Consider the following 113,699-nt stretch of genomic DNA (forward strand, 5'->3'; position numbering starts at 1 on the left):
ATCACGAAACGAGCCTGCGCTTCGCGCTCGGCAAACCAGTCGCTGCCGCGTCCGGCGCCGTGTTCGGCGTCGATCACCACGCAGCTGCCCCAGCGTTCCAGTTCCATCGCCAGCTGCATGGCCAGCGAGCGGGCAGGGACCTCGGCACTCGCCGGCAACAAGGCAAAGGTGCGTGCATTGCCGGGGCTTTCGTCGCCACGCATCCGTTCCTGCAGTCGGCCGATGGCCACCCGCGCCACACCCAGCATGGCCTGCGGATGGCGTTGGATCAGCGCCTCGTAGGCGGCAAGGTCCAGGCGCAGCAGCTCGCTGTCGCGCAGCGCCCTCGCCGTATGGTGCCGCCCCTCGCCGGTGATCAGCGCGATCTCTCCAATGCTGTCGCCCGCTGCCACCAGGCGTACCCGTTCGGTGGGCCCGTCAAACACGCCCAGGCTGCCACGCACGACGAAATAGAGCGCGTCGGCCGGATCGCCCTGTTTGAACAAGGTGCGACCGCCCGGCAGGGAAAACCATTGGAGTTCAGGGAGCAGCGCAGCCAGCGCCTCCTCCCCCAGGTGCCCGAACACATCGCTTCGACGCAGGAGGGCGGAAAAATCGGGCTTGGACATGGCGCGGCATGGTACGGGCCCGGATGTGACAAATCGTGACGATGGGGAACGGCGGCGGCTTGATTTCGCCCACCCGGGTCGCCACGCTGACGGCAGTCCGCAGACCCGCCATCGGCAGGCCGGGCGTTCAGGAGACACCATGGAAAACACCAATCCGCTGCTGGCCGACGACGCACTGCCGGCGTTTTCGCAGATCCGCCCCGAGCATGTCACGCCTGCCATCGATACCTTGCTGGCCGAATACCGCGCCGGCATCGAAGCGCTGACCGGCGCCAACGCGCCGCACGATTTCGACAGCGTCATGCTCACCCAGGAGCGACTGGAGCAGCGCCTGGCGCGCGCCTGGGCGCCGGTGGGCCACCTGCATTCCGTGGCGGACAGCGAAGCATTGCGCGAAGTGTATGGACCGGCAGAGGAAAGGCTCACCGACCACGCCATCGAAGTGGGCCAGAACCGTGAGCTCTACCAGGCGGTGCAGGCACTGGCCGATGCGCCGGACTTCCCCCGCCTGTCGCGCCCGCAACGCGCGCTGGTGGAACATGCGCTGCGCGATTTCCGTCTGTCCGGCGTGGCGCTGGAAGAACCCGCACGCTCCCGCTATCGCGAGATCGGCGTCGAGCTGAGTCGCCTCTCCACTGAATTCTCCAACGCCGTGCTCGACGCCACCGATGCCTGGCACGAACACATCACCGACGAACGCGACTTGGCCGGCATCCCCGACTCCGGCCGCGCCGTGCTGCGCCAGTACGCCAAGGAGCAGAACCTCGACGGCTATCTGGTCACGCTCAAGCAGCCCAGTGTCCAGGCCGTGCTCACCTACGCGGACAACCGCGGCCTGCGCGAACGCGTGTACTGGGCCTACCAGACGCGTGCGTCCGACCAGGGCCCGCAGGCCGGCAAGTTCGACAACAGCGGCCGCATCGATCGCATCATGGCGCTGCGCTATGAAGCGGCGCAGCTGCTCGGCTTCGCCAATGCCGCCGAGGAATCACTCGCCACCAAGATGGCCGCTTCGCCCACCGAGGTGATGGAGTTCCTGCGTGACCTCGCCAACCGCGCCAAGCCGGTCGCGCGCAACGAACTCAACGGCCTGCGCGAGTTCGCCACCAACGAACTGAAGCTCGACAACCTCGAATCCTGGGACGTCGGCTACGCCTCGGAGAAACTGCGCCAGCAGCAGTACGACCTCGACGAAGAGCAGCTCAAGCCCTACTTCCCGCTGCCTTCCGTGATCGAAGGCCTGTTCGGCCTCACCCAGCGTTTGTATGGGATCACGCTGAGCGTTCGCGAAGATGTCGATGTGTGGCATCCGGACGTGCGCTACTACGACGTGCGCGATGCCGATGGCCGGGTGTTTGCCGGTGCCTACGTCGATCTCTACGCTCGCACCGGCAAACGCGGCGGCGCGTGGATGGACGTCTGCCGCGCGCGCTTCCGCGACGGTGACAATGAGCAGCTGCCGGTGGCCTTCCTCACCTGCAATTTCGCGCCCCCCACCGAAGGCCGCCCTGCGCTGCTCACGCATGACGATGTGCTCACCCTGTTCCACGAATTCGGCCACGGCCTGCATCACCTGCTGACCGAAATCGCGCTGCCGTCCATCGGCGGCATCGACGGCGTCGAATGGGATGCGGTGGAACTGCCCAGCCAGTTCATGGAGAACTTCGGCTGGAACCGCGAAGCGCTCGATCTGTTCGCGCGCCACTACGAAACCGGCGAACGCCTGCCGGACGAATTGTTCCAGCGCATGCTGGCGGCTCGCCACTTCCACGCCGGCCTGTTCCTGGTGCGCCAGCTCGAGTTCGCCATGTTCGATTTCCGCCTGCACCTGGAATACAACCCGAACCAGGGCGCACGCACGCTGGAAGTGCTGGAAGAGGTGCGTCACGACGTGGCCGTACTGCATCCGCCGGCCTGGCAGCGTTTCCCGCATGCCTTCTCGCACATCTTTGCGGGCGGCTACGCCGCCGGTTACTACAGTTACCTGTGGGCCGAGCTGCTCAGCGCCGATGCCTTCGGTGAGTTCGAGGAACACGGCGTCATCGACCGCGCCACCGGCGACCGCTTCCGCCAGGAGATACTCGCGGTGGGCGCCAGCCGCCCGGCGATCGAGAGTTTCATCGCATTTCGCGGCCGTGCACCCGAGCCCGAGGCGTTGTTGAAGAGTCACGGTCTGGCTTGATGCATGCCGCCGCCCGCGAGGGCGGCGGCGTCTCTCCAGTCATCGCTTACAATGCCCCCATGAAAATCGCCTCATGGAACGTGAACTCGCTGAAGGTGCGCATTCCGCACCTCACGCAGTGGCTGGCCGATGCGCAACCGGATGTGGTCGCGCTGCAGGAAACCAAACTGGAGGACCACAAGTTCCCGGTGGATGAATTGGCCGCGGCCGGTTACCGCGCGGTGTTTTCCGGCCAGAAGACTTACAACGGCGTGGCCTTGTTGGCGAAGGCCGACCTCAAGGGCGACTTTGAGGACGTGGTCACCGATATCCCGAACCTCGACGACCCGCAGCGGCGCATTCTTGCGGCCACCATCGGCGGCGTGCGCGTGGTGGATCTGTACGTGGTCAACGGCAAGGCCGTGGGCGATGAAAAATACGCCTACAAGCTCGACTGGCTGGCCAAGATGCGCGAGTTCCTGGCGCGGGAAATCGAACGTCACCCGAACCTGGTGGTGCTGGGCGATTTCAATATCGCGCCGGACGATCGCGACGTGTACGACCCGGTCGCCTGGGGCGAAGACATCCTGTGTTCGCCGCCCGAGCGCGAGGCGCTCAAGCGCATCACCGAACTGGGCCTGCACGACAGCTTCCGCTTGTTCGAGCCGGCCGGTGAACACTTCAGTTGGTGGGACTACCGTCAGGCAGCCTTCCGGCGCAACATGGGCCTGCGCATCGACCTGATCCTGATCGGCGACGCCCTCAAATCCGCGGCAAAAACGGCCACCATCGACCGCACGCCGCGAACCTGGGAACGCCCCTCCGATCACACGCCGGTAACGGTTGAGCTGGATATCTGAAGTAACACAGCATCACAAACAGGCAACGGATGAATACACCCAAGACCGAGTGGCCCAGTTCGCTAGGCGACGACGAACTCGACGAGCTGGACCAATACCTGCGCGGCCATGTCGGCGAGGACGACCTGCTGCTCGATGGCGTGCATGGCCTGCTCTCCGCGCTGGCGGTGGGCCCGACGCTGGTATTGCCCGAAGAGTGGCTGCCCGAAGTACTGCACGAACCCTTCACCGACGAAAACGAAGGCAATCGCGTGCTGGCGCTGCTGGCCAAGCTCAACGATTCGATCACCGCCGAACTCGAGGTCGAAGCCTATGAGCCCATCCTCGGTGAAGTGGATACCGAAACCGGCCCGGTGCTTTCCGCTGCCGGCTGGTGCGAGGGTTTCAGCCGCGGCATCGACCTGCGCGCGGGGCTATGGGAAAAGCGCCTGGCGGACGATCCGCAGCTGATGGAAATGCTCGGTCCGGTGATGGCGCTGGCGGTGGACGAGGGCATCCTCAACGCCGACGCGGAATTCGAAAAGCTCAGCGACGATGAATACGACGAGTGCCTGTCGCAGGTGCCCGCCGTGCTCGGTGCGGTGAATCATTACTGGAACGAGCATCCGGTGAGCGAGGCGGAAGTCGAAGCCGCCGTGCGCCCGGTCGAGGAAAAGGAACCGTCGTCGGTGCCGCCGCGTCAGCGCAGCGGGCATTGGGTGCATTGAGCGAGGGGCTGGCCCCTCGCCGCTCTCGAAGGAAACAATCCGTTCCACCCACGCGTCTTGGGCTTGAGCCGCCGCAGCGCCATCATGTTGGCAGTCCACTTTCTGGAGACAGCCATGACTGAGCGCAGCATTGTTCGCCGCATCCGCGGCATCGACACCTCCGACGGCGCGGGTGTGAAGCTCAAGCGCGTCATCGGCCAGCCCGGCCTGGACATGCTCGACCCGTTCCTGTTGCTGGACGAGTTTCGTTCCGACCAGGCGGGCGATTACATCGCCGGTTTTCCCGAGCATCCGCATCGCGGCTTTGAAACCGTGACCTATATGCTCGCCGGGCACATGAAGCACCACGACAACCACGGCAACAGCGGCGATCTGGTGCCGGGCAGCGTGCAGTGGATGACCGCCGGCCGCGGCATCCTGCATTCGGAAATGCCCGAGCAGGAAGATGGCCTGATGTGGGGTTTCCAGCTGTGGGTGAACCTGCCCGCGAAGGACAAGCTGATCGCGCCGCGCTACCAGGACATCGGACCGGAGCGCATCCCGGTCGCGCGCCCGGCGGAAGGCGTCGAAGTGAAAGTGATCGCCGGTGAGTTTGGCGGCGTGACCGGCCCGGTGGCGGAAATCGTTACGCAGCCGATCTATCTGGATATCGCCGTGCAGCCCGGTGCGTCGGTGACCATACCGCTGCCCGAAGGCCACGCCGGCTTTGCCTATGTGTTCGATGGCAAGGACGCCGACGTTGCCGGCCAGCCACTCGCCCGCAGCGAATTGGCAGTGTTGTCGCGCGATGGCGAACTGCGCATCGCCGGTCGCGATACGGCGGCACGCGTCCTGCTGGTGGCGGGCCATCCGCTCAATGAAGCGGTGACCCGCTACGGGCCGTTCGTGATGAATACGCCCGAGGAAATCCATCAGGCCATCGCCGACTTTCGCGCCGGGAAGTTCTGACGAGCTGGCGTTTCCCAAAGACCTCGCCCAACAGCCACCCCGGTACGCCGGGGTGGCTTTTTTTCTGGGCGCAAGCGGCGAGCGAGCCGGCGTCCCATAGCCGACCCTAAAGCCCGCGTGTCGGCCGCCGTTAACGATTTGTAAGGGAAATCCTGACCTCGCTCAGCCGGTTGGCAAGATCAATGCATGTCCACGGTGCCTGCCAGCAAGTTCTCAAAATCAGCAACTTAGCTCGAAAGTTGGGTTGTAAGCGGGCGCAGGAATGTCGTTAAATAAGGATTAATCTAAACGGGTGCAAGTAGCTGTACTATCAACTTACAGTTCTTGCGAAGAAAACACACATAACTCGCTGTATTTTATTATGAATGCCCTGATTACACTCGTTGTCCTGGCCTTGATCGCGACTTTCGTCGCCGCGATCAAGCGCGTGCCGGCCGACCAGGTGCATAGCCTCTACCGACGAGGCAAGCCGTACCGCCTGCTGCAGCCAGGTACCCATATGTCACTCCCGCTGATCGACCGCGTGGAGCACCGCATCGACCTCAGCGGCCAGGTGCTGCGTTTCGAAGAGCTGCTGGCCGACGCCCACGACGTGCGTGGCACGGTGTACTGGCAGGTGCTGGAGCCGGAACGGGCCGACGCAGTGATCGATCATGCCGACCAGCTGATCCGTGGCGGCGCCCTGGCGGCGCTGCGCGACGAGCCGGAGGCGTTCAGCGCCGATCGCCGCGACCTGGGCTCGCGCCTCAAGCAGAGCATGAACGGCGCCCTGCGCGAGCGCGGCATGATGGTCACGCGGGTGGAGCTGGAATTCGCCTGATCCGGTGTGCTGCCGGACAGGCCTGGCGAAGGTGGCCTCAGAGCACCCGCCACAGGGGAGACCCTTGAAGCCCGCTACGGCGGGCTTTTCTTTGTCCTTCGTTTCCCCTCCTGTGGGAGCGCACCCTGTGCGCGACAAGCCACGCTTGGGTGTACCGCTCCGTGGGTTTGTCGCGCACAGGGTGCGCTCCCACAACTGGCGTCCCGTCGTACACACCCGGATACTTGCGTGCCCCGTTCCTGCAAGGCCCTTCCATGACCTCTCGCCAAGTCCTGCAAACCCGGCTGGAAAGCGGCATCGCCGCGCTTGGCGTGAGCTTGCCGGCGGGCGCCGTGGAGCGTCTGCTCGATTACCAGGCCCTGCTGGCGCGCTGGAATGCCACCTACAACCTCACCGCCATCCGCGATCCGCTGGAGATGGTCAGTCGCCATCTGGTCGATTCGCTGGCGATCCTGCCCTATGTGCAGGGCCAGACGCTGGCCGATCTGGGCACCGGCCCCGGCCTGCCCGGCATTCCGCTGGCGATCGCGCGCCCGGAGCTGCAGGTGCTGCTGGTGGATTCCAACGGCAAGAAGGTCCGCTTCCTGCGCGAGGCCATTCGCTCACTGAAGCTTGAGAACGTGCGTGCGGTGCAATCGCGCGTGGAAGAAGTGGAAGGCCAGTTCGATTGCATCACCGCCCGCGCCTTCGCCAGCCTGGAGGACATGCTGGCCTGGGGTGGTCACCTTTTGACCAAGGACGGCATCTGGCTTGCCATGAAGGGCAGGCATCCGGATGAGGAACTGCCTGGCGTACCCGCTGGTTTCGAGGTTCGCGCCATCCATACGCTCGCCGTGCCTGATGTGGGTGGCGAGCGGCACCTTGTGGTACTAGGCCGCACCGCTGGCTGAGCAGGCTGCTAATCTAGCCCCCTTTTCACTCGTTCACGGTATCGACGACACCATGGCCCGCATCATCGCTGTCGCCAACCAGAAAGGTGGTGTCGGCAAGACCACCACCGCCGTCAATCTCGCCGCCGCGCTGGCTGCCGCCAAGCGCAAGGTGCTCTTGGTCGATCTCGATCCGCAGGGCAACGCGACCATGGCGTCGGGCGTGGACAAGCGCGTGGCCAAGCCCAACGGCTGCGAGGTGCTGCTGGACGAGGCGCCGATCGAGCAGGCCATCGTCAAGACCGAAGCGCATTACGACCTGCTGCCCGGCAACGGCGACCTCACCGCCGCCGAGCTGAAGCTGATGGACGCGATTGCGCGCGAAAGCCGCCTCAAGGACGCGCTGTCGAAGATCGCCGATCGCTACGACATCGTGCTGATCGACTGCCCGCCCTCGCTGCACCTGCTGACGCTCAATGCGCTGACGGCAGCGACGGGTCTGTTGATTCCAGTGCAGTGCGAATACTTCGCGCTGGAAGGTCTATCCAGCCTGCTCGATACGGTGAAGGCCGTGCGCCAACGCCTCAATCCCGCGCTGGAAATCGAAGGCCTGCTGCGCACCATGTACGACGTGCGCAACAACCTCGGCAACGAAGTGTCAGCGCAGCTGACCACGCATTTCGGCGACAAGGTGCTGCGCTCGATCATTCCGCGCAACGTGCGCCTGGCCGAGGCGCCCAGCCATGGCCAGCCGATCCATCTGTATGACCGCAGCTCGCGCGGCGCCATTGCCTATATCGGCCTGGCCGGCGAGATGATCCGCCGCGATCGCAACCAGCAGGCGGCAGCGCTCGATCACGCCAACGACGTGGTCACGCCGACGCTGCACGAGAGTGACGAGACGCTCGACGACATCGTCGACATCCATCAGGAGTAAGCATGTCCGCTGCGAAAAAACGAGGCCTGGGACGCGGGCTCGATGTGCTGCTCGGCGGCAATGACGAACCCGGCAAGCCCTCGGTGCTTGAGCAGGAAGGCGAATTGCGCCACCTGCCGATCCAGCAGATCCAGCCCGGCAAGTACCAGCCGCGTCGCCATTGGAACGACGAGGCGCTGGACGAACTGGCGGCCTCGATTCGCGCGCAGGGACTGATCCAGCCGGTGGTGGTTCGCGCCATCGGCAAGAACCAGTACGAGCTGATCGCCGGCGAACGCCGCTGGCGTGCCGCGCAGCGCGCGCAGCTGTCGGAACTGCCGGCGCTGGTGAAGGACGTGCCGGAAGTGGCCGTGCCGGCCATGGCTCTGATCGAAAACATCCAGCGCCAGGACCTCACGCCGCTCGAAGAAGCCGACGCGCTCAAGCGCCTGATCGACGACTTCGCGCTCACCCACCAGCAAGCTGCCGATGCCGTCGGTCGCTCGCGTGCATCCGTTTCCAACTTGCTGCGCATGACTGAGCTGCCAGCCTCCATCAAGCGCCTGCTCGATGAAGGCAAGCTGGAAATGGGCCACGCCCGCTGCCTGATCACCCTGCCCGAAAGCATGGCCGAAGGTCTCGCCCTGGAAGCCTCCCGCCACGGCTGGAGCGTGCGCGAGCTGGAAGAAGCCGCGCGTCGCGCGCAGACGGCGCCCAAGGGCAAGGCCAAGCACACGCCGTCGCGCGATCCGAATGTCGACGCGCTGGAACGCGAACTGGGCGAGCGCTTTGCCACTCGCGTGGAGTTGGCGCAGGGGCGCGGAGGCAAGGGCAAGTTGGTGATCCACTATCACAGCAACGATGAGCTGGATGGGATTCTGGGGAAGATTCGCTGAGGCGAATGGCTTCGTCTTTCTGCTCGTCATCGAGCCCGTCGCGTCATGCGAGGACCCGGGCGCCAAGAGCCACAAAACGCCCGGCCTAGCCGGGCGTCCTTTTTTGTAGGAGCGCACTTGTGCGCGACCAGCCGACGGAGCGTTAGCGCTGCGGTCTCGCACAAGTGCGCTCCTACAAGGGGATGCACGCCGGTGGGGGCGGTCAGAGTTGCCGGCCCGCTCTTTGTGGGAGCGCACCCTGTGCGCGACAAGCCGACGGAGCGGTACACCCAAGCGCGGCAGTCGCGCACAGGGTGCGCTCCCACAGACAAGCCGGCACGGCGGCGGAGGCTCCGCCTTAAGTGCGGCGATCAGCATTCATCCGAGGCTCGGTCGAGTGCCGGAAGGCCCCCGAGCCGCCCCGCCGCCTGACGCCAGCCCCTCCACCCACTAGAATAGCCCCCTGGCGCCCCTGCGCCCCCTGTTAAAGACCAAGGCCCTCCCCATGCCACAGCTGTCCGTCGTCGTGCCGGTGTTCAACGAGCGCGACAATATTCCGCCGCTGCTCGCCGAAATCGCCGCTGCCCTGCGCGGCAAGGTGGACTTCGAGGTCGTCTATGTGGACGACGATTCCAGCGACGACAGCGTGGCCGTGCTGGCGGCGGAGAAGGCGAAGTATCCGGAGTTGCGCATCGTGCGCCACCTCACCCGCAGCGGTCAGAGCACGGCGGTGTGGAATGGCGTGCGCGCGGCGCGTTCGCCGTGGATCGCCACCCTGGACGGTGATGGCCAGAACGATCCGGCCGATATTCCCAAGCTGCTCGCCCAGCGCGAACAGAGTGGCCCGGACGTGCGCCTGTTTGCTGGTTGGCGCACCACGCGCCGGGACAGCTTCAACAAGCGCATCTCGTCCAAGATCGCCAACGCGGTGCGTTCGCGCATGCTGCGCGATTCGACGCCCGACACCGGTTGCGGCCTGAAGCTGTTCGACCGCGACGTGTTCATGCGCCTGCCCTACTTCGACCACATGCACCGCTATCTGCCGGCGCTGGTGAAGCGTGCGGGCTTCCAGAGCACCAGCGTGCCGGTGGGTCATCGCCCGCGCACGGCGGGTACCTCCAAGTACGGCATGCTCGATCGCCTGTGGGTAGGCATCGCCGACCTGCGTGGCGTGGCCTGGCTGATGCGCCGTGGCAAGGTCACCCAGGTCGAAGAGATCTGAGTTAGCGACTGACTTACCTGTGTGTGGGAGCGCACCCTGTGCGCGACAGGCCCACATGTTGGACTGCGCTGCCGATGATCGCGGTGCCATCCGGCACCGCGTTCGCGCACAGGGTGCGCTCCCACAACGCGTTCTTCATCGGCGTATGCTGATGATTCGTGCTTCGGGAGGCCGCCCGTCCATGAGTATCACCGTCAAGCGCATCTATGAGGCGCCCGCCAAGAGCGATGGCTATCGCGTGCTGGTGGACCGCGTATGGCCGCGTGGCATGAAGAAGGAAGACGCCGCGCTCGATGCCTGGAGCAAGGAGCTGGCGCCATCCACCGCCCTGCGCAAATGGTTTGGCCACGATCCCGCGCGCTGGGAAGGTTTCCGCCACCGCTACGCTACCGAACTCGATGCCGCGGCCGAGCATTGGCGCCCTCTGCTGACCCAGGCATCGCGTCACCGCATCACGCTCTTGTTCGGTGCGCGCGACGAGGAGCACAACAACGCGGTGGCGCTGAAGTGCTATCTCGATGCGCTGTTAAAGGCCAACGGCCAGCATTGAACGCTCAGGAGCGGCCGGTAAACACGCCGGTGCGTGTCGGCTGCCAGTTCGCCAATGCCAGACGGGCCTGTTTGCGGCCCATCTCGATCAATTCGCCGGCGCGGTAGAACTCGTACACCGTGGCCACATTGCGCGGCATGCGGATCAACAGATCAGGCTCGTACGCCGCCAGGCGCAGGCGCGACAGATTGGCCTGCATCAGGTCCATCGATTGCATGAGCAGTTCCAGCATGCCCGGTTCGCGCGCCTTCTCGGCGCCATGCGGCATGAGCTTGCCGATGAACTCGCCGATGCGCGACCGATAGCCGTCGTTGCTCGCCGTGGGTGTCGCGCGCACCTCGTCCGGGGTGCCGGCATCGGGCGGGCCGTCCATGCTCACGGCGAACAGATAGTCCGCCGGATCGCGGATCAGCGGCGTCACCGGTACGGGATTGAGCAGACCGCCGTCGATCAGGCGCCGCTCGGACAAGGTATGCGGACGAAAAATGGTCGGAATGGCGATGGACGCACGGATCGCATCAAACAGCGGGCCGCGGGTGAGCCAGACTTCGCGTTCGCGGTCCAGGTCGGTGGCGACGGCGGTGAAGGCGATCGGCAGATCTTCAATGGCGACGTCGCCGATCAGCCCACGCATGGTCTCGATGATGCGCTCGCCCTTGATCAGGCCACCGCCCGACAGCGTCCAGTCGACCAGCTTGAGCACATCCATCTTGGCCAGCGAACAGACCCAGTCGCGGTAGACGCCCAGTTTGCCGGTGGCGTAGATGCCGCCGATCAGCGCGCCCATCGAGGTGCCGGCAATCGCGACGATTTGATAGCCCTGCGCTTCGATCTCCTCGATGGCGCCGATATGCGCCAGACCTTTCGCGCCTCCGGAACCAAGTGCGAGCGCGACGGTCGGTTTTCTGGTGACGTTGGCTTCGGCAGGAAGCGTCGAGGGATCGGCGATATCAGTGGCGCTCATGGCTCAGACGACAAAAAGTGAGTGGAGAGGAGTGCGTGGCGAGAGGCTGCGTCCACGCGCGTGCTCGCATCACCCTCGTCTTGGCCCACTTATCTCACTGATAGCCGCCCAGTGCCAGCTGCAGCTGGATCTTCATTTCCTCGCGCAGCGACAAGGGCGCCACCACTTCCGCATCCGGACCGTACTTGAGTACGTCCATCAGCAATTCCTTGGAATTGGAATACGGCACCTGCAGCTCATAGCGGCCGTCGGACAGCCACTCGCCCTTCTGCTGCGAATGCCAGTGTTCGTCGGCCACCCAGCGTGCGGCGTGCTGCGAGAAACGCAGCGTGGCCCAGGCCTTGGGCTTGCCGGCAAAGATGCCGTAGCTGGAGGCCAGCGCGTCGTTGAGTTCCTGCTCGACCACGTCGCGCGCGGGATCTTCGAGCGATTGCGGCTCGGCAATGCGATCCACGGCGAAACTGCGCAGCGCTTCGCGGTCGTGATCCCATACATCGAGATACCAGTTGTCGCGATAGTGCGTCAGGCGTTGCGGCGACACGCGGCGATGACTGTCCGCATTGGTCGTGCGCGCGCGATAGCGGAAACGCAGCTGCTTGCGTTCGAGCACGGCGCCGGCGACCACGCGGAACACCTGCTGGTCGAGCTTGCGTTCGCCCCAGGCGATGACGCGGATGCGTTCGATCGGCAGCGTCTTGCCGGTGCCCTGGTCGGACAGCAGGTGTTCGATGCGCGCCTTGAACGGCGCGAGTGCGCCGGCAAGCACGCCCGGTCCGCTGCGACCAATCAGTTCGTTGAGCGCAAGCAAGGCGGCGAGTTCATCCGAGGTCAGCCACAGCCCCGGCAACTCGAATCGTTCGCCTTCGCCCACCGCATAGCGAAACGCGGCGTGCTCGCCGCCTGCGCTTTCGATGGGCGCACCCAACGCGTCGCGCAGAAACGCCACGTCGCGATACAGCGTGGCACGCGAGCACTCCAGCTCGTCCATCAGACGAGGAAGAGGCACGGGATAGTGCGCCGACTTCAGCAATCGGTGCAGGGTGAGAATGCGCTCGTAACGATCCATGAAATGATTTTCGACGGCTGCCTCCGCGTAGCATGCGCACCGTTGGCGGAACCCGCAAGTCCACCAGATGGTGGGATTCAGCAAGACCACGCCACGGTCACGCGCACGTGATCCCCCCTTCACGTACAAAAGACACCACGCTCATGAAGCCGCGCCACCAAGCTCAGCCATACGCTGTCGTCAGCAGCCGCACCGTCCCCGCACGGGCGCGACCACGCCCCTTGGCCGCCACCTTGTTGCACGTCAGCGGCTATGACGGCTTTGGGCTTTGGATGGTGCTTGGACTCGCGCTGGCGGTGGGTGTGTATCCCGATGGTCGTGGCGACGTGCTGGTGCCGGTGGCGCTGGGTGCATCGCTGGTAGCCATGGGTTTGCTCGCGGCCTGCCTGCATTCGCGCTGGATGACGCACTGGCATGGATGGGTCATCGTCAGGGGCTCACGGCCCACGCGCGACGCCCTGGTGGCACTCGCCTGCGGCTTGCCGGTGCTGGCGGTGGCAGGGCTGGCGCGTGGTGACAACGCGTTCTGGGCAACGCGTTTGTCGGGCGCGGCGATGGCGTTGTGCTGCTTCGCCAGCATCATCGTGGCGGCGTATGCGGATGCCCAGCGGCAGGCGCCCGGCATGGATCCGCAACTGGCCACGCAGTTGCCGCTCAGTCGGGTGGTGTCGGCCACTTATGGCGGGGGGCTGTGGCTGTGGCTTTGCACGGCTGGCCAAAACACCGATGAGACCATTTTGCACCCGCTGTCGTGGATCATCGGCTTGCTGGCGCTCGCGCTGCTGCGCGGCCTGGTGGAGAGCCTGCGCTGGCAGGCGACGCTGCGGCGGGTGGCGGCGCCGCGCGGTCGGCTGGAATTGCAGCCCAAGCGTTATCTGGCGGCGCTGCTGGTGTATGCGGTGCCGTGCGTGGCCTTGTTGCTGATGAGCTTCGAAGACGGCTGGCTCGCCCTGGCCGCCGTGGCGGCCGTGAGTTGCACGGTAGGCATGGCGACCGAGCTAAGTTTGTATGATGAAGCCCTGGCAGCCTTGCCAGACGGCCCCTGAGGGGCTCGTCGCGCGTCAGCGCTGAACAAAACCTCCCCCGGTTCACAGGCAGTTCAATCCGCCCCGTTAAGGTGGCGGCCTGCCAATTTTTAACGAAAAAGGAACAATCTCAGATGAAAAGCACCCTGATGGCGGGCGCCCTGCTCGCAGCGCTGGCCAGTTTTGGCGCTCAAGCCGACGACGCGTCATCCAATCCGGCCAACAACGGCGGGTGGACGGGTTCGGGCGAATTCGGTTTCGCGTCCTCCTATGGCAACTCCCGCTCGGAAAACATCAACGCCAAGCTCGGCGTGAGCCAGGAAAACGACATGTGGAAGAACAACTTCTTCCTCAATGGGCTGCGTTCCAAGGGCGAGGTCGAGGTGCAGGACCAGCAAGGCAACACCGTCGACCGCCTCACCACCACGGCCAATCGCTACGACAGCGGCGCCTCGGTGGGCTACAAGCTCGATCCGCGCAGCTACATCGTGACGGCCGCGCGTTATGAGCACGACGATTTCGGCGCCAACCTGTGGCAGGGCATCGTCTCGGTCGGCTACGGCTATATCGCGCTGAAGACGGAGCGCACCGAGCTGTCGTTCGAAGCCGGCCCCGGTTACAAGCGCTATCGCCCTGCCGACGTCGACCAGGCGGTGACCCAGCCCGATGGCACCACCGAAACGGTACGCGTGCGCCAGAACACCGTGAGCGAAGCGGTCGGCCGCGGTCTGGTCAACTACAAGTACCGCCTCACCGACAACACCGCATTCGAAGACACCCTGCTGATCGAAGCGGGCTCGGACAACAAGTACTACCAGAACGATATCGGCCTGTCGGTCAGCATGACCAAGAAGGTGGCGCTCAAGCTCGGCTATCAGCTGCGCTACAACAGCGATGTGCAGCCCGGCACGCAGAGCACCGATTCGCTGGTGACGACCAATCTGCTCTACAACTTCTAAGCGCTCGCGCTTTGCCCAAGCCGCCCTGGCTGGCCGTCGACGACGGGTCCGCGGGGCGGCTTTTTCTTTGGACTCAGTGGCCGAGCAAGGAGGCCGCGCCTTGCGCGAACAGCGCTTCAGCGACCTGCTTGCCCAGCGCCTCGGCCTGATCGCCTTCCGCTTCGGCTTGGGCCTGCAGCAGGCGACCGCTGCTCACGTCGCCCACCATGCCGCGCAGATGCAGGCCGCGCTCGGTCACCGTGCACCACGCACCCACCGGCACCGTGCAGCTGCCGCCCAGGGCCTGGTTCATGGCCCGCTCGGCGGTGACGGCCAGGCGGGTCTGGGCATCGTCCAATGCCGCCAGCAAGGCAAGCACCTCGGGCTGATCGGAGCGTGCCTCGATCGCGATGGCGGCTTGTCCCGGCGCAGGCAGCCAGTCAGGAGCGGCGAGACGCCCGCGGATGCGCGAGGCCAGGCCCAGGCGCTCCAGCCCGGCGCAGGCCAGCAGGATCGCCTCGTAGTGGCCTGCGTCGAGCTTGGACAGGCGCGTGCCTACGTTGCCGCGCAGGTCGAGCAGGGTCAGGTCCGGGCGCACGGCGCGCAGCTGCGCCTGGCGGCGTAGCGAGGAAGTACCCACGCGGGCGCCCAGCGGCAGCGCGGCCAGATTGGCGTAGTCATTGCTCACGAAGGCATCGGCGGCGTCGGCGCGCGGCAGGATGGCCGGCAGCGTAAAGCCTGCTTCCAGCTCGGAGGGCACGTCCTTCAACGAGTGCACTGCCAGGTCGGCGCGGCCTTCCAGCATGGCCACTTCCAGTTCCTTGAGGAACAGTCCCTTGCCGCCGATCGTGGCCAGGGGCTGATCGAGGATCTCGTCACCTCGCGTCGACAACGGCACCAGGTCGACGAACAGCCCCGGATGGATCAGACGCAGCTCCGCCGCGACGTGTTCAGCCTGCCAGAGGGCGAGTGCGCTCTTGCGGGTGGCGATGCGCAGCGTGGTTGGCGTCATGGTGATCTCGGTGGGGGCGTCGCACGAGGCGTCGTCGGGGGCCCCATTGTCGCGTAATTATTGCCGCGGCTGCATTAGGTAGCCGGTCGCACTAGCAGCTATCCTGCGCCCGGGATGGGACAGCAAGGAGTGTTGTCATGAAGATCCGCAGGGTGGTTTGCAGCGTCCTTTTCATCATCGTCGGCCACGCCGCGTTCGCGGCGAATGTTCCACCGGTCACCAGCAGCGCTGCGACGGCGTTACCCGTGCTGTTGCCGGATGGACGGCCATACACTGATCCTGATCTATCCGCACGTGGGTTGCCTGAGGCGTCCGCGTTCAACCAAGGTGGCTATCCCGGCAGCGCGCTGCAGCTTTCGCCCGTGCGCAAACTGACCGACGAAGGCTGGCTGGCGGCGAGCGCGCATCGCGCGAGCGCGGCGCAGATCAACTTCCATCGCGCGCTGCGCATCAAGCCGAACGATCGTCGCCTGCTTTGGGCGGTGGGCTGGAGCATGATCAATCTCAACGACCCGGCGTGTGCGCTCGAAGCGTTCCAGCGCAATCTCTCGCTGCGTCCGCAGCAACGTCCGCAGTGGGTGCCGATGGCGATGGCGCTGACGTATACGGCGTCGGGCCAGCGTGACGTGGCCGTGGCCTGGTATCGCGCCGCGGCGCTCAGCGATCCGGTGCGCTTTGGCACTGACAACGCCACCCGCCGCAGCACGCTGCACTGGACCGCCAGCGAGCGCGCGCTGATCAGGCAATTGATCGGCTATGCATCGCAGGGCGATGGCCCCGAGAACAGCGAGCTGGCGTCGCGTTGACCGACCGGCGAAGCGGCGAGGTGTTGAGCTCGCCGCTTCAACCCATGCGCAGCAGCTTGCGCAAGGTCGGCAAGTTGCGTCGGCTCACTTCCGGCATCAGCTCGGTGCCGCCCAGTCGCGCCAGCACGCGGCCATCGGCGAGTGTTTTGAGGCCGAGCAGACGTTGCGCCGGCACCAGGCAATTGCGATGCAGGCGTATCAGGGTGTCCGGATAGGCCTCTTCCAGCTGGCGCAGCGACTCTTCCAGCAGCAGCTGGCCACCGCGGTGTTGCACCACCACGTACTTCTCTTCCGCCAGCAGGCAGACCACGTCGTCGAGCGCGACGCGCACCTGCTCGCCGCGCAAGCGCCCGTGCAGATAACCGCCGGTATCGCGCGGCGCCTGCTGCAGGCGCTGGCGTGCGCGCTGCAAGGCCTCGTTGAGCCGCTCGAGTCGGACCGGCTTCAGCAGATAGTCCACGGCGCCCAGGTCGAACGCGTGTAAGGCATGGCTTTCGTAGGCGGTGCAGAACACCACCAGCGGACGCTTGCTGCTTGCCAGTCGCTGCGCCAGTGCCGTGCCGCTCATGCCGGGCATGTTGATGTCCAGCAGCAGTACGTCCGGTTGCAGCTCGCCGAGCGCTTCGAGCGCGGCCTCGCCATCGGCCACGCTGCCGGCCACTTCGACGTCGTGGCATTCGCCCAGCAGCGCCGCGAGGCGGGCGCGTGCCAGGGGTTCGTCGTCAACGATAAGTACGCGCATGGGTTCGGTTCTATGCTTCCGGCAGCTGCAGGCGCACGATGAAACGCCCGCCTTCGGGGCCGGCGATGACGCGCGCGCGTGGACCATAACGATAGGCCACGCGGCGACGTACGTTGTCCAGGCCGTGGCCATGACCGCCGGGCGCCGGTTCGCTGGCCAGCGGGTTGTCGATTTCGATCAGGATGTCGCCGCGCTCGCGGCGGCCGCGCAGGATCACCTCGCCGCCTTCGCGCAAGGGCTGGATGCCATGACGCACGGCGTTCTCCACCAGCGGCTGCAGCAGCAGGCGCGGCAGTGGAAACGCATCGGGCAGATCGTCCAGCTCACGCCGTACGCGCAAGCGTTCGCCCAGGCGAAGCTGCTCGATGTCGAGGTAGCGATCGACCAGGCCCAGTTCCTCGCCCAGCGTGCCATCGCGCGTGCTGTGTTCGCCCAGGGCGGCGCGGAACAATTCGGAGAGATCCTCGACCGTGCGCTCGGCCGCGGCGGGATCCACTCGCACCAGCGCCGCCACGGTATTCATGCTGTTGAACAGGAAGTGCGGACGGATGCGCGCCTGCAACGCCGCCACCTGGGCCTGCGAGACCGCCTCGAGGCGGGTCTGCCACTGCGCGAGCAAGTAGAAATAGCGCAGCATCGCGGCGCCGAGCAGGGCGGCAATCACCGTGTTGTTGAGCACGAAGTCGCCGGTGCTGTCGCGCAGCAGGCTCATCTGCAGCAGGCCGTCCATCCAGTGCACCAGCGCGCTGCCGGCCATCACGATCACCACCATGGCCATCCATACGGCGGCATACGACGCATGACCCGGCAGGCGCAGAAACAGCGGACGCAGCTTGCACAAGGCGACGCCGATCACTACGGCCAGCCAGTCGGCAAACAACATGCCCACGCTGAAACCGCGCCAGCCGTGGCTGTTGTTGGGCGCCAGCCACATCACCGTGACCGTGACCGAGGCCATGATCAGCAGCGCGAAGATCACCGGGCCGCTGCAGAAATCAGGCAGCGGGCGATGTTCCGCGCGACTAGGTGCCGGTGGCGTGGTGGTGGACTCCCTCATGTGAAGGAGTATGCCGCATGCGTGGTCAGGCTACTTTGAGCGTCATCCCAGCCCACGCCGACAGCCGGCGGCCATCAGACGCCCAGGCGCACCGTCATCCACTGGCGCAGGTCGGCCACTTCCTCGCCGCACACGGAGTGCGGCATCGGATAGGTGTGCCAGCTGACCGAATAGCCCAGCGACTGCAGCAGATCGCGCGAGCTGACGCCGCGGGTCAGCGGCACGATCGGGTCGGCGGTGCCGTGGCCCCAGAACACCGAGGCGTGGCCGTTGGCGGGGCTGCGTTCGCTGGCAAAGGAGTCCTGCAACGGCAGGTAGGTGGACAGGGCGATGATGCCTGCCAGCGGCTGCGCGTGGCGCAGGCCGCCCGCCAGTGCGATGGCGCCGCCCTGCGAAAAGCCGGCCAGCAGGATGCGCGAGCTGGGCACGCCGCGCTCGTTCTCGCGGGCGATCAGCGCTTCGACGCTGGCGATGGAGGCCCGCATCCCGGTTTCGTCCTGGCGGGAAATCAGGTCGACCCCCACGATGTCGTACCAGGCGCGCATCGGCATGCCGCCATTGACCGTCACCGGTCGCACCGGCGCATGCGGAAAGACGAAGCGCAACGCCGGCCACTCCGGCGAGACCAGCTCCGGCACGATCGGGGCGAAGTCGTTGCCGTCGGCCCCCAGTCCGTGCAGCCAGATCACGCTATGGCCGGGGTTGGGAGCGGTTTCGATCTCGACAGTAGGGAGGGGCATGTTGTTCGCCGTGCTGGGTCTTTCAGGGGGATAGCATGCCTTGAAGACACGCAGGAGAACCTCACGGAACGCATGGCCCGCGGGGTTGGCCGACAAGGCGCCGACCAGAAGCCCGACATGGGCTTGGGGATAACCGGTAAGACTACCTGCCTAGGCGATCAGTTTGTACGGGACCATCGGCGCTTGTGCAGTCCGAAGGCTTGGCTATGCTCCGACGTTTTGACTGTGGAGCCATCCATGCGCCGAACGCTGTTCGCCGGCCTTGCCGCCCTTGCCACGCTGCCCGCGGCGGCCTTGTCGCCCCCGTCCTCCGGTGCGCAGCTGGATCTGGAAACCATCATGGCCAATCCCGACTGGATCGGCGCTGCGGTGGAACAGCCCTACTGGAGCGTGGACGGCTATAGCCTGTACTACTCGCTCAAGCGCGACGGCAGCAAGGTGCGCGACCTGTATCGCGTCGACGCCGCCGGTGGCCAGGCCACCAAGCTCGATCCCGCCGCCATGGCGCAGGCCGAAGGCCCGGCGGTCTACGACCGGGCGCACCGCCACGCTGCCTATGTGATGCACGGCGACGTGTTCATCGTCGATCTCACCACCGGCCGCCATGTGCAGGTGACCCGCTCGACCGAGGCGGAATCCGCGCCGCGCTTTTCCAGCGATGGCCGCAGCCTGCAGTACCGCCAGGCCAACAACTGGTTCGTCTACGACCTCGCCTCCGGCGTGAGCGCACCGGCTGCCGTGCTGCGCTTTGTCGACGATCCGCAGGCCAAGAAGCCCGACCAGCTCAAGGACATGCAGCTGGAGCTGTTCCGCTCGCTGCGTGAAAACAAGTCCGACAAGGACGCCTCGCGCGACAACGACGACGCACTGATCGCCGCCGATCCCGGCCGTGCACCCAAGCCCATCTATCTGGGCGAAGGCGGCGAACCGGCCGACACCGAACTGTCGCCGGACGGCCGCTGGATGGTGGTGGTGACCAAGCCCAAGGGCGCGAAGGAAGGCAAGCGTCCGGAAGTCACTCACTACGTGACCGACTCGGGTTACGCCGAGCAGCAGGAAGCGCGCGTCTACGTGGGCCGCAACGATCCCGCGCCGCAGTCGATGGTGCTGGTGGATCTGAAGTCCGCCAAGTTCTATCCGCTGAAGACCGACGGTCTCCCCGGCATCAAGGACGACCCGCTCAAGGACATCCGCGCCAAGACGGTGGCCGCGCTCGAGAAGGACGGCAAGGGTGATGAAGCCAAGGCGCTGAAGGCGCCGGAGATCCGCCCGGTGCGCATCGTCTCCAATGCCGACGACGGCGGCGGTGGCGGCATCGTGTGGAGCGACGACGGCCAGAACGTGGCCATCCAGCTGCGCGCGATCGACAACAAGGACCGCTGGATCGCCAGCGTGGACTTCGACAAGCACGCACTGGTCAACCAGCACCGCCTCACCGACAACGCCTGGATCAACTGGAACTTCAACGATTTCGGCTGGCTCAAGGATGGCCGCACGCTGTGGTATCTCAGCGAGGAAACCGGCTACTCGCAGCTCTATACCAAGTCGCCCGGCGGCAAGGCCAAGGCGCTCACCAGCGGCAAGTTCGAAGTGAGCCATCCCGCGCTGAGCCAGGACGGCCAGTGGTTCTACGTGCGCACCAACCAGGTCGCGCCATATAGCTATGACGTGTATCGCGTGCCCAGCGCCGGCGGCGAACTCGCCCGCCTGACGCAGGTGCAGGGCATGGACGATTTCGCGCTGTCTCCCGATGGTCGCCAGCTCGCCGTGCTGCATTCGGCGCCGTACACGCTGGCGCAGCTGGCCGTGCAAGGCGTCGACGGTGGCGCATCGCGCGAACTCACCAACACGATGAAGCCGGCCTTCACCGCGCATGCGTGGATCCAGCCGAAGATCATCGGCATTCCGTCGTCGCATGGCGCGGGCACGATCTGGGCCAAGTACTACGGCCCGGCGGATGAAGCCGCCGCCGCTTCGCGTCCCGCGGTGATCTTCGTGCACGGCGCGGGCTATCTGCAGAACGTCACGCTGTCCTACTCCAACTACTTCCGCGAACAGATGTTCCACAACCTGCTGGTGCAGCAGGGCTATGTGGTGCTCGATATGGACTACCGCGCTTCGGACGGCTATGGCCGCGCGTGGCGCACGGCGATCTATCGCCAGATGGGCCATCCGGAACTGGAAGACCTGCTGGATGGCAAGGCGTGGCTGGTGAAGAACCACGGCGTCGACACCAGGCGTGTGGGCATGTACGGCGGCAGCTACGGCGGCTTCATGACGCTGATGTCGCTGCTGCGCGCGCCAGGCGAATTCGCGGCTGGTTCTGCGCTGCGTCCGGTGACGGACTGGACCAGCTACAACCACGAATACACCTCCAACATCCTCAACGATCCCCAGCTCGATCCGGAGTCGTACCAGGTCAGCTCGCCGATCAATTTCGCCGACAAGCTGCAGGATCCGCTGTTGATGCAGCATGGTCTGATCGACGACAACGTGATGACCAGCGACACCATCCGCATGTATCAGCGCTTCATCGAGTTGCACAAGAACAACTTCTGGATGTCGTTGTATCCGATGGAGCGGCATGGCTTTACGCATGCGGACTCCTGGTACGACGAGTACCGGCGGATTGATGAGTTGTTCAATACGTATGTGAAGCCGGTGAAGCAGTAACGCGCTCTGCTCCCTCTCCCCGGCGGGGAGAGGGTTGGCGGCGTTGCCACCTTTACGGTGGTGAGGGGTCAACCTTGAGAAGCCGCTTCAACTGGAGCGGCTTTTTCTTTGGCTCGTCATCTCGGCGTTGGCCGGGAGCGCCTTTCAACACCCCCGGATGACGCGCCTTCCGGGCTGCGCGTGCGGGTTGCGGGGACCTCGAGAGCGGAGAGCCAAGAGCGGAGAGCCACATCAAGAGCCACGCAACGTCCGACGCTGCTGGGCCGCTCTCTTGTAGGAGCGCACTTGTGCGCGACCAGCCTACGGAGCGATGCACCCACACGCTGCGGTCGCGCACAAGTGCGCTCCTACAAAAGAGTTCGCGCGCGTGTGGGTGGCCAATTGATGGCTACGGGCGCTTCGTTGTGCGAGCGCACCCTGTGCGCGACAAACCTACGGAGCGGTACACCCAGGCGTGGCTGTCGCGCACAGGGTGCGCTCCCACAGGCAAGCGGCAAAGTGAGGACTCAGTGCGCTACTGCGCGCCTTGCGCCGCAAAATACCTCGCCGGCGGTTGGCCAAAACTCCGCCGGAACATCGCCACGAAGGCGCTCACGCTCGCATAGCCCAAGGCATCCGCTACCGCCGACACCGGTTCGCCGTCGGCCAAGCGTTCCAGGCCGTGGGTCAAACGTGCCAGCTGTCGCCACTGCGCAAAGCTCAACGCCGTTTCGCTGCGGAACAAGCGGCTGAGGCTGCGTGGCGACAGGCCGGCCCAGCCGGCCCACTCATCGAGGCCGCGGTTGTCGTTGGGGTTTTCCAGCAGCGCCACGGCGATGCGCAAGGCGCGGCGGTCCACCGGCATGGGCAGGTGCAAGGGTTCGCGTTGGGCGCGGCAGATTTCTTCCAGCAGCACGGTGGTCAGGCGCTCCTGGCTCTCGTCCAGCTGGGTTTCCCAGATCCAGGAGCTGGCGCGGCGCACCAGCGCGCGCATCAACTCGGTCACACCGATCACGCACGGATCGGCAGGCAGACAGCCGCATTCGGGCGGGGTTACGAACACGCCCCAGCCGGTCATCGGGCCGCTGAGGGTCACCGTGTGTTCCACGCCGGGCGGCATCCAGCCGGCGCGGTGCGGGGGGAGCAGCCAGGAACCCTGGGCCGTGCGCACGTGCACCAGTCCACTTTCCACGCAGTACAGCTGGCCGCGCAGATGGGAGTGCCAGCCGTACTCGCGGGTGCCGTCGTGGTACTCGCTGGCGGCTTCGCCCTCGGTCCAGTAGGCGATCACCGAGGGCCCATCGCGGCGCTCGATGAGCTCGTGGAAGCGGTTCTCGTCGTGCTCGCTGACATGGCCCATGGCTGATTCTCGACAAACTTTGACCAAATAACGCTAACAGTAATCACTCCGTCTGCCCAATCATGCTGGCCCGATCCCCACCGCTGCCGCCGCTCGCGGTGTCGAACGTGCCGACAGTCGCGGTTTGTCGAGCCCCTGCCAAAGCTCCTGCTTGATCCGGAGCTGTCACGCCCGCACGCCGATACACGTCTTGATTCAGCCAGCGCGGCGCCGCCCCGGCGTCCAAGGGAGCCGATCCATGTCGATGATTGCCGTACGCATGCCCACCGCCGAGACCGAGCCGCTCGAGGCGTTCGTGGCCTGTGCCCACCAGATGCTGGACCCCGACCTGCCCGAGGCCAGCCGGCGAGCCCTGGAGCCGAGGCTGGTCGCCCTGCTGCCGACCCTGCGGGCGCTGGGCGTGTTCGAGCTGTTCGAAGTGCGCCACCCGGCCCTGCGGACCTGGCTGGAGGATGAGCTGCGGGAGGGACCCCATTGAGGGCAGCTAGACCTTGTCCGGGCAAAATCTAACCAACACATCTTTGCCTTGACAAATATTATTCCGGCAATAAAATTGCCCTCCCATGACCTCCTCCCAAACCCCTTCCTACCCCCAGGACAGCATCGGCGTACTCGTCGGGCTGGTTCGCGGCGAGATCGTGCGCAAGCTGGAAGCCGAGATGCAGGCTGCGGGTATCGAGCTTCGTTTCACCCAGTTCCTGATCCTCAAGCGCCTGGCCTTGATGGGCCCGATGTCGGCCAGTGAACTGGCCCGCGCGGTGGAACTGGACGGCGGCGCGATGACGCGCCAGCTCGACCAGCTCGAAGGCAAAGGCCTGCTGCGCCGCCTGCCGCATGAACAGGACCGCCGCGCCCTGCGCATCGAGCTGACCCCGGCGGGAGACGACATGTGGCGGCAGATGACGCCATGCAACGAACACGTTCTGGATGCCGCCCAAAAGGCGCTGAACCCGACCGAGCGTGAGCAGTTGCGCGATTACCTGGTGCGCGTGCTGAACGCGCTCCGCGATATGAATTGACCCGCTTCTACTTTTGGAAACCTACGCCATGCGTCTGCAAATCCTTGCGGCAGCCACCGGCCTCTCACTCGCGCTGGCGGGATGCGTCAGCAGCGGCGGCCTGCACCCGGAAGGCACGCTGACCGACGCCTCGTCACTGAAGGCCGATCGCAGCCTGTCCGGCGCCACGCTCTCCCCCGCCGCCTGGCCGGCCAACGACTGGTGGACCGGTCTGGGCGATCCCCAGCTGAGCGCGCTGATCAGCGAAGCGCTGAAGGACAACCCGAGCCTCAGCGTGGCCGACGCGCGCGCCCGCCAGGCGCAGGCGCAGGCCGGTGCGGCCGATGCCGAGCGCGGCCCCAGCGTGACTGCCGGCGCCAACGTCATCGGTCAGCGTCTGCCGCTCACCGCCGCGCCGCCGGAACTGGGCGGCGGCAAGTTCACCTGGTTCAAGGACGCCCGCGCCAGTTTCAGCTGGGACCTGGATCTGTGGGGCGGCAAGCGCGCCGCCTGGGAAGCCGCCGTCGGCCAGCAGCATGCCGCTGAGATCGAACAGCAGGCTGCACGCATCGAGCTTTCCACCAATGTCGCGCGCGCCTATGTGCAGCTGTCCTACGCCTATGCGCAGCAGGATGTGGCGAAGGCCGAGCACGAGCGCGCCACGACCGCGCGCCAGCTGACCCAGCAACGCGTGTCCGCCGGTCTCGACAATCAGCTGCAGCTCAAGCAGAGCGAAACCGAAGTGGCCAACTCGGACCAGCAGCTGGCCGCGGCCAATCGCGCCATTGATGCGGCGCGTTCGTCGTTGGCGGTGCTGTTGGGCAAGGGGCCGGATCGCGGCCTCGATATCGGTCGTCCGCAGGCACTCAATCCTGCAGCGCTCGCTGTGCCGGCCGATGTGCCGACCGAACTGATCGGCCACCGCGCCGATCTCGTCTCCGCGCGCTGGCGCGTGGAATCGGCGGGCAAGGAGATCAAGGTCGCCAAGACCCAGTTCATGCCCAACGTCAGCCTCAGCGCGATGGCCGGCGTGGCGGCGTTCGGCAGCATCAATCCGCTGCAGTTGCCGGCGCGCTTCTACACGTTTGGTCCTTCGCTGAGCCTGCCGATTTTTGACGGTGGCCGTCTGCGTTCCAATCTGTCCGCCAAGGATGCGCAGTACGACGAAGCCGTGGCCCAGTACAACCAGACGCTGGTGCGCGCGGTGAACGAAGTGGCCGACGGCTACGACGCCGTGCAGTCCGCGCAGGAACAGGTCGCCGCCCAGCAGCGCGCGGTGGATGCCGGCACGCAGGCCTGGCAGCTCGCCGAGCAGCGCTTCAAGGCAGGCGTGGGCAGCTATCTCGAAGCGTTGATCGTGCGACAGCAGTTGCTGGTTGCGCAGCAGCGCCTCGCCGCCCTGCAGTCGCAGCAGGTCGACCTCTCCGTGCAGCTTATCCAGGCCCTCGGCGGCGGTTTCCGTCCGCAGGCGGGCCAGGCCGATGTGGCCGTCCAATCTTCCTCTGAACATTCGCTCTAAAGGCTATCCCCATGTCTAGCCAGAATCCGCTTGCGGCCGAGACCGCAGCCGCCCAACCCCCCAAGAGCCGTCGCGGTTTCCTGTTGAAGGGACTCGTCGCCGTGCTGGTGCTTGCCGCTGTCGGCTGGGGCGTGTGGTACTTCGTCGAAGGCCGTTGGTTTGAAGACACCGACGATGCCTACGTCAACGGCAACCTCGTGCAGATCACCCCGCAGGTGACCGGCACGGTCATCACCATCGGCGCCGACGACGGCGACCTGGTGCATGCCGGCGACGTGCTGGTGAAGCTCGATCCGGCCGATGCCGATGTCGCGCTGGAGCAGGCTCGCGCCAATCTTGCCGGCACCGTTCGCAAGGTGCGCGGCCTCTACAGCAACGTGAGCGGTGCCCAGTCCGAAGTGGCCGTGCGCAAGGTCGCGGTGGACAAGGCGCTGCAGGACTACAACCGTCGCCGCGATCTCGCCAAGTCCGGTGCCATCTCGGCCGAAGAGCTGTCGCACGCAATGGATGCGCTGACCACCGCGCAGAGCGCCCTGACCACCGCGCAACAGCAATTGCAGACCAACAAGGTGCTGGTGGATGACACCGTCGTCGCATCGCATCCGGACGTCCAGACGGCCGCTGCCAAAGTGCGCGCGGCTTATCTCGATGACGTGCGTACCTCGCTGCTTGCGCCGGTCGACGGCTACGTGGCCAAGCGCTCCGTGCAGCTCGGCCAGCGCCTGGCGCCGGGCACGCCGCTGATGGCGGTGGTGCCGCTGCACGGCGTGTGGATCGATGCCAACTTCAAGGAAACGCAGCTGGGCAATATGCGTATCGGCCAGCCGGTGGATATCCGGGCCGACGTGTATGGCGGCTCGGTCACCTACAAGGGCAAGGTCGAGAGCCTGGGCGTGGGCACCGGCAGTGCGTTCTCGCTGCTGCCGGCGCAGAACGCTACCGGCAACTGGATCAAGATCGTGCAGCGCGTACCGGTGCGCGTGTTCTTCACCGATCCCAAGCAGCTGGAAGAGCATCCGCTGCGCATCGGCCTGTCGACCAAGGTGTCGGTGAACCTGCACGACACCAGCGGCCCGCTGCTCGCCAAGCAGGCGCCGACGCAGCCGGCCTTCACCACCGATGTGTACAAGCAACAGCTGGCCAAGGCCGACGGCATGATCGCGGACATCATCCACGCGAACATGGCGGGTGAAGGTCAGAAGCAGTAAGTCGGTAGACATGGAGGCATAACGAGCCTCCATGTCCGCCTCTGTAGTGAAGCTCGTCATTCCGGCGCAGGCCGGAATCCAGTGACGTCAGTGCCGACATGTGCGGATATCTTCACGCCGTGTCGCAATTGGATTCCGGCCTGCGCCGGAATGACGGGCAAGAAAGCCGCGTGCGCCGTCGCAGTCGTGGATGGCGCGCCAACCCTTCATACCGCAGGTTATCCGTGCGATGAGCCAAAATTTCCAGCCGCGCAACCTTGCGTTGACGACCGTCGGTCTCTCGTTGGCCACCTTCATGCAGGTGCTCGACACGACGATCGCGAACGTGTCCTTGCCGACGATTGCCGGCAACCTCGGCGTAAGCGTCAACCAGAGCACCTGGGTGATCACCTCGTTCGCGGTGAGCACGGCTATTGCGTTGCCGTTGACCGGCTTTCTCACGCGCCGCTTCGGCGAGGTGAAGCTGTTCATCTGGTCGACGATGCTGTTTTCGCTCGCCTCTTTCCTGTGCGGCACTGCGCAGAGCATGCCGATGCTGATCCTGTTCCGCGCCATCCAGGGTGCGGTGGCCGGACCGATGTACCCGATCACGCAGAGTCTGCTGATCTCCATTTATCCACCAGCGAAACGAGGCATGGCGCTCGCGCTGCTGGCGATGGTGACGGTGGTCGCGCCTATTGCGGGTCCGATCCTCGGTGGCTGGATCACGGACAATTATTCGTGGCCGTGGATCTTCTTCATCAACGTGCCCATCGGCATCTTCGCCAGCATGGTGGTCGCCAACCAGATGAAGGGGCGCGTGGATGTCACCACGCGGCCCAAGATCGACTACGTGGGCCTGATCACGCTGATCATCGGCGTGGGTGCGCTGCAGATCGTGCTGGACAAGGGCAACGACGAGGACTGGTTCAACTCGACTTTCATCATCGTCACGGCGATCGTGTCGGCGATTGCGATTGCCGTCTTCCTGATCTGGGAACTCACCGACGACGAACCGATCGTCAACTTGAAGCTGCTGCGGCACCACAACTTCCGCACGGGCACGATCGCGCTGGTCCTGGCGTATGCGGCATTCTTCGCGATCGGCCTGCTGATACCACAGTGGCTTCAGCGCACGGTGGGCTACACGTCCACCTGGGCTGGCTTTGCCGCTGCACCGCTGGGCATCCTGCCAGTGATGTTGACCTTCATCGTCGGCAAGTATGCGTCGCGTACCGATATGCGCCTGTTGGCTTCGTGCGCGTTCCTGATCATGGGCGCCACCTGCTTCATGCGCTCCAATTTCTTCCTGCAGATCGACTTCATGCACGTCGCCGGCGTGCAGTTGTTCCAGGGTCTGGGCGTGGCGCTGTTCTTCATGCCGGTCACCACCATCCTGCTATCGGACCTGCGGCCGAACGAGATTGCCGCGGGCGGTGGCCTGGCCACCTTCCTGCGTACGCTGGGCGCCAGCTTTTCGGCTTCGCTGACGACCTTCCTTTGGGATCACCGCGCAATCGTGCATCACGCGCATCTCACCGAACACTTCACGCCGTACGACAACTCGGCGCAGGCGACGCTCAAAGCCGTGGGTGTGACGGGGCAGGCCAGCAATGGGTTGCTGGAGCAGTTGATCAATCAGCAGGCGTATCAGATTTCGTTCAATGAGGTGTTCCACATGCTGGGGTGGGTGTTTATCTGCCTGATTGGCGTGGTGTGGATGGCGCGGCCGCCGTTTGGGGCTAAGGCGGGGCCTGGGGCGGATCATTGATCGCTGGGTGTGTGGATTGGGTATGACGGAAGAGGTCGCAGTGATGCGGCCTCTTTTTTGATTTTGATCGTCATCTCGGCGCTGGCCGCGCTTTTCAACGGCCGAGTGGCTGGTCATCCAGAGCCTCGGTTTCTGGTTGTCGCGTTGCGGCCAGAGTGCCGCCTACGCGGCGGGCGTTTCGATCGGCTGCCGCCGCTCGAGTCACTTTTCTTTTGCTGGCCCAAAAGAAAAGTAACCCAAAGAAAATGGCCTGATAACGCCCGCAGCATCGTGTTGGGATAAGCCCGAACGCTCGAGGTGCGCTGTTGTGGGACAACCTCCGAGGGTACACAGGGGATACTTCCAAGCGCTGCGCAACGCGCCAGAATCGCTGAGGACTTAAAGCGGGGCCTCGCTGCGCTTTGGCTTCGGGCATCGCTCCGTCCCTTTGCCGCGCCTGGCGCTTGTCTGTGGGAGCGCACCCTGTGCGCGACAGCCACGCTGCGGTGTACCACTCCGTAGGTTTGTCGCGCACAGGGTGCGCTCCCACAAAAAGCCGAGCGGCAAGATTGATCCGCCATCCACGGACCTGCGTCCTCCCTTGTAGGAGCGCACTTGTGCGCGACCGCACCGCCTGGATGCACCGCTCGGTCGGCTGGTCGCGCGCAGGGTGCGCTCCGCTCTGCGGGCAGAGTCGGTTAGAGAGAGCAGTTTCGTGTTACTTGATCGAACACGATGCGGCGATCCATTCAGACGTCCAAACAACAGCAGCCCGTCATGGGCCGTTGTTGTTTCACTCCATCAAGGATTGAACGCGACGCCCACCAGCGCCATCGTTTCGCCGCGGTTGGAGCCCTTGATGCCGGCGTTGGAGACGTGGCGGATCTGGAAGGTCCAGTGGTCGCCTTCCCAGCCGACGGAATTGACGAATTCGCCGCCGCTGCTGAGTGCCAGCGTGCGGCCGCCCTGGGCGGCGATCTCGGAGGTCCAGAACAGGTGGTGGTACCAGTCGTCGCCGTTGCCGTAGCGCATGCGCACGCCGCCACCGAGCAGCCATACGTCATCGGAAACGGCGTTGCCGTACTTGGAGACATTGCGGCCATTGATAAAGCCCAGGGAGGCGGCTGGCGCCCACGAGAATCGGCTGTTGCCGAAGGCGTGTTCGCCCCAGATGCTTTCGATCCACGCCGTATTGGTCCAGTAACTGTCTGAGTAGCTTCGGCCGCCGCTGATTTCGATACGGGGGTCGGCCAGGGTCGTAGCGGAAATGCCCATCAGGGCCAGCGCAACCGCACTGCGCAGGAGGGGATGTCGCATGGTCTTTCTTCTTTGACTTTGGGGGAGGAGTTTGTGCACCGCTAAGTTTAATAACTTATTGGACCGACCGGTACTGGAAATAGGTCGAATCGAGACAACACAGCGTTGCCTGGGCGGCACGAGTGGCCGGCATCCTTCGCGGTCACGGGGTCAGCTTGTCTCAAGCGGCGTGAAGCGCACGCGGAGAACACCGTAAAACTACGGCGATACCAAGGTAGGGGTTGGGCCTCCCGGCCGGTCCTGGTGGCTTAAAGCAGGACGCCGTCCACCGGCTGCAGCGGCGCTGGCAGGTCGCGCTGACCCAGCAATTCGCCCAGGCCGATTTCGACCGTGCGGCACATCGCATCCAGGGCCAGGTCGTTGGGCAGGCGGTCGAAGGGATTCTCGATCTGGTCACCCAGTGCATCGAGCCCGAAGAAGGTGTACGAGAGCACGCCGACCATCAGTGGTGTCACCCAGCCCACGCTGCTGATCAGGCAGAACGGCAGCAGCAGGCAGTACACATAGACCGTTCGATGCAGGAGCAGGATGTAGGCGAGCGGGATAGGTGTGCCCTGGATGCGCTCGCAACCGCCCAGCACATAGGACAGGCGCGTCACCTGCGCATCGATGTTGGCCAGCAGCATGGGATCGAGCCGGTGCTCCCGATGCAGCTGCGCATAGTCCTGAGCGATGAGTGCGAGCAGCACGTTCGGCGGATTGGGCCGGCCGGCCAGCGCGGCGGCCTCCTCCGGCGTCAGCCAGCGAGACACCTCGTCGCCCGGCGCGGTACCGCGTAGCTGATGACGCAGCGCGTGGGCGAAGGCAATCAGTCGATGCACCATGCGTTCGCGTTCCGACGCCGTGAGGCTGTCGGGCAGGCTCACCGTCTGGCGGGCGAGATTGCGCACCACGATCAGCAACTCACCCCACAGCGTGCGCGCCTCCCACCAGCGTTCGTAGGCCACCGTGTTGCGAAAGCCCAGGAAGATCGCCAGCGTCAGTCCCATCAGTGTCAGCGGGATGGCCCCCAGCTCCACCCCGGTATGCGGCAGGTGTCGTTCCAGCAGCACCACCGCCCCGGCCAGCAGCACCATGCCCAGCACGCGCTTCCAGATCACCGGGATGATCGATCCGCGCAGGGTGAACAGCATCAATCGAAGCGAGCGATGCGGGGGATGGATGACCATGGGAACGGCGCGGCGGGGGGATGGAGAAATTTTACCGCGCAGCGGCGGCCTTCTCCTCCGGTGTTGACCTTTATTTATTACCCGGGCAATATTCGCGTTCTCTTTTATACCCGGACAAAACAGTGGCGGATCTCGGTACCTGCATTGCCTTCGACGGCCACCGCCGCATTGCCGCCGGTTCGCTGGCGGACGTCGCCGTGGCGACCAAGCAGGCCGTCGATGCCGGGGCCAACGGACCGGTGCTGATCTTCGACGAACGCGATGGCCGCCCGCTGGAGCTCGACCTGCGCGGGACGATCGCCGACGTCGTCGCCCGCCTCCCCTCGCCGCCTCACGACGCCGAACTCGCGCCGCGCGGCCCCGGTCGACCGAAGCTAGGCGTGGTTGCGCGCGAGGTCACCCTGTTGCCGCGCCATTGGGATTGGCTGGCCAGCCAGCCAGGCGGTGCATCGGCCAGCCTGCGGCGACTGGTCGACGAGGCGCGTCGCAACCACGCCGAGCGCGATGCGGCCCGTCTGGCGGGTGAAGCGGTCGATCGCTTCATGAGCGCGATGGCGGGTAATCTCCCGGGTTATGAAGAAGCCTCGCGCGCATTCTGGCGAAAGGAGCGCGAGCGTTTCATGCAGGTGACGGATGCATGGCCCGCCGATGTGCGCGAGCATGTGCGGCGTCTGGCCACGCGTGCATGGCAAGCCAGCGTCGCCGACTGATCTCCCCTCCCCATCGCGGAATGATTCGATGTCATCTCTTGCTGCAAAGCAGCCCCTGCTTATCGAAGGACCGATTGCCAAGACGCTGCTGATGTTCGCGTTGCCCATCTTGGGCAGCACGGTGCTGCAGTCGCTCAATGGCTCCGTCAATGCGATGTGGATCGGCCACTACCTGGGCGAGGCCGCGCTCACGGCGGTGAGCAACGCGAACCTGATCCTGTTCCTGCTGCTGGGCGCGGTGTTCGGCCTGAGCATGGCCTGCACCATCCTGATCGGCCAGAGCCTGGGCGCGCGCAACATGCTCGAGGCCAAGCGTGTGGTCGGCACCGGTGTGACGTTCTTCGTCTCGGTCTCCATCATCGTGGCCATCGCCGGTTACTTCGGCACGCCGTGGATGCTCAACGCGCTCAATACGCCGGTCGATGCACAGGCGTTCGCGGTGCCTTACCTGCGCATCATCTTCATCGCCGTGCCGTCGATGTACTTCTACGCCTTCCTGATGATGACGCTGCGCGGCGCGGGCGATTCGCGCACGCCGTTCTTCTTCATGGCGTTGTCGGTGCTGATGGACATCGTACTCAACCCGCTGCTGATCTTTGGCGTAGGGCCGTTCCCGCGGATGGGCATCGCCGGCTCGGCCACTTCGACCTTGATTGCGCAGTCGGTGGCGCTGGTCGCCTTGCTGGTCACGCTGTACCGGCGCAAGCATTTCCTGCGCCTCACGCGCAGCGAGCTGGGGTATCTGAAGCCCGATATGGAGATCCTGCGCTCGCTGGTGTTCAAGGGCCTGCCGATGGGCCTGCAGATGATCGTGATCTCCAGCTCCGCGATGATCATGATCCACATGGTGAACAACTACGGCTCCAAGACCACCGCCGCGTACGGCGCAGCGACGCAGCTGTGGACCTATGTGCAGATGCCGGCCATGGCGATCGGCGCGGCGGTGTCGTCGATGGCGGCACAGAACGTGGGCGCAAAACTGTGGGACCGCGTAAGCCGCATCACCAAGGTGGGCGTGCTCTACAACTTCCTCTTGAGCGGCATGCTCATTGCGCTGATCTATCTGTTCAACCACGCCGCACTTGGCATGTTCCTGCCCAACGACGGTGAGGCGCTGGCGCTGGCGCAGCATCTCAACAGCATCGCGGTGTGGTCGTTCATGTTCTTCGGCGTGACCTTCGTGCTGTTCGGCGTGGTGCGCTCCACCGGCGCCGTGGTGCCGCCGCTGGTGATTTTGTTTATCTCGATGTGGCTGTTCCGCCCGCCGTTTGCACTGGCGCTGGCGCCGCGGCTGGGCGCCGATTCGATCTGGTGGAGTTTCCCGCTGGGCTCGCTGGCCTCGATGCTGATGGCGATGGGCTACTACAAGTGGGGCGGCTGGCGTCGCGCACGCATGTTGGCCACGCCGATCGACAAGGCCGGCCTGGACAAAGCCGGCGAAGAAGCCGCCGTGGCGGGCCAGCAGGCACCCACGACCGGCCAAGGCGTGCCCGCTTCAGCGGAATAATCTGTCTCGCCCTGCGCTTGGATGCGCGCAGGGTGAACCAGGTTTCACACATTGCCACGTACCTGTCATCCGGGCTGCCTAGGGTGTCCCGATGACTCGCATGAACCTCTCGCGCCGGCAGTTTCTGCGCGGCATGGTCGATATGGTCGGCGCCGCCACGGCTGCCGAACTGGGCTTGCTCGCCTGGTCCTCGCCCGCCATCGGCGACGAGAAGATGGCGCGCATGGCCATGCCGCAGCTCGCCGCGCCCAAGGTGCCGCTGGTGAACCCGGTGACCCTGGCGCGCTTCGTGGACCCCTTGCCGCTGCCTGCCATCGCCAAGCCGACGGGGCAGCGGGCGCATCCCGCTTATCCAGGCAAGCAACTGCCGTTCTATCGGATGGAGATGCGCGCATTCAAGACGCAGCTGCATCGCGATCTGCCGCCCACGCCCATGTGGGGTTACGAGGGTTCGTTCCCGGGGCCGACCTTGCTGGCCCGGCGCAATGAGCCCTTGTTGATTGAATGGGCCAACGCGCTTCCCGAAAAACATTTCCTTCCCATCGACCACACTATTCACGGCGCCGAGCGCGACAAGCCGCAGGTGCGCACCGTGACGCACGTGCACGGTGCGCGTGTGCCGCCCTCAAGTGATGGTTATCCGGAAGAGTGGTTCGTACCGGGCCATGCAAGCGTGTCGCACTATCCCAACACGCAGGATGCCGCCACCCTCTGGTACCACGATCACGCGATGGGGATCACGCGCCTCAATATCTACGCGGGACTGCTTGGTGCGTATCTCATCCGGGGCGATGCGGAGTCGTCACTGCAACTCCCCCGTGGCGAATGCGATCTGCCGCTGATCCTTTGCGACCGACTTATCGCAAAGGACGGACAGCTCTATTACCCCGTTTCCGATGATCCGGATGCGCCGTGGGTGTCCGAGTGCCATGGCAACGCCATCCTGTGCAATGGCAAGTTGTACCCGTACTTCGAGGTCGAGCCGCGCCGCTATCGCTTGCGACTCGTCAACGCAGCCAATACCCGCTTCTACGAGATGTCGTTGTCCGGCGGGCTGACGTTTACGCAGATCGCCAGTGATCAAGGCCTGCTGGCGGCGCCTGTGCCGCGTCAGCGCGTCACGCTCTATCCAGCCGAACGCGCCGATGTGGTGATCGACTTCACCGGCATGGATGGCAAGCAAGTACAGCTGCGCCAGCAGGCGGAAGCGATCATGGAGTTTCGCGTGCGCGACAAGGGGCGCCGGGACGCTGGCGTGATGCCGACCAGGCTACGCACGATCGAGCGCCTTGCCGTGGCGAGCGCCGTGCGCGATCGCGTGCTGACGCTGGGCGAACAGGACGATGCCGGTGGCAGCCCGATGATGATGATGCTCAACGGCAAGCATTGGTCCGCTCCGATCACCGAAGACCCGCGGCAGAACACCACCGAAATCTGGAGCATGGTGAACCTCACCGGCGATGCGCATCCGATGCATCTGCATCTGGTGCGCTTTCAGGTGTTGGAGCGCCGGCCGTTCGATCTTTTCGCGTGGAACGAAAGCAAGACGCTCAAGTACACGGGGCCGGCGATACCGCCTGGGCCCGAGGAGATGGGGTGGAAGGATACGGTGCGTGCGGATCCGGGGATGGTGACGCGGATCATCGCGAGGTTCGAGGGTGAACCTGGGCGTTATGTGTGGCATTGCCATCTGCTGGAGCATGAGGACAATGAAATGATGAGGCCGTTTCAGTTGTTGCCGGGGTGACGCCTGGTAGATGGCCAAGAGCCACGCAGCTCGTGGTTGCCGGGCCGCTCTCTGTAGGAGCGCACTTGTGCGCGACCAGCCTACGGAGCGGTACACCCAAACGCCGCGGTCGCGCACAAGGTGCGCTCCCACAGCCAAGCCGCCGCGCTGGCGATCACGCGCAAGTCAGGGGCGCAACTCGAACGTGGCGAAGCACCCAATCCTGCGATATCTCAAACCAATAAGACGTCCAAACGTGCGCCATCGCACGATCTAATCGATCCATCGCAAAGGCAATTTCTTGCTGATGCGCAATCGTCTCGCAGCGGCAAGCGCCCGCAAGCCAACGTGTACAGGCCATCGCAGCCTCCATTGACACGCAAGCCCTTGCGACGTCTCCCCACTGTCATCTAACCGGAAATTCCTGTCGCAAAAGCGCCAAGGGTCCGTCATCTGTGCGGACGAGACTCGCCCCCGGCTGGCGCCGCCAAAGGTTGCGAACAGGTGCCAGCTAATCAGGGGGAACACCGGCGCAGCCTTCGTTCAGAAGCTGCTGGAGATCGAAGTCATGTCCATGACGCACGTTCGCAAGCGGCTGTTGCCGTTTGTCATTGGTACGCTTTCCGTCGGCCTTGCCGGCGTGGTGAGCGCCCAGAGCAACTCCACCGATCAGAATGCTGTTTCGACCAGTCAGGCTCCCGCCACTGGCGTCACCGTGCTGCACCGGCCGGGCGGCGACGACAGCAACGACGATCGCACCAATACACCCATCAAGCATGTGATCCTGCTGATCGGTGAAAACCGCACGTTCGATCACGTCTACGCCACGTACACGCCGCCGAAGGGACAGAGCGTGCACAACCTGCTGTCCGAAGGCATCGTCAATGCCGACGGCACGCCGGGCCCGAATGTCGCCGCTGCCAGGCAGTGGCAGGCGACCAGCACCGGCAAGTTTGCGCTGGCGCCCAAGCACACCACCGCGTACGCCACGCTGCCGTTGATGAATACCGGCGGTGCGCCCACGCAGGCACCGTTTGCTTCAGCCGCGCAGGCACAGGCCATCGAGCCGGCACTCCCGTCCGATGCGTACGGCGAACTCGCCGCCGGCGGCACCGGCCTGCCCAACGACGTGGTCGACACGCGCTTCCCGTCGCAGCTGGCCAACGCGCCCGTCGATATGCACGCATCGATCAGCTACGACGATTACGCCAATAGCCCGGTGCATCGCTTCTTCCAGATGTGGCAGCAGATGGACTGCGATGTCCACGCAGGCACCGCGAAGAATCCCAGCGGTTGTCGCATGGACTTGTTCCCGTGGGTGGAAACCACGATCGGTGCCGGCACCAATGGCAAGACGCAGCCGGCCGGTTTCGACGACCAGACCACGGGCGAAGGTTCCACCGCGATGCAGTTCCTCAACATCGCCAAGGGTGACGCGCCCTATTTCGCCGAGCTCGCCCGCACCTATACGCTGAGCGACAACTTCCACCAGTCGGTGATGGGCGGCACGGGCGCCAACCACATCATGCTGGGCTTCGGTGACCTGATCTATTACGCCGATGGCAATGGCGACCCCGCCACGCCGCCGTCGAACCAGATCGAGAATCCGGACGCGCAGGCGGGCACCAACAACTGGTATGTGCAGGACGGCTACAGCGGCGGTTCCTACGTCAACTGCGCGGACGACACGCAGCCCGGCGTGGGCGTCGTGAAGGACTATCTGAAGTCCCTGCCGTATCGCACTTTCCACGGCACCGACTGCAAGAAGAACGCCTATTACCTGGTGAACAACTACAACCCGGGCTACCTCGGCGACGGCACGCCGGCACCGCTGGGCGCGCAGCAGTTCACCATCCCGCCGACGCGTCAGGACAACCTCGCGCTGTTGCTGAATCGCCATCACGTGTCGTGGAAGTACTACGGCGAAGGCTATGCCAGCGGCAAGGAGAACGGCGAAGCGGGCACGTTCTGCAATATCTGCGATCCGTTCCTGTACTCCACGCAGGTCATGACCAATCCCAAGCTGCGTGCGAACAACCAGGACATCACCGATCTCTACAACGACATCCAGAACGACACGCTGCCGGCGGTTTCCATCGCCAAGCCGGACGGCATCCTGGACGGCCACCCGGCCTCGTCCAAGCTGGATCTGTTCGAAGGCTACGTGAAGAAGATCGTCGAGCTCGCCAAGGCCAACCCGAAGGTGTGGAACGACACCGTGATCATGGTGACCTTTGACGAAGGCGGCGGCTATTACGATTCGGGTTATGTGCAGCCGATCGACTTCTTCGGCGACGGCACGCGCATCCCGATGCTGGTGATCTCGCGCTACTCCGAAGGCGGCCGCGTGGTGCACACGTACTACGACCATGTGTCCTTCGACAAATTCGTCGAAGCCAACTGGGGCCTGCGCGAGACCATTTCCCATCGCAGTCGCGACAACCTGCCCAACCCGGTGTCGCTGCCCAACAATCCGTATGTGCCACTCAATGCGCCGGCCATCGGCAACTTGATGAACATGTTCTCGTTCGGCAGCGATGGCCGTGGCCACGGCTACGCAGCAGCTGAAACACAGGACTGATGCAATAGCACGGACCGGACCCTGCCCGCGAAAGCGGGTGGGGTCTTTCGTGCGTTGGAGGTACTGCCGACTATGAATCCTTCAAGTTCCGCCGCAGACGGCCGTCGCGGTCACGCGGTGTCGCGCTTCGTCGCGATCCTGGTGTTGCTGGGTGCGGCGTTCATCGGCGAACCGGGCCATGCCGACCCCGGCGACTTTCAGGCGATGCCGGGACTTTGGAAGATCACCACGCGTGTCTTCGATCACGGCAAGCAAGGCGAGCCACAGGTGAGCTGGCATTGCGTGGACGAAGGCCCGGATCCGTGGGTGGAATTTGCCCAGCTACCCGTGCCTGGTTATGGCCAGTGCGAACGCGTCGACCAGCATCGCAGCAGTACGGCGCTCAGTTGGTCGTTACAGTGTTCGGGTTTGACGGATGCTGCGCGAGGGCGGGTGAAGTTTGATTCCGCGGAGCACTACACGGCGAGTGTGAGTTTTGGCGGGAAGGATGTAGCGCAGGTTGAGGGGGCCAGGGTGGCGGCGTGTACGAGTCCGAAGGATTGATCTCGCCTTGGCAGGACCTGCTTGTCTGTGGAAGCGGACCCTGTGCGCGACAAACCGACGGAGCGGTACACCCCAGCGTGGCTGTCGCGCACAGGGTGCGCTCCCACAAAATGACGATCCCCACCTCTCCGACGCGACCCGGGAGCGAGCGAAACCCATGTAGGAGCGCACTTGTGCGCGACCGCAGCGCGTGGGTGTACAGCTCCGTTGGCCGGTCGCGCACCAGTGCGCTCCTACAGAAAGCAGCCACGCACTGGGCTATGGCGCTCAACTGGGGCTAAATAGGGCCGACGCGCCTCACCCCAACGCCGTCTGCGCCTTCAACGCCCTCTTCGCCGCCCGCTTCACCCGGCGCGCCTCCTTGCGAATCTTGCGATCGTAATTCCACAAATAAATCGCCGGCGTGCTCAGCAGCGTCAACAGCTGCGATACCAACAACCCGCCCACGATGGCGACGCCCAGCGGCTGACGCATTTCCGAACCGACGCCGAAGCCGATGGCGAGCGGCAGCGCCGCACCCATCGCCACCAGCGTGGTCATGGTGATCGGGCGGAACCGCACGAGCGCGGCTTCCTTGATCGCGTCAGGCGGCGACAAGCCGCGTTCGCGTTGTGCAACGAGTGCAAAGTCGACCATCAGGATCGCGTTCTTCTTCACGATGCCAATCAGCATCAGGATCGCGATGATTGCCATCAGGGTGAGCTGCGTCTGGGTGACCAGCATCGCCAGGAAGGCGCCGGCGCCGGCGGCTGGCAGCGTGGAGAGAATCGTCAGCGGATGGCCGAGGCTCTCGTAGAGGATGCCCAGCACGATGTACATGGCGATGATCGCGCCGATCAGCAGCACCATGCCGTTGCTCTTGGCCTGCTGCAGTCGCTGGTTCTGGCCGGTCCATTCGATGCGAACGCCTTCGGGCAGGCCCACGATGATGCCCGCGTTCTCCACCAGCCGGGTGCCTACATCCTGGGTGACATCCTTGGCCAGGTTGTAGTTGATGGTCGAGGCTTCGAGCTGGTTGTGATGGCGGATGCGGGTCGGGCTCATATTGGGCTCGATGCGCGAGATCGCCGACAGCGGAATCATTTCACCCTGCGCATTTCGCACGCGCACATTGAGCAGCGCTTCGGGGCTCAGCGACGTCGCCGAGCTCGAAGTGAGCACCACCCAGTACTGGTTGATGTCCGAATAGATCACCGACACCTGGCGCTGACCGAAGGAGTTGAGCAACGCGGTGTCCACATCGCCCATCGTCACGCCCAGACGTCCGGCAGCGTTGCGGTCCACCTTCAGCTGCTGCTGCTTGCCGACCAGGTCGAAGTTGCTGCCGACGTCGCGGAATTCCTTGGTCTTGCGCATCTGCTGGACCATTTTCAGCGTCCACGGCTGCAAGTCTTCGCCATTGCTGCCGATCAGCTGAAATTCGTAGGCGCCGCCCTTGTCGCCACTGCCGCCGCCGCCGAGGAACTGCACCAGGCTCAGCGAGACGCGTATGCCAGGCAACGCGTCGTACTGCTTGGACAGACGCTCCATCACCACCTTGGCGCTGTCGTGGCGATCGTTCGGGCCGCTGCCCTTGGTCTTCAGGTCGACGAACATGGTACCCGCGTTGCCCACGGCGCCGTTGCCATCGTTGCCACCCAGCGTGGTGAGCACATCGAGCACCGCTGGGTCGGCCTTCATGATGTCGGCGGCCTTCTGCGCCTGCGTGGCCATCAGCGTGGGCGAGATATTGGCGTCGGCGCGGATATCGCCCTGCAGCATGCCGATGTCTTCCTCGGGCATGAAGTTGCCGCCCGCGGTGGCCACCACGGCCCAGCCGAGCACGAAGGTGGCGATCAACAGCACCAGCGGCTGCCAGCGCATCACGCGGCGATGATGCATGGCCCAGTCCAGCGAGCGCTCGTACACGCGGTGGAGGCCCTTGTCGAAGCGCTCCAGCGCCCGCTCCATGCGGCCGGGCGTGCGCTCGCCGGGCTCTTCATGTTTGAGCAGCTTGCCGCACAGCGCCGGGGTCAGCGTCAGCGAGACCAGGGCGGAGATCACCACTGCCGCCGTCAGCGTCACCGAGAACTCGCGCAGCAGCATGATCAGCATGTTGTTGCCGAACAACAGCGGTGCAAACACCGCCACCAGCGACAGCGTGATCGATACCACCGTGAAGCCGATTTCGCGCACGCCGATCAAGGCGGCCTGCAACGGCGCTTCGCCCTTCTCCATGTGGCGCACGATGTTCTCGATCACCACGATGGCGTCGTCGACCACGAAGCCGATGCACAGCACCAGCGCCACCAGCGACAGGGTATTGAGCGTATAGCCCAGCGCCAGCATCACCACGAAGGCGCCGGCCAGCGAGAGCGGCACGCTCAGCGAGGCGATCAGCGTGGGCCGCATGCGCCGCAGGAACACCAGCATCACCAGCACCACCATCACGATACTGATCAGCAGCGCGACCTGGACTTCGTGCAAGGCCGACTTGGTGGTCGTGGTGAGGTCGAAGATCGGGGTGATCTGCACATCCGCCGGCATCCACTGGCGGAACTCCGGCAGGCGTCGGCGGATCTCGTCCACCGTTTCCACCGCGTTCGCTTCGGGGCGTTTGCTGATCTGCATCGCCACGGTCGACTGGGCGTTGAACCAGGCGCCCTGATAGATATCCTGCTGGCCGCTGGTCACCTTGGCCACGTCGGAAAGGCGCACAGGCGAACCGTTCCTCGACGCGATCAGCACGTTGGCGAAATCGGACGCCTCGCTCAGGCCATCGTTGGCCGTCACCGTCATCTGGGTGCGGCCATCGGTGAGGATGCCTTGCGGCGACGTCACGTTTGCCGCGATCAGCGCATTGCGCACGTCATTGGCGGTGAGATTCTTCGCGGCCAGCGCGTTGATATCCAACTCCACGCGCACCGCGTGCGGTGTGCCGCCGAATACCTGCACCTGCGCGACGCCAGGAATCTGCGCCACCGCCGGCTTCAGCAACGTATCGGTGAGGTCGTACAGCTTGTCCTGCGGCAGCCCCGTCGAGGTCAGCGAGACCAGCAGGATGGGAATCTGCGAGGTGTCGAACTTGAAATACTGCGGCGGGCTGGGCAGCGCCGGCAGATCGGCCTGGGCCGCATTGATCGCTGCCTGCACGTCGCGCGCCGCCTTGTCGGCGGTGCGATCAAAGGTGAAGCGCACCTGGATCGACGCCGAACCCTCCGATGCATTGCCGTACATGTCGTCGATGCCCGGGATACGCCCGATATGGCGCTCCAGCGGCGCGAGCACGGTGGACGCCATGGTCTGCGCGCTCGCCCCCGGCATCGAGGCGACGATATACACGCCGGGAAATTCCAGCGACGGCAGTGCAGCCACGCCGAGCAGGCGATATGCGAACGCACCCGCAAGCAGCAGGCCAAGCGCCAGCAGCGACGTGCCCACGGGGCGACGGATGAGGGGGGCGAAGATATTCACTCAGGTTTCCATACCGGTTATGGCGCGCGCCGTTACCCAGGCAGACCATCAGCGAGGGCGTACGTTCACGTAAGCAAGGCAAAGAGCCCGCACATAGTGCCATTTATGCCTGCATTGGCGGCATGGGCGAATGTGCCTGAAGTCGGTCCGTGCCGGAAGGCACGGGTGGGGAGGGTTAGTGGTGACGGGGTTTTTGGAGGTGGGTTTGGTGGGGGAGGTGGACTTTGGGCTTGTCGTCGTGGTGCGGACAGGGCTTTTGCTTTTGCTCGTTGTCTTGCCGCCGTTAGCCCTTTTGCTCGTCATTCCGCCGTACGCCGGAGGCGCTTTTCAACAGCGAAGGCTGGTCATCCTGCTTCTTCAGTCTTTGGTTGTTGCCTTGAGGCCAGGGTGCCGCCTACGCGGCGGGCGTTTCGAACGGCTGCCGCCGCTCGAGTCACTTTTCTTTTGCTGGCCCAAAAGAAAAGTAACCCAAAGAAAATGGCCTAAAACGCCCGCAGCATCGTGTTGGGATAAGCCCGAACGCTCGAGGCGCGTCTGATGGGACAACCTCCGAGGGTACACAGCGGATACTTCCAAGCGCTGCGCAACGCGCCCGAATCGCTGAGGACTTAAGGCGGGGCCTCGCTGCGCTTTGGCCTTGCCCGAGCATGGCACGTGATCCTGGGCCTGGCGCTTGCCTGTGGGAGCGCACCCTGTGCGCGACAGCCACGCTGCGGTGTACCGCTCCGTAGGTTTGTCGCGCACAGGGTGCGCTCCCACAGAAGCGCCGACCGGCAAGATTGATCCGCCCCGCACAGGCCTGCGTCTTCCTTGTAGGAGCGCACTTGTGCGCGACCGCGGCGTGTTGGTGCACCGCTCCGTCGGCTGGCCGCGCACAGTGCGCTCCTACAAAAGAGCGGTCGCGACGATCCCAGCGAAACTACCCTACCCCTCAGCCCGCCGCCGTCTGCACCTTCAGCCTCCGCTTGGCCGCCCGCTTCGCCCGCCGGGCTTCCTTGTGCAGCTTCCGGTCGTAGTTCCACAGGTAAATCGCCGGTGTGCTCAGCAAGGTCAGCAGCTGCGATACCAGCAATCCACCCACGATCGCCACACCCAGCGGTTGCCTCAGTTCCGAGCCGATACCAAAGCCGACCGCAAGCGGCAGGGCCGCGCCCATCGCCACCAGGGTGGTCATGGTGATGGGACGAAAGCGCACCAGCGCCGCTTCGCGAATCGCATCCGGTGGTGACATGCCGTGCTCGCGTTGCGCCACCAAGGCGAAGTCGACCATCAGGATCGCGTTCTTCTTCACGATGCCGATCAGCATCAGGATCGCAATGATCGCCATCAGCGACATCGACGTGCCGGTGACCAGCAGCGCGAGAAAGGCTCCCGCGCCCGCCGCCGGCAGGGTGGAAAGAATGGTCAGCGGGTGGCCGAGGCTCTCGTACAAAATGCCCAGCACGATATACATCGCCAGGATCGAGCCGAGCAGCAGCACGTTTGCATTCGACTTGGTTTCCTGCAGATTCTGCGCGTCGCCGGAGTAGCCCAGTTGTATGCCAGGCGGCAGGCGCGCGTCGGACACTATCTGCTCGATCAGCGCGGTCGCCTTGTCGCGTGGCAGGCCCTGCTCGAGGTTGTAGTAGATCTGCGTCGCCTCGAGCTGGTTGGTGTGGATGACCAGCGACGGCTGCACCGCCTGTTCGATATGCGCCACGGCCGACAGCGGCACCATGTTGCCGCTGTCGCTGCGCACATAGGTATTGAGCAACGTGTCGGGACTGAGCGAGCGTTCGGCGGACGAGGTCAGCACCACCCAGTACTGGTTGATGTTGGAGTAGATGATCGACACCTGGCGCTGGCCGAACGCGTTGTACAGTGCCGAATCGATATTGCCCATGCTCAGCTGCAGGCGTCCCGCGGTGAGGCGGTCGACGGTGAGCATCTGCTGCTTGTCAACATCGTCGTAATCGCTGCTGACGTCGCGGAATTCCTTGTGCCTGCGCATCTGCTGGGTGACTTTATAAGCCCACGGCTGCAGGTCCACATTGTCGCTGCTGATCAGCTGGAAGCTTTCGCTGCCGCGATTGGCATTGTTGTTGTCGTTGAAGAAACCGATCGAATTGAGCGCCACATGGAGGTCGGGCAGCTTCTCGTAACTCTTGTTGAGGCGCGCGATGGTGTCCTTGATCGACTCGTTGCGCATGCCGACACCATGGCCGCGCGGCTTGAGGTCGACGAACATGGTCGCCTGGTTGCCCACCGCACCGCCGGCGTTGTCGCTGCCAAGGAAGGTGGTGACGTCCAGCACCGCCGGGTCGGCCAGCATGATGGCGGCCGCCTTCTTCGCGCGCTCGGCCATCAGCGTGGGCGAGATATTGATGTCCGCCTTCACATCGCCCTGGATCATGCCGATGTCTTCCTGCGGCATGAAATCGAAACCGTAGAGTTTGACCACCGCCATCGCCATGCCCACGGTGAGCGTGAGCAGGATGAGCGGCTGCCAGCGCATCAGGCGCCGGTGCCGCATGGCCCAGTCGAGCGCCGTCTGGTAGATGTGATGCAGCCAGCGGTCGAACCGTTCCAGCGCGCGCTCCATGCGATTGGGCACGCGCCCGCCCGCGTTTTCCAGCGTGAGATAGCGGCCGCACAGCGCAGGCGTCAGCGTGAGCGAGATGACGGCAGAGATCACCACGGCGGCCGTCAAGGTGACTGAAAACTCGCGCAGCAGCATGGTGAACTGGTTGTTGCCGAACAGCAGCGGCGCGAAGACGGCGATCAGCGACAGCGTGATCGAGACCACGGTGAAGCCGATTTCCTTCACGCCATCCAGCGAGGCCTGCAAGGGTGGTGAGCCGTGTTCCATGTGGCGCACGATGTTTTCGATCACCACGATGGCGTCGTCGACCACGAAGCCGATGCACAGCACCAGCGCGACCAGCGACAAGGTATTGAGGGTGAAGCCCAGTATCCACATCACGGTGAACGCGCCCGCCAGCGACAGCGGTACGCTCAGCATGGCGATCAGGGTTGGCCCCACCCGGCGCAGGAACACCAGCATCACCAGCGCCACCAGCAAGACGCTGATCATCAGCGCCACTTCCACTTCGTGCAGCGCTGACTTGGTGGTCTGGGTCAGGTCGAAGATGGGTGTGATCTTCAGGTCGGCCGGCAGCCACGCGCGCATCTGCGGCAGTTTCGCCCGCACTGCATCCGCCGTGGCGACGGCATTGGCTTCCGGGCGTTTGCTGATGCGCACGGCGACGGCGCGATGGTTGTTGAACCATGCCGCCTGGTACTCATCCTGCTGGCCGGTGCTCACCTTGGCCACGTCAGACAGGCGTACCTGCGAACCCTTCTGGATGGCGATCAGCAGCTTGCCGAATTCCTGCGGCGTGCTCAGTGCATCCGTGGCGGCAACCGTCATCTGCGTGTGGCCGTCGGTGAGTGCGCCTTCGGGTGAAGTGACATTCGCAGCGCGCAACGCGTTCGCCACATCGTTGGCGGTCAGGCCCTTCGCTGCCAGCGCGCCAGTGTCCAGTTCCACGCGTACCGCCTTCGGTCGACCGCCGATAACACGCACCTGCGCCACGCCGGGAATCTGCGAGAGCGCCGGATTGATCAGCGTGTCGGCCAGGTCGTAAAGCCTGTCCGGCGGCAACGAATTGGAGGTCAGCGACAGCAGCAACACCGGGATGTTGGCGGTATTGAACTTGTAGTAGCGCGGCGGTATCGGGATATTGGCCGGCAGGTCCGCCTGCGCCGCGTTGATGGCCGCCTGCACGTCGCGCGCAAGCTTGTCGGTGTTGTTGCCGAAATTGAAGATGATGCGCACCGAGGTCGAGCCATCGTTGCTCTCTGAATGCATCTCCTTGATGCCGGGAATGCGCCCCAGATGTCGCTCCAGCGGTGCAGCCACCGTCGATGCCATGGTTTGCGCGTTGGCGCCCGGCAATTCGGTGTAAACCACCATGCCCGGAAATTCGAGTGACGGCAGCGCTGCGACGCCCAGCAGCAGATACGCCCAGAAGCCGGCCAGCGCGAGGCCGAACGCCAGCACCGAAGTGCCGATCGGGCGACGAATGAATGGTGCGAACAGATTCACGGTGTGCGGTCCGCCAACATCGGCGCGCCACCTCCGCGCCCAGGGATAAGGAGCGCAGGTATGCGGCAGCTGCCCCCGGTACCTTTATGCCCCTAAAGCGAACCCATGGAATGTGCCGTAAGTGGGTCTGAGGATAGGCCGGGAGTCACTCTTCTCTCCCCAGAGGCACGAGTGGAGTAGCCAACAAGGTGCAGCATCTGTCGGCACGTCGAGTTTCCCCGACCGCCATGCGCCCTCTCCTGCAACGATGGCTTGTCGCATGGTCGCGATCACGTGCGCGTCGAGGCGATGCTTGCGACCGTCTTCATGCCGTTGAATGACGTTGTCGAGACAAAAAGTTAACATCTGAAATCAGACCTGATCGTTCACGTTGATAGCAGGAAGGGAGGACCCTTCCATTACACTGCCGCCTTTTCGACGGCCGTGGCGAGTTCGGCCGATACCATCGACGCCGAGCACCGGGCAGCCAGCTGCAACTCGGCAGGTCAGCCGCCGGGAAGAGAACTCTCCATGAACATGCACACCACGCTCGATGCAAAACGGCTAGCTGACGTTCGTAAACGATTGATTCGTATGCACTACGAGAGTGGCGTCGGGCACATCGGCGGCAACCTCTCGGCCATCGACGTGCTGGCCTTGCTGTTCAACGAACGGATCGACAGGCGTGATCACTTCGTCCTGTCCAAGGGGCATTCTGCCGGAGCCCTGTATGTCGCTCTATGGAGCGCGAACCGGCTAGACGACGAGACCCTCGAGACCTTCCACAAAGACGGAACGCTGCTGGCAGGACACCCGCCGGCCAGTGGTATGGATGGCGTGCTGTTTGCCACCGGCAGCCTTGGCCATGGCCTCTCCCTCGCTGCCGGCACGGCGCTTGCCCTGTCGCTGAAAGGGGAAAGTGGCCATGTGTTCTGCCTCACCTCCGACGGCGAGTGGCAGGAGGGATCGACCTGGGAGGCGCTCATCTTCGCCTGCCATCACGCGCTAGCGAACCTGACGATCATCGTTGATCACAATCGGCTGCAGGGTTTCGGCTCGACGATCGAAGTTGCTTCGATGGCGCCCCTGTGGGAACGACTCGCTGGCTTTGACGTGGCCCTCCAGATCATTGATGGCCACGATCTGGAGGCGATTCGCCGTGCTCTGGATGTATCGGTTACGAAGCCAAAAGTCATTGTGCTTGAGACCACCAAGGGAAAAGGCGTGTCCTTCATGGAGAACCGCATGGAGTGGCATTACCTCCCGCTCAATGAAGAGACTTACCGCCAGGCTCTTGAGGATCTGACGCAGCGATGAGAAAGCAACTATGCGATGCCCTCGTCAGACGCGCCGAACGGCCCGACATGGTTTTCCTGACCGGAGACCTGGGATTCATGGCGCTGGAGCCCTTGCAGCAGGCATTGGGGCGACGCTTCATCAACGCGGGCGTGGCCGAGCAAAATATGATCTCGGTGTCCGCCGCGCTCGCGCGGCAGGGACTCGATGCCTGGGTCTACAGCATTGCACCGTTCTGCTATGCACGACCGTTCGAGCAAATCCGCAATGACATCGCTTTCCATGGCCTGCCAGTGCGCCTGATCGGCAACGGTGGCGGGTACGGTTACGGCGTCATGGGTCCCACACACCATGCCATCGAGGATTATGGCGTGCTCTTGACCCTCCCCAACATCCAGGCCCTCATTCCTGTTTTCGATCAGGATGTCGGCGAGGTGATCGAACGCGCTGGCCAAAGTCGCCTGGCCACGTACATCAGGCTTGGGCGCGGCGAACCACCGAGCGGTTTCGAAGTACCCGCCTATGCGCCTTGGCGACAGCTGACTAAGGGTGGCGGCATTCCCATCATCGCCGTCGGTCCGCTCGCCGGTACCTATATCGAGGCGCTCGAACAGATGGCCGAGCCACTACGCCCAAATCTCTGGGCATTGTCCGAGCTGCCGCTGTCGCTGAATCTGCCGCCTTCTGTCCTGATGAAGCAGATTGACGGGCATCGCGCGGTCTGCATTGCCGAAGAGCACGTGGAGCGCGGAAGTTTCGCGGCAGAGTTTGCACTGCATCTGCTCCGCGAAGGCACCAACGCTCGCATACGGCATCTATGCGCACGTGCACACCACTACCCCCGCTACGGCTCCCAGGCTTACTTGCGCAAGCAATCCGGGCTGGATCCCCAGAGCCTCATCAACGCCATCGACACCTTCCAGCAGCGCTCATGACCGACCTGACCCAGCATATCCGCGCACTCGCTGGCCCCATCATTGTCACAGGGGCAACCGGATTCGTCGGCGCGAATCTTTTCCATGCTATCCGAGCCGTGCGATCGGACGTCTACGCCGTCGTGCAGCGCGAGAAGAACTGGCGCCTGGAGAACGTGCCCGACGGCAATATCGTTGCCGCCAATCTGGTGGATCCTGCAGCGGTTCGACATTTGATCGATCGCACGACGCCACGCACGGTTTTCGACTGCGTCGCATACGGCGCCTATTCTTTCGAACAGAATCAGCAACTCATTTATCAGACGAATTTCAATTCCATCGCTTTGCTGGTGGAGTTGCTGTCGACCCGGTCCATCGCCGCGTTTGTGCACGCAGGCACGTCGTCCGAATACGGTACGCATAGCGCTGCGCCGGAAGAGGATGGACCTCGCTCGCCGAACAGCCATTACGCCGTGTCCAAGGCGGCCGTATCCGAATACCTGAAATACATGGGAAAAATGCAGGCATTCCCGTGCGTGAACCTACGTCTGTATTCTGTTTACGGGCCGCTTGAAGACAGCTCTCGGCTCATTCCCAACCTCCTGCGCAAGGCGATCTCGGGGGAGTTGCCTCCCTTCGTCGACGCTCGTACATCGCGCGATTTCGTTCACGTGAACGACGTCTGTGCCGCTTTTGTGCTCGCCGCCGCGAAGATGAACCCGTCGCTGTACGGTGAGAGTTTGAATATCGGCACTGGGAAGAAAGTCACCATCGAGGGCCTTGCCCAGACCACGCGCAAGCTCTTCTCGATCGAGGCATTGCCGTCGTTTGGAACCATGGAAGGCCGCACGTGGGACCTCTCCGACTGGTATTCAAACCCCGCAAAGGCCGAACAGTTGATAGGCTGGCGCGCGGAAACATCGCTCGAAGATGGCCTGGTCGATACCGCTCGTTGGGTTCGCAGCCTAACCGACGAGGAGCTGCAGGCACGATCCAAGCAGGCCACCCAAGGCAGACGCCGCTCGGTCTCGGCCATCATCGCCTGCTACAAGGACGAACCTGCCATCCCCTTCATGCATCGCCGTTTGACCGACACCTTCGTCAAGCTGGGCATCGACTACGAGATTATCTTCGTCAACGATGGCAGTCCGGACGCCAGTGCTGAGCAGATCCGGGTACTTTCAGAAACAGACCCGCACGTTATCGGCATCACCCATTCGCGCAACTTCGGTTCGCAGATGGCATTTCGCAGTGGCATGGAACTCGCCTCAAAGGATGCCGTCGTGCTACTGGACGGCGACCTGCAAGACCCGCCCGAACTCATCGAGTCGTTCTACGCCGAATGGGAAAAGGGCTACGACGTTGTCTATGGGCGTCGCGTTCAGCGCGAAATGCCATGGCGTTGGGGAGTGCTCTACAAGGCCTTCTATCGCGTCTTCGCCGCCTTCAGTTACGTCAAGATCCCGCTGGATGCAGGCGATTTCTCCCTGATCGATCGCAAGGTCGTCAAATGGCTGTTGGCATGCACGGAGCGCGACCTGTTCATGCGCGGTCTGCGTGCCTATGTCGGCTTCAGGCAGACGGGCGTCGACTACGTGAGACCCGAGCGCATGTTTGGGCGCACCACCAACACGTTGTCCAAAAACATAGACTGGGCGAAAAAGGGCATCTTCTCATTCAGCAATGTGCCATTGACACTGCTGACGACGACGGGCCTGGTTCTGCTGGCGCTCTCGATCCTCGCGGCCCTTACGGTGGCGGTCTTGCGCATCATATGGCCGGACATTGCGCCGCGAGGCATTACCACACTGCTTATCAGCGTGCTCATGTTCGGCTCTTTGAATCTGTTCGGCCTCGGATTGGTCGGCGAATACATTGGCAAGATCATGATCGAGGTCAAGGGCCGGCCACGGTTGATCCGTGCCGCGCTTATTCGCCATGGTGTGGTTACCGATCAAGCCAGTGGTCCCGCACAGCAACGCGGACGCGAGGACTGACGGCGCGCCCGCCGTTGTCCGAAAAAGGTGCATGACCATGCAACAGAACTCCCCTCTCCAGAATGACACGCGGCTCGACGACCGCCAGAGCCGTCCGTGCCCCGTTTGCCGCGAGTTTCCCGAGAGACCGCAGGTCTTCCTGGAGGAGCGACTGGACGCCTCCCGGCTCAATGCGTACAGCTTCGCGTCGCGCAAGGCGCCGGAGTATTTGTGCCACCAGATGCTTCGCTGCCCTCAGTGCGACGTCGCCTATGTGGACAGGCCGCCCTCGCAGGGAGCCCTCGCAGAGGCCTACCATGCTGCGGACTACGACAGTAGCGAGGAAGCCAACGACGCCTCCAAGAGCTATATCAGTGCCTTCGCCGGCGTGTTGGAAAGCATTGGGAAGGGCGATGCGCTGGAGATTGGTACGGGCACGGGCGTATTTCTGGAAGCCTTGTCCCACTTGGGCTTTCAACGCGTCATAGGGATTGAGCCATCGACCGCGGCAATGGCGGCTGCACCCGAGCATAGGAAACCATGGCTGCGCGAGGGCATCTTCGCCGAGCAGGACTACGCGCCGGAATCGTTCGATCTGGTCTGTTGCTTCATGACGCTTGAGCACGTGCGCGAGCCGGGCGACATCAGCGAATCGGTGCTGAGGCTATTGAGACCCGGCGGTGCATTTCTCACGGTGACCCACGACTTCCGAAGCCCGGTCAATCGCCTGCTGGGTCGTCGTTCGCCCATCGTCGACATCGAACACATGCAACTGTTCTCGCGAGCAGGAATAAAGGCATTGCTGGAGCATTCCGGTTTCGTGGACGTGCAAGCCAAGCCATTCGCCAATCGCTATTCCCTGCGCTATTGGAGCCGCCTCTTGCCCCTGCCGTCCGGCCTCAAGGGCGCCTGCCAATCGACACTGTCGGGACTGGGACTGAGCAACGCCAAGCTTTCACTCAATGTCGGCAATACTGCAGCCGTCGGCTTCAAGCCGGCGGCACGATAGGGTGGACACCGGTGTGATGGAGTGGAAGCGTTTCGGCAAATTCCTGCTGGTTGGCGGCTTGAACACTTTGTTCGGATTCGCCGTGTATACGGCATTCGTGCTCTTGCATAGTCCGGCGTGGCTGGCGTTGCTGGGCGGCAACGTCGCGGGCGTGCTGTTCAATTTTTTCACGACGGGTCGCTTTGTCTTTCTCGACCTGTCGACCGCGAGGCTGCCAGGCTTTGTAGCGGTTTACGTGTTCACCTATTACACCAATCTCGAGCTCATAGGTTGGGTGAACCACTTCATCAAGAACCTCATCTTGAGCCAGGCCTGCCTGGCGCCCTTCATGGCGGCGCTGTCCTATCTGCTGTTGTCCAGGCTGGTGTTTAGAAACAAGCCAGGCATGACGGCCTAGCGTTGCCCCGCGATGTTTGAGGGCGTCAGCGCGGCGCGCGGCGCGCCTGTGCAAAGTAACCCAACGGGTCTTCTTTCGAGCCCAGGCCTAGCGCGTCGGAAACGTGCGCTGCCACGAGGAAGATCGCCGACAGCGGTGCGCACAACAGCGCGAGCGGTGTCGTCCAAAGCGCATCCCATGCAAGTCGCCTAGGGACAAGGCGCAGGGTGAGAACAATCAGCTTGCTCGCGATGGCGCCAATGTCGTTGCCGCGCTCGTCGATGGAAATCGCTTCAAAGCCATGTCGCTCCAGCAAGATGCCCAGGCGCTCTCGGGTAAAGCGGTGATGATCATGGGGAATATGGTGCCGCCTTGCGGACCACGGAACGCTCAACAGCAGCGAGCCGTTGTCACGAAGCACGCGTGCGATCTCGGCCAGACACAGGTCCGGATCATCCGTGTGTTCCAGTACCTCGATGCACAGGGCGCTGTCGTACGTGGCGTCGTCAAAGGGCATCACTCCGCCATCGTAGTAGACGATGTCTTGGCGGTTCGGGTGCATGCCGAACTCCGATGCGTTGCCAATATCGATGCCCTGATAGGTGGCGCTTGTCGGCAGCCACTCCTTCCACGGTGATTCCCCGGCCCCCACATCCAGTACGCGGCCGTGCAAATGGCTCATCAATGGGCGCAGATGGGCGACGATCGTGCCTAGCTGAAGGTCGACGATACACCTCAGCCTGAAAAGCCATGGGCGGGCAGACGGTGGGGCCACCGCGATCGGTTTGAATTTTTCCACCTGCATGGATGCGTGTTCCAAGTGCGAACTGCATAGGTTCTGATCGAGTGGCAGGGCACCCGTCGGTGTCTGCTTGCGGGCTCGTATAGTCAACCAAACAGCTGGGCCGCAACAGCCCCGACCTTCTTTTCCGCCGCGCCATACTCAGAATATAGGCTGGACTGCCTTAAAATGAGTTGCGGCACGTCGGAATCGTTCAACGCCTGCACGCGCCGGTTGCCACCATTGGGAAGCTTACGTTTGTCCATGAATCGCTCTCGTTCGTCAGGCTGGCAATCTGGATTTGTCTTCGTCCTCACCGTCACGCTGCTGGTGGACGTCTTGCTGGTGCTTGCCGGCACGCATCCCGGCATCTACCAGATGGCCGCGCCGCTGTTCGGGATCGCCGTGGTGACGGCGTCCGGCCTGTGGTTGCTTGGCCTGGCTGGTGTAACAGCCGTTGCCGCGATCCCCGCGGCATTCGTTGTGGGCGCGTCAGCGGCGATGTTGGCCATGCTGGCAATCGCCGAGTTGTTCAATGTCGTGGCCCAGCAGGCGTTCCTGATATGGGCCGCATGCCTGGTGGCCATCTGGCTGGCGTTTCCTCGGCTGCGTCGTTTCGAACCGGCATCGGTGGCCTGGATCGATGTGGGCGCGACGGCAGGCTTGTCCCTGTTGATTGCATACTTCGGCAAGGATATGGCGGCATTCCTGCCAGCCGCGCTCCAGGACGCCTCGATGCCGGCTTGGAGCGACTATTTCGTCCATGGCACCACGATCGCCTCCTTCGGCGATCCGCTGGCGATCGGGCAGGGCAACATCTTGCTGGCCAACGTACACAGGCCGCCTTACCACTACGGCTCATACATGCTGGCCGCGGGCCTGCAGCCTTCTTCGGGGCTGCCCGGACTGGGGTTGGCGCTGGCAACCATGCAGCCACTCAGCTTGCTGGTGGGTGGCCTGGGCCTCTATGCGCTGGTCGCCCAATTATCCGGGCGGGCCATTGCGTTGATCGCCTTGCTCTGTATCGCATGTCTCCCCGATCCATCGCGCTACTGGATGCACAACGGATTCTATGGATTCCATTGGCTGCTTTATGCCGCGCCGGGATCGGGATATGCCATCGGCGCAGGCATGTTGTCGGCCTTGTGCCTGCGTGAGGGCGTCAACACGCGGCGCTGGGCGCCGCACGTGCTTGCGCTCTTCCTGTTGGCGTCGGTGTCGATGATCCGGCTTCACATGTTTGTGCTCCTTGCGCCTGCGATGGCCGGCATGTGGTTGCTGGCCATACGACGATCGCCAAGTGGCAGGGATTGGCCGGTGGTGTTGGGGTGTTTCGGGCTGCTGTTTTTCGGCGCCGTCGCACTTCTGGCCTGGCGAGCGGACTTGCGTGAACTCTTGCATTCCCTGCGCTACGTCAAAGAAGCGCTTGGATTCGGCCCCCCGCGATTCCTGGATTTCTATCACCAACAGGAATCGTGGATGCCCACGGCATTGCAGTTGGTGCTCGTGGTCGTGCTCGCTCTGATGCTGGGCCTGGCTGGATTCAGCGTCATGCTGCCGGTCGTCTCGGTGCTATGGACCCGCGCCCACAGGTGGGAGATATTCGACTGGTTTCCGTGGGCGCTATGTGGCTCCTACGCGCTATTGATCCTGCTGGCGCCCACGTGGCTCAACACGGACGCATCTGAATTGAAGCATCGACACTTCCTGCTTCTGTACGCCGCCGTCGGCGGATGGAGTGTCGCGCGCGCGTTGCAGCTGGTCACCTACGTTCGTTGGACTCATGTAGGCGTCGAGCGCATCGCACTCGCCGTGTTCGCCATCGTCATCGCACTGGTGATGGTGCTAGGGCGCGAGGCCGAGCCGGGGCGCCCTGACGGGCGATACATACCCTGGGCCAGCAAGTTCTACCAGTCGCCCAACGAACCAGGTCTCGCGCGAGCCGGCGCGTATCTGCACGGCCATGCCGAACCCGGTGATCTATTGATCATGGGTGGCCAGGCCATGCGAGGCTACGTCATGAGCCGGCAGACCGAGCTGGTCAGCGTTTCCGATATCGCCGCTTACATCGGTCGCGTGGAGCTGCTTGAAAAGCAAGGCGGCAACTATGCCGCGATAGCAGCCCAGCGAAGTGCAGACATGGGCCAGGTCGAGGCGGCCGGCTCGTGGGCTGAAGCTTGTGGACAACTACGATCCATCGGTGTCCGCTGGTACGTCGAAAACCAACCAGGCCTGCCCAGGTGGGATATCGGCAGAGCGCAAGCCGTCCTCAAGGCCGGAGACTTTGGTGTCTACGACGCGGGTACGAAAGCGCAAAGTCGCTGCGAGCGGCCGGCGGTTCGAGCTACCCAGGACAGTCGATAATCATCATGGCCGTCGCATGGGATGGCTTGCACGGCGACCACCCGCAGAGTCTTCTTATCGAGCGCCCCACGCCTGCTTTCGACAGGCGATGAGATAGCGGTGGCGTTCGTTGAGTGCTCGCGCCACGCGCTCATTGGACGGCTGGCCCGAATGGCTGGCACAGCAGTCGTCGATCGGCCCCGTCAATCCGTCTGCAATTCCGCCACGAAGTCGTAGATGTCGCCGCGATACCACGAGGTGGTGAATTCCACCACGCGGCCGTCATCGAGAAAGCTGCGGCGTTCAATGTTGAGGCCGGCGCTGCCTGCCGGTACATGCAGCAGGCGGGCCTGCTGCGCGCCGAGCGACACGGCGCGCAGGCGTTGCAGCGCACGACGCGGCCGGGCGCCCAGCGTTTCGAGGATCTCGTACAGCGAGTCCTGCACGATGGTCGGGTCCGGCAGAATGCTGGCCGGCACCACGCTGCGCTCGATCGCCAGCGGCTCTTCCTTGGCGTAGCGCACGCGATGCAGGCGGGCCACCAGCACGCCCGGCGACAGATTGAGCGCCATCGATTCTTCAGGCGTCACTTCGCCAATGATGCGTTCGGAAAATTCCGAGCGCGGATTGAGACCACGCGCACGCAAGTCTTCGGTGAAGCTGGTGAGCCGCGACATTGGCTTGATGATGCGCTCGGCCACGAAGGTGCCCGCGCCGTGGCGCTGGTTGAGCAGGCCTTCTTCGACCAGGCCGGAGATCGCCTTGCGCACGGTCACGCGCGACAGCTGCAGCAGGCGGGAGAGATCGCGCTCGCTCGGCAGCGCCTGGCCGGGTTCGATATCGCGGTGCTCGACCACGTTGCGAATGGCCCGGCGCAGACGCAGATACGCCAGCGGCTGGCTGGTGGCGGGGTCGCGGCTGAGCCGGCGGTATTCGTTGACGAGGGCGGTTTCCATACCGGAACGATACCAATGACCATACCAATCTGGCAATCAGTTGTTTTTTCGCGGCCTTGCGGGTGGTACCAATTTCGCTGGCGAATCCTTGCCCAGCGCAGCTTCCCGAGGTGTCTCAGGGGAACTGGTGTTGTCTGGTATGTCACTGGTACGATCAGTGGGCAATCGACGTGGTATGCATGCCACGCTCCCGCTCCCCGCATCGCCTTGAGGTGACTGAAGTGACTGCTTCTCCCCAGCCGGTCGAGACTTTTGACCTGGTGATTTTCGGCGGCACCGGCGACCTTGCCCTGCGCAAGCTCCTGCCAGCGCTCTACCACCGCTACGTGGACGGTCAGATTCCCGACGACAGCCGCATCATCGGCATCGCCCGCGAAGGGCTGGACGACGAGGGTTATCGCGACAATCTGCGCGCCGTGCTGAAGAACAACGGCAGCGGCAAGGTCGAAGACTTCCTCAAGCTGGTTGGCTATCGCTCGCTCGATGCCCGCAAGGACGATGGCTGGGACGATTTCGCCAAGCTGATGGGCAAGGACGCCGAGCGCATCCGCGTGTTCTACCTGTCCACCTCGCCGGACCTGTTCGTCGATATCTGCAACCGGCTGGGCAAGTACGACCTCAACAAGGGCAAGTCGCGCGTGGTGCTGGAAAAGCCCATCGGCCACGACTTGAAGAGCGCCAACCAGATCAATGACGACGTCGGCCGCTTCTTCGACGAATCGCAGACCTTCCGCATCGATCACTACCTCGGCAAGGAAACGGTGCAGAACCTGCTGGCGTTGCGCTTCGGCAACGCGCTGTTCGAGCCGCTGTGGAATGCCGAGCACATCGACCATGTGCAGATCACCGTGGCTGAAACCCTCGGCGTCGGCCAGCGCGCGGGCTACTACGACCATGCCGGCGCGCTGCGCGACATGGTGCAGAACCATATCCTGCAGCTGCTGTGCATGCTGGCGATGGAGCCGCCCTCCTCGCTGGCGCCCGACGCGGTGCGCGACGAAAAGCTCAAGGTGCTGCGTTCGCTCAAGCCGATCAACGAAGGCAATGCGGCCCAGCTCACCGTGCGCGGCCAGTACCGCGCAGGTTCGGCCGAAGGCCAGGCGGTGCCGGGCTATCTGGACGAATTGAAGGACCACAAGTCCAACACCGAGACCTTTGTCGCGGTGAAGGCCGAGATCGCCAACTGGCGCTGGGCCGGCGTGCCGTTCTACCTGCGCACGGGCAAGCGCCTGCCGGAGCGCGTCTCCGAGATCACGGTGGTCTTCAAGGCCGTGCCGCATTCGATCTTCGATCCGTCCGCCGGTCCGCTGGTGCAGAACCGCCTGGTGTTGCGGCTGCAGCCGGACGAAGACATCAAGCTGTGGCTCACCATCAAGCATCCGGGACCGGGCGGCCTGCGCCTGCGTCACGTGCCGATGGACATGAGCTTTGCCGAAGCGTTCGGCGTGCAGCAGCCCGATGCCTACGAGCGCCTGCTGCTCGACGTGGTGCGCGGCAATCCCACGCTGTTCATGCGACGCGACGAGGTGGAAGCGGCATGGCGCTGGGCCGATCCCATTCTCGCCGCGTGGGCGGACAGCGGCGAGGCGCCGCGCCCCTACACGTCGGGCACCTGGGGCCCGAGCGCGGCCGTAGCGCTGATCGAGCGCGATGGCCGTACCTGGTACGAGGACGGTGAATAAGTCGGCGTTTCGCTTGAACGCGCGCGATGCACGGGCACTTCACCTGTGCATCGCGGAGCGGTTTTTAGACTTGCCGTCCGCCTCTTCTTTTCGCCGCGCGTGTGCTCCCGCGCAGCTCGCATCCTTCATCGATCATGCCTGACACTCTCGACGTCACCACCCATAGTTTCACCGACTGCCACGCACTGGCTACCGCGCTGGCCGAACGCATCGCCGATCGCCTGCGCGACGGTATCGCCGAACGCGGACACGCGCTGCTCGCGGTCTCCGGCGGCAGCACGCCCAGACATTTCTTCGAGAAGCTTTCGCGCCAGACGCTGGATTGGTCGAAGGTCAGCGTGACCCTCGTCGACGAGCGCTGGGTGCCTGAGAGCAACGAGCGCTCCAACGCGGCGATGGTGAAGGGCATGCTGCTGCAGCACGCGGCCAGCAGTGCGCAGTTCGTGCCGCTGTACACCGATGCACCAACGCCCGAAGCGGGCCTTGCCGCGGTGCGCGCACGCATGGCCTCGCTGGAGCTGCCCTTCGATGCGGTGATCCTGGGCATGGGCAATGACGGCCACACGGCCTCGTTCTTTCCGGGCGGCGACCGCCTCCCCGAAGCGCTGGATCTGAACAACGCCACACGCGTGCTGCCGATGCGCGCAGCGGGCGCCGGCGAACCACGCATTACCTTCACGCTGTCCGCCCTGCTCGATACGCGCGCGTTGTACCTGCATATCGAAGGCGACACCAAGCGCCAGCTGCTGGCTGACGCGCGACTTGGCCTTGGCGAGGCCGCGAATTTCCCCGTGCGCTCGGTGCTGACCCAGCAACGTGTGCCGGTCGCCGTTTATTGGTGCCCCTGAGGCATCCACGGCGTTGCCCGACGAATCGATGCGCTGATCAGCGCGTCGCCTGCTGCTACCGGAGTTCGAAATGAGTGTGCTGCACCCCGTTCTTGTCGAAGTCACCGAACGCTTGCGCGAGCGCAGCCGCGAGTCGCGCGCCGAGTACCTGCGTCGCATCGATGCGGCGCGCGGCAACGGCGTGCATCGCGAGCGGCTGTCGTGCGGCAACCTGGCCCACGGTTTCGCCGCCTGCGGCACCACCGACAAGGAACGCCTGCGCGAAGGCCACACGCCCAATCTGGCCATCGTCAATTCGTATAACGACATGCTCTCGGCGCATCAGCCGTATGAGCGCTATCCGGAGCTGATCCGCAACGTGGCGCGCGAAGCGGGCATCACCGCCCAGATGGCCGGCGGCGTGCCGGCGATGTGCGATGGCATCACGCAGGGCCGCGCGGGCATGGAGATGTCGCTGTTTTCGCGCGACCTGATCGCCATGGCCACGGCCATCTCGCTCTCCCACGACATGTTCGACGGCGCGATGTACCTGGGCATCTGCGACAAGATCGTGCCCGGCCTGCTGATCGGTGCGCTGAGCTTTGGCCACCTGCCCGGCATCTTCGTGCCGAGCGGGCCGATGCCGAGCGGCATCAGCAACGAGCAGAAATCCAAGGTGCGCCAGGCCTATGCCGAGGGCAAGGCCACCAAGGCCGAGCTGCTGGAAGCCGAAGCCGCCTCGTATCACGCGGCCGGCACCTGCACCTTCTACGGCACCGCCAACTCCAACCAGATGCTGATGGAGATCATGGGCCTGCATTTGCCCGGCTCCAGCTTCGTCGCCCCGGATACGCCGCTGCGCGACGCGCTCACCCGCGAAGCCGTGCATCGCGTGGCCGAGTTGAGCGCGCCGGGTTCGTCGTATCTGCCGCTGGGTCACATCATCGACGAGCGCGCCATCATCAACGGCGTGATCGGCCTGCATGCCACCGGTGGCTCGACCAATCACCTGCTGCACCTGGTGGCCATCGCTCGTGCTGCAGGCATCGAACTGCGCTGGGATGATTTCGACGCGCTGTCCTCGGTGATCCCGCTGCTGGCGCGCGTCTATCCGAACGGCTACGCCGATGTGAACCAGTTCCACGAAGCCGGCGGCATGGCCTTCCTGATCGACCAGCTGCTGAGCCACGGCTTGATGCATGCCGACGTGCGCACGGTGTTCGGCACCGGTATGGACGGCTATACCCAGGTGCCGCATGTTGACGAGCACGGCGCGCTGGCGTGGACGCCGGTGTCCAAGGAAAGCGGCAATCGCGGCGTGCTGCGTGGCGCGGACGAGCCGTTCCGCGCCGACGGCGGCCTGCGCATGCTGACCGGCAATCTTGGTCGCGCGGTGATCAAGGTGTCTTCGGTGCCGGATGATCGCCTCGTCATCGAAGCGCCGGCCATCGTGTTCCACGACCAGGACGACGTGCGCAAGGCCTTCGAGCGCGGCGACCTCAATCGCGACTTTGTCGCCGTGGTGCGCTTCCAGGGACCGCAGGCGAACGGCATGCCGGAGCTGCACAAACTCACGCCCACGTTGTCGGTACTGCAGGATCGCGGCCATCGCCTAGCCCTGCTGACCGACGGCCGCATGTCGGGCGCCTCCGGCCGCGTGCCGGCGGCCATCCACGTGACGCCCGAAGCGCAGGACCAGGGCGCCATCGCGCGCATCCGCGACGGCGACATCGTGCGCCTTGATGCCGTGCATGGCTTGCTGGATGTGCTGGTGGATGCGGCCGAGTTCGCTGCACGCGTGCCGGCCACGGCCGACCTGTCGGCGCATCAGTTCGGCCTGGGTCGCGAACTGTTCGGCATGTTCCGCCGCAACGCCACCACGGCCGACCTCGGCGCGGGCGTGTTCTGATCCGCGGTCATCTTCTTTCTTGCATTCACGGAACGCCATGAGCATCGAAAACAAGCAAAAGCAGGTCGAATCCACGCTGCGTCTCGCGCCAGTGGTACCCGTGGTGATCATCGAAGACGCGCGTCATGCCGTGCCCATGGCCCGCGCCTTGGTGGCGGGCGGTATTCCGGCGATTGAAGTCACGCTGCGCACGCCTGCGGCGCTCGACGCGATCAAGGCGATCGCCAACGAAGTGGAAGGCGCCGTCGTCGGCGTGGGTACGGTGCTCAGCGCCAAGGATCTGCGTGCGGCGCACAAGGCCGGCGCGACCTTTGCGGTGTCGCCGGGCGTATCACCGGGTCTGCTGGACGCGGCGGACGACAGCGAGTTGCCGCTGCTGCCAGGCGCTGCCACGGCGAGCGAAGTGATGACCCTGCTCGAGCGCGGCTATCGCTTTCTGAAACTGTTCCCGGCCGTGCCGGCCGGCGGCCATAAACTGCTGGCCGCCTGGGCGAGCCCGCTGCCGCAGGTGAAGTTCTGTCCCACGGGCGGCATCAGCCTGAGCAGTGCGCCGGACTTCCTGTCCTTGCCGAACGTGGTCTGCGTGGGCGGTTCATGGCTTACACCTGCCGACAAGCTGCACGGCGGCGACTGGGCCGGCATCGAAGCACTGGCCCGCGAAGCCGCTGCCCTGCGCTGAACCATCGCGAGGCAGGAGCCGTTGGCGGCTCCTGCCCCATCATGTCAAAGTGGGCCCTTCACCGATCTCCGGGGGGGAGTCTCGATGCGCAGGGTGGTGCTGGTTGGTGCGTTGCTGTTGGCAACGCTGGGGTTGGGCCTGTCCGGCCCGGCAAGCGCAGACGATGCGTCGGTGGGTTGCCCGATTCGTCCGCTCACTATCGATATCGCCCATCTGAAGGCGACGGCCGGCGTGCAGTCGGTGGTGCTCGACCCCACCGCTACCCGCGCCACGGTGATGTATGACAACGGCGACGTGCTGCGCGTGGCCAGCACGGGATGCGTGACCTCGATGCTCTCCGCCCGCCTGTGGGTGGCCGGCGACGACGCCATGTCCGATGCCTTGTGGCTGGAACGCGCACGCTCGGTGACCGAGCTGGTGCTGGCGCCGGCGGCTTTCGCCCAGGTCAGCGCATCGCTGAAGGCTGATGCGCCGGTCAGCCACGTCGATGGCGGCATGAAGATCGACCGTGCACTCGCCGATGGGGCCGGCTACTCGCTCACCGTAGTGCGTACACCGCGCGACGGACTGGGGGCGTCCATGTCCCTGGTGTTTCGCCGCCTCTGACTGAACGGCGGCGATCCGCGGCCGGGACGTGGAGCGCCGCCCAGGTGCTTACGGCGCCGGCGCCGGCGTGTGGTCCACGCAATCTTGCACCTGCTGGAAGTACCAGGTGTCGTCTTCATCGAAGTTCGAGTAGTAGGTGGCCACGGTGTGGTCGCTTACCGGCTTGATATCCACCAAGGCGATGGTGGGACTGTTCTCGGTCTTGTGGATTTCGATGGTCGTGCCGGTATAGAGCACGTACGACTCCAGGTGCACGGGTTTGCTGGCCCAGGCGCCCGAGATACATGAGGCGATGTCCGCCGCGCTGCCCGGGCCCGCATAGGACGCCGTAGGCTTTGAATTGCGCAGGCTGCCCGAGCTGGCGCAACCGGCGAGCAGCGTGATCGTCAAGGCAAGGACTACATGTCGTTTCATCAAACGTCTTCCATCGTTGGGTTGGGGCGCATGCCCATGGTACGTGGGCCTACATCGCGGCGCGCGTTCTTGTAGGAAACGTACGATCCCTGCGTTCCGCTTACGCGGTCGTAACGGCGCGGGGTGTTGAATGCCGGCACCTGACGGAGGGATACACATGAACAAGCGCATCGGCAGCATCGGAACAGTCTGCGTGGCCATCGGCCTGAGCCTGGTTTGCAGCACGGGCGGCGCGCAGGATCTGGGCAAACTCGGCGGCATGATTCCCGGCGGCGGCTCCATGACGTCCGGCAGCATGGGCAACGTGGCCGGCCTCCTTCAATACTGCATGAAGAACAACTTCCTGGGCGGCGATTCCGGCGCCGCGGGCATCCAGAACCAGCTGATGGGCAAGCTCGGCGGCGGTTCGAGTACCCAGGCGACCAGCACCAACACCGGTTCGAACCCCAGCGACATGCTCGGCCAGCTCACTGGCAGCAAGAAGAAATCCTCCGATACCAGTACCGCCAGCACGGGCAGCGCAACGAATGACCCCGGTTACCTCAGCGGCGCCAAGGGCATCCTGCAGGGCAGCAACGGCCAGAGCATGGACTTGAACAGCGTGGGTGGGGGTTCCAGCGATCTGAAATCGCAGATAACCACCAAGGTGTGCGACACCGTGCTCAAGCAGGGCAAGTCGTTCCTGAAGATGTAGGCGGGTCCGTGTGTTGTGGGAGCGCACCCTGTGCGCGACAGGCGCTGCGCCGTCCTGCGACGCACGGCCGCCGCGCACAGGGTGCGCTCCCACACATCATCCGCGTTCACGCAGGCGCCTCTCATCCCGCGCCACAAAAATCCCCGCCCCCAGCACCATCAACGCCAGCACATACCAGGTGATCAGGTAGCTCAGGTGGTTGTTGGGGAAGGAGATCACCGTGAGCCCACCCTGCGGCCACGCGGGCTTGCCAACATCGAGCGTGCCCGGCGCAGCGTCCTGATCCACAAAATACGGCGCCACATCCTGGAGTCCGCGCGCCTCGGCGATCGCCGCCACATCGCGCGTATACCAGTTGTTGCGTGCCGGATCGTTGTGGCGGAACGGCCGCGGCGCTTCGCTGATGCGCAGCAGTCCCGTTACGCTGGCGTCGCCGTCGGGCGCTGCCGCGCAGCTGCCTTTGAGCCCGCACCAGTCCGCCGGTACAAAGCCACGATTGACCAACACCACTGAGCCGTCGGCTTGTTGCAACGGGGTGACCAGCCAGTAGCCGCTGCCCAGATCGGTGGCTGCCCACACCAGGGTCTGGCGGTCATGCAGAAACCTGCCGTGCAGTTGGACATGGCGATATTCCGACGACTGCGCATTCACCTCACCCCACTGCGCGGGCCCGGGCGCGGCCACGGGTGCGGCGTGCACGCGTGCATCCACCCGCGCGATCAGGTCGCGCTTCCAGCCCAGCCGATACACCTGCCAGGTGCCCAGGGCCACGAAGCTGGCAAACAGCAACACGCCCAAGAGGGTCAGCAAAGCCAGAGCCACGGGGCCGCGCGGTCGGCGGCCCGGTTCTTCAACAACACTCATCGGGATTCACGTATCGGATGTGAGGTGCGGATCGTCAGGGCAGGTTCGACGGATCCATCATCGAGGGCATCATATTGCTGTTGAGGTGATACATGATCCAGATCGACCCGCTCAGCGTGATAACCACCAGTACGATGGTAAACACCAGCGCCAGCAYGTTCCAGCCGCCTTCCGATTTCGCGTTCATGTGCAGGAAGTAGATCATGTGCACCACGATCTGCACGGCTGCCAGGCTAAGAATGATCACCGCCGCCGTACTCGACTTGGTGATCACATGCGCCATCACCAGCCAGAACGGAATGACGGTGAGGATCACTGCCAGCACGAAGCCCGTCATGTAGCCGCTGAAAGTGGCATGGATGCCCAGGTCGTCGTCGTGACCGTGACCGTCGTCGTGGGCGTGCAGTTCGTCATGCGCGCTCATGGCAGCACTCCCATCAGATAGACGAAGCTGAAGACGCCGACCCACACCACGTCCAGGAAGTGCCAGAACATCGACAGGCACAACAGGCGTCGTTTGTTGGCAGTGATCAAGCCCTTGCGCAGTACCTGCGTGATCAACACCACCATCCAGATCAGGCCGCAGGTCACGTGCAGGCCGTGCGTCCCCACCAGGGTGAAGAACGAGGAAAGAAACGCGCTGCGCTGCGGCCCCGCACCGATGGAGATCAGATGCGCAAACTCGCGCAGCTCCAGCGTGATGAATCCCGCGCCCAGCAAACCGGTGATGACCAGCCACACCAGCATCGGGTTCTGCCGGTTGCGCTGCATGGCCAGCACGGCAAAACCGTAGGTGATGGACGAAAGCAGCAGCAGCGTGGTGTTCACGGCGACTGCGGGCAGCTCCAGCACTTCCTGCGCAGTCGGTCCGCCCGCGTACTCGCGCCCGAGCACGCCATAGGCGGCGAACAGGCAGGCGAAGACCAGGCAGTCGCTCATCAGGTAGATCCAGAAACCCAGGAGCGTGCCGTTGGCCGGATGGACATCGGCCGACTCGTGGAACAGCAGCTGCTCCGTGCGGCCGCCGCTGCCCGGTGTCATGGAAGAGGTCATATCAGACATGGCTGGCCAATAGATCCGTGCGGGACTGTTCGATGCGGCTGACTTCGTCAGCCGGGATGTAGTACTCGCGGTCGTAATTGAACGTGTGGCCGATCGCCACCAGCAGCAGTGCCACGAACGCCACGATCGCCAGCAGCCACATGTACCAGATCATGGCGAAGCCGAACACGAAGCTCAGCGCGGCCATCATGAAGCCGGCGCCGGTGTTGTGCGGCATATGGATCGGCAGGTAGCCGCTCAGCGGACGCTGCCAGCGATACTTCTTCATCATCCACCACGCATCGTGGTCATGGATGCGTGGCGTAAAGGCGAAGTTGTACTTCGGCGGCGGCGAAGAGGTGGACCATTCCAGCGTACGTCCGCCCCATGGATCGCCGGTGACGTCGCGCAGCGCTTCGCGATGCTTGAAGCTCACGACGAACTGGATGATGTTGCAGGCAATGCCCAGCGCGATCAGGAAGGCGCCGAACGCGGCGACCAGGAACCAGATCTGCAGGGACGGATCGTCGAAGTGGCTCAGGCGGCGCGTCACGCCCATCAGGCCGAGCATATAGAGCGGCATGAAGGCGAAGTAGAAACCCGAGACCCAGAACCAGAACGAGCACTTGCCCCAGAACGGATCGAGCTTGAAGCCGAACGCCTTGGGGAACCAATACGTGATGCCGGCAAACAGGCCGAACAGCACGCCGCCGATGATCACGTTATGAAAATGCGCGATCAGGAACAGGCTGTTGTGCAGCGAGAAATCCGCCGGTGGCACCGCCAGCAGCACGCCGGTCATGCCGCCGATCACAAAGGTGACCATGAAGGCCACCGTCCACATCATCGGCAACTCGAACTCCACCCGGCCGCGATACATGGTGAACAGCCAGTTGAAGATCTTCGCGCCCGTGGGGATCGAGATGATCATGGTGGTGATGCCAAAGAACGAATTGACGCTCGCACCCGAACCCATGGTGAAGAAGTGATGCAGCCATACCAGGTACGACAACACGGTGATCACCACCGTGGCGTACACCATCGATGCATAGCCGAACAGCGGCTTGCGGCTGAAGGTGGCGGTGACTTCCGAGAAAATGCCGAAGGCCGGCAGGATCAGGATGTAGACCTCCGGATGGCCCCAGATCCAGATCAGGTTCACGTACATCATGGCGTTGCCGCCAAGCTCGGTAGTGAAGAAGTTGGTGCCCGCATAGCGGTCCAGCGCAAGCATGGCCAACACGGCGGTAAGCACGGGGAAGGCGGCGACAATCAGCACATTGGTGCACAGCGCCGTCCACGTGAATACCGGCATCTTCATCAGCGTCATGCCTGGCGCGCGCATCTTCACGATGGTCACAAGCAGGTTGATGCCCGATAACAAGGTCCCGACGCCGGCTATCTGCAGCGCCCAGATGTAGTAGTCGACACCTGCGTCAGGGCTGGACACGATATCGGACAGCGGTGGATAGGCCAGCCAGCCCGTGCGCGCGAATTCGCCGATGAACAGCGAACTCATCACCAGCATCGCGCCGGCCACCGTCATCCAGAAACTGAAGTTGTTGAGGAAGGGAAACGCCACGTCGCGCGCACCGATCTGCAGCGGCATCACGAAGTTCATCAGCCCCGTCACCATCGGCATCGCGACGAAGAAGATCATGATCACGCCGTGCGCGGTGAATACCTGATCGTAGTGTTCCGGCGGCAGGTACCCGTGCGATGCGCCGAACGACACGGCCTGCTGGCCACGCATCATGATCGCGTCCGAAAAGCCGCGCAGCAGCATCACGAAGCCGAGGATCATGTACATGATCCCGATCTTCTTGTGGTCGATGCTGGTGAACCATTCGTGCCACAGGTAGCCCCACAGCTTGTAGTACGTGATGGCGCCGAGCAGCGCGAGCGCGCCGATGGCTACCACCACGAACGTCCACATCACGATGGGCACGTGCAGCGGCAACGAATCGATCGACAGTCGTCCGAAGATCAGCTTGGCTAGGTCGGGATGGGAAAGCATCGTGGACACCACCGGATCAGTCGGAGTGGGGATGGGTTGCCATGGCGGCCATGCCGCTGGCCTGGCCGGGGGGAGACACGGCAGCGCCTTCACTGGTCTCGTGCGGGCTCAGGTCGATGCGCGTCATGCACGAGGGATTCTCCGGGTCCACGCAGTGCGTGAGGATGGCGCGGTAAAGGCCGGGCTCCACCGTGGCGTAATACTTCACCGGGTCGTACTCGCTGGGCGCCGCGAGCTTCACATAGGCATCACGATTGAGATCGCCGCCGCTGGCCTTCGCCTTCGCCACCCACTGCGCAAAGCCTTCCTCCGTCACGCCGTGGAAGACGAATTGCATGCCCGAGAAACCGTTGCCGCTGTAGTTGGCGGAGAATCCCTTGAATTCGCCCGGCGCGTTGATCACCGCCTGCAGCTGCGTTTCCATGCCGGGCATGGCGTAGATCTGGCCGGCGAGCGCGGGTATGAAGAACGAGTTCATCACCGTGGACGCCGTAATCTTGAACTGGATCGGACGATCCACCGGCGCGGCCAGTTCGTTCACGGTGGCAATGCCTTGCTCCGGGTATATGAACAGCCACTTCCAGTCGAGCGCGACCACGTTCACCTGCAAGGGCCGTACATTGGCCGGTACCGGGCGATTGGCGCTGATGCGTTCGAGCTGGCGATAGGGATCGAGCTTGTGCGTGCTCACCCAGGTGATCGCGCCAAGCGCAATGATGATGAGCAGCGGTGCGGCCCAGATCAGCAGCTCGAGAATGGTGGAGTGATCCCATTCGGGATCGTAGTGAGCCTTCTTGTTGGATGCGCGGAAATGCCAGGCGAAAAACAGCGTCAGCACGATGACCGGCACGATGATCAACAGCATCAACAATGTCGACGTGATGATCAGATCGCGCTGCTGCACGGCGAGGTCGCCGGACGGCGCCATCAATACGGTCTGGCAACCCGCAAGCAGGAAGACGACGGAGACAAGCAGTCCACGCAGCAGCTTCATAGACATGACCGACGGCGCAACCAGTGTGGAAAACGGTACGCCGTTCGGCGCGAAACAGGAACAGGCCATATTCCCAGTGACGCGAGAGGCGTGGCGGTGCCATAGTGTGGCCGCGACATATTCCTTCTTTGTGAGTAATGACTATGTCAAGCACCTTCCCTGATCACGGCGGCGCCCCGGCTACCACGGCGGAAGACATCGGGCGGCTGCATGCACGTGCCAAGGTGGCGCCAGGCGAGATCGCCATTGGCGTGATCATCGGCCGCACCTCCGAACAGTTCGACTTCTTCGTGTTCGGTATTTCTTGCGTGCTGGTGTTTCCCTCGGTGCTGTTCCCCTTCGCCAGTCACCTGGATGGCATTCTTTACGCCTTCACGGTCTTTTCACTGGCCTTCATCGCGCGACCGTTCGGCACCGCGTTGTTCATGGGTTTCCAGCGGCGCTGGAGTCGCGGCACCAAGCTCACTATCGCGTTGTTCCTGTTGGGCAGCGCGACCGCGGGCATTGCCTTCCTGCCGGGCTACAAGCAGATCGGCAACTGGGCGATTGGACTGCTGATCCTGTTCCGTCTGCTGCAAGGCATTGCGCAAGGCGGATCGTGGGATGGCCTGCCCTCGCTGCTGGCGCTCAACACGCCGCCGGAGCGACGCGGCTGGTACGCCATGCTCGGTCAGTTGAGCGCACCGATCGGCTTCATCGTGGCCAGCGCCTTGTTCCTGTTCCTGCATGCCAGCCTGGATGAGGGCGACTTCATCGACTGGGGCTGGCGCTATCCGTTCTTCGTGGCGTTCGCCATCAATGTGGTGGCGCTGTTTGCGCGCCTGCGCCTGGTGGTGACCGAGGAATACACGGTGGCCATGGAAGAGCGTGAACTTGAACCCGTGGGCATCGGTGAAATCCTGCGTACGCAGGGTTACAACATCTTCATCGGCGCGTTCGCGGCGCTGGCCAGCTACGCGCTGTTCCACCTGGTGACGATCTTCCCGTTGTCATGGATCGTGCTCAAAAACTCGCAGGCGGTGGATTCCGTGCTGTTGATCCAGATTTTCGGCGGTGTGGCGGGCATCTTCGGCATCGTGATGTCGGGCTACGTGGCCGATCACATCGGCCGGCGCACCACGCTTGGTGTGGCGGCGGGCCTTATCGGTCTGTTCGCCTTGGCCACGCCGTGGATGCTGGACGGCGGCAAGGAATTGCAGGACGCCTTCATCATCGTGGGCTTCCTCCTGCTTGGCTTCTCGTATGGGCAGGCGGCCGGCAGCGTGACGTCGAATTTCGAGGTGCGTCTGCGCTATGCGGGCGCCGCGCTGACCACCGACGTGGCATGGTTGATCGGTGCGGCCTTTGCACCGCTGGTGGCGCTGGGTTTGTCGATGCGCTTCGGCCTGGCGGCGGTCAGTGCCTATCTGCTCTCGGGTGTGGTGTGCACCTTGCTGGCGCTGCGCGTGAATCGCGCGCTGGCTGCACGCGAATAGGCGTCGCTGGCCGGAACCGGATCTATCAGCGTTGCGCGGGTGCGCGGTGGTTCACTTGGGCCACCAGCACGGCATGCCTGGCCAGGTCCACGGGCTTATGCGTCACCTGCGTTGTTGCGGGGTAGCGTGACAGCGAATTGCCGTTCTTCCAGTCCCGCGCGGGGCGCACCGGCCGCGGCGTGAATCCACCGCCGCAGTTCGGACAGACATTCTGCAACAGCTCGACACAGTCGCTGCAGTAGGTGCATTCGAACGAGCAGATCATGGCCTCCGTCGATGCCGGTGGCAGCGCTTTGTTGCAATGCTCGCAGGTCGGTCGTAGATCCAGCATGGGAACTCCACTTCGCAATATTGCCGATGATGCCAGAGTAGCTTGCGGCAGCTCCGCGACGTCATGCGCCGTCCAGCGGCAACACGTAGCGCAGCTTGGCATGTTCGTTGGCGCCCAGCCTTCGGTAAAAACGCGCTGCTCCATCGTTCCAGGCGGGCGTCTGCCATTGCACGGATGCGCATCGCTGCGCTGATGCGTGGGCGATCACGTGCTCCCATAGCTGGCGTCCGATCGCATGGTTGCGCCATGGCGCGCGCACATAGAGGCAATCCATGTACAGATAACTGACACGATCAAGCGTGGAGAAATCGACCGTCGCACTGGCATAACCCACCACGGCGTCGCCGATGCAAGCGAGCCACGCCATCAGCCGAGGCGTATCGCCATCGAGGGCGTCGGCAAGCGCTGCGGCGCGCTCGCCGGGAACATGTGGCAGCCGTTCGAAATCCGCGTGCTCGGCGCAGATCGCCATGAGCTCGGGCACATCCGGAGCATGCGCCCGGCGAATTCTGACGTCGTGCTGCATCTCAACGCTCGAGGCCGAAGCCTTCATCGATCCACCCGGTGAGCCCGCCGATCATCTCCTTCACCGGACGGCCAAGTTGCGCGAGCTTCACCGCCGCCTTGTTGGCGCCGTTGCAGTGCGGGCCGGCGCAGTACACGACGAACAGCGTGTCGGGCGAGTATTCCGCCAGGCGCTGCTCGCTGATCATGCGGGTGGGCAGGTTGAGCGCACCCGGCACGTGACCGGCGGCGTAGAGCGTTGGCGTGCGCACGTCCAGCAGCACGAAATCCTTCGCTTCATGGTGGGTCGCGTAATAGACGTCGGCACAATCGGTCTCGAAGCCGAGCCGGGCCTGGAAATGCGCCAGCGCTTCATCGCTGGCGGCGGGGGAGACACGTTGCACCACGCTGCTCATGGAATCACTCCAGTGGAAAGACAGCGTCAGTATCGGCACTGGCGCGCTACGCCGACATTGGCAAGAATGCCAGTCACCATGAAGAAACCGCCAAAACGATCCGGACGCCTGTCCGGTCCGCCCAACCGGCAGGTGGCGGCCCTGGTCTACGACGGGCTGTGCACCTTCGAGTTCGGCATCGCCGTGGAGATGTTCGGCCTGCCGCGCCCCGAACTGGCCGACTGGTACGACTTTCGGCTGTGCGCGGTGGACCGCGGCCCGATGCGCGCGGCCGGCGGCTTGCGCGTGCTGGCCGATGGTGGCCTCGAGGCGCTCGCTGGCGCCGGCACCATCATCGTGCCGGGTTGGCGAGGCATCGACGCGGCGCCACCCGAGCCGCTGCTTGAGGCTCTGCGTGCGGCGCATGCGCGCGGCGCGCGCTTGCTGTCGTATTGCTCGGGCGTGTTCGTGCTTGCCGCCACGGGACTGCTCGATGATCGTCGCGCGACCACGCATTGGCGCTATGCCGAGGCCCTGGCCGAGCGCTATCCGCGCATCCGCATCGAGCCGGATGTGCTCTATGTCGACGAGGGTCAGCTGCTCACCTCGGCAGGCAGCGCGGCGGCGCTGGATCTTTCGCTGCACCTGATTCGCCGGGACTATGGCGCGGAAGTGGCCAATAGCGTCGCGCGTCGTGCGGTGGTGCCGGCGCATCGCGATGGCGGGCAGGCACAGTTCATCCAGTCGCCCATGCCGGCGCAGGGCGCGGGACTGGGCAAACTGCTGGAGTGGATGCGTCGCCACCTCGACCAGCCACAGCCTGTGGCAGTGTTGGCCGAGCGCGCCCGCATGAGCGAGCGCACGCTCTTGCGGCGCTTCGAGGAAGCCACCGGATGCTCGCCCAAGCAGTGGTTGACGCATGAGCGCCTCGGGCGCGCGCGTGAGCTGCTGGAGGGCAGCGAGATGGGCGTGGACCGCGTGGCCGAGGTGTGCGGATTCGGCAGTGCGGATACCCTACGTCACCATTTCCGACAGCACCTGCAGCTGAGCCCGGCACGCTACCGCGAGCGATTCGCCCTGCAACGGTGAGCGTCGCCGGTGCGGCTGGCGCACCGCAGGAAAGTTGACATCTACACCGGGTATATCGGCGGAGCGGAACCGCCGTGTCGCCCACAAGGAATCTTCATGGTTTACGTGTTGCTGAGCGTGGTCTGCAGCGTACTGGTGTCGGTCTTGCTGAAGCTCTCCCGCCGACTGTCCGTGGATGTCGGACAGGCGATCGCCTGGAACTACGTCGCCACCAGTGCGCTCACGATGTTGGTGTTTCGCCCTTCGTTAACCGTGTTGTCCAGCGCGCAGGCGCCCTGGCTGGGCTTTGTCGGGTTGGGCCTGCTGTTGCCGTTGATCTTTCTGGCGCTTGCCGCCTCGGTGAGCAGCGCCGGCATCGTGCGCACGGACGCAGCGCAGCGCCTGTCGCTGCTGATTTCCCTGCTGGCGGCGTTCCTGCTGTTCGGCGAAACGCTGAGTATGGGCAAAGGTTTTGGCATCGCGATAGGTTTGGTCGCGCTTGCGTGCATGGTGTGGCGCGGATCGGCTGCCACTCACGGCGAGGGTGAACGTAGCTGGCTTTGGCCGCTGGTGGTGTTCGCGGGTTTTGGCGCGATCGATATTCTGTTCAAGCGTGTGGCGGCTGCGGGTACGCCGTTTGCAGCTTCATTGCAGGCGATGTTCGCTCTGGCGCTGGTGGTGTCGCTGGCGATCCTGTTGTGGCGTCGCTGGCATGACCGCACGTTTTTCACGTTGCGCGATGCGGTGGCGGGGTTGCTGTTGGGGTTGGCCAACTTTGGCAATATCGTGTTTTACGTGCGGGGGCATCAGGCGTTGCCGGATCATCCGTCGCTGGTGTTTGCCAGTATGAATCTGGGGGTGGTGGCGTTGGGGGCGGTGGTTGGCACGGTGGCATTCCGTGAGCGCTTGAGTTGGGTTAATGCGGGGGGTGTGGTGTTGGCGTTGGGGGCGATTGGAGTGATCGCCTGGGGGTGAAGTCGTCATTCCGGCGTAGGCCGGAGGCGCTCTTCAACAGCCGAATGGCTAGTCATCCAGTAGCGGTGCGCCACTATTGTCGCGCTGCCGCCAGCGTGCCGCCTACGCGGCGGGCGTTTCGATCGCCTGCCGGCGCTCGAGTCACTTTTCTTTTGCTGGCCCAAAAGAAAAGTAACCCAAAGAAAATGGCCTGATAACGCCCGCAGCATCGTGCTGGGATAAGCCCGAACGCTCGAGGCGCGTCGTTGCGGGACAACCTCCGAGGGTACACAGCGGGTACCTCAATGCGCTGCGCAACGCGCCCGAATCGCTGAGGACTTAGAGCGGGGCCTCGCTGCGCGTCGGCTTTAGACATCCCTACTTACGTCTGCCGCAGCTGCTTGTCTGTGGGAGCGCACCCTGTGCGCGACAAACCTACGGAGCGGTGCACCACACTTCTCCCTCTCCCCTCCGGGGAGAGGGTTGGGGCGAGGGGGCCATCTAGCCTCGCGCTTTCATCAGGCCCGATTGAAAGCTTGGGAAACATCGCGAGATCTCGCGATTATGCAGCCGTCGCAGAGTTCCCCCGCCAATGACTTCTGGCGTATGAAACCACCCAGCCACGGCACCTAAGCTGGAGCGTCGCGCTACCGCGTCCGTTCAGAGGTTTCACTTTCATGCGCAAGCTTCCCCTCGTCGTGGCGCTGGCCACGCTGTTGCTCGGTACGGCGGTTCATGCCGATGACAAGAAAGACAACAAGGACAAGCCGGAGGACAAGCCCGATGCCGTGCTGCTCAAACCGCAGACGTCGGAGACCTCGGGCACGGTGAAGGTCGAGGGCAAGAGCATTGACTACAAGGCGGTGGCGGGCACGTTGGTGTTGCATGGCAGCGGCGACAAGGAGAGCGAGCCGCAGATCAGCATGTTCTACGCCGCGTACTTCAAGAAAGGCGCGGAGCCGGGCAAGCGGCCGATCACCTTTGTCTACAACGGCGGCCCGGGTTCGGCCACGGTGTGGCTGCACATGGGCGCGTTCGGGCCCAAGCGCGTGGTGACCAGCGATGATGCGCATACACCGGCTGCGCCGTACGGCCTGGTGAACAACGATTACAGCTTGCTCGATGCCTCCGATCTGGTCTTCATCGATGCGCCCGGCGCAGGCTTCAGTCGCCTGATCGCCGACGACGCCGACAAGGGCAAGCGCGAAGAGTTGATGAAGGACCGCAAGAAGACGGTCTACAGCGTCGATGGCGACGGCCATGCCTTCGCGCAGTTCATCACCCAGTTCCTGTCCAAGTACAACCGCTGGAACTCGCCCAAGTACTTGTTCGGCGAAAGCTACGGCACCACGCGCTCGGCGGTGGTGGCCAATATTCTGGAAAATGAAAACAGCGTCGACCTCAACGGCGTGATCCTGCTGTCGCAGATCCTCAGTTTCGACAGCAGCATCGATGGTCCGGCCAACAACCCGGGCGTGGATCTGCCGTACGTGGTTGGCCTGCCGACCTTCGCGGCCACGGCGTACTACCACCACAAGCTGCCGCAGCAGCCCGCCGCGCTGGAGCCCTTCCTGCGCGAAGTGGAGCAGTACGCCATGACCGACTACGCCTCAGCCCTGATGGCCGGCTCGCGTCTGGACCAGGGCCGCAAGCAGGCCGTGGCGCAGAAGCTGCATCAGTACACCGGCCTGCCGGTTGCCTACCTGATGAAGGCCAACCTGCGTGTCGACGGCGGCATGTTCGAGCATGAGCTGCAGGCCGATGGCGACATCACCACCGGCCGCCTGGACAGCCGCTTCTCGGGTCCCTCGATCGACCCGCTGAGCAAGTCGTCCGACTACGATCCGCAGTCCTCGGCGATCAGCTCGGCCTATGTGGCGGCGTTCAACGACTACGTGCGGCGCCAGCTCAAGTTTGGCGAAAACCAGACCTATCGCTTGTTCGCCAACATCGACAACTGGGACTTCTCGCACAAGGCGCCGGGCTCGACCGAATCGCTGCAGCAGTCGACCAACGTGATGCCTGATCTGGCCACGGCGATGAAGACCAATCCGAACCTGCGCGTTTCGCTCAACGGCGGCTACTACGATCTGGCCACGCCTTATTTCGCGGCCGACTACGAGATGCATCACATGCCGATACCGGCGAACCTGGAGAAGAACATCTCCTATGCGTGGTATCCGTCGGGGCACATGGTCTACGCCCACGAGGATTCGCTCAAACAGCTGCACGACAACGTGGCGCGCTTCATCGGCGACACCGACAACGTCGGCAAGCATTGATGTGTGCGTGAAGGTGCGCCATGAACGGCGCACCTTCACATCCGGCTACCGCGGGCGGCGTTACGCTCGCGGGCCTCGCCAGCCGGAGGTTCCACGATGAGTACCGAATCCGTAGCAAAGCGCCTGGTGGCCATGTGCCGCCACGGCCAGTTCGAGGAAGCGCAGCACGAGCTTTATGCCAAGGACGCCGTGAGCATCGAGCCGGAGGGCATGGCGCAGGGCCCGCTCGGCAACGTCAAAGGCCTGGACGCCATCCTCGAGAAGGGCAAGCGCTTCCAGGCGGGTGTCACCGAGATGCACGGCGTACAAGTCAGCGAGCCGCTGATCGCCGGCAACTGGTTCAGCGTCGTGATGACGCTGGATGTGACCATGAAGGAATACGGCCGCGTCAACATGCAGGAGATCTGCGTCTATCACGTGAAGGACGACAAGATCGTGCAGGAGCAGTTTTTTTACGATGCGGGTGGGTGAAGTCGACCGTGCCCCCTGTGGGAGCGCACCCTGTGCGCGACGCGGTCTATCGGCTTACCGTGCAATGGGATCTTGCGGCGAGGCCATGCCGGCTTCGCCGGCTGTCGCGCACAGGGTGCGCTCCCACAGGTCATCGGGTCGCGTGAGGCCCCAACAAAAAGCCCCGCTTTCGCGGGGCTCTCTGCAAATGCACCAGCGTGTGCTTAGTCGATGTCGAGGAACGAGCGCAGCTGTTCCGAGCGGCTCGGGTGACGCAGCTTGCGCAGTGCCTTGGCCTCGATCTGGCGGATGCGTTCACGCGTGACGTCGAACTGCTTGCCGACTTCTTCCAGCGTGTGATCCGTGTTCATGTCGATGCCGAAGCGCATGCGCAGTACCTTGGCTTCGCGCGGCGTAAGGCCGGCGAGCACGTCGCGCACGGTTTCCATCAGGCCCGTTTCGGTGGCTGACTCGATCGGCGAGGACGCGTTGGTGTCCTCGATGAAATCGCCAAGATGGGAATCCTCGTCGTCGCCGATCGGGGTTTCCATCGAGATCGGTTCCTTCGCGATCTTCAGCACCTTGCGGATCTTGTCCTCAGGCATGTCCATTTCCTTGGCCAGCTCTTCGGGCGTCGGCTCGCGGCCGAACTGCTGCAGCATCTGGCGGGAAATGCGGTTCAACTTGTTGATCGTCTCGATCATGTGCACCGGGATACGGATGGTGCGGGCCTGGTCGGCGATCGAGCGGGTGATGGCCTGGCGGATCCACCACGTGGCGTACGTGGAGAACTTGTAGCCGCGGCGGTATTCGAACTTGTCCACCGCCTTCATCAGGCCGATGTTGCCTTCCTGGATCAGGTCCAGGAACTGCAGGCCGCGGTTGGTGTACTTCTTGGCGATGGAGATGACCAGGCGCAGGTTGGCCTCGACCATTTCCTTCTTGGCGCGGCGTGCCTTGGCCTCGCCGATCGACATCGTGCGGTTGATTTCCTTGATGTCGGTCAGCGGCAGGAACAGCTTGTGCTCGATCGCGCCGAGCTTTTCCTGCTCGCCGTCGATCGCTTCCTTGTAGGTCTTGATGTTCGGCGACCACTTCTGGCGCTTGCGGCCCAGCTCGTTCGCCCACTCGAGGTTGCCCTCGTTGCTGGGGAACGTCTTGAGGAACTCGGCCTTGGGCATCTTCACGTGCTTGACGAAGATCTCCATCAGCACGCGCTCGTGGTGACGGATATCGTTCACCACTTCGCGCAGCTTGCGCACGAAGCTGTCGATCAGCGCGGACGGCAGCTTGAGCTTGAGGAATTCCTCAGCCATCTGGTCGCGCAGCTTGGTGACCTTCTTGTCGTTGATGTCGGTGGCCTTGGGGGCCGCCTTCTGGAACTTGCCGTAGTAGTCGCGCAGCAACTCCATGCGGCGCTTGACCTCTTCCGGGTCCGGACCAGTCGGGCCGGCTTCTTCTTCTTCGGCCGCGCCTTCTTCTTCTTCGTCTTCGGCGTCCGCGTCGGCTTCTTCAACCTCGGCGTCGGCGGCAGCAGCCTGGGCCGCGTCGGCGGCTTCTTCAAGGTCGGCGAAGCCGGCCAGGATTTCGCTCAGGCGGCGCTTGCCGTCCAGATGCTGGTCGTATTCCTCGAGCAGCAGCTCGATGGTCAGCGGGAAGCTGGCAAGCGCGGTCTGCACCTGGCCCAGGCCTTCCTCGATGCGCTTGGCGATGGCGATTTCGCCCTCGCGGGTCAGCAGCTCGACCGTACCCATCTCGCGCATGTACATGCGCACCGGGTCGGTGGTGCGGCCCACTTCGGAATCGACCGCCGACAGCAACGCGACCGCTTCTTCGGCGGCAGCTTCGTCGTCGGTGGACGCGCCGGGCGCGTTGTCCGAGAGCGGATCGGAATCGGGAGCGGCATCGTGCACTTCAATGCCGACGCCCTTGAGCACCGCCATGATGTCTTCGATCTGCTCCGGATCGACAATGTCGTCGGGCAGGTGGTCGTTGATCTCGGCGTAGGTCAGGTAGCCCTGCTCCAGACCCTTGGAGATGAGCGCCTTGATTTCAGACTGTTGCTCGGGAGCTTTGCTATTCATACCTACCGCCGCGTATGCAGGAACCGATCAGTATACCCATGTGATGCTTTTTTGACCAGTTTTCAAGGAAGAAAATCGGTAGCGCCGACACGCAAAAATCGCGCCAAATCGGCATCTTCCGAGGATTTTTTCGTCTTTGGTCGAGATCGCCGGGGTGCAGGCGTCATGGGGTCTCCAGCCAGAAGGTGACTGGGCCGTCGTTGACCAGATGTACCTTCATATGGGCGCCGAACTGCCCGATTTCCACCCTGGGGTGCGTTCCGCGGGCCAGTTCCACCAGCCGGTCGAACCAGCGGCGGCCCTCCTCGGGCGTCGCCGCGCTGGTGAAGCTGGGGCGCATGCCCGAACGGGTGTCGGCGGCCAGGGTGAACTGGCTGACCAGCAGCAGCTCGCCGCCGGTGTCGGCCAGGGAGCGGTTCATGCGGCCCTGCTCGTCGGCAAATACGCGGTAACCCAGCAGGCGTTCGAGCATGCGCCTGGTGCGCGGTTCGTCGTCGCCGGGCTGCACGGCGACCAGCGCAAGCAGGCCGGGGCCAATGGCTCCGACGGTGGTGTTTTCGACATCGACACGGGCTGACAGGACACGCTGGATCAGGGCGATCATCGAAAGTGGTAACGGCCGGAGACGGCGGAAGCTTAGGGCCTGACTATCGCCGACGCATAGCCTGCGAAAGTTGTAGAGCATGCCCTGGGGCGAAGAACGTAACCGGGCCGCATGTCGTTGACCCGTGAACCGGCGACGCGGGCGGTTACACTGCGTCGCTCATGCGATTCGACATCACCCTCCTCTATCTCCTCCTGCGCCTGTTTGGACGGCTGCCGCTGCGCACGCTGCATGCCCTGGGCGCCGCCATCGGCCGCCTCTCGCTGGCCCTGCACACGCGCACCGCGCACAACACCTCGGTGAACTTGCAGCTGACCCGGCCCGGCCTGGACAAGCGCGCGCATGCCGCCTTGCTGCGCGAAGTGATGGAGGACGCCGGCCGCTCCGCCACCGAGATCACCTGGATCTGGGGCAACGATGCCGAGCGTGCGCTCGACCTGGTGCGCGAGGTCCGTGGCGAGGCGCTGTTCGATGCCGCGCTGGCGTCGGGCAAGGGCGTGATCATCGCGGCGCCGCACCTGGGTTGCTGGGAGTTGCTCAACTATTGGCTGTGCCGCAAGACGCCGATGGCGATCCTGTATCGCCCGCCGCGCATTGCCGCGATCGAAGGCCTGCTGCGCAAGGTGCGCGGCGCGCTGGCGCCGGAGCAGGTGCGTGCCGAAGGCGCCGGCGTGCGCACCTTGTACAAGCGACTGGCTGCCGGTGGCACGGTGGGCATCCTGCCGGACCAGAAGCCGCGTGCCGGCGAAGGCGAAGTGGCGCCGTTCTTCGGCCAGGATGCGCTGACCATGGTGTTGTTGCCGCGGCTGGCCGCGCGCACCGGTGCGACCGTGCTGTTCGCCTTTGCCGAGCGCTTGCCCAAGGGCGAAGGTTTTCGCATCCATCTGCTGCCGGCGCCGGAAGGTCTGGCCGATGCGGACCTCGCGATCGGTTGCCGGGCGCTAAATCAAGGCGTGGAACAGTGCGCGGAGCTGGCCTTCTCGCAGTACCAGTGGCAGTACAAGCGTTTCTCGGCGGACACCTGGAAAAGCCCGTACGACTGAATCACTTGCGCGGCATCCCACCTGTGGGAGCGCACCCTGTGCGCGACATGGGCGCCTGGTCGTTACCGCTCCGCAGGCTTGTCGCGCACAGGGTGCGCTCCCACAAATATCTCGCCGCACGGCAGATGCGGGCGGTTGCTCAGCCCTGCTTTTCCAGCCGCCGCAAAAACACTGTCATTTCCTTCTCGGCCTGCTTGTCGCCGCGCGCCAGGGCGACGCTGATGCCCTGGCGCCACGCGTCGGCGGCGCCGGCTTGGTCATCCATGGCCAGACACGCCTTGCCCAGCAGTTTCCACGCGGCGGAATAGCGGGCGTCAAAGGCCAAGGCCTGGCGAAATTCCGGAATCGCCCCCGCGGCATCGCCCGCCGCAAGCAGCGCATTTCCCAGCGAAAAGCGCAGCAAGGCGCCATCGCGCGGACCGCCGCACTGCGCGCGCAGGTTGGCGATCAGAGCGTCGTTCATTGCAGGGCGCGGGAGCGCCACGGGTCGACCTGGTAGACCCGGGTCGGGTGCGGTGGCTCAGGCGGCACGCGGCCGGCGCGTAGTTCGGCCAGCGATTTGGCCGGCCAGATCACCACCCAGCCGGAGCGGAACGGCTGCACCAGCAGCGCATAGCGCAGCGCATCGTTGGTGAGCTTGTCCGGATGCTCCACGATCAGCCCATCGGGGTGTTCCTGCGCGAACGTCTGCAGGGACTTGCCTTCGTACAGGCGCTCGATGCTGTGGGTCAGGCGGCCGGCGAAATGGAACTGGCCTTCGTAATTGCCCAGCAAGCCCAGGGCCTGGTTCTGCGCATCGGCCGCGCCGAGCAACTGGGCCGACGGCCGCAGGTCGAAGTTCTGCCACATGGTGAGGGTGAACAGCGTATTGAGCGCCAGCGTGCCGACCAGGCCGGCAAACGCCAGGCGCCGCAGCTCGCCGCGACCGCGCAACAACAGCAGCACGCCCAGCAGCACAAACACCACGCTGAAGAAGCGGCTGTAGCGCTGGGTCGTGTCGAACCATTCGCCATGCAGGTCGTTGTGCGAGACCAGCACCGGCAACACGAACAGGAAGATGCCGAACAGGATGCCGCCCACGCCCAGCGGCCAGGTACCCAGCCAGGGGTTGTCGGCCAGCTTCGGACGCTGATCGCGCAGGGCCGCGATGGCGCCGGCCACGAGCAGGGCCGCGCCAGCGAATTCCGGCAGCGGGTAATACAGCTGCTTGCCGCTGATGAAGGAGAACACCACGATCACCGGCACCAGCCAGCACAGCGCAAAACGCAGGCCGCTATCGAGCGGGCGGCGCAGCGTGGCGAGCGCCACCCAGGCGCGCGGCCATCCGCTGAACGGGAACAGCAGCGCCGGGATCATCGGCACGTACCACCAGAACGGGCGTGCGTGATCGAACGCGTTCACCACGCGGCCGGCGGTCTGGGTGAAGAACAGGCGTTGGCGGTAAGCCTCACCGCCCGCGAAGCCGGCAGGCAGCGCCCAGGCCAATAGCATCGCACCGCCCAGCAGCAGCGCCAGCACGCCGCGGCCGTACCAGCGCATGCGGTTGTCGCGAGCCCAGTCGCTCCACAGCGGGCCGAGCAGGAAGGGGAAGGCCACGTGCAGAAACATCACCGGGCCCTTGGTGAGCAGGCCCGCACCCACGCACAGGCCAAACAGCAGCCAGCGCGGCTCCGCGCGGTCCCGCTTGGGCGTCAGGCAAAGCAGCGCAGCCAGCACCCAGACCGCCAGCAGCACCTCGTACATGATCTGCAGGCCGAACAGGAACGCATAACCGAGCGCCAGCAGGATCCACGGCGCGCCCTTGGCCACCCACGGGCGGTTCGGAAACAGGCGCTGCGCCAGCACCGACACCAGCACCAGCTGGGTGCCGCCAAAGATCACCTCAAGCACGCGCGGCCAGATGTCGTTGACGCCGGTCACCAGCCAGCCGGCGTGGATCATCCAGAACAGCAGCGGCACCTTCTCGCTGTAGGGCGAGCCATTGATGTGCGGCACCAGCCAGTCGTGGTGAATCCACATCTCCCAGGCCACCGCGAGCGTGCGGGTGGAATACAGCGGCATCGGGCCGTGCGAGAAGATCGCCAACAACGCGGCCAGGGTCCACAGCGGCAGCCATGGCCAGAGGGAGCGCAGGTGTTCTGAGCGGCTATAGCTGCTGGATGCCACGGGCAGTCTTCTTTATGGGATTGAAACAATTCTAGCCCGAGCTGCCCCTGCTCCACGCTGACCCGGCCGCCGCGCGGCCGGGGCTGGGCTCAGTAGCGGGCCGGTCCCCAATAGCCGATGCGCCGGCGGATTTTCAGTTTTCGCCAGAAATTCCGAGGCTTAGGGCGACGGTTGCGGCCGCCGGCGGCAATGAAGCCGTCAATCGCTTTGAGGATGCGCTCGGCCGAGTGGCCATCGCGATACGGATGGATGGCCTCGCCGTACTCATGGATGGCCTGCATCAGCTCGGCCGGTCGCGACAGCGCGCGCTCGATCGCCGGCTCGAACTGCGACACCTGGTCGATATCGATCAGCTGCGGACCCGGCCGGCGGTTCTTGAAGGTCACCACGGGCTTGCCGGTGAGCAGGAATTCATTGAGTGCGGAGGAGGTGTCCGAGCACATCATGTCCACCTGCGGAAACAGCTCGAGGATGTTGTCGTTCTCGGCGAACGTCAGGTGCTCGTTCTGCAGCGCCTTGTACTTGGCCACCGTGGCCGGATCCATCTTCGGATGGAAGGTCACGATCCAGCGCCAGCGCCCGTCGCGCGAGAGGCGTTTGACTTCCTCATACAGCGTTTCGGCGGCGCTCCAGGACGGCGAGAAGGTGGAGTGGTACAGGATCACCGGCGGCTGGCGCACCGGCGGGATCGGTCCGGTGATTTCGCGCATGAAGGGGTCCAGCTTGGGAAAGCCGGTCTCCACCACGCTGAAGTGGCCGACGCGATCGGCGATGGCCTGGAACTGCGCCGTGTCGCGCGGACCGGTGGTGCAGTACAGATCGAAGAAGCCGCGGATATAGATATGTCGCGGCTTGCCCGCATCGAAGCCGTGGAAGGTTTCCACCTTCACGCCGGGAAAGAAATGCGGCACCGCATTGCTGGAGGTGATCACGGCTCGCGGCTTCCACGCGCGCACTTCTTCCACCGTCAGCGCGCGCTCGCCTTCCACCAGGTCTTCGGCGCCGGGACCGTCGAAGAACCAGGCGGCCTCGTCGCCGCGGGCGCGGATCGCGTCCTGGATCGGACGCAGGATGGCCAGCGCATAGCGCTCGGAGCCATACAGCAAGTAATGCTCTCTCAGAGCGGGGTCTTTACTCATCGATCGATGCCATGGCGGATCAGGGCGTCGGTGGCCGTCTGCAGCGACGCGGGATTGCGGCGCATCTCGTAGTAACGCATGCGTTTGTAAGCGGCATACGAGGCGCCTGTCTGCGCGATCACAAAGCCACGCCAGCCATCGAGGAAGGCCAGCCGCAGGAAGTAATCCTTCACGAAGGCCAGCAGATACACGAAGGGCGTCTGCCACATGCGCACCGGCTTGTTCTTCTGCAGCCAGTCACGGCATTTGAGTTCGGCGTAGCGCAGCACCTTGATCTGTTTCTCGGGCAGGCTCGGGTTGTTCTCGTGGTTGAACACTTCTTTCAGCAGCACGGAAGGTCCATCGAAACGCAGCGACTCGTGCACGCGCACATCGGCCCAGCGCGCGCGGTCGCGGTGGTACAGGCGGGCCATTTTCTCGCCACGGCCCGGCAGGTACCAGCGCATGCGCTCGCCCATGAAGATGGTGGAGCGACGCAGGTAGGCCGCGCAAAGATTGCTGGCCATCAGCTTGGGCAGCCGCTGCTCCAGTTCGGCCGCCAGTTCGGGCGAGAGGTACTCGTCGGCGTCGAGCGCCAGCACCCAGTCATTGCTGCACTGCGTCGTAGCGAAATTGCGCTGCGGCCCGAAGCCCAGCCACGGCTGGTGCACCACCCGTGCGCCGTGGGCCTGCGCGATGGCTACCGTGTCATCGGTACTCCCGCTGTCGACCACAAGTTTTTCACTGGCGAAGGGCACGCTATCCAGACAGCGGCCAATATGCTTCGCCTCGTTGTACGTCATGACCACGAGGGTGAGGGAAAAGGTAGGCATAAAGTGAATTCTACCGGTATTCGCCGGCAGGCTTGGTCCTCCGGGAGGCCCCGGTCGGCGTTAGCCGACAGGGTCGCGGTCGGCTCAGTTTCAGCTGGAACCGTGCACTATTCTGCTGACTTTGGGCGGAGCAAAGCCGAAAATAGACCGGTTTCGGGTCCGCCCGGGCCGCAGTAACGAACAGGCAAGCAGGCAGTATGAGAAGCAGGGCGATCCCATTGAAAACCGACGTTCAGCCGAAGAGCCGGGCCATTACGCGCACGATTCTTGGCGTGGGCATCGTCTGGATGATGCTGGGGATGGTCATCATGCCGGCCGGCGTGTCGTTCAATCCCGGCAAGCCCTACCAGACCAGCCTGATCGTGTTGCTCTACCTGCCCGCCCTGGCGCTGTCCTTCTCGCAGGGCGCGCGGGTATGGCGCGAACTTTGGCCGCTGCCGGTGTTCCGGGTGTTCCTGGCGTTGCTGGCTTGGGCGCTGCTCTCCTTGAGCTGGGGCCACATACCCCATGCGGGGGACGAGGTCGGCCGCCTGATCAGCGTGCTGGCATTCGTGCTGGGCTGGCATGCCTATGCCGCCAACGACGTGTCGCGCATCCGCCATCTGCTGCTGGCCGCCGGCCTGGCCATCGGGGCTTGCGCGATCTACTACTGCATCAGTTTTGTGCGCGCTCCCATGGAAGACGGCCGTATCGTCGGCGAGGGGACGATCGCCACCGCCAATTACGCGGCGGCGCTGATGGGGGTGGTGGCGCTTTGGCTCAGCCAGCTCGATATCGACGACCGTCGCTGGTCGATCGCACGCTATGCGGCGATGGCGGTGCTGCTGCTCTTCGTGGGGCTCACCCAGACGCGCAGCGTGTGGCTGGCCCTGGCGCTGGCCATCGTGCTGATGCCGCTATGGCAGCCCGGCCGGGTCCATCGCTGGGTGGCGGTGACCATCGCCGTACTGGCGGCGATCATGTTGCTCTGGCCAGCGACCATGCTGACCGTGCGTGGCACCTCGTTGCGTCCGGAGCTGGCCCTGCAGGCGATGCATCTGGCCGCCCAGCACCCTCTGCTGGGATTGGGTCAGGGCGCCCCCATCAGCCTTATCGTCAACGGTGCGGCCTACACGCATACACACAACCTGCTGACCCAGGTGACGGTGGAACTGGGCCTGCCCGGCCTGCTGCTGACCGTCGCCATGTGGCTCATGCTCGGCTGGCAAGGCTGGCGCCATCGCGGCACCCTGCAGGGTCGGCTGGTCCTGACCATCTGGGTTTACGCCTCGGTCGTACTCCAGTTCGATATGCCGCAGATGCTCGACAGCCCGCGGCCGGCATGGCTGCTGATCTGGCTGCCGATGGGTCTGGTCGTGGGCCTGCTCGCGGGTGACCGGGCCAAGCCGGCAATTTCCATCCATTGAAACTAAAGTACCCCGACGTGTTGGGGATTCGGGGATCTCGATGAACAAGGTGTTGGTTACCGGCGGTGCGGGCTTCCTGGGCTCCCATCTGTGCGACCGGTTGCTGCGCGACGGCCATGACGTGCTGTGCGTGGACAACTTCTTTACCGGCAGCAAGCAGAACATCGCGCACCTGCTCGACCACCCGTACTTCGAGATGATGCGGCACGACGTGACCTTCCCGCTCTACGTGGAAGTGGACCGCATTTTCAATTTCGCCTGCCCTGCCTCGCCGGTGCATTACCAGCACGATCCGGTGCAGACCACCAAGACCAGCGTGCACGGCGCGATCAATATGCTCGGCCTGGCCAAGCGCACCGGCGCGCGCATCCTGCAGGCCTCGACCAGCGAAGTGTATGGCGATCCGGAAGTCCATCCGCAGCGCGAGGACTATTGGGGCCGCGTCAATCCCATCGGCTTCCGCAGCTGCTATGACGAAGGCAAGCGCTGCGCCGAAACGCTGTTCTTCGACTACCACCGCCAGCACAACCTGGACATCAAGGTGGTACGCATCTTCAACACCTACGGCCCGCGCATGCATCCGAACGACGGTCGCGTGGTCAGCAACTTCATCGTGCAGGCGCTGCGCGGCGAGGACATCACCATCTATGGCGATGGCAGCCAGACGCGCAGCTTCTGCTATGTCGACGACCTGATCGAAGTGATCACCCGCATGATGAACAGCGAGGCCGGCTTCGTCGGCCCGGTGAACATCGGCAACCCGGTCGAGCACACCATGCTGCAACTGGCCGAGCGTGTGATTGCGCTGGTCGGCGGCAAATCCAGGCTGGTGTTCCGCCCGCTGCCTTCGGACGATCCGCGCCAGCGCCAGCCGGACATCGCCCTGGCCAAGGAAAAACTTGGCTGGGAGCCGCGCGTGAGCCTGGACGATGGCCTGCGCGAAACCATTGCCTACTTCCGTCAGCTGCTGAAGGGAGAGGTGGCTGCATGAAGGCTCTGACCTTCAGCGTCATCATCACCAACTACAACTACCGCGACTACGTCGGCGAGGCGATCGACAGCGTGCTCGCGCAGACGCGCGCCGCCGCCCAGGTCATCGTGATGGACGATGGCTCCACCGATGGTTCGGCCGCCTGGCTGGCCGAGCGCTACGGCAACGACGAGCGCGTGACGCTGCGCTGCGTGAGCAATGGCGGTCAGCTGTCGGCGTTCGTCAAAGGCATGGAGGGCGTCACTGGCGACATCGTGTGTTTTCTTGATGCCGATGATCATTGGGACAAGGATTACCTGGCGCGCATCGGCGAGGTGTACGACAGTCGCCGGGATATCGATTTCGTGTTCACCGATGTCAACTTGTTCGGCAATGAGCAGGGCATCGTCGGCTACGCGGATCGCGCGACCGATCTGGGCTATACCGCCATCAGCACCTGGGTGACGGCCTACTGGTACGGCGCTGCCACATCGGCCTTGTCGATGCGGCGCATGTGGGCGCAGCGGGTGCTGGATCTGCCGCATACGTTTCTCACGACGTGGCGCATTTCGGCCGATAACTGCCTGGTGTTCGGCACCAGCGTGCTGGGTGCGCACAAGTATTACCTGCCCACGGGCATGGTCCATTACCGCGTCCATGGCGCCAACGGCTGGTGGCACGCACGCGATCGCGAGAACCAGTTCGCCAACCTGTTCCGCTCGCGCACGCTGATCAATCACTACGCCGAGCGCATGCATATGGACGTCCATACGCTGGACCTGGCCAAGGCCGAGTTCCGCAGCAAGCCGGCGGCAGGCATGGATGAGGCCTGGCGCTATGCCGGCATTGCGTTCCGGCGCGGCACGGCGGGCTGGCTCAAGCGGGTGGAGCGCACGGTATCCATCCTCCGGCACGGCCGTCGCAACAGCGGCAAGGCGGGCGCGTGATGTTTCGCGGGGCCGCTGGCATATGAGCGCCGGGCTGGAGCTCAAGGTCAGCGTGATCCTGCTGACTTACAACTGGCCACAGGCGCTTGAGCGCATGCTCGAAGGCCTGGCCCGCCAGACCCAGCTGCCTTGCGAAGTCATCGTGGCCGATGATGGCTCGAGCGAACAGACCGCTGCCTTGGTCAAGCGCATGGCGGCGACGTTCCCGGTGCCGCTGCGCCACCTGTGGCAGGAAGACCATGGGTTTCGGGCGGCGCGTGCGCGAAATCGCGGCATTGCCGCCAGTCGGGGCGATTATGTGATCCTGCTCGACGGCGACATGCTGATCGAGCCGCACTTCATCGCTGATCATCTGATGCTGGCCGAGCGTGGATACTTCCTGCAAGGCGGGCGCATCAAGGCCACGGCTGAGGAATCGCAGCGACTGCTCCAAGGCAAGCCGCCCGTTTTCGCGCCGTGGTCGACCGCCCATTTCGACGAGTTCGATGGCACAAAGCGGCTCTACGCGTTCCGTGCACCGTGGCTGGCGCGATGGAAGTCCCGCTCGCGCAACGGTGGGCGAGTGATGAGCTGCAACATGAGTTTCTGGCGCGACGATCTGTTGAAGGTCAATGGCTTCGACGAGCGCATGGAAGGCTACGGCGCGGAAGACCGTGAGCTGGCGGCACGCCTGGAAAATACCGGCCTCAAGCGGCGCGCGCTCAAATGGGCAGCGCTCGCCGTGCACCTGTGGCACAACTCGCGTTCCCCGCCGGACGTCGACGACATGAGCTTGCCCAACAACGTGCTTTTCCACGAAACGCGCACGCAAGGGATCACCTGGTGCGAGCGCGGGATCAGCCAGCACATCGACCTGCTCGGTGAAAGCGATCACGCGGGATGAAACTGCTCTATACGAATTTTCATCACGGCGACGGCGGCGGCCACACCACCTACATCCGCGAACTTGCCGCGGCGCTGGCATCGCGGCACGAGGTACATGTGGCGGCGCCGCCAGACAGCCGCCTCAATCGCGAGGCGCGCGCCTTGCCCGGCGTGTTCGTGCTGGACCAGCCGTTTCCGAACGGCTTGAACAAATGGAAAGCCCGGCGTCGCGCGCGAGCGCAACTGGCCTCGTATCTGCGTGAGCAGGCGTTTGATCTGATCCACGTCAACGGCTCCGCCGATCATCGCCTGGTGCTTTCGGCCATGCCGACCAAGCGTCCCGCCTTGGTGTGGACCAAGCACAACTCCAAACCGGTCCGTGGCCTGGGCGCCGCGCTGCGCGCACGGCACACGGATATGGTCATCGCCGTGTGCGAGTACACGCGTCGCGAATTGCTGCAGACCGCCTATCGCCGCTGCAAGTTGGAAACGGTCTACAACGGCGTGGATATCGAGCGTTGGTCTCCGTGGCCGATCGACCAAGCCAGGGCTGAGCGTGCACATTGGACAGGTGGCGATGAAAGCGTGTTGGTGCTCGGTAGCAACGCAGGAACGGCGAGTTACAAAGGCTGGATGGACCTCATGGAAGCATTGCCGATGCTGCCGGAGGAGATTCGCCGCCGACTGCGCGTGGTGATTGCCGGCGTGCCGCCCAAGACGGCAGAACTGGAGCGAGTCGCCGCGCTTGGTGTGTCCGATCAGGTGCATTTCACCGGCGTGTTGACCGACGCCCGCCCCATGGTGGCCTCGCTCGACGCGGGCTTCGTGTTGTCCTACGACGTGGAAACCATCTCCTTCGCCTGCCGCGAAATGATGGCGATGGGCAAACCGGTGCTGCTCACCCGCTATGCCGGGCTGCCAGAGAATATCCACGAAGGAAAGGACGGCTGGCTGGTACCGGTGCGTGATCGCGCCGCCCTTGCAGCCGCCGTGCAGCGATTGCTCGAACAACGCGACACCCTGCCTGCGATGGGCGCAGCGGCGCGCCAGCATGCGGAGCAGGAGTTTGGGCTGCCGCTGTTTGTGGGTCGAACGGAGCAGGTTTACCAGGATCTGCTGGACATGCGTCGGACCTGATCGCCGGGACGAACAGGGCGAAGTGAGGTGCATCGCATTTCTATCGCGCCGACAACCTGGCCACAACGCAACTGTAGGAGCGCACTTGTGCGCGACCATCTAACGGAGCGGTTCACCCATGCGCTGCGGTCGCGCACAAGTGCGCTCCTACAAGGGGACATGCAGCCCGGTGCCGATCAGCTCTTTGTGGGAGCGCACCCTGTGCGCGACAAGCCTACGTAGCGATACACCCAGCGTGGCTGTCGCGCACAGGGTGCGCTCCCACAGACAAGCAGGCGGGGCAAACGGAAGGAGGCGACCCAAGGCCGATGCGCAGCGAGGCCCCGCCTTAAGTCCTCAGCGATTCGGGCGCGTTGCGCAGCGCTTTGAACTACCCGCTGTGTACCCTCGGAGGTTGTCCCACAACGACGCACCTCAAGCGTTCGGGCTTATCCCAACACGATGCTGCGGGCGTTATCAGGCCATTCTCTTTGGGTTACTTTCGACGCGAAGCTAGTCCCGTGGGATCTTTTGGGCCAGCAAGAGAAAAGTGACTCGGTCGGCGGCAGCCGATCGAAACGCCCGCCGCGTAGGCGGCACGCTGGCCTCGTGGCGACAACGGAGACCAAGGCTCTGGAAGACCAGCCCTTCGGCTATTAAAGAGCGCCTCCGGCCTCCGCCTGGATGACGATCAAAAGCGCGCATCCAAGTGGGCGAAGCCACCACCACCCACCCAACCCCCTCACTCCTCCAGCGCCGCCGCCGGCACCCGATCCACATCCTCACTAGGCATGCACCCCGGCACCACGGCATCAGCCTTGAACATCCACCACTCACGCCGATTCGCATGCCCCAGGCTCACCGCCTTGCTGCGATCCACGCACTGAGCCATCACCCCATCCAGCGCAAACAACCAGCGATGCTCGGGATCGGCAGCCTGCCATTTCACCGCAGCGCTGTACTGCTCATGCCACGGTCGCGTAAAACCGAAATCCGTAGCGGGATGATTGAACATCAGCAGGTTCTGTTCCTTCCACGCCACCATGCCGATCTGGTCGCCCGCCGGCAGGCGCTCGCGCACGTCCTGCATCAGCCCGGCAGCCGAGCTGGAATCGTTGAGGATGGGGTAAGCCCACAAGCTCCACACCAGCCACATGGCCGCCATCCCGCCAGCGACGGCGGCGACGGCGCGACGCATGCGCAGCGTGGCGATCAGCAGCAGTTGCACGGCGCCGATGGTGACGAACATCCACCACAGCGCATGGCCGCCATCATCAAAACCGCGCGCCGTAGCGAACTCGCTCGCAAACTTCGGATGCGCCACCAGCGCCGTGGCGCCCACGCCGAGCATGGCGGCGCCCATGATGCCGATGAAGACGAGCCCAGCCGCACGCAGCCAGCGCTTCTGCAGCAGCTCGTCCAGATACGGCGCACTGACCAGCGCCAGCATCGGCAGCGCCGGCATGATGTAGACGTCGCGCTTGCCCTTGGGAATCGAGAAGAACACCAGCAGCAGCACGATCCAGCCCAGCGGCAACAGGATGCGCGCGTCCCTGGCCTTGAGCGACTGCCACCAGCGCGGCAGCGTGCCCGGATAGGTCAGCGACAGCGGCAGCCAGGTGAACAGCACGATGGGCACGTAGTACAGCGCGTTGTGGTGGTGATCCCAGGACTTGCTGTAACGGCCGGCCGTCTGGTGGAACAGGATGTCGTTGATGTAAGCGGCATAGGCCGGATCGCCCGCGTGCGCTTTCGCGCCCAACAGCATCGGCACCAGCCACAATGCCATCGCCAGCAACAGCGCAACCAGACCCAATGCCCAGCGCCACCAGGCGCCCTCACCCATGCGCGACACGCCATTCCACTGGCCAAACGCGGCCACCAGATACGGCACAAACATGAAGAGCGCGAGCACGCCAACGCCCTTGGTGATCACGCCCAGCCCCGCGCAGAAACAGCCGAACCAGAACGCGCGCCAGTTAGGCCCTTTCAGCATATGCACCAGCAGGCCCCAGTTCGCCGCCGTGATGTAAAACATCACCAGTGGATCGATCTGCGCCCGTTTGGTCTGGTAGACGAACTGGAACGTGATGAGCAGGGCCGAAGCGGCATACAAGCCGACCTGGCGATTCCACAGGCGGCGGCCGAGGTCATAGACCAGCGCCAGGCAACCCAGTGCCGCCAGCAGCGAAGGCAGCAGGAAGGCGATGCGCCAGCTGCGGATCACCGTATAGCTGGCAGCTTCCAGCCAGAACAGCATCGGCGGCTTGTCCGAATACAGTTCGCTGCCGCGATGTGGGAACAGCCAGTCGCCGCTCTCCACCATGTGCTTGGCAGCCAGCGCAAAGCGCGGTTCGTCCGACGGCCAGGGATCACGCAGGCCCATGCCGGCGCCGATCACCACCAGGGCAATCAGCAGCAACAGCCAGAATCGGCGGCGTTCCAGGGGAGTGGCTTGAGAAAAGACAGACATGCGTGGATTCCGGGGCTGCGGCGGGCCGCGTCGCAAACTCATAGCTTAATGCCGTGGCCCGAGCTTAACGGCCTTGGCCTGGTTCCTGGCTTAGCGGCGGCGCCTGCGGGCGCCTTCAGGCCTTCTCGAGGACGGCATAGTACATGCCGTCCAGGTCGCCATCCCCGGGCAGAACCTGCCAGCCCACACTCGCCGCCTGTCCCACTGGCAGGGAGAACTCCACGACCCGCACATCGGACCGGCCCTGGAGCCAGGCGCCGACCACGGCGTCGTTCTCGGCGCGCAGCATGGAACAGGTGATGTAGACCAGCCGGCCGCCCGGCGCCAGCAGCGGCCACAGGGCCGTCAGGATGCGCTTCTGCTGGGCTACGAGCGGGGCGATGTCGCTGTCGCGGCGATGCAGGCGTACATCGGGCCGCCGGCGCAGCACGCCAGCAGCCGAACAGGGCGCATCGATCAGGATGCGATCGAACGGCTTGCCGTCCCACCAGCCTTCAGGCTCGCCTGCATCGCCGACGACGATATCGGCCTTGAGGCCGAGACGTTCCAGGTTCTGGCTGATGCGCTGGGTGCGCCTGGCGTCGAATTCCAGCGCCGTGAGCGAGAGATCCGCGCGCTCCAGCAAATGGCAGGCCTTGCCGCCAGGCGCGGCGCAGGCATCGAGCACGCGCTGGCCGTCGCGCACGTCAGCAAGATCGGCGGCAATCTGCGCGGCGCCATCCTGCACTGCGAACTCGCCGGTGGCGAAACCGGGCAGGCGGGTCACGTCGGTGCTGTGCGGAAGCACGATGCCGTCAGCGAGCCACGCATGGGCATCGGCCGTATAGCCGTCCGTACGCAGGCGCTCGATCAGCGAGTCGCGTTCACTGCGGCGATGGTTGACGCGCAGCATCAGCGGCGGCTCAACATTGTTCGCCGCCATCACCGCATCGGCTTGCTCCGGCCAGTCGCGTGTCAGCGTCTTGGCCAGCCACAGCGGATGCGCGTGTCGCGTCTGCGGCTTGGCGTCGAGTTCGGCCAGCAGCGCCTCGCGTTCGCGTTGCCAGCGACGCAGCACCGCATTCACCAGTCCTGCCATGCGCGGGCGTTGCAGCGCTCGCGTGGCTTGCACCGTAGCGGCCACGGCGGCATACGCCGGCAGCTGCAGGATTTCCAGTTGCACCAGTCCCAGTACCAGCAGTGCATGCACCACGGGCTCCTTCTGGCGCAACGACTTCTCCATCAGGCGATCGAGCACGGGGTCAAAACGCAGCCACCAACGTGCACCATCGCTCAGCAAGGCCATCAGCAGCGCGCGATCGCGACCGTCGGCCAGCTTGGGCGCATGACGCTCCATCGCGTCGCGCAGTGAAGTGCCGCGCAAGGCGACGTCGGCAAGGGCTTGGGCGGCTAGAGCGCGGGTATCGGTCATCAGGGGAAGGTAGTGGATGTGGGTGAGAAGCGGGGGTAAACGGAAGCGCGCTTTTTAGCTCGTCATTCCGGCGCAGGCCGGAATCCAGTAGCGTCAGTGCTCGGTTTTCGCTGGCGCTCATGAGACTTACCACTGGCGTCGCGAAAGCCAATGGTTCCCGCTACTGGATTCCGGCCTGCGCCGGAATGCCGATCTTTAGAGGCCGCGAGTCTTCATGGCGTTGAAGTAATCGGCCGCCGTAATGCGCTTGCCACCCGCACGCTGCAACGCGGTTACCCGCAGCACGCCTTCACCGCAGGCGATATCGATACCCTCGCGGCTTATGCCAAGCACCGAACCCGGCGCACCGCTGCCTTCGATGGCGCGCGCGGCCCAGATTCGCAGCATTTCGCCAGCGACTTCACCTTCAGCCACCGGCCACGGATCAAAGGCGCGCACCTGGCGCTCCAACTCAATCGCCGGTCGCGTGAAGTCGAGTCGCGCCTCGGCCTTGTCCAACTTGTGCGCGTAGGTGACGCCTTCGTCCGGCTGGGCCTGGGGGGCCAAGCTTTCACCGGCCATCACACGCGCCAGACCCTCAGCGAGCACGTCGGCGCCCAACATGGAGAGGCGATCATGCAGCGAGCCGCCGGTGTCCTCGCCGCTGATCGGCGTGCGGCGCTCCAGCAGTACCGGGCCGGTATCCAGGCCGGCTTCCATCTGCATCAGGTCGACGCCGCTTTCGCTGTCGCCGGCCAGGATGGCGCGCTGGATCGGCGCCGCGCCGCGCCAGCGCGGCAGCAGGCTGGCGTGCACGTTCCAGCAGCCCAGGCGCGGAATGGCCAGCACCTTGCGCGGAAGAATCAAGCCGTAAGCCACCACCACCATCAGGTCCGGCGCGTACGCGGCCAGTGTGGCCCGTGCCTCGTCGGACTTCAGCGATTCGGGTTGCTCGACGGGAATGTCGGCTGCCAGGGCCGCCTGTTTGACCGGGCTGGGTGTGAGTTTGCGGCCGCGACCGGCGGGGCGATCGGGTTGGGTGTAGACCGCCACCACCTGCGCACCGCTCGCACGGCACGCTTCAAGGCAGGGTACGGAGAATTCGGGAGTGCCCGCGAAGACGACGCGGAGCTTCAAGCGGTGGCCGCCTGCTTGCGCTGCTTTTCCAGGCGCTTGAGCAACATGGAGCGCTTGAGCGGCGACAGATAGTCCACGAACACCTTGCCGGCGAGGTGATCCATCTCGTGCTGCACGCACACGGCCAGCGGGCCTTCAAACTCGTGCTCGATCTCGTTGCCGTCCACGTCGTTGGCTTTCACCTTCACCTTGAGGGCGCGGGTGACATCGGCGTAAATGCCCGGGAACGACAGGCAGCCTTCCTGGTAGACCTGGGCGCCGTCCTTCTCGATGATGCGTGCATTGATCAGCGCCAGCGGCTCATTGCGCTCGTCGCTCATGTCGGCCACCAGCACCTGCTTGTGTACATTCACCTGGGTAGCGGCCAGGCCGACACCATTGGCGTCATACATGGTCTCGAACATATCGGCCACGAACTGCTTGAGTTCGGCGTCGAACACGGTCACCGGTTCGGCCTTGGTACGCAGGCGGGGATCGGGAAATTCGATGATGGTCAGTACGGACATGGCTTTACCTCAAGCGCCGAAACTGCGGGCGAATCGGTGAAAACCAAGCCCCGGGCGCATCTAGAATGACCTTTATTGTACGCCGCCAAGCGCCCGTCTGGCATGCTGTTTTGCCAACTGGTCACGGTTGCGTGAACAAGTTGTTCGGTTACACTCGCCCGAGCGTCGGGGGATGGGGGATTCCCGTTTATGATCAGAAAGTCCATAGGGCTGCTGGCCGGCATGCTGGTCACGGTGGCTGTTTACGCTGCGGGCGCGCAATTGCGTGCCGATCACCCGGATACCTATACGGTTCGAAAGGGCGACACCCTTTGGGCGATTTCCGCACGTTTCCTGTCCAAGCCGTGGCTGTGGCCGGAAATCTGGCAAGCCAACCCGCAAGTGCAGAACCCACATCTCATCTATCCGGGTGACGTGCTGAATCTGTCGTTTGCCAACGGTCCGCGCCTGGGCTTGCAGCCCCGCGTGCGTGCCGAGGGCGATGCAGTGCCGGCCATTCCGCTGGATCAGCTGCAGACGTTCCTCAAGGAAATGCGCGTACTCAACAGCGACCAGGTCAAGGCACTGCCTTACGTGGTGGGCTTCGAGGAAGCGGATCTGCGCGGCACGGTGGGCAAGAACGTCTATGCCCGCAACCTGCAGTCCGAGCCGGGCCAGCGCTTTGCGATCGTGCGTCCCACCCAGACCTTCCGCGACTTCGACAGCAAGAAGGGTCGCGACAGTGGTTCGGATCTGGTCGCCCATCCGCTGGACAGCAATGTGTCGCTGGTCCAGACGCCGTGGAAGGAAGATTTCCGCGCGGACGGCCACTACGGCCATGGCGAGGACATCGGTACCGAGGTGATGGTGATCGGCACCGCCGAGGTGTTGCGCACCGGCGACCCGACCACCTTGCTGCTGTTGAACGGCACCATGGAGATCAACAAGGGCGACCGCCTGTTGCCGATCGACGACAAGCCGTATGACGCCTACTACTACCCGCATGCGCCCAAGTCGCTGCCGGGCAATGCGCGCGTGATCGCCTTCGCCGATGCCTACGATGCGGTGGGTCCGCATCAGGTAGTGGCGTTGAATATCGGCTCGCAGGATGGCGTGGACAACGGCCAGACCTATTCGATCTACCAGCCGGGCGAAACCATCAACGACGACGTCGCCCACAACAGCTGGAATCGCGGCACCGGCGTGGACGTGACGCTGCCCCAGGAGTTCGTGGGACACGTGATGGTGTTCCGCACCTTCGACCGCGTCAGCTACGGCCTGATCATGGATGGCCTGCGCCCGGTGCACAGGCACGACAAGCTCGAACTGCCGAACTAAAACCCCGGCGGTACAGGACGACAGAACGGCGCGGTCACGACCGCGCCGTTTTTTTTTGCGCCGTGCCTAGGCTGGACGGCGATGAACGACCCTCAACATCTACGCACCTGGCTGATCCTGCTGCGCACGCCGCGCCTCGGGCCGGGCGCGCTGCGCGAACAGCTGGCGGCCCATGACGGCCAGGTCGATGCCGTGCTCGCGGCTCTCCAGCAACGACTGGCCGACCTGCCCGCCGACACCCGCCGCTGGCTGCAGCGCCCCGACCCGCGCCGTCTCGACGCCGATCTGGCCTGGCTGGCGCAGCCCGGCCATCGCCTGATGCTGTACACCGACGAGGACTTCCCCCCGCAGCTCGAAGCGATTGCGCAGCCGCCGGCGGTGCTGTTTGTCGCCGGCGACGCCAGCCTGCTGTTGCACGCGCAGTTGGCCATCGTCGGCGCTCGCGCGGCGACCCTGAGCGGTTGCGCCGACGCGCGCGCCTTCGCCCAGGACCTGGGCCATGCCGGCTTCACCATCACCAGCGGCATGGCCGAGGGCATCGATGGTGCTGCCCATCTGGCCGCGCTCGAGGCCGGGCTGCCTACGGTGGCCGTGGTGGGCACCGGACTGGACCGCGTCTACCCGCACAAGCACCAGGCCCTGGCCCGGCGGCTGGCGGCCGAGGGTGCGCTCGTGAGTGAGTTTCCGCCGGGGACGCCGGGCCGCGCGGATCACTTTCCCCGCCGCAATCGCCTGATCGCCGGCTTGTCGCTGGGCACCCTGGTGATCGAGGCCGGCCTGCAATCGGGCTCGCTGATCACGGGCCGCCTGGCGGCCGAACAGGGGCGCGAGGTATTCGCTTTGCCCGGTTCCATACATAATCCCCTCGCTCACGGTTGCCATCGGCTGATTCGCGATGGTGCGCGGTTGGTCGAAACGGCTGCCGAAATCGTGGAAGCGCTTGCTCCTGTTGCTGTCGCGCTGGGGCGTGAGCTGGCAAGCCGGTTACAAGGCCTTGCCGTCGCGTCTCCTCAAGAGACGGCGTCCGAAGCCGATCCATCCCGCCGGGCCTTGCTCGACGCGCTCGGTTACGGGCCGGTCGCGCTCGACGATCTGGCGGGTTTCACCGGCAAAACTGTCGCAGACCTTACATCTGTGTTGTTGATGCTGGAGCTGGACGGCCAGGTCGAAGCGCTGCCAGGCAATCGCTACCAACGCTTGCCGGGCTAGCGTAAGGCCAACTGCAGCGCGCTTTCACATGGTTCAGCTTGACGGCGTGATGCCGCCATGCCTTTAACTAAATATAGGAAGCCGGCCCGGACAGGTCGGCTATAGATGGCGGATAGCAAGCTTCATGGCAAAAAACCTGCTTATCGTCGAGTCGCCGGCTAAGGCGAAGACGATCAATAAATATCTCGGCAAGGACTTCCAGGTCCTGGCTTCCTATGGCCACGTGCGCGACTTGCGCCCGAAGGAAGGGGCGGTCGACCCGGACAACAACTTCGCCATGGCCTACGAGGTCATCGACCGCAACGAGAAACACGTCGACGCCATCGCCAAGGCGGCCAAGCTGGCCGACGACATCTATCTGGCGACCGACTTGGATCGCGAAGGTGAGGCGATCTCCTGGCATATCAGCGAGATCCTCAAGGAGCGCGGCCTGACCAAGGGCAAGACGCTGCATCGCGTGGTGTTCTCCGAGATCACGCCCAAGGCGATCAAGGCCGCCGTGGCCTCACCGCGCCAGCTGTCGCTGGACATGGTCGATGCGCAGCAGGCGCGCCGCGCGCTGGACTACCTGGTGGGCTTCAATCTTTCGCCGGTGCTGTGGCGCAAGGTGCAGCGCGGTCTTTCCGCCGGCCGCGTGCAGTCGCCCGCGCTGCGCATGATCGTGGAGCGCGAGGAAGAGATCGAAGCCTTCGTCGCTCGCGAGTACTGGACCATTGAAGCGGCGATGCGCCACCCGGAGGGTGATTTCAACGCCCGCCTCACCAAGCTCAACGGCAAGAAGTTCGAGCAGTTCGACCTCACCAACGAGCACGATGCGCTGGCCGCTCGCCATGCGCTGAAGCAGGCGGCACACGGCCACCTCACCGTCAGCGAGGTTGGCAGCAAGGAGCGCAAGCGCCGCCCGGCCCCGCCGTTCACCACCTCCACGCTGCAGCAGGAGGCCGCGCGCAAGCTCGGTTTCTCCACCAGCCGCACCATGAAGGTCGCGCAGGGTCTGTACGAAGGCGTGTCGATCGGCAGCGAGGGCAACGTTGGCCTGATCAGCTATATGCGTACCGACTCGGTGGCACTGTCCGAGGACGCCGTGGTCGAGTTGCGCGAGTTGATCGCACGCGACTTCGGCACCAAGGCGCTGCCGGATCATGCGCAGGCCTACAAGTCCAAATCCAAGAACGCGCAGGAAGCGCATGAGGCGATTCGCCCGACCTCGGCCATGCGCACGCCGCGCGACGTGTCGGCGTATCTCAACGATGAGCAGCGCAAGCTTTACGAGCTGATCTGGAAGCGCACGGTTGCGTGCCAGATGATCCACGCCACCCTCAACACCGTGTCGGTGGAATTCGCCGTGCCGCACGTGCACGGTGGCGATGCCTCGTTCCGTTCGACCGGCACCACCGTGGTCGATCCGGGCTTCCTCGCCGTATACGAGGAAGGCCGCGACCAGAAGACCGCCGACGACGATGACGAAGGCCGCCGCCTGCCCAAGCTCGACGTGGGCGAGAAAGTGGCGCTGCAGGACATCCTGGCCGACCAGCACTTCACCGAGCCGCCGCCGCGCTACTCCGAAGCGAGCCTGGTCAAGACGCTGGAAGAGCACGGCATCGGCCGTCCGTCGACCTATGCCAGCATCATCCAGGTGCTGCTCAACCGCGAATACGTGTTCCTCGACAGCCGCCGCTTCAAGCCGACCGACGTGGGCCGCGCGGTGAGCAAGTTCCTCACGGCGCATTTCACCCGCTATGTCGACTACGACTTCACCGCCAAGCTCGAAGACGAGCTGGACGCGGTGAGCCGTGGCGAAGAAGCCTGGGTGCCGCTGATGGAGCGCTTCTGGCAGCCGTTCAAGCAGCAGGTGGACGAGAAGACCGAAACCGTCGATCGCAGCGAAGCGACCGGCGCGCGCGAGCTGGGCAGCGATCCCAAGAGCGGCAAGCCGGTGTCGGTGCGCCTGGGCCGCTACGGGCCGTATGCGCAGATCGGCGACAAGGACACGGACGAGAAGCTGCAGTTCGCAAGCTTGCGTCAGGGCCAGAGCATGCACACCATCACGCTGGCCGACGCGCTGGAGCTGTTCAAGCTGCCGCGCAAGCTCGGCCAGGCTGAGAACGGCGATGAAGTGTCGGTGGGCGTGGGCCGCTTCGGTCCGTTCGTGAAGCAAGGCAGCACGTACGCCTCGCTCAAGCCTGAAGACGATCCGTACACCATCGAATTGCCGCGCGCCCTGCAGATCGTGCAGGAGAAACTGGAGATGATCGCCAACCGCATCATCCAGGACTTCGGCAACGGCGTGCAGGTGCTCAACGGCCGCTTCGGTGCGTACATCACCGATGGCGAAAAGAACGCGCGCATTCCCAAGGACCAGGAGCCGAAGGAACTGACCGAAGCGCAGTGCATCGAATTGCTCGCCGCCGCACCGGTCAAGAAGGGCCGCGGCGCGTTCAAGAAGACCGCCAAGAAGGCAGCCGCCGAGAAGAAGCCGGCGGCCAAGAAGGCGGCCGCCAGCAAGACGGCCACCAAGAAGGCCCCGGCGAAGAAGACCACCGTCAAAAAGGCTGCGAGCAAGAAGACCGCCACGAAGAAGACGGCGGCCAAAAAGGCTCCGGCCAAGACCGCCACCAAGAAAGCTGCCGCCAAGAAGGCGGCAACGGAAGCCTGAGTGACGGCTCGCTTCAGCCTGTCCGACCTGGATGCCGCCGCCGCGCTGCTGCGCCGCGGCGGTGTGCTGGCCTATCCGACCGAGGCCGTGTTCGGCCTCGGTTGCGATCCGCACAATCCCGTCGCGTTCGAGCGCCTGTTTGCGCTCAAGCAACGGCCACCCACCCAGGGCGTGCTGTTGATTGCGTCGGAGTTTGCCCAGGTCGAGCGCTATATCGATCTGTCCGCCGTGCCCGCCGCCGTGCTGGCGCAGGTGCGCGAGAGCTGGCCCGGACCCAACACCTGGATCTTTCCGCGCTCCGCGGACGTTCCGGCCTGGGTGGCCGGCGCGCACGCCGGCATCGCCCTGCGCGTGACGGCGCACGAACCTGCTGCTGCGCTATGCCGCGCCTATGGCGCCGCCCTGGTTTCCACCAGCGCCAATCCGCATGGCGAGCCGCCGGCGCGCACCGCTGACGTAGCTGCCGGCTACTTCGGACCCGCGCTGGACGGCCTGCTGGACGCACCGACCGGCGATCAGCTACGCCCCACCGTGATCCGCGATGCGCTCTCGGGCGCTATCATCCGTGCCTGAGTGAAGCCGCAAGGACTTGCTGACCGGGTCAGCGAGGATGAACGGTTTCCGCATGCCACGCGCTCTCAGTAGGGAGTGATTCAGTGGCTACCGCGAGGATGGGGATCATCGCGGGCTCTCTATTCCGTCCGCACGTCGGACCGGCCTGGCCGGACCGAGGGGCAGACTGCCGTTGCCGGAGAACACCTTGGCCATCGTTTTTGAAAACGTCCAGCTCGAACGATCCGCCATCGAGTTGCCGTTGCTGGCAGCGACCGCGCCGGATCGCCCGCTGGTGTGGCGCGATGGCGAGCCGGTCACCGCCGCGCGCTTCCTGGTGCACGTGCTGGCGGTCGCCGAGCAGCTGCCGGTGGCCCCTGCCGCCGTGAACCTGTGCGAAGACCGCTACGCCTTCCTGGTGGCCTTCTGCGCCATTGCGCTGCGTGGCCAGACCAACCTGCTGCCGTCCTCGCGCGCACCGCAGGCCGTGGCCGAGGTGATGGCCGCTCATCCCGGCAGCTATGCCCTGGGCGAACTTGCACTCGATGCGCCGCCGAGCCATTACCGGCATCTGCCGAGCCTGATGGACGTCCCCGAGTCGCAGGCAGACCTGACGATTCCGACCCTGCCGGCCGACCAGGTCGTGGCGATTGGCTACACCTCCGGCTCGACCGGCACGCCCAAGGGCAACCCCAAGACCTGGGGCAGCTTCAACGCCAGCAATGCGGGCAACCTGCGCATGCTGCACGACTCGGTGGCCACGCAGTTCCACGTGGTGGCGACGGTGCCGCCGCAGCACATGTACGGCATGGAGATGTCCGTGCTGCTGCCCCTGCTCGGGCATATCGCCGTCCATGCGGGCCGCCCGCTGCTGCCGGCGGACGTGGCGGCTGCGTTGGCCGAGGTACCCGCGCCGCGCGTGCTGATCACCACACCGGTGCATCTGCGTGCGCTGATCGAATCGGGCGTGACGTTGCCGCCGATCGACGCCATGGTGTCCGCCACCGCGCCGATGCCGGTGGAGCTTGCGCAGGCGGCTGAGGCGCGTTTCGGCGCGCCGCTGCTGGAAGTGTTCGGATCCACGGAAACCTGCGTGTTCGCCAGCCGCCGTTCGGCCAATGACGAGCCGTGGCTGCTGTACGACGACGTGCAGCTGCATCCCCAGCCCGACGGCACGCAGGTGCGCGCACCGCAGCTGGATGAGCCGATGACGCTGGCCGACATCGTGACGCTGCATGACGGCGGACGCCGTTTCCGCTTGTGCGGACGTCATTCGGACTTGCTCGAGATTGCCGGCAAGCGTGCTTCGCTCGGTGATCTCACCCGTCGGCTGCAGGCGATCCCGGGTGTGAAGGACGGCGTGGTGTTCCAGCTGGAGAACGGCGATGCGCTCGGTGTGCATCGCATTGCGGCGCTCGCGGTGGCGCCGGACATGGATGAGCAGACCATCCTGGACGCATTCCGTCAGTCGGTGGATCCGGTGTTTTTGCCGCGGCCGTTGAAGTTGGTGGCCGGGTTGCCGCGCAACGAGACGGGGAAGTTGCCGAGGGCCGCGTTGTTGGCGCTGCTCTAGCCTTGCTCTAGCTTTGCTCCCTCTCCCCTGCGGGGAGAGGGCTGGGGTGAGGGGCGGGTGCTCGCGGGAACGTTTCTTCTTCGCCGTCGTCCCGGCGCAGGCCGGGAGCCAGAGCCTCGGTTTCTGGTTGTCGCGTTACCGCAAGGGTGCCGCCTACGCGGCGGGCGTTTCGATCGGCTGCCGCCGACCGAGTCACTTTTCTCTTGCTGGCCCAAGAGATCCCTCGGGACTAGCTTCGCGTCGAAAGTAACCCAAAGAGAATGGCCTGATAACGCCCGCAGCATCGTGCTGGGATAAGCCCGAACGCTTGAGGCGCGCTGTTGTGGGACAACCTCCGAGGGTACACAGGGGATACTTCCAAGCGCTGCGCAACGCGCCAGAATCGCTGAGGACTTAAAGCGGGGCCTCGCTGCGCATCGGCTGTGGGTCACAGATGGCGCACTTGGTGCCGCGCCTGGCGCTTGGCTTGTCTGTGGGAGCGCACCCTGTGCGCGACGGCCACGCTGGGGTGTACCGCTCCGTAGGTTTGTCGCGCACAGGGTGCGCTCCCACAAAGAACTGAGCGGCAGCATTGATCCGCCATCCACAGGCCAGCGCGATCCCTTGTAGGAGCGCACTTGTGCGCGACCGCGGAGCTCAGATGTGCCGCTCCGTAGGTTGGTCGCGCACAAGTGCGCTCCTACAGTTGCGCCGTGGCCAGCTTGCCGCCACGCGATGCGCCGCACTCCTCACTCTCACCTGGCCCCAACCCAGCCTCCCGCTGAAGCTCCCCCGGTGCTGCACTGCGAAAACCCCCGCCGCCCTTTACAATGGCCCGCTGCGCCGCTCCAGGCGCACCCCTATGGCAGTTGGAGTCCCCATGAAAGTCCTGGTCATCGGCAGCGGCGGGCGTGAACACGCGTTGGCGTGGAAGCTCAAGCAGTCGCCGCGCGTGAGCGAAGTGATTGTCGCCCCGGGCAATGCGGGCACGGCGCGGGAAAAGGGTGTGCGCAACGCCGACGTGGCGGTGACCGACCTGGATGGCTTGTTCAAGTTGGCCAAGGACGAAAAGATCGGGCTGACCGTGGTCGGTCCCGAAGTGCCGCTGGTAGCCGGTGTGGTCGACAAGTTCCGCGCGGCGGGGCTGCGCTGCTTCGGCCCGCGCGCGGTGGCCGCGCAGCTGGAGGGCTCCAAGGCATTCGCCAAGGACTTCCTGCTCCGCCACAACATTCCCACCGCGCGCTACGCGGTGTTCACCGAACTCAACCCCGCGCTCGCCTATGTGCGCCAGCATGGCGCGCCCATCGTGATCAAGGCCGATGGCCTGGCCGCGGGCAAGGGTGTGGTGGTGGCGTTGACGCTGGCGGATGCCGAGCAGGCGCTGCATGACATGCTGGGCGCGCATCAGTTTGGCGATGCATCCGCGCGCGTGGTGATCGAGGAATTCCTCGACGGCGAGGAAGCCAGCTACATCGTGGTGAGCGATGGCCAGCACGCCTTGCCGATGGCGAGCAGCCAGGACCACAAGCGCCGCGACGAAGGCGATCTGGGTCCCAACACCGGCGGCATGGGCGCGTATTCGCCTGCGCCCGTCGTCACGCCTGACGTCGAGAAGCGCATCCTCAAGGAAGTGATCGAACCCACCCTGCGTGGCATGGCGATGGAAGGTGCGCCCTTCATCGGCTTCCTCTACGCCGGCCTGATGATCGACAAGAGCGGTACGCCCAAGGTCATCGAGTTCAACGTGCGCTTCGGCGATCCGGAAACGCAACCGATCATGCTGCGCCTGAAATCCGATCTGGTGGATCTGATCGAAGCCGCGCTCGACGGTGAGCTGCATCACACGCATGTGCAGTGGGACGCGCGCCCGTCGCTCGGCGTGGTGATGGCGGCGGGTGGTTATCCGGGCAAGGTGCGCAGCGGCGACGTCATTACCGGGCTGGACAGCGATTTTGGCCCCAGCGTGAAAGTGTTCCACGCCGGCACGCAGCTCGATGCGCAGGGCAAGGTCGTCACTGCCGGCGGTCGCGTGTTGACGGTGTGTGCGCTGGGCAAGGACATCGCGGCTGCTCGTGAACACGCTTATGCGGCAGTGGCCAAGATTCACTACGAGGGCGGCTTCTGCCGTCGCGATATCGCGCATCGCGCGCTGCATCGCCTCTGAGCTGATCGATTCATCCCGCTGAAAGCCCCGGATTTCCGGGGCTTTTCTTTTGCATCATCCGTGACAGCGCATTCATCGCGCCTCTTCCACGATCTTCTTCAGCGAACGCAGTACGTCGCCAAAATCGCCCGTCACCTGCGGCCCGATCGCCTCAGCCTCGGGGCCGGTGATCCCGGTGGCGTAAGTCACTCTCACCCGATGTGGCGAGAGTGCTTCGATACGGTGGTCGACCACAACGCGCGTTTCATCGATAACGGTTGCGTCGGTAAAAGCCTTGCGCTCGTCCACCGCGATCAAGGTGCTGACGAACGCGTCCGTGCCCGGCGGCTGCATGGTGAAGGTGGTGCCGGTGGCAAACGGCCCATGCAACTGGATGTGTTCGATGCCTGCGTTCCAGCGCTGCCAGCCGTGCACATCGGCAAACACCGCCCAGACTTGCGCCGGTGTGGCGTCGATCTCGATGCCTTCTTCATGCGTCCACATGACAGCTCCTTGCGAGTCGTGGAACGCAGGCGTTCCATCAATGAATCAGCCGGGAATCTCCGGCTCGACCAGGTTCGCCAGATGCAGCAGCGACTCCTGCCAGCCCAGATAGCATGCCTCGGTGGGGATCATCTCCGGGATGCCTTCCTGCACCACGTTCATTTCCGTGCCGCAGGAAACTTGCCTCAGGGTGACCGTGGTCTGCATCTCGCCAGGCAGGTTCGCATCGTCGAAGCGCGCGGTGTAGCGAATGCGTTCACCGGGCACGAGCTCCCGATAGGTGCCGCCAAACGAATGGCTGTGACCGCTGGTGAAATTGGTGAACGACATCTGATAGGTGCCGCCGACCTTGCCATCGAGATACTGCACCTTGCCGGTGAAACCATTGGGCGGAAGCCAGCGCGCCATGGCGTCGGCATCGAGGAAGGCGCGATAGATCTTCTCGGGCGTGGTGCGAAGGACACGGTGGAGCGTAACGGTACCGGTGGTCATGCCTGGGACTCCTGTTCAGGGAAGAACGGTCCGCGGTGGGACCTTCATCCATACGACGAACCTGTCGCGCCTTTTTCGACGTCTGCTATCGATCCTCTCGACGCAGGATGACGTGAGTGGCGCGTTCGCCTGCGATGCTGTCCACCGCCTGGTAACCGAGCTCAGGCAGGTCCAGGCCCTGGAACAAGGCTTCGCCACAACCCATCAACCACGGCCGCACAGCCAGATGAAGCTCATCGATCAGGCGCGCCTCAAGGTACTGGCGCACCGTGGACACACCGCCACCGATGCGAACGTCCTGGCCGTTCGCGGCGACACGTGCCTGTTCCAGTGCGGCGTCGATGCCATCAGTGACAAAATAGAACGTGGTGCCACCCGCCATGGTGAGCGGTGCGCGTGCGTACTGGGTCAAGACGAACACCGGCACGTGATACGGCGGCTCCTCACCCCACCAACCCTTCCAGCTGTCATCAGGCCATGGGCCACGAACCGGGCCGAACATATTGCGGCCGAGTATCCACGCGCCAATGTTCGCGAAGCCCTTTTCCGCCATGTCGTTGTCAACGCCGGTTTCGCCCTCGCTGCCGCTGTCGCCATGCATGCGCTGGAACATGCGGGTGGGGAAAACCCATTCCATCAGGCCCAGGCCACCCACGCCGAGCGGATGCTCAAGATCCTGGGCGAGTCCCGCGGCGTAACCATCCAGCGATACGGCAAAACTTTGCACGCGAACTTTCGACATGACGACTATCCGTGTTGGAGGAGTTACCTATCCGACGAACCATCGGCGCCGATATCGACACGAGCTGATCCCGGCGCCTGCCGACGCAACGGAGCATGCCAGAAAGCGAGCGGAGGCGATGTCGACGCCCGGTCGTCACCGCTTGCCGATGCAGACGCCGACGAGCGTCCGTGCGTGATGTCCCCGCTGCTATGCTCCGCGCGTGAAGGACACCACGCCACCGAGCTGCGCATGAGCCAATTCAACCTGCTGGGAAGCCGACGTTTCGCGCCATTCTTCTGGACGCAGGCGCTGGGCGCGTTCAATGACAATGCGTTCCGCAACGCGATGGTCATGCTGGTGGCGTTCCAGATGGGGCTGGATGACAAGACGGTGTCGCTCTACACCAATCTGGCGCCGGCCCTGTTCATTCTTCCCTACTTCCTGTTTTCGGCCACGGCCGGGCAGCTGGCGGAGAAATACGAGAAGTCGCGCATCATCCGCTATGTGAAGCTGTTCGAGATCGCTGCCATGGCGATCGCCGCAGTCGGCTTTTACACGCACCACACCACCTTGCTGCTGGTGGTGCTGTTTCTGATGGGGCTGCACTCGACCACGTTCGGTCCAATCAAGTACGCGATCCTTCCGCAGGCGCTGAAGCCGGAAGAACTGGTCGGCGGCAACGGCCTGGTGGAAATGGGCACGCAGCTGGCGATGCTGATCGGCATGATCGCCGGCAATTCGTTGATGTTGATTGCGGGTTATGGGCCGTTGGCTGCCTCCGCCACCACGATTCTTGTCGCGGTGCTTGGCTATCTCGCCAGCCGGCGCATTCCGCCAGCACCTGCCACGGCGCCGGATCTCGTGTTCAACTGGAATCCAGCCAGCGAAACCATGCGCGTGCTTGGCATCACCAAGCAGGATCGTCGCGTGTTCAACGCGGTGCTCGGCATTTCCTGGTTCTGGTTTTTCGGCACCGTGTTGATCGCGCAACTGCCCAATTACACGCGCCTCAACCTGGGTGGCGACGGTTCGGTCAATACGCTGGTGCTTACGCTGTTTTCGCTGGGCACGGGTGTCGGCGCCTTGCTGTGCGAACGCATGTCCGGACGCCGCGTGGAAGTGGGCCTGGTGCCGTTGGGTGCATTCGGCCTGACGGCATTTGGCGTCGATCTCTACCTGGCCCATCCGCATCTGGCGACCGCGCATGGCCTGGACTGGCTGGGTTTCATCCATGGCGCGGGCAGTTGGCGCGTGGTGATGGATCTCACCCTGATCGGCGTCTTCAGCGGTTTCTACGTAGTGCCGCTGTTCGCCTTCGTACAGGCGCGCACGCCGCGCGACCGGCTGTCGCGCGTGATCGCGGGCAACAACATCATCAACGCGCTGTTTATCTGCCTGGCCTCGGGTTTCGGGCTGGCGCTGGGTGCACTGGGTTTCACTGCCGTGCAGATTTTCCTCGCCGCCGCGCTGCTCAACGTGCTGGTGGCGGCGTACATCTTCACCATCGTTCCCGAATTCCTGATGCGCTTCATCACCTGGGTGCTGGTGAATACGCTGTACCGCGTGCGCGTCGACGGACTGGAAAACATTCCGCAGGAAGGTCCTGCCCTGCTCGTGTGCAATCACGTGAGCTTTATGGATCCGTTGCTGCTGATGGCGAATCTGCGCCGGCCCGCGCGCTTCGTCATGTACTACAAGATCTTCAATATCCCGGTGTTGAAGTTCGTGTTCCGCACGGCCAAGGCGATCCCAATTGCAGGACAGAAGGAAGATCCGGTCGTGCTGCAGCGCGCCTATGACGAAGTGGATGCCGCACTCGCCGATGGCGAGCTGGTGTGCATCTTCCCCGAGGGCGGCTTGACCAAGGACGGCGACATCGCGCCGTTCCGGCCTGGCGTCGCGCGCATTCTGGAGCGACGCCCCGTGCCGGTCGTGCCCCTGGCCTTGCGCGGTTTGTGGGGCAGTGTGTGGAGCCGGCGCGATTCGATGTTGCACCGAGCGCGCCTGCCGCGACGCTTCCGCGCTCGCGTGGAACTGGTCGCCGGTACGCCCTGTTCACCTCAGGACGTGCAGTTGGACACGCTGGAGGCTCGCGTGCGAGAGCTGCGTGGCGATTTCGCCTGACAACTTGCTTGGCGATCGCACCGGTCCCGTGCGATCGCCCGCTTGATCAGCCCATCCAGCCAGCCAGTACGATCAGGGCCACGACACTGAGCCACGCCAGCAGTGCGCGCAGCAAGGCGCCGCGCAGGCGGATGAGTTCGGCCAGCGTATCGATGCGTTCCTCGGCGTAACCGTCGCCTGCTTCGATATCCACCTGCACATCCGCACGCGCGGCAGCGCCGAGGAAACCCGGGCCTTCCACGTACCAGCGGTTGGGCGGCTGTTGCTGGTGCCAGTGCTTCCACGCGCCAATCACTGCATCCCAATGGCCAACCAGGGCGAGCGTAAACACCATCAGCTGCGCCGGCAGCCAGTCGGCCACGTTGGCGAAGGCACGGGCGGCATGGCGCGCGGCGGTGTCCAGGCGCAGGGTCTGGTCACGGCCCAGTGTCTGCGCCAGGCGATAGAGCAGTGCGCCGGCAGGACCGAGCAGGAAGAACCACAGCAGCACGCCAAAGCGTCGGCGCAGCGCGGCATAGGCGGTCGCTTCACCAAGTGCGAGCGCATTCCAGGCCACCGGCTCGCCGTCGTCCGACAACGCCTGGGCGGCGGCTTCGCGTGACGGCTGGTCGGGTGCCTTGATGATGGCTTCGAGATCCGCTTCGTACGCGTGCGGACCGAAGCAGTACAACAGCACCACCAGGGCAAAGATCAGGCGAAAAAGATCGCTGCCCGGCAACAGGTCGATCAGCCATATCGCGATCAGGCACAGCACCACCGGCACGCCCAGGGTCACCGCGACGCGCGCCGGTCCGCTGGTGTCACCCAGCTGCGCCACCCAGCGCCGGAAGCCGCCGTCGCCGCGCCAGTGCGCGAGCTGCGGCATGACATGCACCAGGCCAAGTGCGATGAGTGCAGATAGCAAACTGACAGCCATGAACGCGTTACTCCCGGTCGATGGGCGCATTGTAGGACAACGCTGTGACGGGTCAGTGGGTACGCAGCCGGGCGTGCTGCTGGTCATTGCGGCGCAGGCCGGAACGACAGCCAGGGAGGTCCGGAAAACCTCAGCCCTTGCGCTGCGCGACCAACTCATCGAGCTCCAGGCCCGCCTGTTGGCGCAGCCAGTGCTCGAGCAATCGGTAAGACACCGACAGCGGCAACGAAGGCAGGAAGCTGCCATCGGCGATGCCGTCGACGATGTCCTGCGGCGTAAACCAGCGAGCCTCTTCCAGCTCTTGATCGCGCAAGCGGATGGTGCGTGACAGCGCCTTTGCCGTGAAACCCACCATCAGCGATTGCGGCAGCGGCCATGGTTGCGACGAGTGATAGTGCACCTCGCCCACGGTCACGCCGGATTCTTCCGCCACTTCGCGGCGCACCGCATCTTCCAGTGATTCGCCAGGTTCCACAAAGCCCGCGAGCGTGGAATAACGGCCCTTCGGCCAGCCGGCCTGGCGACCGAGCAGGCAGGCGCCCTGGTGTTCCACGATGACGATGACGGCGGCATCCGTGCGCGGAAAATGCACGCGTCCGCATTCGGCATTGGTGCACTGCGCGCGATGACCCGACGCCACCAGCACCAGCGGCGAGCCGCAGTAAGGGCAATGTCGTGTTTCGCGCTGCCAGTGCACCAGACCCTTGGCGTAGGCGAAGAGACCCGCTTCGTCGGCGGGCAGCAACAGACCGATATCGCGCAGGCCGCCGCGGCGGGCACCGAGAGCCAGTTCCAGCGCTGCCGCACGTTCCGCCTCGTCGATCGCCAGCAGGAAACGCGGCTGCTCGTCCGCCAGGCCCATGAAGCTGGCCTTGATGTCGCCAAGCAGACGCTCGCGCTCGGCGCTGTCCAGCCAGCGCAGCGTGTCGCTATCGGGTAACAGGTAGGTCTGGCCGAGCGGGTCGATCAGCAGGTAGCGCGCGTTCTCGGATGCGCCCAGCTCGTTCACCCACATGCCTTCGTCGCGCCGTTCGGCGACGCGATCGAGGATCAGGCTGAGTCCCGCGAAAGTATTGGGTCGCGCCAAGGTGATGCGATCCATGCCGTGACGACTCTCAGGTGGAGAAGGACGAGCCGCAGCCGCAGGTGCTCTTGGCATTGGGATTGCGGATGACGAACTGCGAGCCGCTCAGGCTTTCCGAGTAGTCGATCTCGGCGCCGGTGAGGTATTGCAGGGACAGCGGGTCGACCAGCAGGGTGACGCCCTCGCGGTCGATCGCGAAATCGTCTTCGGCCTGGGCTTCGTCAAAAGTGAAGCCATACTGGAAACCCGAGCAGCCGCCGCCGGTGATGTACACGCGCAGCTTCAGCTCCGGGTTGCCCTCTTCCTGGATGAGTTCGTGCACCTTGCGGGCCGCCGCCTCGGTAAACACCAGGGCAGAGCCGGCGCTGCGGTAATCGGGAACGATGGGGAGAGAGACGACGGTATCCATGATGCTCAAGTGGGGATGCGACAACGCGTACGCAAGGATACCGCGATCAGGCCGGTACGGCTTCGGCGTCCCGCATCGACGGCGCCGGCAGCTCGCGAGTCAGCTCGGCGGCCTGGTGGCTCATCCGCCCGTTGACCTGCGCGCCGGCGGCCATTTCTAGCGTTTTGTAGTGAACGTCGCCGATCACGCGCGCTTCGGGCGCCAGTTCCAGGCGGTCGCTGGCATGGATGTCGCCCCTCACTTGCCCGTTGATGATGGCGTGGGGGACATGGATCTCGCCCTGTACGTGACCGTTCTCGCTCAAGGTGAACACGGCGCCTGCTTCATCGGCCAGCACCGAACCGACGATCTGGCCGTCGAGGTGCAGCGCGCCGCTGAAGCGCACGTCGCCGTGGACCACCGTGCCGCGGGCGATCAGGCTGGTGTCGTGGCTGTTGGGTGCGCGCTCGCTGCGCTTACGGTTGAGCATCTTGTTCCCCTTGGGTCGGTGTCAGGTGGCCCGACAGCGCCTCGCCCCAGGCGACCGCGCGGGTGACCGGGTCGTCCCCGGCTGGCTGGGCCTTGATGATCAGGCGGGTGGGCCGAAAATCGGTGGGCAACACGATGGTGCCCTGCAGCTGCTGGAAATATTTGAAGCGGAAAGGCATGCCGTCGCGCTGCGCGTTGTCGCCCAGCGCCGACCAGTCGAGCTGGATCACCTTGTCGCCGCGCAGGCCCTCGACACTCACGCTGGCGTTGCCGGTGACATCGTCACCGCGCTTGGCATTCTGGGTGAGGCTGAGCGTGAGGTTCCACGCGTGCGAATTGTCCACCGGCTGCAGGCGTACCTCCTGCACCTTGAGTCCCTCGCGCTGGGCATCGCCGCCGGTCAGGCGGGAGTAAAAGCCCAGGTCGGCGCGCAGGCCGCTGATTTCCTCTTCGCGCTCGCCCAGCGTCTTGCGCAACGAGCGCGTGGCGATGTCGGCCACCTGGCCCGCTCGCTGCAGGTTGGCCACCTGCTGCTGGAGGTCGTCGTTCTGCTGGGTCAGCGCCTTGAGCTGGCGCGCTTCATTGGCGGCCGGGGTGGCGCGGTGGGCAAGGCCGCCCACCACCAGGGCGACGATGACCAGGCTGGCCAGCCAGGCTGCGCCTAGCCACAACGCGCGGCGCCGCCCGACGGACGCGTCGTGCGGACGTACCACGAAGCGCGGCGGTGGGCGTGAAGCCATGCTTGGCTATCCGGGGGAAAGGCCAAGGTATAGCCCCGCTGTGTAGAAAGCGTCAAGGAACGGCGGCACGCTTTGCGCGCCGCTCCGGGGGTGCCAAATGGCCGATCAGCTGTCGATCTTGGACTGCAGGTAGCGCTCGGCGCTCAGGTCCTTGATCAGGCTGAACTGGGTTTCCAGCCAGTCGATGTGTTCTTCCTCGTCATGCAGGATGTTCTTGAACAGGTCGCGGCTGACGAAGTCGGCAATGCTTTCGCTGTGGACAATGGCTTCGCGCAGATCCTTCACGGCGGCCATTTCCAGGTCCAGGTCGCCCTGCAGGCATTCCACCGGGTTTTCGCCGATGCGCAGCTTGCCCAGGTGCTGCAGGTTCGGCAGCCCGTCGAGGAACAGAATGCGCTCGACCAGGTTGTCGGCGTGCTTCATTTCCTCGATCGATTCCTTCCTCTCGTGCTCCGCCAGCTCGTCGTAGCCCCAGTCCTTGTACATGCGGTAATGCAGCCAGTACTGGTTGATCGCGGTCAGCTCGTTGTAGAGGACCTTGTTGAGGAATTCGATAACTTTCGCGTCGCCCTTCATGGGAAGTCTCCTTCAGCGCAGAGGGCGACTATACGGCGAGTTTTTCAGCCATGTCGGAACGAGAATGACTAAGAGTTGCGCATGCAAAAACGCGCAGCTAATGCCGCGCGTTTCGGGGGAGATCTGTGGGGTGCCGGGTCAGGCGATGGCGACTACTGGCAGGGTCGACATGACGTGCTGCACCGCCTTGTCCAAGGTGGCGCGCGCTTCCTGTTCGCAACAACCGCAGCAGTCCGAACAGCCCGTGCGAGCCTGCAGCTCGGCGAACTGATGGACGCCTTCGCTGGCGGCCCGGCGGATGTCGCCGTCGGTGACGGCGTTGCACATGCAGATATACATGGCACATATGGGAACGCAAATGCGAATGATTGTCAACTCAGAACTCGTGTCGTTCCCGGCGGGGTGATTCAGCTGCCGTCAGGGTTGGTGAAGAAGGCAAGCGGGCGAATACCGCTCTGCCGTGGGCGAACCTGGGCATCGGCTGTGGGCGAGCCGGCTGGCGGCCCGTCAGGCCGCGGCCTTGCCCTTGCGGGGGGTATCGCCCGCGTCCGGACCGTCGCGGTGCGGCAGGTCACCCAGCTGGACGCTCAGCAGGGTCTCCACCAGCGGCGCAAAGTGGCGCAGCGCGCGTTCGTAGACCTGGCGCTTGAAGTTGACCACGTGGGCGGCCGGGTACCAGAAATCCACCCAGCGCCAATGGTCGAATTCCGGCTTCTCGCAGGCATCCAGACGCAGCGCTTCCTCGCTGCCCACCAGGCGGAGCAGGAACCACACCTGTTTCTGGCCGATGCAGGTCGGGTGCTGGTGGTGGCGTACATAGCGGCTGGGCAGGCGGTAGCGCAGCCAGCCGCGGGTCACGCCGATCACTTCCACATGGTGCGCGGCCAGGCCGGTTTCCTCTTCCAGCTCGCGGTACATCGCCTCCAGCGGCGTCTCGTCGCTGCGCATGCCGCCCTGGGGGAACTGCCAGCCATCACGATTGACGCGGCGCGCCCAGAACAGCCGGCCGTCCGCATTCAGCAGAACGATGCCCACATTCGGACGATAGCCATCGACGTCGATCATGTTGCCTCCTGGAGCCGGGCGGATACGGCGGACTACAGGAAACCACCGCGGCTCGGAGTCGATTCAAGCACAGCGCAGGAAGCGGGGGCAACCGGCCCCCTTGAACCGGAAGGCGCTGACAACTAAACTGCCGGGCCCTGCCTGGTCGACCTCACGTCGACAACCCTGGCAGGCGGCACCCAAGGCTATGTAGCTCAGCCGGTTAGAGCACAGCACTCATAATGCTGGGGTCGGTGGTTCGAGTCCACCCATAGCCACCATCGATCCGATGGTCCCAATCTCCCTGAATCCAGCGGCAAGTCTGTTCTCCGCCCGTTTCGTGACGGGACGGGAGCGAGCCGTCGTCGTGTCTCGGATCTTCGCCGCGCCGCTCCCCCTGGCTTATCTGTTCCGCATTCAGTCGATCGCGGCATCAAGATCAAAACCGCCCCGTCGTGTTGCCTCCGCGTGTTGCCCTCGCCAATAAGCGCTCCCTCTGTGATGAAGGGCGACGCATCGCGCGCTACGCGCTGCCCTAAGTAGTGGAGTGGCTACTCCCCAGCGCGGATAGACGCTCTCCTGACCCGTTGTCAGTTTCATCGCGTACCCATCCGTCGACGTCTTCGGCGCGCGGACATCGAGCCACCGTTTGTTTTTGAAAGCACCGATGCGGATCGACAAGTTGGCTGCAACAGTGCGGAGCACCATGGAAAAGAGGTCGGTCATGCCGGCCGGACACTGCGTCGCGATGACGCGTCATCGAGCGTGCCCCGTCGCCATCAGCGTAGCGAGGGATCCGTCACCCGCCCGATGCCGTGTTCTGGCGTCAGTTCCACCACGTCGCTGTTGGCATCACATCCATGATGGTTCCCCAATCCAGTTTCCGGTTATCCATGCTCACCAAGCGCGAGTACGAGATCCTGCGCCTGATCGCCTGCGGCATGAGTTCGCTCACGATTGCCGCGGCATCGGGCATTTCCATCCATACCGTGCGCCAGCACCGCACCAATATGCGCACGAAGATGGCCATGCGCCATCCGGGCGCGCTGATCCGCTACGCCATTCTTCATCTGGGTGAGCGCCGGTCGGACGATGCCAGCGACAGCCGCGATCTGCTCAGCACACGCGAGCGCGAGATCTGTCGGCTGGCGGGGACAGGCGTGTCCAACGACGATATCGCCGCGCGCCTGAGCATCTGTCCGATTACCGTGCGCAAGCATCGTCAGAACGCGATGCGCAAGTTCGGTGCGCAGAGCACCGCAGATTTCATCCGGCGTGTCGCCCATGCCTTCGTCGAATGAAGCTTATTTGGGGCAGCCCTGCGTGAGCGGTTCACGCCTGCCATTGCGGCCGCCCGACTTCGTCGCGCTGCTTGAGCCCAGGGGGCGCGACGATGAGGCCTTGCCAGCAGGCGTGTGGGACACCGTGCTCTATGTGCAAAGCCACTGCTGGAGTGCGCAGGCGCGTCTACTGGCGTGGTCCGACGATGCAGGCCGCGTCGCTGAAGTGTGGCTGCGCCATCGGCAGAGTGCGCGGGCCGTGTTTGCACCCCGCGCGGAATTCCAGTTTTGGTACCGAGGCGCGCGCACGAACGCGCGCGTGATCGTCGTCGTGTGATTCATCACCTGGCGCGGCAAGCACGCCATCGCCGTGTGCAATCGCACCACACAGGTGCTGCCTGCCAAGGCCGGCCCCGCTGCGATGCCCCTCGCTTAAGAAGTCGCAGTCAGCGCAAAACCGCGCCTGCCCGGCATTCCGGGCTCTTTTCCACGAGCGGTGGGCCGAGTCGATCCTTGAAGCTCCGATTCCTCCCGCGCTTCGGCAAGCTGCCGCTGGAGTGGGTGTAAGCCGCCAGGCGCTAGAATGGCCGCATGCATATCTTCAAAGAATTCCACATCGAGGCGGCTCACCGCCTGCCGAACGTGCCGCCGGGCCACAAGTGCGCGCGGCTGCACGGGCATTCGTTCCGTATCCAGATCCACGTCGAGGGCGAGCCTGATCCCACGCTGGGCTGGGTGATGGACTTCGCGGACGTCAAAGCGGCCTTCGCGCCGCTGTTTGACCAGCTCGACCATCATTACCTCAATGACATCGAGGGCCTGGAGAATCCCACCAGCGAAGTACTGTGCCGCTGGATCTTCAAGCGCCTGCAGCCGGCCCTGCCGGGTCTGGACAAGGTGGTGGTGCACGAGACCTGTACCTCGGGTGCCAGTTGTAGCCGTGACAGCTTTTGACGCGTCGCAATAAATGAGCGTTTGACTGTAACGGATT

102 protein-coding genes and 1 tRNA gene (1 of these 103 running past the window's edge) are annotated in these 113,699 nt (G+C 64.3%); 58 read left to right on the forward strand and 45 right to left on the reverse strand.

Annotated elements, in window-relative coordinates:
• Positions 1 to 608, reverse strand: the start of a protein-coding gene (locus AC1DKY_RS00755; protein ID WP_441601842.1) for a patatin-like phospholipase family protein. It extends 1,108 nt beyond the left edge of the window; 608 of the gene's 1,716 nt are visible here — the first part of the coding sequence; the start codon lies at positions 606 to 608; its stop codon lies off the left edge, out of view.
• Positions 609 to 747: 139 nt separating this feature from the next.
• Between AC1DKY_RS00755 and AC1DKY_RS00760 the strand changes: the two genes are divergently transcribed.
• The 10 genes from AC1DKY_RS00760 to AC1DKY_RS00805 all read left to right on the forward strand — a co-directional run bounded on the left by AC1DKY_RS00760 (position 748) and on the right by AC1DKY_RS00805 (position 10,536).
• The gene (locus AC1DKY_RS00760; protein WP_441601843.1) at positions 748 to 2,790 is read left to right on the forward strand and encodes a M3 family metallopeptidase; all 2,043 of its coding nucleotides are present in this window, start codon (positions 748 to 750) and stop codon (positions 2,788 to 2,790) included.
• A gap of 59 nt (positions 2,791 to 2,849) precedes the next feature.
• Positions 2,850 to 3,629 (forward strand): exodeoxyribonuclease III, encoded by a 780-nt coding sequence (gene xth, locus AC1DKY_RS00765; RefSeq protein ID WP_441601844.1) that lies wholly within the window; start codon positions 2,850 to 2,852, stop codon positions 3,627 to 3,629.
• Between the two features lie 29 nt (positions 3,630 to 3,658).
• On the forward strand, positions 3,659 to 4,336 hold the full coding sequence (locus AC1DKY_RS00770) for a YecA/YgfB family protein (RefSeq protein WP_441601845.1): 678 nt from the start codon (positions 3,659 to 3,661) through the stop codon (positions 4,334 to 4,336).
• Between the two features lie 114 nt (positions 4,337 to 4,450).
• Entirely contained in the window at positions 4,451 to 5,284 is an 834-nt protein-coding gene (locus AC1DKY_RS00775; RefSeq protein WP_441601846.1) for a pirin family protein, read from the forward strand.
• Positions 5,285 to 5,645: 361 nt separating this feature from the next.
• A complete protein-coding gene (locus AC1DKY_RS00780; protein ID WP_441601847.1) occupies positions 5,646 to 6,104 on the forward strand; it encodes an SPFH domain-containing protein in 459 nt (152 codons plus the stop codon).
• A gap of 254 nt (positions 6,105 to 6,358) precedes the next feature.
• The gene (rsmG, locus tag AC1DKY_RS00785) at positions 6,359 to 6,994 is read left to right on the forward strand and encodes a 16S rRNA (guanine(527)-N(7))-methyltransferase RsmG (RefSeq protein WP_441601848.1); all 636 of its coding nucleotides are present in this window, start codon (positions 6,359 to 6,361) and stop codon (positions 6,992 to 6,994) included.
• 52 nt (positions 6,995 to 7,046) lie between these two features.
• Positions 7,047 to 7,910 (forward strand): ParA family protein, encoded by an 864-nt coding sequence (locus AC1DKY_RS00790; RefSeq protein ID WP_441601849.1) that lies wholly within the window; start codon positions 7,047 to 7,049, stop codon positions 7,908 to 7,910.
• 2 nt (positions 7,911 to 7,912) lie between these two features.
• Positions 7,913 to 8,785, forward strand: coding sequence for a ParB/RepB/Spo0J family partition protein (locus tag AC1DKY_RS00795; protein WP_441601850.1), 873 nt, complete (start codon positions 7,913 to 7,915; stop codon positions 8,783 to 8,785).
• Positions 8,786 to 9,269: 484 nt separating this feature from the next.
• Positions 9,270 to 9,986 (forward strand): glycosyltransferase, encoded by a 717-nt coding sequence (locus tag AC1DKY_RS00800; protein ID WP_441601851.1) that lies wholly within the window; start codon positions 9,270 to 9,272, stop codon positions 9,984 to 9,986.
• Positions 9,987 to 10,167: 181 nt separating this feature from the next.
• Positions 10,168 to 10,536, forward strand: a complete 369-nt coding sequence (locus AC1DKY_RS00805) for a DUF488 domain-containing protein (RefSeq protein ID WP_441611151.1) — start codon at positions 10,168 to 10,170, stop codon at positions 10,534 to 10,536.
• Between the two features lie 4 nt (positions 10,537 to 10,540).
• Here the strand turns inward: AC1DKY_RS00805 and AC1DKY_RS00810 are convergent, their stop codons facing one another.
• Entirely contained in the window at positions 10,541 to 11,500 is a 960-nt protein-coding gene (locus tag AC1DKY_RS00810) for a patatin-like phospholipase family protein (RefSeq protein ID WP_441601853.1), read from the reverse strand.
• 94 nt (positions 11,501 to 11,594) lie between these two features.
• Entirely contained in the window at positions 11,595 to 12,566 is a 972-nt protein-coding gene (locus tag AC1DKY_RS00815; RefSeq protein WP_121883216.1) for a helix-turn-helix transcriptional regulator, read from the reverse strand.
• A 221-nt stretch (positions 12,567 to 12,787) separates the two neighbouring features.
• On the opposite strand from AC1DKY_RS00815, the gene AC1DKY_RS00820 reads away from it, so the two are divergent.
• Together AC1DKY_RS00820 and AC1DKY_RS00825 are read left to right on the forward strand one after the other, a co-directional pair.
• Positions 12,788 to 13,612 (forward strand): hypothetical protein, encoded by an 825-nt coding sequence (locus AC1DKY_RS00820; protein WP_441601854.1) that lies wholly within the window; start codon positions 12,788 to 12,790, stop codon positions 13,610 to 13,612.
• Between the two features lie 113 nt (positions 13,613 to 13,725).
• Entirely contained in the window at positions 13,726 to 14,550 is an 825-nt protein-coding gene (locus AC1DKY_RS00825; RefSeq protein WP_441601855.1) for a DUF481 domain-containing protein, read from the forward strand.
• Between the two features lie 73 nt (positions 14,551 to 14,623).
• On the opposite strand, the gene hemC is transcribed toward AC1DKY_RS00825, so the two are convergent.
• Positions 14,624 to 15,541, reverse strand: coding sequence for a hydroxymethylbilane synthase (gene hemC / locus AC1DKY_RS00830; protein ID WP_441601856.1), 918 nt, complete (start codon positions 15,539 to 15,541; stop codon positions 14,624 to 14,626).
• Between the two features lie 137 nt (positions 15,542 to 15,678).
• Here hemC and AC1DKY_RS00835 point away from each other — a divergent pair, with 137 nt between their 5' ends.
• Entirely contained in the window at positions 15,679 to 16,347 is a 669-nt protein-coding gene (locus tag AC1DKY_RS00835; protein ID WP_441601857.1) for a tetratricopeptide repeat protein, read from the forward strand.
• A gap of 37 nt (positions 16,348 to 16,384) precedes the next feature.
• Here AC1DKY_RS00835 and AC1DKY_RS00840 read toward each other — a convergent pair whose 3' ends face one another.
• The 3 genes from AC1DKY_RS00840 to AC1DKY_RS00850 form a co-directional block, all read right to left on the reverse strand.
• Positions 16,385 to 17,089: a LytR/AlgR family response regulator transcription factor gene (locus AC1DKY_RS00840; protein ID WP_441601858.1), complete on the reverse strand. Its 705-nt coding sequence runs from the start codon at positions 17,087 to 17,089 to the stop codon at positions 16,385 to 16,387.
• A 10-nt stretch (positions 17,090 to 17,099) separates the two neighbouring features.
• The gene (locus tag AC1DKY_RS00845; RefSeq protein WP_441601859.1) at positions 17,100 to 18,146 is read right to left on the reverse strand and encodes a sensor histidine kinase; all 1,047 of its coding nucleotides are present in this window, start codon (positions 18,144 to 18,146) and stop codon (positions 17,100 to 17,102) included.
• Positions 18,147 to 18,220: 74 nt separating this feature from the next.
• Positions 18,221 to 18,886 carry an alpha/beta hydrolase gene (locus AC1DKY_RS00850; protein WP_441601860.1) on the reverse strand — a complete coding sequence of 222 codons (666 nt, stop codon included), beginning with the start codon at positions 18,884 to 18,886 and terminating at the stop codon, positions 18,221 to 18,223.
• Positions 18,887 to 19,123: 237 nt separating this feature from the next.
• Here AC1DKY_RS00850 and AC1DKY_RS00855 point away from each other — a divergent pair, with 237 nt between their 5' ends.
• Entirely contained in the window at positions 19,124 to 21,559 is a 2,436-nt protein-coding gene (locus tag AC1DKY_RS00855) for a S9 family peptidase (protein WP_441601861.1), read from the forward strand.
• Positions 21,560 to 22,073: 514 nt separating this feature from the next.
• On the opposite strand, the gene AC1DKY_RS00860 is transcribed toward AC1DKY_RS00855, so the two are convergent.
• Positions 22,074 to 22,898, reverse strand: coding sequence for an AraC family transcriptional regulator (locus tag AC1DKY_RS00860; RefSeq protein ID WP_441601862.1), 825 nt, complete (start codon positions 22,896 to 22,898; stop codon positions 22,074 to 22,076).
• Positions 22,899 to 23,136: 238 nt separating this feature from the next.
• Between AC1DKY_RS00860 and AC1DKY_RS00865 the strand changes: the two genes are divergently transcribed.
• The 5 genes from AC1DKY_RS00865 to AC1DKY_RS00885 all read left to right on the forward strand — a co-directional run bounded on the left by AC1DKY_RS00865 (position 23,137) and on the right by AC1DKY_RS00885 (position 28,373).
• Positions 23,137 to 23,376, forward strand: a complete 240-nt coding sequence (locus tag AC1DKY_RS00865) for a hypothetical protein (protein ID WP_441601863.1) — start codon at positions 23,137 to 23,139, stop codon at positions 23,374 to 23,376.
• A gap of 85 nt (positions 23,377 to 23,461) precedes the next feature.
• Positions 23,462 to 23,917: a MarR family winged helix-turn-helix transcriptional regulator gene (locus AC1DKY_RS00870; protein WP_441601864.1), complete on the forward strand. Its 456-nt coding sequence runs from the start codon at positions 23,462 to 23,464 to the stop codon at positions 23,915 to 23,917.
• A 28-nt stretch (positions 23,918 to 23,945) separates the two neighbouring features.
• Entirely contained in the window at positions 23,946 to 25,415 is a 1,470-nt protein-coding gene (locus AC1DKY_RS00875) for an efflux transporter outer membrane subunit (RefSeq protein WP_441601865.1), read from the forward strand.
• Between the two features lie 11 nt (positions 25,416 to 25,426).
• Positions 25,427 to 26,623, forward strand: coding sequence for an HlyD family secretion protein (locus tag AC1DKY_RS00880; RefSeq protein ID WP_441601866.1), 1,197 nt, complete (start codon positions 25,427 to 25,429; stop codon positions 26,621 to 26,623).
• Between the two features lie 229 nt (positions 26,624 to 26,852).
• A complete protein-coding gene (locus AC1DKY_RS00885; RefSeq protein WP_441601867.1) occupies positions 26,853 to 28,373 on the forward strand; it encodes a DHA2 family efflux MFS transporter permease subunit in 1,521 nt (506 codons plus the stop codon).
• 780 nt (positions 28,374 to 29,153) lie between these two features.
• Here AC1DKY_RS00885 and AC1DKY_RS00890 read toward each other — a convergent pair.
• Positions 29,154 to 29,669, reverse strand: coding sequence for a lipid A 3-O-deacylase (locus AC1DKY_RS00890; RefSeq protein WP_441601868.1), 516 nt, complete (start codon positions 29,667 to 29,669; stop codon positions 29,154 to 29,156).
• Between the two features lie 248 nt (positions 29,670 to 29,917).
• Positions 29,918 to 30,838, reverse strand: a complete 921-nt coding sequence (locus AC1DKY_RS00895) for a bestrophin family protein (protein WP_441601869.1) — start codon at positions 30,836 to 30,838, stop codon at positions 29,918 to 29,920.
• Positions 30,839 to 30,960: 122 nt separating this feature from the next.
• On the opposite strand from AC1DKY_RS00895, the gene AC1DKY_RS00900 reads away from it, so the two are divergent.
• From AC1DKY_RS00900 to AC1DKY_RS00920, 5 genes are all read left to right on the forward strand, one after another.
• Positions 30,961 to 31,548, forward strand: coding sequence for a DUF2239 family protein (locus tag AC1DKY_RS00900; RefSeq protein ID WP_441601870.1), 588 nt, complete (start codon positions 30,961 to 30,963; stop codon positions 31,546 to 31,548).
• A gap of 28 nt (positions 31,549 to 31,576) precedes the next feature.
• The gene (locus AC1DKY_RS00905) at positions 31,577 to 33,055 is read left to right on the forward strand and encodes an MATE family efflux transporter (protein ID WP_441601871.1); all 1,479 of its coding nucleotides are present in this window, start codon (positions 31,577 to 31,579) and stop codon (positions 33,053 to 33,055) included.
• Between the two features lie 91 nt (positions 33,056 to 33,146).
• Positions 33,147 to 34,802, forward strand: coding sequence for a multicopper oxidase family protein (locus tag AC1DKY_RS00910; protein ID WP_441601872.1), 1,656 nt, complete (start codon positions 33,147 to 33,149; stop codon positions 34,800 to 34,802).
• A 547-nt stretch (positions 34,803 to 35,349) separates the two neighbouring features.
• Entirely contained in the window at positions 35,350 to 37,362 is a 2,013-nt protein-coding gene (locus tag AC1DKY_RS00915; RefSeq protein ID WP_441601873.1) for an alkaline phosphatase family protein, read from the forward strand.
• 72 nt (positions 37,363 to 37,434) lie between these two features.
• Positions 37,435 to 37,905, forward strand: a complete 471-nt coding sequence (locus tag AC1DKY_RS00920; protein WP_441601874.1) for a DUF3617 domain-containing protein — start codon at positions 37,435 to 37,437, stop codon at positions 37,903 to 37,905.
• A gap of 297 nt (positions 37,906 to 38,202) precedes the next feature.
• On the opposite strand, the gene AC1DKY_RS00925 is transcribed toward AC1DKY_RS00920, so the two are convergent.
• Both AC1DKY_RS00925 and AC1DKY_RS00930 read right to left on the reverse strand, forming a co-directional pair.
• A complete protein-coding gene (locus AC1DKY_RS00925; RefSeq protein WP_441601875.1) occupies positions 38,203 to 41,358 on the reverse strand; it encodes an efflux RND transporter permease subunit in 3,156 nt (1,051 codons plus the stop codon).
• A 931-nt stretch (positions 41,359 to 42,289) separates the two neighbouring features.
• Positions 42,290 to 45,445, reverse strand: coding sequence for an efflux RND transporter permease subunit (locus AC1DKY_RS00930; RefSeq protein ID WP_441601876.1), 3,156 nt, complete (start codon positions 45,443 to 45,445; stop codon positions 42,290 to 42,292).
• Between the two features lie 510 nt (positions 45,446 to 45,955).
• Between AC1DKY_RS00930 and AC1DKY_RS00935 the strand changes: the two genes are divergently transcribed.
• The 5 genes from AC1DKY_RS00935 to AC1DKY_RS00955 are packed head-to-tail and all read left to right on the forward strand — an operon-like array spanning position 45,956 to position 51,016.
• Positions 45,956 to 46,741: a transketolase gene (locus AC1DKY_RS00935; RefSeq protein WP_441601877.1), complete on the forward strand. Its 786-nt coding sequence runs from the start codon at positions 45,956 to 45,958 to the stop codon at positions 46,739 to 46,741.
• A 47-nt stretch (positions 46,742 to 46,788) separates the two neighbouring features.
• Complete coding sequence (locus AC1DKY_RS00940; RefSeq protein ID WP_441601878.1) at positions 46,789 to 47,655, forward strand: transketolase family protein; 867 nt, start codon at positions 46,789 to 46,791, stop codon at positions 47,653 to 47,655.
• Positions 47,652 to 49,631, forward strand: coding sequence for an NAD-dependent epimerase/dehydratase family protein (locus tag AC1DKY_RS00945; RefSeq protein ID WP_441601879.1), 1,980 nt, complete (start codon positions 47,652 to 47,654; stop codon positions 49,629 to 49,631). The genes AC1DKY_RS00940 and AC1DKY_RS00945 overlap by 4 nt, the downstream gene beginning before the upstream one ends.
• Positions 49,632 to 49,668: 37 nt before the next feature.
• Complete coding sequence (locus AC1DKY_RS00950; protein ID WP_441601880.1) at positions 49,669 to 50,619, forward strand: class I SAM-dependent methyltransferase; 951 nt, start codon at positions 49,669 to 49,671, stop codon at positions 50,617 to 50,619.
• Between the two features lie 16 nt (positions 50,620 to 50,635).
• Positions 50,636 to 51,016, forward strand: coding sequence for a GtrA family protein (locus AC1DKY_RS00955; protein WP_441601881.1), 381 nt, complete (start codon positions 50,636 to 50,638; stop codon positions 51,014 to 51,016).
• A gap of 25 nt (positions 51,017 to 51,041) precedes the next feature.
• Here AC1DKY_RS00955 and AC1DKY_RS00960 read toward each other — a convergent pair whose 3' ends face one another.
• Complete coding sequence (locus AC1DKY_RS00960) at positions 51,042 to 51,815, reverse strand: class I SAM-dependent methyltransferase (RefSeq protein WP_441601882.1); 774 nt, start codon at positions 51,813 to 51,815, stop codon at positions 51,042 to 51,044.
• Between the two features lie 68 nt (positions 51,816 to 51,883).
• Positions 51,884 to 52,042: a hypothetical protein gene (locus AC1DKY_RS00965; RefSeq protein ID WP_441611153.1), complete on the reverse strand. Its 159-nt coding sequence runs from the start codon at positions 52,040 to 52,042 to the stop codon at positions 51,884 to 51,886.
• Between the two features lie 112 nt (positions 52,043 to 52,154).
• Here AC1DKY_RS00965 and AC1DKY_RS00970 point away from each other — a divergent pair, with 112 nt between their 5' ends.
• On the forward strand, positions 52,155 to 54,140 hold the full coding sequence (locus tag AC1DKY_RS00970) for a hypothetical protein (protein ID WP_477179865.1): 1,986 nt from the start codon (positions 52,155 to 52,157) through the stop codon (positions 54,138 to 54,140).
• 182 nt (positions 54,141 to 54,322) lie between these two features.
• Here AC1DKY_RS00970 and AC1DKY_RS00975 read toward each other — a convergent pair whose 3' ends face one another.
• A complete protein-coding gene (locus AC1DKY_RS00975; protein WP_121883188.1) occupies positions 54,323 to 55,075 on the reverse strand; it encodes a GntR family transcriptional regulator in 753 nt (250 codons plus the stop codon).
• Between the two features lie 221 nt (positions 55,076 to 55,296).
• On the opposite strand from AC1DKY_RS00975, the gene zwf reads away from it, so the two are divergent.
• The 5 genes from zwf (at position 55,297) to AC1DKY_RS01000 (ending at position 60,778) form a co-directional block, all read left to right on the forward strand.
• Entirely contained in the window at positions 55,297 to 56,757 is a 1,461-nt protein-coding gene (gene zwf, locus AC1DKY_RS00980) for a glucose-6-phosphate dehydrogenase (protein WP_441601884.1), read from the forward strand.
• A 134-nt stretch (positions 56,758 to 56,891) separates the two neighbouring features.
• Positions 56,892 to 57,605, forward strand: a complete 714-nt coding sequence (gene pgl, locus AC1DKY_RS00985) for a 6-phosphogluconolactonase (protein WP_441601885.1) — start codon at positions 56,892 to 56,894, stop codon at positions 57,603 to 57,605.
• Positions 57,606 to 57,675: 70 nt separating this feature from the next.
• Complete coding sequence (edd, locus tag AC1DKY_RS00990; protein ID WP_441601886.1) at positions 57,676 to 59,493, forward strand: phosphogluconate dehydratase; 1,818 nt, start codon at positions 57,676 to 57,678, stop codon at positions 59,491 to 59,493.
• Positions 59,494 to 59,530: 37 nt separating this feature from the next.
• Positions 59,531 to 60,172, forward strand: coding sequence for a bifunctional 4-hydroxy-2-oxoglutarate aldolase/2-dehydro-3-deoxy-phosphogluconate aldolase (gene eda / locus AC1DKY_RS00995; protein ID WP_441601887.1), 642 nt, complete (start codon positions 59,531 to 59,533; stop codon positions 60,170 to 60,172).
• Positions 60,173 to 60,256: 84 nt separating this feature from the next.
• On the forward strand, positions 60,257 to 60,778 hold the full coding sequence (locus tag AC1DKY_RS01000; RefSeq protein WP_441601888.1) for a hypothetical protein: 522 nt from the start codon (positions 60,257 to 60,259) through the stop codon (positions 60,776 to 60,778).
• A 48-nt stretch (positions 60,779 to 60,826) separates the two neighbouring features.
• Here AC1DKY_RS01000 and AC1DKY_RS01005 read toward each other — a convergent pair whose 3' ends face one another.
• The gene (locus AC1DKY_RS01005) at positions 60,827 to 61,192 is read right to left on the reverse strand and encodes a hypothetical protein (protein ID WP_441601889.1); all 366 of its coding nucleotides are present in this window, start codon (positions 61,190 to 61,192) and stop codon (positions 60,827 to 60,829) included.
• Between the two features lie 157 nt (positions 61,193 to 61,349).
• On the opposite strand from AC1DKY_RS01005, the gene AC1DKY_RS01010 reads away from it, so the two are divergent.
• Complete coding sequence (locus AC1DKY_RS01010; protein WP_441601890.1) at positions 61,350 to 61,886, forward strand: DUF2501 domain-containing protein; 537 nt, start codon at positions 61,350 to 61,352, stop codon at positions 61,884 to 61,886.
• 96 nt (positions 61,887 to 61,982) lie between these two features.
• Here AC1DKY_RS01010 and AC1DKY_RS01015 read toward each other — a convergent pair whose 3' ends face one another.
• Genes AC1DKY_RS01015 through cyoA form a run of 5 tightly spaced genes read right to left on the reverse strand, consistent with a single transcriptional unit; the run spans position 61,983 to position 66,808 of the window.
• Positions 61,983 to 62,750, reverse strand: coding sequence for an SURF1 family protein (locus tag AC1DKY_RS01015; protein ID WP_441601891.1), 768 nt, complete (start codon positions 62,748 to 62,750; stop codon positions 61,983 to 61,985).
• A gap of 34 nt (positions 62,751 to 62,784) precedes the next feature.
• The gene (gene cyoD / locus AC1DKY_RS01020) at positions 62,785 to 63,174 is read right to left on the reverse strand and encodes a cytochrome o ubiquinol oxidase subunit IV (RefSeq protein WP_477179866.1); all 390 of its coding nucleotides are present in this window, start codon (positions 63,172 to 63,174) and stop codon (positions 62,785 to 62,787) included.
• Positions 63,171 to 63,812: a cytochrome o ubiquinol oxidase subunit III gene (gene cyoC / locus AC1DKY_RS01025; protein WP_441601893.1), complete on the reverse strand. Its 642-nt coding sequence runs from the start codon at positions 63,810 to 63,812 to the stop codon at positions 63,171 to 63,173. The genes cyoD and cyoC overlap by 4 nt, the downstream gene beginning before the upstream one ends.
• Positions 63,805 to 65,778, reverse strand: coding sequence for a cytochrome o ubiquinol oxidase subunit I (gene cyoB / locus AC1DKY_RS01030; RefSeq protein WP_441602134.1), 1,974 nt, complete (start codon positions 65,776 to 65,778; stop codon positions 63,805 to 63,807). Before cyoB ends, cyoC begins: the two co-directional genes overlap by 8 nt.
• A 46-nt stretch (positions 65,779 to 65,824) precedes the next feature.
• The gene (gene cyoA, locus AC1DKY_RS01035; protein WP_441601894.1) at positions 65,825 to 66,808 is read right to left on the reverse strand and encodes a ubiquinol oxidase subunit II; all 984 of its coding nucleotides are present in this window, start codon (positions 66,806 to 66,808) and stop codon (positions 65,825 to 65,827) included.
• 137 nt (positions 66,809 to 66,945) lie between these two features.
• Between cyoA and AC1DKY_RS01040 the strand changes: the two genes are divergently transcribed.
• The gene (locus AC1DKY_RS01040; RefSeq protein WP_441611155.1) at positions 66,946 to 68,277 is read left to right on the forward strand and encodes an MFS transporter; all 1,332 of its coding nucleotides are present in this window, start codon (positions 66,946 to 66,948) and stop codon (positions 68,275 to 68,277) included.
• Between the two features lie 25 nt (positions 68,278 to 68,302).
• On the opposite strand, the gene AC1DKY_RS01045 is transcribed toward AC1DKY_RS01040, so the two are convergent.
• The 3 genes from AC1DKY_RS01045 to AC1DKY_RS01055 form a co-directional block, all read right to left on the reverse strand.
• Positions 68,303 to 68,608, reverse strand: a complete 306-nt coding sequence (locus tag AC1DKY_RS01045) for a DUF1272 domain-containing protein (protein WP_441601896.1) — start codon at positions 68,606 to 68,608, stop codon at positions 68,303 to 68,305.
• Positions 68,609 to 68,669: 61 nt separating this feature from the next.
• Positions 68,670 to 69,134, reverse strand: coding sequence for a GNAT family N-acetyltransferase (locus AC1DKY_RS01050; protein ID WP_441601897.1), 465 nt, complete (start codon positions 69,132 to 69,134; stop codon positions 68,670 to 68,672).
• 1 nt (position 69,135) lies between these two features.
• A complete protein-coding gene (locus tag AC1DKY_RS01055; protein ID WP_441601898.1) occupies positions 69,136 to 69,528 on the reverse strand; it encodes a rhodanese-like domain-containing protein in 393 nt (130 codons plus the stop codon).
• A 78-nt stretch (positions 69,529 to 69,606) separates the two neighbouring features.
• On the opposite strand from AC1DKY_RS01055, the gene ftrA reads away from it, so the two are divergent.
• The 4 genes from ftrA (at position 69,607) to AC1DKY_RS01075 (ending at position 74,282) form a co-directional block, all read left to right on the forward strand.
• On the forward strand, positions 69,607 to 70,596 hold the full coding sequence (gene ftrA / locus AC1DKY_RS01060; RefSeq protein WP_441601899.1) for a transcriptional regulator FtrA: 990 nt from the start codon (positions 69,607 to 69,609) through the stop codon (positions 70,594 to 70,596).
• Positions 70,597 to 70,692: 96 nt separating this feature from the next.
• Positions 70,693 to 71,550 (forward strand): EamA/RhaT family transporter, encoded by an 858-nt coding sequence (locus AC1DKY_RS01065; RefSeq protein WP_441602135.1) that lies wholly within the window; start codon positions 70,693 to 70,695, stop codon positions 71,548 to 71,550.
• Positions 71,551 to 72,206: 656 nt separating this feature from the next.
• Complete coding sequence (locus tag AC1DKY_RS01070; RefSeq protein ID WP_441601900.1) at positions 72,207 to 73,811, forward strand: S10 family peptidase; 1,605 nt, start codon at positions 72,207 to 72,209, stop codon at positions 73,809 to 73,811.
• Positions 73,812 to 73,907: 96 nt separating this feature from the next.
• A complete protein-coding gene (locus tag AC1DKY_RS01075; RefSeq protein ID WP_441601901.1) occupies positions 73,908 to 74,282 on the forward strand; it encodes a SnoaL-like domain-containing protein in 375 nt (124 codons plus the stop codon).
• A gap of 203 nt (positions 74,283 to 74,485) precedes the next feature.
• Here the strand turns inward: AC1DKY_RS01075 and rpoD are convergent, their stop codons facing one another.
• Complete coding sequence (gene rpoD / locus AC1DKY_RS01080; protein ID WP_441601902.1) at positions 74,486 to 76,345, reverse strand: RNA polymerase sigma factor RpoD; 1,860 nt, start codon at positions 76,343 to 76,345, stop codon at positions 74,486 to 74,488.
• Positions 76,346 to 76,508: 163 nt separating this feature from the next.
• Entirely contained in the window at positions 76,509 to 76,949 is a 441-nt protein-coding gene (gene dtd / locus AC1DKY_RS01085; RefSeq protein WP_441601903.1) for a D-aminoacyl-tRNA deacylase, read from the reverse strand.
• A gap of 161 nt (positions 76,950 to 77,110) precedes the next feature.
• Between dtd and AC1DKY_RS01090 the strand changes: the two genes are divergently transcribed.
• Positions 77,111 to 77,992: an LpxL/LpxP family acyltransferase gene (locus AC1DKY_RS01090; RefSeq protein ID WP_441601904.1), complete on the forward strand. Its 882-nt coding sequence runs from the start codon at positions 77,111 to 77,113 to the stop codon at positions 77,990 to 77,992.
• Between the two features lie 139 nt (positions 77,993 to 78,131).
• Here AC1DKY_RS01090 and AC1DKY_RS01095 read toward each other — a convergent pair whose 3' ends face one another.
• From AC1DKY_RS01095 to AC1DKY_RS01110, 4 genes are all read right to left on the reverse strand, one after another.
• Positions 78,132 to 78,455, reverse strand: a complete 324-nt coding sequence (locus AC1DKY_RS01095; protein WP_441601905.1) for a hypothetical protein — start codon at positions 78,453 to 78,455, stop codon at positions 78,132 to 78,134.
• Positions 78,452 to 80,158, reverse strand: coding sequence for an ArnT family glycosyltransferase (locus AC1DKY_RS01100; protein ID WP_441601906.1), 1,707 nt, complete (start codon positions 80,156 to 80,158; stop codon positions 78,452 to 78,454). The genes AC1DKY_RS01095 and AC1DKY_RS01100 overlap by 4 nt, the downstream gene beginning before the upstream one ends.
• Before the next feature lie 89 nt (positions 80,159 to 80,247).
• Positions 80,248 to 81,297, reverse strand: coding sequence for a UDP-N-acetylglucosamine 2-epimerase (locus tag AC1DKY_RS01105; protein ID WP_441601907.1), 1,050 nt, complete (start codon positions 81,295 to 81,297; stop codon positions 80,248 to 80,250).
• On the reverse strand, positions 81,294 to 82,109 hold the full coding sequence (locus AC1DKY_RS01110) for a glycosyltransferase family 2 protein (protein WP_441601908.1): 816 nt from the start codon (positions 82,107 to 82,109) through the stop codon (positions 81,294 to 81,296). The genes AC1DKY_RS01105 and AC1DKY_RS01110 overlap by 4 nt, the downstream gene beginning before the upstream one ends.
• A gap of 218 nt (positions 82,110 to 82,327) precedes the next feature.
• Between AC1DKY_RS01110 and AC1DKY_RS01115 the strand changes: the two genes are divergently transcribed.
• From AC1DKY_RS01115 to AC1DKY_RS01135, 5 genes are read left to right on the forward strand one after another with little or no spacing between them, the layout of a single operon-like run.
• Positions 82,328 to 83,515, forward strand: a complete 1,188-nt coding sequence (locus tag AC1DKY_RS01115; RefSeq protein ID WP_441601909.1) for an O-antigen ligase family protein — start codon at positions 82,328 to 82,330, stop codon at positions 83,513 to 83,515.
• Positions 83,516 to 83,555: 40 nt separating this feature from the next.
• Complete coding sequence (locus AC1DKY_RS01120) at positions 83,556 to 84,506, forward strand: UDP-glucuronic acid decarboxylase family protein (protein ID WP_441601910.1); 951 nt, start codon at positions 83,556 to 83,558, stop codon at positions 84,504 to 84,506.
• Positions 84,503 to 85,432 carry a glycosyltransferase family 2 protein gene (locus AC1DKY_RS01125; protein WP_441601911.1) on the forward strand — a complete coding sequence of 310 codons (930 nt, stop codon included), beginning with the start codon at positions 84,503 to 84,505 and terminating at the stop codon, positions 85,430 to 85,432. The genes AC1DKY_RS01120 and AC1DKY_RS01125 overlap by 4 nt, the downstream gene beginning before the upstream one ends.
• 22 nt (positions 85,433 to 85,454) lie before the next feature.
• Entirely contained in the window at positions 85,455 to 86,315 is an 861-nt protein-coding gene (locus AC1DKY_RS01130; protein WP_441601912.1) for a glycosyltransferase family 2 protein, read from the forward strand.
• Positions 86,312 to 87,433 (forward strand): glycosyltransferase family 4 protein, encoded by a 1,122-nt coding sequence (locus AC1DKY_RS01135; RefSeq protein ID WP_441601913.1) that lies wholly within the window; start codon positions 86,312 to 86,314, stop codon positions 87,431 to 87,433. The genes AC1DKY_RS01130 and AC1DKY_RS01135 overlap by 4 nt, the downstream gene beginning before the upstream one ends.
• Before the next feature lie 721 nt (positions 87,434 to 88,154).
• Here the strand turns inward: AC1DKY_RS01135 and AC1DKY_RS01140 are convergent.
• From AC1DKY_RS01140 to def, 4 genes are all read right to left on the reverse strand, one after another.
• Positions 88,155 to 89,885 carry an ArnT family glycosyltransferase gene (locus tag AC1DKY_RS01140; protein WP_441601914.1) on the reverse strand — a complete coding sequence of 577 codons (1,731 nt, stop codon included), beginning with the start codon at positions 89,883 to 89,885 and terminating at the stop codon, positions 88,155 to 88,157.
• 115 nt (positions 89,886 to 90,000) lie between these two features.
• The gene (rsmB, locus tag AC1DKY_RS01145) at positions 90,001 to 91,299 is read right to left on the reverse strand and encodes a 16S rRNA (cytosine(967)-C(5))-methyltransferase RsmB (RefSeq protein ID WP_441602136.1); all 1,299 of its coding nucleotides are present in this window, start codon (positions 91,297 to 91,299) and stop codon (positions 90,001 to 90,003) included.
• A gap of 192 nt (positions 91,300 to 91,491) precedes the next feature.
• A complete protein-coding gene (gene fmt, locus AC1DKY_RS01150; protein WP_441601915.1) occupies positions 91,492 to 92,412 on the reverse strand; it encodes a methionyl-tRNA formyltransferase in 921 nt (306 codons plus the stop codon).
• Positions 92,409 to 92,918 carry a peptide deformylase gene (def, locus tag AC1DKY_RS01155; protein WP_441601916.1) on the reverse strand — a complete coding sequence of 170 codons (510 nt, stop codon included), beginning with the start codon at positions 92,916 to 92,918 and terminating at the stop codon, positions 92,409 to 92,411. The genes fmt and def overlap by 4 nt, the downstream gene beginning before the upstream one ends.
• 189 nt (positions 92,919 to 93,107) lie before the next feature.
• Between def and AC1DKY_RS01160 the strand changes: the two genes are divergently transcribed.
• The 6 genes from AC1DKY_RS01160 (at position 93,108) to purD (ending at position 102,368) form a co-directional block, all read left to right on the forward strand.
• Positions 93,108 to 94,235 carry a LysM peptidoglycan-binding domain-containing protein gene (locus AC1DKY_RS01160; protein ID WP_441601917.1) on the forward strand — a complete coding sequence of 376 codons (1,128 nt, stop codon included), beginning with the start codon at positions 93,108 to 93,110 and terminating at the stop codon, positions 94,233 to 94,235.
• A gap of 81 nt (positions 94,236 to 94,316) precedes the next feature.
• Positions 94,317 to 95,444: a DNA-processing protein DprA gene (dprA, locus tag AC1DKY_RS01165; RefSeq protein WP_441601918.1), complete on the forward strand. Its 1,128-nt coding sequence runs from the start codon at positions 94,317 to 94,319 to the stop codon at positions 95,442 to 95,444.
• Positions 95,445 to 95,568: 124 nt separating this feature from the next.
• The gene (locus AC1DKY_RS01170; protein WP_441601919.1) at positions 95,569 to 98,100 is read left to right on the forward strand and encodes a DNA topoisomerase I; all 2,532 of its coding nucleotides are present in this window, start codon (positions 95,569 to 95,571) and stop codon (positions 98,098 to 98,100) included.
• Positions 98,101 to 98,673, forward strand: a complete 573-nt coding sequence (gene tsaC / locus AC1DKY_RS01175; protein WP_441601920.1) for an L-threonylcarbamoyladenylate synthase type 1 TsaC — start codon at positions 98,101 to 98,103, stop codon at positions 98,671 to 98,673. It begins immediately after the preceding gene.
• A gap of 187 nt (positions 98,674 to 98,860) precedes the next feature.
• Complete coding sequence (locus tag AC1DKY_RS01180; protein WP_441601921.1) at positions 98,861 to 100,225, forward strand: AMP-binding protein; 1,365 nt, start codon at positions 98,861 to 98,863, stop codon at positions 100,223 to 100,225.
• Positions 100,226 to 101,084: 859 nt separating this feature from the next.
• Complete coding sequence (gene purD, locus AC1DKY_RS01185; RefSeq protein WP_441601922.1) at positions 101,085 to 102,368, forward strand: phosphoribosylamine--glycine ligase; 1,284 nt, start codon at positions 101,085 to 101,087, stop codon at positions 102,366 to 102,368.
• A gap of 72 nt (positions 102,369 to 102,440) precedes the next feature.
• Here purD and AC1DKY_RS01190 read toward each other — a convergent pair whose 3' ends face one another.
• The 3 genes from AC1DKY_RS01190 to AC1DKY_RS01200 form a co-directional block, all read right to left on the reverse strand.
• A complete protein-coding gene (locus AC1DKY_RS01190) occupies positions 102,441 to 102,851 on the reverse strand; it encodes an SRPBCC family protein (RefSeq protein ID WP_441601923.1) in 411 nt (136 codons plus the stop codon).
• A gap of 45 nt (positions 102,852 to 102,896) precedes the next feature.
• Complete coding sequence (locus tag AC1DKY_RS01195; RefSeq protein WP_441601924.1) at positions 102,897 to 103,343, reverse strand: SRPBCC family protein; 447 nt, start codon at positions 103,341 to 103,343, stop codon at positions 102,897 to 102,899.
• An 85-nt stretch (positions 103,344 to 103,428) separates the two neighbouring features.
• Positions 103,429 to 104,085, reverse strand: a complete 657-nt coding sequence (locus tag AC1DKY_RS01200) for a dihydrofolate reductase family protein (protein ID WP_441601925.1) — start codon at positions 104,083 to 104,085, stop codon at positions 103,429 to 103,431.
• A 231-nt stretch (positions 104,086 to 104,316) separates the two neighbouring features.
• On the opposite strand from AC1DKY_RS01200, the gene AC1DKY_RS01205 reads away from it, so the two are divergent.
• A complete protein-coding gene (locus AC1DKY_RS01205) occupies positions 104,317 to 106,191 on the forward strand; it encodes an MFS transporter (protein WP_441601926.1) in 1,875 nt (624 codons plus the stop codon).
• Positions 106,192 to 106,237: 46 nt separating this feature from the next.
• Here AC1DKY_RS01205 and AC1DKY_RS01210 read toward each other — a convergent pair whose 3' ends face one another.
• From AC1DKY_RS01210 to AC1DKY_RS01245, 8 genes are all read right to left on the reverse strand, one after another.
• Positions 106,238 to 107,107 (reverse strand): beta-lactamase induction protein, encoded by an 870-nt coding sequence (locus AC1DKY_RS01210; protein WP_441601927.1) that lies wholly within the window; start codon positions 107,105 to 107,107, stop codon positions 106,238 to 106,240.
• A 130-nt stretch (positions 107,108 to 107,237) separates the two neighbouring features.
• Positions 107,238 to 108,209, reverse strand: coding sequence for an NAD(+) diphosphatase (gene nudC, locus AC1DKY_RS01215; RefSeq protein WP_441601928.1), 972 nt, complete (start codon positions 108,207 to 108,209; stop codon positions 107,238 to 107,240).
• 13 nt (positions 108,210 to 108,222) lie between these two features.
• Complete coding sequence (erpA, locus tag AC1DKY_RS01220; RefSeq protein WP_441601929.1) at positions 108,223 to 108,600, reverse strand: iron-sulfur cluster insertion protein ErpA; 378 nt, start codon at positions 108,598 to 108,600, stop codon at positions 108,223 to 108,225.
• Between the two features lie 46 nt (positions 108,601 to 108,646).
• Complete coding sequence (locus tag AC1DKY_RS01225; protein ID WP_441601930.1) at positions 108,647 to 109,069, reverse strand: bactofilin family protein; 423 nt, start codon at positions 109,067 to 109,069, stop codon at positions 108,647 to 108,649.
• On the reverse strand, positions 109,056 to 109,808 hold the full coding sequence (locus tag AC1DKY_RS01230; RefSeq protein WP_441601931.1) for a DUF6776 family protein: 753 nt from the start codon (positions 109,806 to 109,808) through the stop codon (positions 109,056 to 109,058). The genes AC1DKY_RS01225 and AC1DKY_RS01230 overlap by 14 nt, the downstream gene beginning before the upstream one ends.
• Positions 109,809 to 109,913: 105 nt before the next feature.
• A complete protein-coding gene (gene bfr / locus AC1DKY_RS01235; protein WP_204634695.1) occupies positions 109,914 to 110,384 on the reverse strand; it encodes a bacterioferritin in 471 nt (156 codons plus the stop codon).
• Between the two features lie 138 nt (positions 110,385 to 110,522).
• A complete protein-coding gene (locus tag AC1DKY_RS01240) occupies positions 110,523 to 110,723 on the reverse strand; it encodes a (2Fe-2S)-binding protein (RefSeq protein WP_441601932.1) in 201 nt (66 codons plus the stop codon).
• Positions 110,724 to 110,891: 168 nt separating this feature from the next.
• Complete coding sequence (locus AC1DKY_RS01245) at positions 110,892 to 111,449, reverse strand: RNA pyrophosphohydrolase (RefSeq protein ID WP_441601933.1); 558 nt, start codon at positions 111,447 to 111,449, stop codon at positions 110,892 to 110,894.
• A 183-nt stretch (positions 111,450 to 111,632) separates the two neighbouring features.
• Here AC1DKY_RS01245 and AC1DKY_RS01250 point away from each other — a divergent pair.
• The 4 genes from AC1DKY_RS01250 (at position 111,633) to queD (ending at position 113,662) form a co-directional block, all read left to right on the forward strand.
• Positions 111,633 to 111,709, forward strand: a tRNA-Met gene (locus AC1DKY_RS01250).
• A gap of 579 nt (positions 111,710 to 112,288) precedes the next feature.
• A complete protein-coding gene (locus AC1DKY_RS01255) occupies positions 112,289 to 112,729 on the forward strand; it encodes a LuxR C-terminal-related transcriptional regulator (protein ID WP_441601947.1) in 441 nt (146 codons plus the stop codon).
• A gap of 22 nt (positions 112,730 to 112,751) precedes the next feature.
• On the forward strand, positions 112,752 to 113,045 hold the full coding sequence (locus AC1DKY_RS01260; protein ID WP_441601948.1) for a hypothetical protein: 294 nt from the start codon (positions 112,752 to 112,754) through the stop codon (positions 113,043 to 113,045).
• 254 nt (positions 113,046 to 113,299) lie between these two features.
• Entirely contained in the window at positions 113,300 to 113,662 is a 363-nt protein-coding gene (gene queD / locus AC1DKY_RS01265) for a 6-carboxytetrahydropterin synthase QueD (protein WP_441601949.1), read from the forward strand.
• Positions 113,663 to 113,699: the final 37 nt, after the last annotated feature.

The organism is Dyella sp. 01N448, from assembly GCF_056399225.1.

Excerpts from the sequence above, each read along its gene's own strand:
- AC1DKY_RS00760 (WP_441601843.1), top strand. The coding sequence starts at position 748 with ATGGAAAACACCAATCCGCTGCTGGCCGACGACGCACTGCCGGCGTTT.
- AC1DKY_RS00815 (WP_121883216.1), bottom strand. The coding sequence starts at position 12,566 with ATGGATCGTTACGAGCGCATTCTCACCCTGCACCGATTGCTGAAGTCG.
- erpA (WP_441601929.1), bottom strand. The coding sequence starts at position 108,600 with ATGGATACCGTCGTCTCTCTCCCCATCGTTCCCGATTACCGCAGCGCC.
- AC1DKY_RS00800 (WP_441601851.1), top strand. The coding sequence starts at position 9,270 with ATGCCACAGCTGTCCGTCGTCGTGCCGGTGTTCAACGAGCGCGACAAT.
- AC1DKY_RS00940 (WP_441601878.1), top strand. The coding sequence starts at position 46,789 with ATGGTTTTCCTGACCGGAGACCTGGGATTCATGGCGCTGGAGCCCTTG.
- AC1DKY_RS01225 (WP_441601930.1), bottom strand. The coding sequence starts at position 109,069 with ATGCTCAACCGTAAGCGCAGCGAGCGCGCACCCAACAGCCACGACACC.
- AC1DKY_RS01140 (WP_441601914.1), bottom strand. The coding sequence starts at position 89,885 with ATGTCTGTCTTTTCTCAAGCCACTCCCCTGGAACGCCGCCGATTCTGG.
- AC1DKY_RS01105 (WP_441601907.1), bottom strand. The coding sequence starts at position 81,297 with ATGAGTAAAGACCCCGCTCTGAGAGAGCATTACTTGCTGTATGGCTCC.
- AC1DKY_RS01095 (WP_441601905.1), bottom strand. The coding sequence starts at position 78,455 with ATGAACGACGCTCTGATCGCCAACCTGCGCGCGCAGTGCGGCGGTCCG.
- cyoC (WP_441601893.1), bottom strand. The coding sequence starts at position 63,812 with ATGTCTGATATGACCTCTTCCATGACACCGGGCAGCGGCGGCCGCACG.
- pgl (WP_441601885.1), top strand. The coding sequence starts at position 56,892 with ATGCCTGACACTCTCGACGTCACCACCCATAGTTTCACCGACTGCCAC.
- AC1DKY_RS00780 (WP_441601847.1), top strand. The coding sequence starts at position 5,646 with ATGAATGCCCTGATTACACTCGTTGTCCTGGCCTTGATCGCGACTTTC.
- AC1DKY_RS00870 (WP_441601864.1), top strand. The coding sequence starts at position 23,462 with ATGACCTCCTCCCAAACCCCTTCCTACCCCCAGGACAGCATCGGCGTA.
- AC1DKY_RS00810 (WP_441601853.1), bottom strand. The coding sequence starts at position 11,500 with ATGAGCGCCACTGATATCGCCGATCCCTCGACGCTTCCTGCCGAAGCC.
- AC1DKY_RS01170 (WP_441601919.1), top strand. The coding sequence starts at position 95,569 with ATGGCAAAAAACCTGCTTATCGTCGAGTCGCCGGCTAAGGCGAAGACG.
- AC1DKY_RS00880 (WP_441601866.1), top strand. The coding sequence starts at position 25,427 with ATGTCTAGCCAGAATCCGCTTGCGGCCGAGACCGCAGCCGCCCAACCC.
- AC1DKY_RS00875 (WP_441601865.1), top strand. The coding sequence starts at position 23,946 with ATGCGTCTGCAAATCCTTGCGGCAGCCACCGGCCTCTCACTCGCGCTG.
- AC1DKY_RS00885 (WP_441601867.1), top strand. The coding sequence starts at position 26,853 with ATGAGCCAAAATTTCCAGCCGCGCAACCTTGCGTTGACGACCGTCGGT.
- AC1DKY_RS01135 (WP_441601913.1), top strand. The coding sequence starts at position 86,312 with ATGAAACTGCTCTATACGAATTTTCATCACGGCGACGGCGGCGGCCAC.
- AC1DKY_RS01070 (WP_441601900.1), top strand. The coding sequence starts at position 72,207 with ATGCGCAAGCTTCCCCTCGTCGTGGCGCTGGCCACGCTGTTGCTCGGT.
- AC1DKY_RS00825 (WP_441601855.1), top strand. The coding sequence starts at position 13,726 with ATGAAAAGCACCCTGATGGCGGGCGCCCTGCTCGCAGCGCTGGCCAGT.
- AC1DKY_RS00865 (WP_441601863.1), top strand. The coding sequence starts at position 23,137 with ATGTCGATGATTGCCGTACGCATGCCCACCGCCGAGACCGAGCCGCTC.
- def (WP_441601916.1), bottom strand. The coding sequence starts at position 92,918 with ATGTCCGTACTGACCATCATCGAATTTCCCGATCCCCGCCTGCGTACC.
- dtd (WP_441601903.1), bottom strand. The coding sequence starts at position 76,949 with ATGATCGCCCTGATCCAGCGTGTCCTGTCAGCCCGTGTCGATGTCGAA.
- AC1DKY_RS00905 (WP_441601871.1), top strand. The coding sequence starts at position 31,577 with ATGTCATCTCTTGCTGCAAAGCAGCCCCTGCTTATCGAAGGACCGATT.
- AC1DKY_RS01005 (WP_441601889.1), bottom strand. The coding sequence starts at position 61,192 with ATGAAACGACATGTAGTCCTTGCCTTGACGATCACGCTGCTCGCCGGT.
- rpoD (WP_441601902.1), bottom strand. The coding sequence starts at position 76,345 with ATGAATAGCAAAGCTCCCGAGCAACAGTCTGAAATCAAGGCGCTCATC.
- dprA (WP_441601918.1), top strand. The coding sequence starts at position 94,317 with ATGAACGACCCTCAACATCTACGCACCTGGCTGATCCTGCTGCGCACG.
- nudC (WP_441601928.1), bottom strand. The coding sequence starts at position 108,209 with ATGGATCGCATCACCTTGGCGCGACCCAATACTTTCGCGGGACTCAGC.
- ftrA (WP_441601899.1), top strand. The coding sequence starts at position 69,607 with ATGAAGAAACCGCCAAAACGATCCGGACGCCTGTCCGGTCCGCCCAAC.
- AC1DKY_RS01205 (WP_441601926.1), top strand. The coding sequence starts at position 104,317 with ATGAGCCAATTCAACCTGCTGGGAAGCCGACGTTTCGCGCCATTCTTC.
- AC1DKY_RS00955 (WP_441601881.1), top strand. The coding sequence starts at position 50,636 with ATGGAGTGGAAGCGTTTCGGCAAATTCCTGCTGGTTGGCGGCTTGAAC.
- AC1DKY_RS01160 (WP_441601917.1), top strand. The coding sequence starts at position 93,108 with ATGATCAGAAAGTCCATAGGGCTGCTGGCCGGCATGCTGGTCACGGTG.
- AC1DKY_RS00890 (WP_441601868.1), bottom strand. The coding sequence starts at position 29,669 with ATGCGACATCCCCTCCTGCGCAGTGCGGTTGCGCTGGCCCTGATGGGC.
- xth (WP_441601844.1), top strand. The coding sequence starts at position 2,850 with ATGAAAATCGCCTCATGGAACGTGAACTCGCTGAAGGTGCGCATTCCG.
- AC1DKY_RS01230 (WP_441601931.1), bottom strand. The coding sequence starts at position 109,808 with ATGGCTTCACGCCCACCGCCGCGCTTCGTGGTACGTCCGCACGACGCG.
- AC1DKY_RS01045 (WP_441601896.1), bottom strand. The coding sequence starts at position 68,608 with ATGCTGGATCTACGACCGACCTGCGAGCATTGCAACAAAGCGCTGCCA.
- AC1DKY_RS01015 (WP_441601891.1), bottom strand. The coding sequence starts at position 62,750 with ATGAGTGTTGTTGAAGAACCGGGCCGCCGACCGCGCGGCCCCGTGGCT.
- AC1DKY_RS01240 (WP_441601932.1), bottom strand. The coding sequence starts at position 110,723 with ATGTATATCTGCATGTGCAACGCCGTCACCGACGGCGACATCCGCCGG.
- AC1DKY_RS00950 (WP_441601880.1), top strand. The coding sequence starts at position 49,669 with ATGCAACAGAACTCCCCTCTCCAGAATGACACGCGGCTCGACGACCGC.
- AC1DKY_RS01125 (WP_441601911.1), top strand. The coding sequence starts at position 84,503 with ATGAAGGCTCTGACCTTCAGCGTCATCATCACCAACTACAACTACCGC.
- AC1DKY_RS00775 (WP_441601846.1), top strand. The coding sequence starts at position 4,451 with ATGACTGAGCGCAGCATTGTTCGCCGCATCCGCGGCATCGACACCTCC.
- AC1DKY_RS00770 (WP_441601845.1), top strand. The coding sequence starts at position 3,659 with ATGAATACACCCAAGACCGAGTGGCCCAGTTCGCTAGGCGACGACGAA.
- cyoA (WP_441601894.1), bottom strand. The coding sequence starts at position 66,808 with ATGTCTATGAAGCTGCTGCGTGGACTGCTTGTCTCCGTCGTCTTCCTG.
- AC1DKY_RS00945 (WP_441601879.1), top strand. The coding sequence starts at position 47,652 with ATGACCGACCTGACCCAGCATATCCGCGCACTCGCTGGCCCCATCATT.
- AC1DKY_RS01110 (WP_441601908.1), bottom strand. The coding sequence starts at position 82,109 with ATGCCTACCTTTTCCCTCACCCTCGTGGTCATGACGTACAACGAGGCG.
- AC1DKY_RS01130 (WP_441601912.1), top strand. The coding sequence starts at position 85,455 with ATGAGCGCCGGGCTGGAGCTCAAGGTCAGCGTGATCCTGCTGACTTAC.
- AC1DKY_RS01210 (WP_441601927.1), bottom strand. The coding sequence starts at position 107,107 with ATGGCTGTCAGTTTGCTATCTGCACTCATCGCACTTGGCCTGGTGCAT.
- AC1DKY_RS01000 (WP_441601888.1), top strand. The coding sequence starts at position 60,257 with ATGCGCAGGGTGGTGCTGGTTGGTGCGTTGCTGTTGGCAACGCTGGGG.
- AC1DKY_RS01190 (WP_441601923.1), bottom strand. The coding sequence starts at position 102,851 with ATGTGGACGCATGAAGAAGGCATCGAGATCGACGCCACACCGGCGCAA.
- AC1DKY_RS01010 (WP_441601890.1), top strand. The coding sequence starts at position 61,350 with ATGAACAAGCGCATCGGCAGCATCGGAACAGTCTGCGTGGCCATCGGC.
- AC1DKY_RS00910 (WP_441601872.1), top strand. The coding sequence starts at position 33,147 with ATGACTCGCATGAACCTCTCGCGCCGGCAGTTTCTGCGCGGCATGGTC.
- hemC (WP_441601856.1), bottom strand. The coding sequence starts at position 15,541 with ATGACGCCAACCACGCTGCGCATCGCCACCCGCAAGAGCGCACTCGCC.
- bfr (WP_204634695.1), bottom strand. The coding sequence starts at position 110,384 with ATGAAGGGCGACGCGAAAGTTATCGAATTCCTCAACAAGGTCCTCTAC.
- AC1DKY_RS00845 (WP_441601859.1), bottom strand. The coding sequence starts at position 18,146 with ATGAGGGAGTCCACCACCACGCCACCGGCACCTAGTCGCGCGGAACAT.
- AC1DKY_RS01120 (WP_441601910.1), top strand. The coding sequence starts at position 83,556 with ATGAACAAGGTGTTGGTTACCGGCGGTGCGGGCTTCCTGGGCTCCCAT.
- AC1DKY_RS00790 (WP_441601849.1), top strand. The coding sequence starts at position 7,047 with ATGGCCCGCATCATCGCTGTCGCCAACCAGAAAGGTGGTGTCGGCAAG.
- AC1DKY_RS00805 (WP_441611151.1), top strand. The coding sequence starts at position 10,168 with ATGAGTATCACCGTCAAGCGCATCTATGAGGCGCCCGCCAAGAGCGAT.
- AC1DKY_RS00835 (WP_441601857.1), top strand. The coding sequence starts at position 15,679 with ATGAAGATCCGCAGGGTGGTTTGCAGCGTCCTTTTCATCATCGTCGGC.
- purD (WP_441601922.1), top strand. The coding sequence starts at position 101,085 with ATGAAAGTCCTGGTCATCGGCAGCGGCGGGCGTGAACACGCGTTGGCG.
- AC1DKY_RS00970 (WP_477179865.1), top strand. The coding sequence starts at position 52,155 with ATGGCCGCGCCGCTGTTCGGGATCGCCGTGGTGACGGCGTCCGGCCTG.
- AC1DKY_RS00860 (WP_441601862.1), bottom strand. The coding sequence starts at position 22,898 with ATGGGCCATGTCAGCGAGCACGACGAGAACCGCTTCCACGAGCTCATC.
- eda (WP_441601887.1), top strand. The coding sequence starts at position 59,531 with ATGAGCATCGAAAACAAGCAAAAGCAGGTCGAATCCACGCTGCGTCTC.
- AC1DKY_RS00840 (WP_441601858.1), bottom strand. The coding sequence starts at position 17,089 with ATGCGCGTACTTATCGTTGACGACGAACCCCTGGCACGCGCCCGCCTC.
- AC1DKY_RS00850 (WP_441601860.1), bottom strand. The coding sequence starts at position 18,886 with ATGCCCCTCCCTACTGTCGAGATCGAAACCGCTCCCAACCCCGGCCAT.
- AC1DKY_RS00795 (WP_441601850.1), top strand. The coding sequence starts at position 7,913 with ATGTCCGCTGCGAAAAAACGAGGCCTGGGACGCGGGCTCGATGTGCTG.
- AC1DKY_RS01245 (WP_441601933.1), bottom strand. The coding sequence starts at position 111,449 with ATGATCGACGTCGATGGCTATCGTCCGAATGTGGGCATCGTTCTGCTG.
- AC1DKY_RS00855 (WP_441601861.1), top strand. The coding sequence starts at position 19,124 with ATGCGCCGAACGCTGTTCGCCGGCCTTGCCGCCCTTGCCACGCTGCCC.
- AC1DKY_RS00920 (WP_441601874.1), top strand. The coding sequence starts at position 37,435 with ATGAATCCTTCAAGTTCCGCCGCAGACGGCCGTCGCGGTCACGCGGTG.
- AC1DKY_RS01075 (WP_441601901.1), top strand. The coding sequence starts at position 73,908 with ATGAGTACCGAATCCGTAGCAAAGCGCCTGGTGGCCATGTGCCGCCAC.
- AC1DKY_RS00915 (WP_441601873.1), top strand. The coding sequence starts at position 35,350 with ATGTCCATGACGCACGTTCGCAAGCGGCTGTTGCCGTTTGTCATTGGT.
- AC1DKY_RS01050 (WP_441601897.1), bottom strand. The coding sequence starts at position 69,134 with ATGCAGCACGACGTCAGAATTCGCCGGGCGCATGCTCCGGATGTGCCC.
- queD (WP_441601949.1), top strand. The coding sequence starts at position 113,300 with ATGCATATCTTCAAAGAATTCCACATCGAGGCGGCTCACCGCCTGCCG.
- AC1DKY_RS00975 (WP_121883188.1), bottom strand. The coding sequence starts at position 55,075 with ATGGAAACCGCCCTCGTCAACGAATACCGCCGGCTCAGCCGCGACCCC.
- AC1DKY_RS01090 (WP_441601904.1), top strand. The coding sequence starts at position 77,111 with ATGCGATTCGACATCACCCTCCTCTATCTCCTCCTGCGCCTGTTTGGA.
- AC1DKY_RS00965 (WP_441611153.1), bottom strand. The coding sequence starts at position 52,042 with ATGGACAAACGTAAGCTTCCCAATGGTGGCAACCGGCGCGTGCAGGCG.
- AC1DKY_RS01200 (WP_441601925.1), bottom strand. The coding sequence starts at position 104,085 with ATGTCGAAAGTTCGCGTGCAAAGTTTTGCCGTATCGCTGGATGGTTAC.
- AC1DKY_RS00895 (WP_441601869.1), bottom strand. The coding sequence starts at position 30,838 with ATGGTCATCCATCCCCCGCATCGCTCGCTTCGATTGATGCTGTTCACC.
- AC1DKY_RS01255 (WP_441601947.1), top strand. The coding sequence starts at position 112,289 with ATGATGGTTCCCCAATCCAGTTTCCGGTTATCCATGCTCACCAAGCGC.
- AC1DKY_RS01055 (WP_441601898.1), bottom strand. The coding sequence starts at position 69,528 with ATGAGCAGCGTGGTGCAACGTGTCTCCCCCGCCGCCAGCGATGAAGCG.
- AC1DKY_RS01040 (WP_441611155.1), top strand. The coding sequence starts at position 66,946 with ATGTCAAGCACCTTCCCTGATCACGGCGGCGCCCCGGCTACCACGGCG.
- AC1DKY_RS01195 (WP_441601924.1), bottom strand. The coding sequence starts at position 103,343 with ATGACCACCGGTACCGTTACGCTCCACCGTGTCCTTCGCACCACGCCC.
- edd (WP_441601886.1), top strand. The coding sequence starts at position 57,676 with ATGAGTGTGCTGCACCCCGTTCTTGTCGAAGTCACCGAACGCTTGCGC.
- AC1DKY_RS01065 (WP_441602135.1), top strand. The coding sequence starts at position 70,693 with ATGGTTTACGTGTTGCTGAGCGTGGTCTGCAGCGTACTGGTGTCGGTC.
- rsmG (WP_441601848.1), top strand. The coding sequence starts at position 6,359 with ATGACCTCTCGCCAAGTCCTGCAAACCCGGCTGGAAAGCGGCATCGCC.
- AC1DKY_RS00935 (WP_441601877.1), top strand. The coding sequence starts at position 45,956 with ATGAACATGCACACCACGCTCGATGCAAAACGGCTAGCTGACGTTCGT.